The 115,343-nt window shown below is 41.6% G+C and carries 101 protein-coding genes and 3 pseudogenes (2 of these 104 only partly in view); 54 read left to right on the top strand and 50 right to left on the bottom strand.

Features of this window, described 5'->3' with window-relative positions:
* A protein-coding gene (locus ACM0OW_RS07645; protein WP_414549424.1) for a valine--tRNA ligase crosses the window boundary here: on the bottom strand, positions 1 to 465 show its 5' end (the start). 2,592 nt of this gene lie to the left of the window's left edge; only the first 465 of its 3,057 coding nucleotides appear in the window; the start codon lies at positions 463 to 465; its stop codon lies beyond the left edge, outside the window.
* A 62-nt stretch (positions 466 to 527) separates the two neighbouring features.
* Between ACM0OW_RS07645 and ACM0OW_RS07640 the strand changes: the two genes are divergently transcribed.
* The gene (locus ACM0OW_RS07640) at positions 528 to 956 is read left to right on the top strand and encodes a GxxExxY protein (protein WP_414549423.1); all 429 of its coding nucleotides are present in this window, start codon (positions 528 to 530) and stop codon (positions 954 to 956) included.
* Here the strand turns inward: ACM0OW_RS07640 and ACM0OW_RS07635 are convergent.
* Complete coding sequence (locus ACM0OW_RS07635; RefSeq protein WP_414549422.1) at positions 953 to 2,251, bottom strand: FGGY-family carbohydrate kinase; 1,299 nt, start codon at positions 2,249 to 2,251, stop codon at positions 953 to 955. The two genes, ACM0OW_RS07640 and ACM0OW_RS07635, sit on opposite strands and share 4 nt — an antisense overlap.
* A gap of 147 nt (positions 2,252 to 2,398) precedes the next feature.
* Here ACM0OW_RS07635 and psaM point away from each other — a divergent pair, with 147 nt between their 5' ends.
* From psaM to ACM0OW_RS07620, 3 genes are all read left to right on the top strand, one after another.
* Positions 2,399 to 2,494: a photosystem I reaction center subunit XII gene (gene psaM, locus ACM0OW_RS07630; RefSeq protein ID WP_006196319.1), complete on the top strand. Its 96-nt coding sequence runs from the start codon at positions 2,399 to 2,401 to the stop codon at positions 2,492 to 2,494.
* 121 nt (positions 2,495 to 2,615) lie between these two features.
* The gene (locus tag ACM0OW_RS07625) at positions 2,616 to 2,783 is read left to right on the top strand and encodes a hypothetical protein (RefSeq protein ID WP_414549421.1); all 168 of its coding nucleotides are present in this window, start codon (positions 2,616 to 2,618) and stop codon (positions 2,781 to 2,783) included.
* 295 nt (positions 2,784 to 3,078) lie between these two features.
* Entirely contained in the window at positions 3,079 to 3,489 is a 411-nt protein-coding gene (locus ACM0OW_RS07620) for a hypothetical protein (protein ID WP_414549420.1), read from the top strand.
* 148 nt (positions 3,490 to 3,637) lie between these two features.
* On the opposite strand, the gene ACM0OW_RS07615 is transcribed toward ACM0OW_RS07620, so the two are convergent.
* On the bottom strand, positions 3,638 to 4,360 hold the full coding sequence (locus ACM0OW_RS07615) for a tetratricopeptide repeat protein (RefSeq protein ID WP_414549419.1): 723 nt from the start codon (positions 4,358 to 4,360) through the stop codon (positions 3,638 to 3,640).
* Positions 4,361 to 4,772: 412 nt separating this feature from the next.
* On the opposite strand from ACM0OW_RS07615, the gene ACM0OW_RS07610 reads away from it, so the two are divergent.
* Both ACM0OW_RS07610 and ACM0OW_RS07605 read left to right on the top strand, forming a co-directional pair.
* On the top strand, positions 4,773 to 5,237 hold the full coding sequence (locus ACM0OW_RS07610; RefSeq protein WP_414549418.1) for a hypothetical protein: 465 nt from the start codon (positions 4,773 to 4,775) through the stop codon (positions 5,235 to 5,237).
* 12 nt (positions 5,238 to 5,249) lie between these two features.
* Positions 5,250 to 5,806: pseudogene (locus tag ACM0OW_RS07605) on the top strand (glutathione S-transferase family protein).
* 47 nt (positions 5,807 to 5,853) lie between these two features.
* Here ACM0OW_RS07605 and ACM0OW_RS07600 read toward each other — a convergent pair.
* The 6 genes from ACM0OW_RS07600 to ebsA all read right to left on the bottom strand — a co-directional run bounded on the left by ACM0OW_RS07600 (position 5,854) and on the right by ebsA (position 10,672).
* Positions 5,854 to 6,882: an SMP-30/gluconolactonase/LRE family protein gene (locus tag ACM0OW_RS07600; RefSeq protein WP_414549417.1), complete on the bottom strand. Its 1,029-nt coding sequence runs from the start codon at positions 6,880 to 6,882 to the stop codon at positions 5,854 to 5,856.
* A gap of 272 nt (positions 6,883 to 7,154) precedes the next feature.
* Entirely contained in the window at positions 7,155 to 7,646 is a 492-nt protein-coding gene (locus tag ACM0OW_RS07595; protein ID WP_006196312.1) for a YajQ family cyclic di-GMP-binding protein, read from the bottom strand.
* Between the two features lie 156 nt (positions 7,647 to 7,802).
* Positions 7,803 to 8,222: an MAPEG family protein gene (locus ACM0OW_RS07590; RefSeq protein ID WP_414549416.1), complete on the bottom strand. Its 420-nt coding sequence runs from the start codon at positions 8,220 to 8,222 to the stop codon at positions 7,803 to 7,805.
* A 133-nt stretch (positions 8,223 to 8,355) separates the two neighbouring features.
* A complete protein-coding gene (locus tag ACM0OW_RS07585; protein WP_193999362.1) occupies positions 8,356 to 8,859 on the bottom strand; it encodes a DNA recombination-mediator protein A in 504 nt (167 codons plus the stop codon).
* A gap of 205 nt (positions 8,860 to 9,064) precedes the next feature.
* Entirely contained in the window at positions 9,065 to 10,159 is a 1,095-nt protein-coding gene (locus tag ACM0OW_RS07580; protein ID WP_414549415.1) for a phosphotransacetylase family protein, read from the bottom strand.
* 138 nt (positions 10,160 to 10,297) lie between these two features.
* The gene (gene ebsA / locus ACM0OW_RS07575) at positions 10,298 to 10,672 is read right to left on the bottom strand and encodes a type IV pilus biogenesis protein EbsA (protein ID WP_414549414.1); all 375 of its coding nucleotides are present in this window, start codon (positions 10,670 to 10,672) and stop codon (positions 10,298 to 10,300) included.
* A gap of 623 nt (positions 10,673 to 11,295) precedes the next feature.
* On the opposite strand from ebsA, the gene ACM0OW_RS07570 reads away from it, so the two are divergent.
* Positions 11,296 to 12,708 carry a glycosyltransferase gene (locus tag ACM0OW_RS07570; protein WP_414549413.1) on the top strand — a complete coding sequence of 471 codons (1,413 nt, stop codon included), beginning with the start codon at positions 11,296 to 11,298 and terminating at the stop codon, positions 12,706 to 12,708.
* A gap of 394 nt (positions 12,709 to 13,102) precedes the next feature.
* On the opposite strand, the gene ACM0OW_RS07565 is transcribed toward ACM0OW_RS07570, so the two are convergent.
* On the bottom strand, positions 13,103 to 15,103 hold the full coding sequence (locus tag ACM0OW_RS07565) for a DNA polymerase III subunit gamma/tau (RefSeq protein WP_414549412.1): 2,001 nt from the start codon (positions 15,101 to 15,103) through the stop codon (positions 13,103 to 13,105).
* Between the two features lie 169 nt (positions 15,104 to 15,272).
* Between ACM0OW_RS07565 and ACM0OW_RS07560 the strand changes: the two genes are divergently transcribed.
* Complete coding sequence (locus ACM0OW_RS07560) at positions 15,273 to 15,938, top strand: hypothetical protein (protein ID WP_414549411.1); 666 nt, start codon at positions 15,273 to 15,275, stop codon at positions 15,936 to 15,938.
* 509 nt (positions 15,939 to 16,447) lie between these two features.
* Complete coding sequence (locus ACM0OW_RS07555; RefSeq protein WP_414549410.1) at positions 16,448 to 20,272, top strand: CHAT domain-containing protein; 3,825 nt, start codon at positions 16,448 to 16,450, stop codon at positions 20,270 to 20,272.
* A gap of 554 nt (positions 20,273 to 20,826) precedes the next feature.
* On the opposite strand, the gene ACM0OW_RS07550 is transcribed toward ACM0OW_RS07555, so the two are convergent.
* Positions 20,827 to 21,162: a hypothetical protein gene (locus ACM0OW_RS07550; protein WP_414549409.1), complete on the bottom strand. Its 336-nt coding sequence runs from the start codon at positions 21,160 to 21,162 to the stop codon at positions 20,827 to 20,829.
* A gap of 555 nt (positions 21,163 to 21,717) precedes the next feature.
* Between ACM0OW_RS07550 and ACM0OW_RS07545 the strand changes: the two genes are divergently transcribed.
* The 4 genes from ACM0OW_RS07545 to ACM0OW_RS07530 all read left to right on the top strand — a co-directional run bounded on the left by ACM0OW_RS07545 (position 21,718) and on the right by ACM0OW_RS07530 (position 23,395).
* The gene (locus ACM0OW_RS07545; RefSeq protein ID WP_414549408.1) at positions 21,718 to 22,101 is read left to right on the top strand and encodes a ketopantoate reductase C-terminal domain-containing protein; all 384 of its coding nucleotides are present in this window, start codon (positions 21,718 to 21,720) and stop codon (positions 22,099 to 22,101) included.
* Positions 22,102 to 22,160: 59 nt separating this feature from the next.
* Positions 22,161 to 22,631: a molybdenum cofactor biosynthesis protein MoaE gene (locus ACM0OW_RS07540; RefSeq protein ID WP_414549407.1), complete on the top strand. Its 471-nt coding sequence runs from the start codon at positions 22,161 to 22,163 to the stop codon at positions 22,629 to 22,631.
* On the top strand, positions 22,612 to 22,770 hold the full coding sequence (locus tag ACM0OW_RS07535) for a type II toxin-antitoxin system Phd/YefM family antitoxin (RefSeq protein ID WP_414549406.1): 159 nt from the start codon (positions 22,612 to 22,614) through the stop codon (positions 22,768 to 22,770). Before ACM0OW_RS07540 ends, ACM0OW_RS07535 begins: the two co-directional genes overlap by 20 nt.
* 313 nt (positions 22,771 to 23,083) lie before the next feature.
* A complete protein-coding gene (locus tag ACM0OW_RS07530; RefSeq protein ID WP_414549489.1) occupies positions 23,084 to 23,395 on the top strand; it encodes a hypothetical protein in 312 nt (103 codons plus the stop codon).
* Positions 23,396 to 23,434: 39 nt separating this feature from the next.
* Here the strand turns inward: ACM0OW_RS07530 and ACM0OW_RS07525 are convergent, their stop codons facing one another.
* The 4 genes from ACM0OW_RS07525 to ACM0OW_RS07510 form a co-directional block, all read right to left on the bottom strand.
* Positions 23,435 to 23,755 (bottom strand): DUF2103 domain-containing protein, encoded by a 321-nt coding sequence (locus ACM0OW_RS07525; RefSeq protein ID WP_006196048.1) that lies wholly within the window; start codon positions 23,753 to 23,755, stop codon positions 23,435 to 23,437.
* A gap of 5 nt (positions 23,756 to 23,760) precedes the next feature.
* On the bottom strand, positions 23,761 to 24,087 hold the full coding sequence (gene clpS / locus ACM0OW_RS07520) for an ATP-dependent Clp protease adapter ClpS (protein ID WP_414549405.1): 327 nt from the start codon (positions 24,085 to 24,087) through the stop codon (positions 23,761 to 23,763).
* Between the two features lie 162 nt (positions 24,088 to 24,249).
* Complete coding sequence (locus tag ACM0OW_RS07515; protein WP_414549404.1) at positions 24,250 to 26,298, bottom strand: FAD-dependent oxidoreductase; 2,049 nt, start codon at positions 26,296 to 26,298, stop codon at positions 24,250 to 24,252.
* A gap of 614 nt (positions 26,299 to 26,912) precedes the next feature.
* Complete coding sequence (locus ACM0OW_RS07510; RefSeq protein WP_414549403.1) at positions 26,913 to 27,236, bottom strand: RNA recognition motif domain-containing protein; 324 nt, start codon at positions 27,234 to 27,236, stop codon at positions 26,913 to 26,915.
* 302 nt (positions 27,237 to 27,538) lie between these two features.
* Between ACM0OW_RS07510 and ACM0OW_RS07505 the strand changes: the two genes are divergently transcribed.
* The gene (locus ACM0OW_RS07505) at positions 27,539 to 27,826 is read left to right on the top strand and encodes a hypothetical protein (RefSeq protein WP_414549402.1); all 288 of its coding nucleotides are present in this window, start codon (positions 27,539 to 27,541) and stop codon (positions 27,824 to 27,826) included.
* Positions 27,827 to 28,149: 323 nt separating this feature from the next.
* Here the strand turns inward: ACM0OW_RS07505 and infC are convergent, their stop codons facing one another.
* Positions 28,150 to 28,719, bottom strand: a complete 570-nt coding sequence (gene infC, locus ACM0OW_RS07500) for a translation initiation factor IF-3 (protein ID WP_414549401.1) — start codon at positions 28,717 to 28,719, stop codon at positions 28,150 to 28,152.
* Positions 28,720 to 29,331: 612 nt separating this feature from the next.
* On the opposite strand from infC, the gene ACM0OW_RS07495 reads away from it, so the two are divergent.
* A complete protein-coding gene (locus tag ACM0OW_RS07495) occupies positions 29,332 to 31,668 on the top strand; it encodes a tetratricopeptide repeat protein (protein ID WP_414549400.1) in 2,337 nt (778 codons plus the stop codon).
* 59 nt (positions 31,669 to 31,727) lie between these two features.
* Here ACM0OW_RS07495 and ACM0OW_RS07490 read toward each other — a convergent pair whose 3' ends face one another.
* Positions 31,728 to 32,264 carry a nucleotidyltransferase family protein gene (locus tag ACM0OW_RS07490; protein WP_414549399.1) on the bottom strand — a complete coding sequence of 179 codons (537 nt, stop codon included), beginning with the start codon at positions 32,262 to 32,264 and terminating at the stop codon, positions 31,728 to 31,730.
* 344 nt (positions 32,265 to 32,608) lie between these two features.
* Here ACM0OW_RS07490 and gatB point away from each other — a divergent pair, with 344 nt between their 5' ends.
* The 5 genes from gatB (at position 32,609) to ACM0OW_RS07465 (ending at position 39,602) form a co-directional block, all read left to right on the top strand.
* Positions 32,609 to 34,084: an Asp-tRNA(Asn)/Glu-tRNA(Gln) amidotransferase subunit GatB gene (gene gatB, locus ACM0OW_RS07485; protein WP_414549488.1), complete on the top strand. Its 1,476-nt coding sequence runs from the start codon at positions 32,609 to 32,611 to the stop codon at positions 34,082 to 34,084.
* Between the two features lie 239 nt (positions 34,085 to 34,323).
* The gene (locus ACM0OW_RS07480; protein ID WP_414549398.1) at positions 34,324 to 34,788 is read left to right on the top strand and encodes a cupin domain-containing protein; all 465 of its coding nucleotides are present in this window, start codon (positions 34,324 to 34,326) and stop codon (positions 34,786 to 34,788) included.
* 176 nt (positions 34,789 to 34,964) lie between these two features.
* Positions 34,965 to 37,043 carry an S-layer homology domain-containing protein gene (locus ACM0OW_RS07475; RefSeq protein ID WP_414549397.1) on the top strand — a complete coding sequence of 693 codons (2,079 nt, stop codon included), beginning with the start codon at positions 34,965 to 34,967 and terminating at the stop codon, positions 37,041 to 37,043.
* Positions 37,044 to 37,186: 143 nt separating this feature from the next.
* Positions 37,187 to 37,885, top strand: a complete 699-nt coding sequence (locus ACM0OW_RS07470) for a hypothetical protein (RefSeq protein ID WP_414549396.1) — start codon at positions 37,187 to 37,189, stop codon at positions 37,883 to 37,885.
* A gap of 619 nt (positions 37,886 to 38,504) precedes the next feature.
* Positions 38,505 to 39,602 carry a fatty acid desaturase family protein gene (locus ACM0OW_RS07465; protein WP_414549395.1) on the top strand — a complete coding sequence of 366 codons (1,098 nt, stop codon included), beginning with the start codon at positions 38,505 to 38,507 and terminating at the stop codon, positions 39,600 to 39,602.
* A 107-nt stretch (positions 39,603 to 39,709) separates the two neighbouring features.
* On the opposite strand, the gene ACM0OW_RS07460 is transcribed toward ACM0OW_RS07465, so the two are convergent.
* Positions 39,710 to 41,269, bottom strand: a complete 1,560-nt coding sequence (locus ACM0OW_RS07460) for a DUF1565 domain-containing protein (protein ID WP_414549394.1) — start codon at positions 41,267 to 41,269, stop codon at positions 39,710 to 39,712.
* A gap of 263 nt (positions 41,270 to 41,532) precedes the next feature.
* On the opposite strand from ACM0OW_RS07460, the gene ACM0OW_RS07455 reads away from it, so the two are divergent.
* The 3 genes from ACM0OW_RS07455 to thiS all read left to right on the top strand — a co-directional run bounded on the left by ACM0OW_RS07455 (position 41,533) and on the right by thiS (position 43,895).
* Positions 41,533 to 42,255 carry a hypothetical protein gene (locus ACM0OW_RS07455; RefSeq protein ID WP_414549393.1) on the top strand — a complete coding sequence of 241 codons (723 nt, stop codon included), beginning with the start codon at positions 41,533 to 41,535 and terminating at the stop codon, positions 42,253 to 42,255.
* 264 nt (positions 42,256 to 42,519) lie between these two features.
* Positions 42,520 to 43,626: a thiamine phosphate synthase gene (locus ACM0OW_RS07450; RefSeq protein ID WP_414549392.1), complete on the top strand. Its 1,107-nt coding sequence runs from the start codon at positions 42,520 to 42,522 to the stop codon at positions 43,624 to 43,626.
* 56 nt (positions 43,627 to 43,682) lie between these two features.
* Positions 43,683 to 43,895: a sulfur carrier protein ThiS gene (gene thiS / locus ACM0OW_RS07445; protein ID WP_414549391.1), complete on the top strand. Its 213-nt coding sequence runs from the start codon at positions 43,683 to 43,685 to the stop codon at positions 43,893 to 43,895.
* On the opposite strand, the gene ACM0OW_RS07440 is transcribed toward thiS, so the two are convergent.
* A complete protein-coding gene (locus tag ACM0OW_RS07440; protein WP_414549390.1) occupies positions 43,892 to 45,124 on the bottom strand; it encodes a glycosyltransferase family 4 protein in 1,233 nt (410 codons plus the stop codon). The two genes, thiS and ACM0OW_RS07440, sit on opposite strands and share 4 nt — an antisense overlap.
* A gap of 963 nt (positions 45,125 to 46,087) precedes the next feature.
* On the opposite strand from ACM0OW_RS07440, the gene ACM0OW_RS07435 reads away from it, so the two are divergent.
* The 5 genes from ACM0OW_RS07435 to ACM0OW_RS07415 all read left to right on the top strand — a co-directional run bounded on the left by ACM0OW_RS07435 (position 46,088) and on the right by ACM0OW_RS07415 (position 53,524).
* A complete protein-coding gene (locus ACM0OW_RS07435) occupies positions 46,088 to 47,071 on the top strand; it encodes a DUF1517 domain-containing protein (RefSeq protein WP_414549389.1) in 984 nt (327 codons plus the stop codon).
* Between the two features lie 242 nt (positions 47,072 to 47,313).
* On the top strand, positions 47,314 to 48,573 hold the full coding sequence (locus ACM0OW_RS07430; protein ID WP_414549388.1) for an AAA family ATPase: 1,260 nt from the start codon (positions 47,314 to 47,316) through the stop codon (positions 48,571 to 48,573).
* An 8-nt stretch (positions 48,574 to 48,581) separates the two neighbouring features.
* Complete coding sequence (locus ACM0OW_RS07425; protein WP_414549387.1) at positions 48,582 to 49,106, top strand: hypothetical protein; 525 nt, start codon at positions 48,582 to 48,584, stop codon at positions 49,104 to 49,106.
* Between the two features lie 350 nt (positions 49,107 to 49,456).
* Positions 49,457 to 52,030, top strand: a complete 2,574-nt coding sequence (gene mutS / locus ACM0OW_RS07420; RefSeq protein ID WP_414549487.1) for a DNA mismatch repair protein MutS — start codon at positions 49,457 to 49,459, stop codon at positions 52,028 to 52,030.
* Between the two features lie 132 nt (positions 52,031 to 52,162).
* A complete protein-coding gene (locus tag ACM0OW_RS07415; protein ID WP_414549386.1) occupies positions 52,163 to 53,524 on the top strand; it encodes an NAD(P)/FAD-dependent oxidoreductase in 1,362 nt (453 codons plus the stop codon).
* Here the strand turns inward: ACM0OW_RS07415 and ACM0OW_RS07410 are convergent.
* Complete coding sequence (locus ACM0OW_RS07410; protein WP_414549385.1) at positions 53,514 to 53,696, bottom strand: hypothetical protein; 183 nt, start codon at positions 53,694 to 53,696, stop codon at positions 53,514 to 53,516. The two genes, ACM0OW_RS07415 and ACM0OW_RS07410, sit on opposite strands and share 11 nt — an antisense overlap.
* A gap of 247 nt (positions 53,697 to 53,943) precedes the next feature.
* Between ACM0OW_RS07410 and ACM0OW_RS07405 the strand changes: the two are divergent.
* Positions 53,944 to 54,255, top strand: a pseudogene (locus tag ACM0OW_RS07405) (DUF2887 domain-containing protein); the annotation flags it as partial.
* Positions 54,256 to 54,280: 25 nt separating this feature from the next.
* Here ACM0OW_RS07405 and ACM0OW_RS07400 read toward each other — a convergent pair.
* Complete coding sequence (locus tag ACM0OW_RS07400) at positions 54,281 to 55,549, bottom strand: tetratricopeptide repeat protein (RefSeq protein WP_414549384.1); 1,269 nt, start codon at positions 55,547 to 55,549, stop codon at positions 54,281 to 54,283.
* Between the two features lie 146 nt (positions 55,550 to 55,695).
* Here ACM0OW_RS07400 and ACM0OW_RS07395 point away from each other — a divergent pair, with 146 nt between their 5' ends.
* Positions 55,696 to 56,844: a DUF711 family protein gene (locus tag ACM0OW_RS07395; RefSeq protein WP_414549383.1), complete on the top strand. Its 1,149-nt coding sequence runs from the start codon at positions 55,696 to 55,698 to the stop codon at positions 56,842 to 56,844.
* 85 nt (positions 56,845 to 56,929) lie between these two features.
* Here ACM0OW_RS07395 and ACM0OW_RS07390 read toward each other — a convergent pair whose 3' ends face one another.
* The gene (locus tag ACM0OW_RS07390) at positions 56,930 to 57,601 is read right to left on the bottom strand and encodes a 2OG-Fe dioxygenase family protein (RefSeq protein ID WP_414549382.1); all 672 of its coding nucleotides are present in this window, start codon (positions 57,599 to 57,601) and stop codon (positions 56,930 to 56,932) included.
* A 652-nt stretch (positions 57,602 to 58,253) separates the two neighbouring features.
* On the opposite strand from ACM0OW_RS07390, the gene sfsA reads away from it, so the two are divergent.
* Positions 58,254 to 58,979, top strand: coding sequence for a DNA/RNA nuclease SfsA (gene sfsA / locus ACM0OW_RS07385; RefSeq protein ID WP_414549486.1), 726 nt, complete (start codon positions 58,254 to 58,256; stop codon positions 58,977 to 58,979).
* Between the two features lie 57 nt (positions 58,980 to 59,036).
* Positions 59,037 to 59,522 (top strand): gluconokinase, encoded by a 486-nt coding sequence (locus tag ACM0OW_RS07380; protein WP_414549381.1) that lies wholly within the window; start codon positions 59,037 to 59,039, stop codon positions 59,520 to 59,522.
* On the opposite strand, the gene ACM0OW_RS07375 is transcribed toward ACM0OW_RS07380, so the two are convergent.
* Positions 59,523 to 60,500 carry a carbohydrate kinase family protein gene (locus ACM0OW_RS07375; protein ID WP_414549380.1) on the bottom strand — a complete coding sequence of 326 codons (978 nt, stop codon included), beginning with the start codon at positions 60,498 to 60,500 and terminating at the stop codon, positions 59,523 to 59,525.
* 353 nt (positions 60,501 to 60,853) lie between these two features.
* Here ACM0OW_RS07375 and ACM0OW_RS07370 point away from each other — a divergent pair, with 353 nt between their 5' ends.
* From ACM0OW_RS07370 to ACM0OW_RS07355, 4 genes are all read left to right on the top strand, one after another.
* Entirely contained in the window at positions 60,854 to 61,117 is a 264-nt protein-coding gene (locus ACM0OW_RS07370) for a helix-turn-helix domain-containing protein (RefSeq protein ID WP_414549379.1), read from the top strand.
* Between the two features lie 454 nt (positions 61,118 to 61,571).
* A complete protein-coding gene (locus tag ACM0OW_RS07365; protein ID WP_414549378.1) occupies positions 61,572 to 62,225 on the top strand; it encodes a DUF6391 domain-containing protein in 654 nt (217 codons plus the stop codon).
* Positions 62,226 to 62,253: 28 nt separating this feature from the next.
* Positions 62,254 to 63,246 (top strand): glycosyltransferase, encoded by a 993-nt coding sequence (locus ACM0OW_RS07360; RefSeq protein WP_414549377.1) that lies wholly within the window; start codon positions 62,254 to 62,256, stop codon positions 63,244 to 63,246.
* Between the two features lie 483 nt (positions 63,247 to 63,729).
* Positions 63,730 to 65,058: a serpin family protein gene (locus ACM0OW_RS07355; RefSeq protein WP_414549376.1), complete on the top strand. Its 1,329-nt coding sequence runs from the start codon at positions 63,730 to 63,732 to the stop codon at positions 65,056 to 65,058.
* Positions 65,059 to 65,129: 71 nt separating this feature from the next.
* Here the strand turns inward: ACM0OW_RS07355 and ACM0OW_RS07350 are convergent, their stop codons facing one another.
* Entirely contained in the window at positions 65,130 to 66,290 is a 1,161-nt protein-coding gene (locus ACM0OW_RS07350) for an AI-2E family transporter (RefSeq protein ID WP_414549375.1), read from the bottom strand.
* 108 nt (positions 66,291 to 66,398) lie between these two features.
* Between ACM0OW_RS07350 and ACM0OW_RS07345 the strand changes: the two genes are divergently transcribed.
* The 3 genes from ACM0OW_RS07345 (at position 66,399) to ACM0OW_RS07335 (ending at position 70,326) form a co-directional block, all read left to right on the top strand.
* Positions 66,399 to 66,791 carry a hypothetical protein gene (locus tag ACM0OW_RS07345; protein WP_414549374.1) on the top strand — a complete coding sequence of 131 codons (393 nt, stop codon included), beginning with the start codon at positions 66,399 to 66,401 and terminating at the stop codon, positions 66,789 to 66,791.
* A 286-nt stretch (positions 66,792 to 67,077) separates the two neighbouring features.
* Positions 67,078 to 68,490 carry an LCP family protein gene (locus tag ACM0OW_RS07340; protein ID WP_414549373.1) on the top strand — a complete coding sequence of 471 codons (1,413 nt, stop codon included), beginning with the start codon at positions 67,078 to 67,080 and terminating at the stop codon, positions 68,488 to 68,490.
* 201 nt (positions 68,491 to 68,691) lie between these two features.
* Positions 68,692 to 70,326 (top strand): tetratricopeptide repeat protein, encoded by a 1,635-nt coding sequence (locus ACM0OW_RS07335; RefSeq protein WP_414549372.1) that lies wholly within the window; start codon positions 68,692 to 68,694, stop codon positions 70,324 to 70,326.
* 260 nt (positions 70,327 to 70,586) lie between these two features.
* Here the strand turns inward: ACM0OW_RS07335 and ACM0OW_RS07330 are convergent, their stop codons facing one another.
* Together ACM0OW_RS07330 and ACM0OW_RS07325 are read right to left on the bottom strand one after the other, a co-directional pair.
* A complete protein-coding gene (locus ACM0OW_RS07330; protein WP_414549371.1) occupies positions 70,587 to 70,796 on the bottom strand; it encodes a hypothetical protein in 210 nt (69 codons plus the stop codon).
* A 47-nt stretch (positions 70,797 to 70,843) separates the two neighbouring features.
* Positions 70,844 to 72,283, bottom strand: coding sequence for a carotenoid oxygenase family protein (locus ACM0OW_RS07325; RefSeq protein WP_414549370.1), 1,440 nt, complete (start codon positions 72,281 to 72,283; stop codon positions 70,844 to 70,846).
* A gap of 128 nt (positions 72,284 to 72,411) precedes the next feature.
* On the opposite strand from ACM0OW_RS07325, the gene ACM0OW_RS07320 reads away from it, so the two are divergent.
* Together ACM0OW_RS07320 and ACM0OW_RS07315 are read left to right on the top strand one after the other, a co-directional pair.
* Complete coding sequence (locus ACM0OW_RS07320; RefSeq protein WP_414549369.1) at positions 72,412 to 73,224, top strand: carbon-nitrogen hydrolase family protein; 813 nt, start codon at positions 72,412 to 72,414, stop codon at positions 73,222 to 73,224.
* Between the two features lie 101 nt (positions 73,225 to 73,325).
* Positions 73,326 to 74,492, top strand: a complete 1,167-nt coding sequence (locus tag ACM0OW_RS07315) for a PQQ-dependent sugar dehydrogenase (protein WP_414549368.1) — start codon at positions 73,326 to 73,328, stop codon at positions 74,490 to 74,492.
* Between the two features lie 119 nt (positions 74,493 to 74,611).
* Here ACM0OW_RS07315 and ACM0OW_RS07310 read toward each other — a convergent pair whose 3' ends face one another.
* The 6 genes from ACM0OW_RS07310 to ACM0OW_RS07285 all read right to left on the bottom strand — a co-directional run bounded on the left by ACM0OW_RS07310 (position 74,612) and on the right by ACM0OW_RS07285 (position 81,178).
* Positions 74,612 to 75,193 carry an HMA2 domain-containing protein gene (locus tag ACM0OW_RS07310; RefSeq protein ID WP_414549367.1) on the bottom strand — a complete coding sequence of 194 codons (582 nt, stop codon included), beginning with the start codon at positions 75,191 to 75,193 and terminating at the stop codon, positions 74,612 to 74,614.
* Positions 75,194 to 75,498: 305 nt separating this feature from the next.
* Positions 75,499 to 75,798 (bottom strand): DUF5132 domain-containing protein, encoded by a 300-nt coding sequence (locus ACM0OW_RS07305; protein WP_414549366.1) that lies wholly within the window; start codon positions 75,796 to 75,798, stop codon positions 75,499 to 75,501.
* 62 nt (positions 75,799 to 75,860) lie between these two features.
* Entirely contained in the window at positions 75,861 to 78,128 is a 2,268-nt protein-coding gene (locus tag ACM0OW_RS07300) for a heavy metal translocating P-type ATPase (protein ID WP_414549365.1), read from the bottom strand.
* A 24-nt stretch (positions 78,129 to 78,152) separates the two neighbouring features.
* Positions 78,153 to 79,130, bottom strand: a complete 978-nt coding sequence (locus ACM0OW_RS07295) for an HMA2 domain-containing protein (RefSeq protein WP_414549364.1) — start codon at positions 79,128 to 79,130, stop codon at positions 78,153 to 78,155.
* A gap of 64 nt (positions 79,131 to 79,194) precedes the next feature.
* Positions 79,195 to 79,755: a peptide deformylase gene (def, locus tag ACM0OW_RS07290; RefSeq protein ID WP_414549363.1), complete on the bottom strand. Its 561-nt coding sequence runs from the start codon at positions 79,753 to 79,755 to the stop codon at positions 79,195 to 79,197.
* A 151-nt stretch (positions 79,756 to 79,906) separates the two neighbouring features.
* Positions 79,907 to 81,178, bottom strand: coding sequence for an HhoA/HhoB/HtrA family serine endopeptidase (locus ACM0OW_RS07285; RefSeq protein WP_414549362.1), 1,272 nt, complete (start codon positions 81,176 to 81,178; stop codon positions 79,907 to 79,909).
* 172 nt (positions 81,179 to 81,350) lie between these two features.
* Here ACM0OW_RS07285 and dnaA point away from each other — a divergent pair, with 172 nt between their 5' ends.
* Both dnaA and dnaN read left to right on the top strand, forming a co-directional pair.
* Positions 81,351 to 82,730 (top strand): chromosomal replication initiator protein DnaA, encoded by a 1,380-nt coding sequence (gene dnaA, locus ACM0OW_RS07280; protein ID WP_414549361.1) that lies wholly within the window; start codon positions 81,351 to 81,353, stop codon positions 82,728 to 82,730.
* Positions 82,731 to 83,093: 363 nt separating this feature from the next.
* Complete coding sequence (dnaN, locus tag ACM0OW_RS07275) at positions 83,094 to 84,257, top strand: DNA polymerase III subunit beta (protein ID WP_414549360.1); 1,164 nt, start codon at positions 83,094 to 83,096, stop codon at positions 84,255 to 84,257.
* Between the two features lie 167 nt (positions 84,258 to 84,424).
* Here dnaN and ACM0OW_RS07270 read toward each other — a convergent pair whose 3' ends face one another.
* The 5 genes from ACM0OW_RS07270 to ACM0OW_RS07250 all read right to left on the bottom strand — a co-directional run bounded on the left by ACM0OW_RS07270 (position 84,425) and on the right by ACM0OW_RS07250 (position 93,559).
* Positions 84,425 to 87,178, bottom strand: coding sequence for a GAF domain-containing protein (locus ACM0OW_RS07270; protein WP_414549359.1), 2,754 nt, complete (start codon positions 87,176 to 87,178; stop codon positions 84,425 to 84,427).
* Positions 87,179 to 87,589: 411 nt separating this feature from the next.
* Positions 87,590 to 88,777 (bottom strand): TRC40/GET3/ArsA family transport-energizing ATPase, encoded by a 1,188-nt coding sequence (locus ACM0OW_RS07265; RefSeq protein ID WP_414549358.1) that lies wholly within the window; start codon positions 88,775 to 88,777, stop codon positions 87,590 to 87,592.
* 69 nt (positions 88,778 to 88,846) lie between these two features.
* A complete protein-coding gene (locus ACM0OW_RS07260) occupies positions 88,847 to 92,332 on the bottom strand; it encodes a PAS domain S-box protein (protein WP_414549357.1) in 3,486 nt (1,161 codons plus the stop codon).
* A 208-nt stretch (positions 92,333 to 92,540) separates the two neighbouring features.
* A complete protein-coding gene (locus tag ACM0OW_RS07255; protein ID WP_414549356.1) occupies positions 92,541 to 92,924 on the bottom strand; it encodes a DUF2358 domain-containing protein in 384 nt (127 codons plus the stop codon).
* A gap of 56 nt (positions 92,925 to 92,980) precedes the next feature.
* Entirely contained in the window at positions 92,981 to 93,559 is a 579-nt protein-coding gene (locus tag ACM0OW_RS07250; protein WP_414549355.1) for a hypothetical protein, read from the bottom strand.
* Positions 93,560 to 93,870: 311 nt separating this feature from the next.
* Between ACM0OW_RS07250 and ACM0OW_RS07245 the strand changes: the two genes are divergently transcribed.
* Together ACM0OW_RS07245 and dprA are read left to right on the top strand one after the other, a co-directional pair.
* A complete protein-coding gene (locus ACM0OW_RS07245; RefSeq protein WP_414549354.1) occupies positions 93,871 to 94,122 on the top strand; it encodes a hypothetical protein in 252 nt (83 codons plus the stop codon).
* 404 nt (positions 94,123 to 94,526) lie between these two features.
* Positions 94,527 to 95,645, top strand: coding sequence for a DNA-processing protein DprA (dprA, locus tag ACM0OW_RS07240; protein WP_414549353.1), 1,119 nt, complete (start codon positions 94,527 to 94,529; stop codon positions 95,643 to 95,645).
* 32 nt (positions 95,646 to 95,677) lie between these two features.
* On the opposite strand, the gene ACM0OW_RS07235 is transcribed toward dprA, so the two are convergent.
* The 3 genes from ACM0OW_RS07235 to ACM0OW_RS07225 form a co-directional block, all read right to left on the bottom strand.
* Positions 95,678 to 96,145, bottom strand: a complete 468-nt coding sequence (locus ACM0OW_RS07235; RefSeq protein WP_414549352.1) for a DUF29 domain-containing protein — start codon at positions 96,143 to 96,145, stop codon at positions 95,678 to 95,680.
* 135 nt (positions 96,146 to 96,280) lie between these two features.
* Positions 96,281 to 97,726, bottom strand: coding sequence for a serine hydrolase (locus tag ACM0OW_RS07230; protein ID WP_414549351.1), 1,446 nt, complete (start codon positions 97,724 to 97,726; stop codon positions 96,281 to 96,283).
* A gap of 135 nt (positions 97,727 to 97,861) precedes the next feature.
* The gene (locus ACM0OW_RS07225; protein WP_414549350.1) at positions 97,862 to 98,602 is read right to left on the bottom strand and encodes an RNA methyltransferase; all 741 of its coding nucleotides are present in this window, start codon (positions 98,600 to 98,602) and stop codon (positions 97,862 to 97,864) included.
* A gap of 78 nt (positions 98,603 to 98,680) precedes the next feature.
* Here ACM0OW_RS07225 and ACM0OW_RS07220 point away from each other — a divergent pair, with 78 nt between their 5' ends.
* The 6 genes from ACM0OW_RS07220 (at position 98,681) to ACM0OW_RS07195 (ending at position 103,421) form a co-directional block, all read left to right on the top strand.
* On the top strand, positions 98,681 to 98,803 hold the full coding sequence (locus ACM0OW_RS07220) for a hypothetical protein (protein ID WP_414549349.1): 123 nt from the start codon (positions 98,681 to 98,683) through the stop codon (positions 98,801 to 98,803).
* A gap of 25 nt (positions 98,804 to 98,828) precedes the next feature.
* Positions 98,829 to 99,155: a DUF6464 family protein gene (locus ACM0OW_RS07215; RefSeq protein WP_414549348.1), complete on the top strand. Its 327-nt coding sequence runs from the start codon at positions 98,829 to 98,831 to the stop codon at positions 99,153 to 99,155.
* Positions 99,156 to 99,613: 458 nt separating this feature from the next.
* Positions 99,614 to 100,504: a phosphate/phosphite/phosphonate ABC transporter substrate-binding protein gene (locus ACM0OW_RS07210; RefSeq protein WP_414549347.1), complete on the top strand. Its 891-nt coding sequence runs from the start codon at positions 99,614 to 99,616 to the stop codon at positions 100,502 to 100,504.
* A 19-nt stretch (positions 100,505 to 100,523) separates the two neighbouring features.
* Positions 100,524 to 102,383, top strand: a complete 1,860-nt coding sequence (locus tag ACM0OW_RS07205) for a sensor histidine kinase (protein ID WP_414549346.1) — start codon at positions 100,524 to 100,526, stop codon at positions 102,381 to 102,383.
* A 37-nt stretch (positions 102,384 to 102,420) separates the two neighbouring features.
* Positions 102,421 to 102,882, top strand: a complete 462-nt coding sequence (locus ACM0OW_RS07200; RefSeq protein ID WP_414549345.1) for an NADAR family protein — start codon at positions 102,421 to 102,423, stop codon at positions 102,880 to 102,882.
* Positions 102,883 to 103,118: 236 nt separating this feature from the next.
* Positions 103,119 to 103,421, top strand: a complete 303-nt coding sequence (locus ACM0OW_RS07195; protein WP_414549344.1) for a hypothetical protein — start codon at positions 103,119 to 103,121, stop codon at positions 103,419 to 103,421.
* A gap of 58 nt (positions 103,422 to 103,479) precedes the next feature.
* On the opposite strand, the gene ACM0OW_RS07190 is transcribed toward ACM0OW_RS07195, so the two are convergent.
* Positions 103,480 to 104,142, bottom strand: coding sequence for a class I SAM-dependent methyltransferase (locus tag ACM0OW_RS07190; protein ID WP_414549343.1), 663 nt, complete (start codon positions 104,140 to 104,142; stop codon positions 103,480 to 103,482).
* A 177-nt stretch (positions 104,143 to 104,319) separates the two neighbouring features.
* On the opposite strand from ACM0OW_RS07190, the gene ACM0OW_RS07185 reads away from it, so the two are divergent.
* Entirely contained in the window at positions 104,320 to 105,405 is a 1,086-nt protein-coding gene (locus ACM0OW_RS07185; protein ID WP_414549342.1) for a tetratricopeptide repeat protein, read from the top strand.
* A gap of 87 nt (positions 105,406 to 105,492) precedes the next feature.
* Here ACM0OW_RS07185 and ACM0OW_RS07180 read toward each other — a convergent pair whose 3' ends face one another.
* From ACM0OW_RS07180 to sufB, 7 genes and pseudogenes are all read right to left on the bottom strand, one after another.
* A complete protein-coding gene (locus ACM0OW_RS07180; RefSeq protein ID WP_414549341.1) occupies positions 105,493 to 106,125 on the bottom strand; it encodes a Uma2 family endonuclease in 633 nt (210 codons plus the stop codon).
* A 40-nt stretch (positions 106,126 to 106,165) separates the two neighbouring features.
* Positions 106,166 to 106,714, bottom strand: coding sequence for a hypothetical protein (locus ACM0OW_RS07175; RefSeq protein ID WP_414549340.1), 549 nt, complete (start codon positions 106,712 to 106,714; stop codon positions 106,166 to 106,168).
* Positions 106,714 to 107,088: pseudogene (locus ACM0OW_RS07170) on the bottom strand (deaminase); the annotation flags it as partial. The pseudogene ACM0OW_RS07170 and the gene ACM0OW_RS07175, both read right to left, overlap by 1 nt.
* A 122-nt stretch (positions 107,089 to 107,210) precedes the next feature.
* The gene (locus ACM0OW_RS07165; protein ID WP_414549339.1) at positions 107,211 to 108,473 is read right to left on the bottom strand and encodes a SufS family cysteine desulfurase; all 1,263 of its coding nucleotides are present in this window, start codon (positions 108,471 to 108,473) and stop codon (positions 107,211 to 107,213) included.
* 27 nt (positions 108,474 to 108,500) lie between these two features.
* Positions 108,501 to 109,871 carry a Fe-S cluster assembly protein SufD gene (sufD, locus tag ACM0OW_RS07160; protein ID WP_414549338.1) on the bottom strand — a complete coding sequence of 457 codons (1,371 nt, stop codon included), beginning with the start codon at positions 109,869 to 109,871 and terminating at the stop codon, positions 108,501 to 108,503.
* Positions 109,871 to 110,653: a Fe-S cluster assembly ATPase SufC gene (sufC, locus tag ACM0OW_RS07155; protein WP_414549337.1), complete on the bottom strand. Its 783-nt coding sequence runs from the start codon at positions 110,651 to 110,653 to the stop codon at positions 109,871 to 109,873. Before sufC ends, sufD begins: the two co-directional genes overlap by 1 nt.
* Before the next feature lie 96 nt (positions 110,654 to 110,749).
* Positions 110,750 to 112,189 (bottom strand): Fe-S cluster assembly protein SufB, encoded by a 1,440-nt coding sequence (gene sufB / locus ACM0OW_RS07150; protein WP_414549336.1) that lies wholly within the window; start codon positions 112,187 to 112,189, stop codon positions 110,750 to 110,752.
* Between the two features lie 269 nt (positions 112,190 to 112,458).
* Here sufB and sufR point away from each other — a divergent pair, with 269 nt between their 5' ends.
* Both sufR and ACM0OW_RS07140 read left to right on the top strand, forming a co-directional pair.
* Positions 112,459 to 113,145, top strand: a complete 687-nt coding sequence (sufR, locus tag ACM0OW_RS07145; protein WP_414549335.1) for an iron-sulfur cluster biosynthesis transcriptional regulator SufR — start codon at positions 112,459 to 112,461, stop codon at positions 113,143 to 113,145.
* 95 nt (positions 113,146 to 113,240) lie between these two features.
* Positions 113,241 to 113,501: a hypothetical protein gene (locus tag ACM0OW_RS07140; RefSeq protein ID WP_414549334.1), complete on the top strand. Its 261-nt coding sequence runs from the start codon at positions 113,241 to 113,243 to the stop codon at positions 113,499 to 113,501.
* A 193-nt stretch (positions 113,502 to 113,694) separates the two neighbouring features.
* On the opposite strand, the gene ACM0OW_RS07135 is transcribed toward ACM0OW_RS07140, so the two are convergent.
* Both ACM0OW_RS07135 and ACM0OW_RS07130 read right to left on the bottom strand, forming a co-directional pair.
* Positions 113,695 to 114,324, bottom strand: a complete 630-nt coding sequence (locus ACM0OW_RS07135) for a hypothetical protein (protein WP_414549333.1) — start codon at positions 114,322 to 114,324, stop codon at positions 113,695 to 113,697.
* 738 nt (positions 114,325 to 115,062) lie between these two features.
* Positions 115,063 to 115,343, bottom strand: the final stretch of a protein-coding gene (locus ACM0OW_RS07130; protein WP_414549332.1) for an ABC1 kinase family protein. It continues 1,681 nt past the right edge of the window; the window shows 281 of its 1,962 coding nt (coding positions 1,682-1,962); its start codon lies beyond the right edge, outside the window — the gene reads right to left on this strand; the stop codon is at positions 115,063 to 115,065.

Here is a 115,343-nt window from a genome sequence, read left to right as displayed (position 1 = left end):
TAAACCTTCATCTAAAGTAAAGCGTTCCCGTGTCCAGTCAACCGAGACACCGAGGCGTTTTAACTGATTAACAATTGTACCTTCAGAATCGGCTTTCCATTGCCAAGCCCGTTCTAAGAATTGTTCGCGTCCCAGTTCGTAGCGAGTTTTACCTTCTTTTTTGAGTTGCTTTTCCAACATCGTATGAACGGCGATGCTGGCGTGGTCGGTTCCGGGAACCCAGAGGGTATTACGCCCTTTCATGCGGTGATAGCGGATGAGGGTATCGATTAAGGCGCTTTCAAAGGCGTGACCCATGTGCAAACTGCCGGTGACGTTGGGAGGGGGAATGACGATGCAGTAAGGTTCACCGGGGTGGTTGGGGTCAGCTTTGTAGACTTGGTTTTCTGACCAAAATTTTTGCCATTTGGCTTCGGTGGTGAATGCGTCGTAGAGGCTGGGGAGGTTGGTAATGTTTGCGGTCATGCTGGGAATACTAATTCTGGAAGGACTTTTATAAATTTTGCCATAGGGGAGGAGTGGGTTTGATGGAAAAAACGAACCGCCAAGTCGCCAAGTACGCCAAGAGAGGGGAGCCAAGTCAGGAAGTAGATGGGCTGGCTTATGCTGTGATTGGAGCAGCACTTGAGGTACATCAACTGTTGGGGCCTGGGTTTTTGGAGCAAGTGTATAAGGAGGCGTTGATTATCGAATTATTCAGGCGTGGAATACCTCATGAATTTGAAAAGCCTGTAACAGTAAATTACAAAGGACATGAAGTAGGTACAGGGAGATTAGATTTTTTGATAGCCAATTGTCTCATTGTGGAATTAAAAGCTGTCCAGAACCTAGCCCCAATACACGAAGCCCAAGTTCTCTCCTACCTAAAAATGACCAAACACCCACTCGCCCTCCTCATCAACTTTAACGTTCCCCTTCTCAAAGACGGCATCAAACGAATTATCCTCACCTCCTAACTCCTCCCTTGGCGTTCTTGGCGACTTGGCGGTTCGTTTTTTCCATCCACCCCCCGCAAAGCCAAAAGCGCCGAACCAAAAGCAGCCTCAGTATGCACCGAAGAAACCACAGACACCCCTAAAACCCCTTCCCGAATAGCACACCAAGCACTATTCCTAGCCCCCCCACCAGCCGTATAAACACGAGTTAACCTATCCGCCCCCATTTCCTGCAATAAAGCATACCCACGCCCCTCAATCCTAGCCATACCTTCCAACAACCCATGCAAAAACGCTACAGGATCATCAGGACGTGGTGATAATCGTGGTAGTAAATCGGGATCATTAATCGGAAAGCGATCGCCTGCCCGCAACAAAGGATAATAATCTAACCCACTGGCTGTAGTAGCATCAATCTCGCCACTCAACCTTTCCAACTCAGCCGCACTAAAAAATTGCTTTAGCACAGCCCCCCCAGTATTAGAAGCACCCCCAGTCAGCCATAAATTACCCAAGCGATGACTGTAGATACCGTATCGTGAATCCTCAACACGAGTCCGACTCAATAATTTGACTACCAACGTTGAACCCAAAGAAGTCACAGCTTCCCCTGGAGATTTAGCCCCGCTAGCCAAAAAAGCCGCAATACTATCAGTTGTCCCAGCACACACCAAACAATCAGCAGGAAAATTAAACTGAGTGGCAATTTCCTGGCGTAATTTGGCTATAGGAGTACCAGGAGTTAACACTTTTGGTAGCTGAATCGGTAATTGCAGTTTCTCTAGCCATGCTGGATATTTTAACTGCTCCACATCATAGCCCAGCTTCAAAGCGTTGTGATAATCGCTAATTCCCAAATAGCCATGTAGCAAAAATCCTAACCAATCAGCTTGATGCAGAAAATATCTCGCCTGACTAAAACTAGGTTGTTGCATCATCCACAACAATTTGGCTAGGCTAGAAGTAGCACTCAATACATTATGATGCGGTGGTGCAATATTTTTCAACTGCTCCAACACCACTGTTCCCCGTGCATCGTTGTACAGTAAAGGTGCATCCACAGGTTTACCAGCAGCATCAGTCAGCAGGACTGTGGATGAAGTACCATTAATAGCGATCGCCTTGACTTCTCGCCGCAAATTCTCAGGTATTTGTGCCAGTAGTGTAAATAAAGCCGTCTCCCAAACAGTGGCTAAGTCAGAATCAGCCTCATCTGGCCAAGAAGACTTAATTTGTGCCTCAGTACCAGCTTCATGATTAATCACTACACCCCTAACGCCAGAAGTACCGAAATCAATCCCCAAATAAAAATCCATAGTTTGATAAATTTTTTAATAATAGGTACTGCTAAATCACGGCTTATGTTGCATCTTGTAACAAGATATTCCACATTCTTGGCAAAACAGTGAAAAGTAGTAAACGAACGGTTCAATATTGATTTGAAGCTCAGGAGGGTTCCGACCATGCCTATCTCAGACACTCAAGTGTACATTGCTCTAGCTGTAGCCCTGATTCCAGGAATTCTGGCTTGGCGTTTAGCAACAGAACTTTATAAGTAACGCCACGTTCTAACATGGCGAGTGGGGCATATTAAACATCGCCCCACGCTCAAACAACAATCAGGCGATCGCCGCAGGGCGGAAGTCAAAAGTCAAAAAGCTTTTATTTTGGGATTTTGAAATGGTACGCCTATTTACGCCTGGCGGTGATAGCCCTGGTTGTTGTATTTATAGCAAAGCGCTGATTTTATCTTCAGCATTTTTTTGTGCAGACGCGATTAATCACATCGAAAAGATGTTGCACTGTGCCATAACAGACGAAAATATGGCGACTCAAAATATTTTATGAGTACAATAGGACACATCAGAATTTTCTAGACAGAGAAAAATCTGGGATAGGGACTCATCAGGAATTGACATAATCTTTTAAAAGAATAATAATTTGGCAACCAGGGTGCTGATGGCTGGATGCCGGCAGCTTTTAAATACCAGCTACTTACGTAGATTGAGTTAACTTTTAACTTTGAAGATACGTGTAGCAATTGGTAGAAAATGAAGTAATATGACAGCTAAATCAATTTTAATTCAGTGCCAGTGTGCTTTCTATGATGTTGCCATTTAATCAGTAAGGTTCTTTTAGCATAATGAACGCGAGTCAACCGTCTAGACCACCGCTACAACCTATACAAAAACGCCGGGCTGCTCCTCGACCAAAACGGCATCTTCGTCAACGTTCCTACCAGGTTATGGCCTTGGAAACCACAGCAAAAATAGCGGTTAACTTGGCGATCTCCACAGCAGCAGTATCTGCCTTGGTGCAACTTGTGTCTTATCACTCGACACAGCAAGAGAGACTACGAGAAGTCCGGACTGAAGTCAAGCTGATGGAAGAACGTGTCGAAAGTTTGCAGACCGAATTTAACCGTAATTTTGATCCCCATCAAGCTCACAGCATTAGACAACAGCAAGCCTATAGATTTGACCCTCATCAACTTCCTGTAGTATTCGTGAATCGAGATGGCAAGGAAGTGGAAGTATTAAAGTTATCACCCTAAGAACAATATTAAAAATTTATTTTATTCATTAGGGATACTCAAATTTACAATTAAAAATGCAGAATATTTTTTTGGCATTTTTAATTGTGAATTCCCTATTTTGCCAGTTAAATCCTAAAATGCCCATAAGTTATCTGACCACAATTTACTAATCGAGATTGTCAGGTAATAACAGTTCATTTAACCAATTTTCCAGTTGTAAGCGCAATCGATAACCAGACATATCCCTTTGGCGATCTAGTCTGGGTAGTTGAATCAGGGCGCGACGATAATCAGCGATCGCACAATTCCAATCACCCCATAAATGATAAGTTCTGCCCCGTTCTGCCCAAATATGACCTTCTAGCTGCCCGAAAAGCATTGCTACCTCAAAAGTCTCAATCGCCTCTTCGTATTGCGCCAAATCGCGTAAAGTAATCCCTCTGTTAATCCGCGCCCGGACATAACTAGGATTTAAATCAATGGCTTGGTCATAGTCAGCCAGCGCTGCGGCAAATTCTGCACGCGCTGCATGGTAATTGGCTCGATTGTTATAAGCACTGGTTAAATTGGGGTCTAATTGCAGTGCTGTGTTGTAATCACCCAAAGCTTTTGGCATTTCGCCATTTTGAAAATAAATTAAGCCCCGGTTGTTGTAATTAACGGGATTTTGGGGACGGCGAGCAATTAATTCGGTTAGTAAGGCGATCGCTTCAGTATAATCACCTTTTCGAGCTGAACTCAAAGCACAAGATCGTAAGTAGTCGTCCCCGAAAGCAGATCCACTGTTACCGTTATTTTCCTGCTCCTTAGCGTAAAAAGTAGTATTTGACACAAAATTGTATCTATGATTTTGGTAATTACCAGAAGCTAAAAATGGATGACTATTCATATTGTATTGCCTGAGCTACTTGCTCTTTCAAATCAAATTACAGTTTTCGTCGTGATGGTAGTTGCGCCCCTGTGTCAGTTAATTAGGTGTCTATAATTACTTTGATATCAGAATCAAGGCGGAATTTAAGCTCCTACACCAATAAGCGGAAAACTTTACTTTACTTAAACCATTAATGCTCGAATCTAATAATTAATACGTCACCCATAGGTTGAATTCCAGAAAGAATAAATATCAATCTTCAAGATTAAGCAAGTAGTGAGAGCAACAAATTGGTAGAATGCCAACAAGCCGTTGATTTAGCGGAAAGCCCCAAGTGAGTGCCTGGTCTGCGCTAACTCATGCTGTAGGCGACGGCAGAGGATTGCTGAGAAGCACACATCGTAATTTGTAAGTGTTGAGAAAATTTTTTATGACCACAGCCATTTCCTATCCAGATGCACCTGATTTAGCTGCTGACGATTATATAGTTATAGGTCTATCAACCTGCTTCATCAAAGAAGACGGCGAAGTTTTTCAAGTTGAAGTTGTAGAACCAATTCCTTCTGCGGCTTTAGAAGCCTTGTTAAAGGGTATTCCCACGTCTTATCACCTAGCTTGTGCAACCACCCTCGGATCTGTCCTAGATGGCGATACACCTCTGTTACCAGATGGCTTCCCAGATTCGACTCAGTTTGGAGAAGAATTCGCTTTCCGGGCGTTTGCGGCGGCTCGCACCTACAAGCGTCGTGAAATTGCCCAGTCTCTCATTCCCCTAGGTACAACCTACACTGATTTTCAATATTCCACTGAGCGTAAGCGGGTACTCAATGCTGCTAGAGTTGTCAGTAAAGAAGATAACGTGAAACAGCATTCCCACACTCACAAAGTTCTTTAATCTCAAATAATTATGTTGAAAGTTTACGGCGGCGCTCGTAGTCGAGCGTCCATTGTCCAGTGGTATCTGGAAGAGCTAGCAGTTCCCTAAGAATTTGTGATGTTGGATATGCAGGCGGGCGAACACAAGCAGCCTGAGTACCTGAAGATTAATCCACTAGCTAAAGTCCCAGCAATTGTGGATGGTGAGTTCCAGCTTTGGGAATCCGGGGCAATTATCCTGTATCTTGCTGATAAATATGGCAAAAACCCACTTTCACCAGAACAGAGAGGTATATTTTTCCAATGGGTCTTATTTGGGAATTCTACCCTGGCTACAGGGATCTTTGTGGAAGCAAATCGAGAGCGAGAAATGCCCCGTTTGTTAACTCCCTTGAATGAGATTTTTGAACGACAATCTTTTTTACTGGTGAAGAATTCACTGTTGCTGATGTAGCTGTGGGGTCTATCCTGGCTTACATCCCCATCATGCTCAAATTAGACCTGAGCGACTATCCAGGCGTGTTGAACTATATCAAGCGGATGTCTGAACGTCCAGCGTTTCAAAAAAGCATTGGCGGACAGCCTTAACTAATTGCTGGGCAATGCCCAGCAACTAATTACTAAATTTTCAAATTTTATGCTTTCTGCCGGAGACTTTTTAATTTACCAGCACCTAAAACAGCGCCCAGTGTAAAGAGAGCCACCGCAGAAGAAGGTTCAGGAATAGACACATCTTTAGGAAGGTCAGAGATAGAAGTAAAAAGCAGGAAACCAGAACCGTCCAACCCACCGCGCTCGGAAGGGATGAAGGTGTCAATAAAAGCCCCTGTCTGACCTTCATAGCGTAAAACTTGGTTGGTATTCAGGCTGCTAATGTAGAGGTTATTGTCGGGACCGAACACGGGCTTTACAGGGCCATCAAGTCCACCACTACCAGTAGCTACGAAGAAATCAATAAATTCTCCGGTAGTACCGTTGTAACGAGCAATATTGTCAGCAAGAAAGTTAGCAACGTATAGGTTCCCGTCTGGGCCAAAGTTCAAACCACCAGGAAAGGAACCAGTATCAGTTGTGGCAAAAGTATCGATAAATTCTCCGGTACTACCGTTATAACGCAGAACATTATTGGTGAAAACACTACTGACGTAGAGGTTGCCGTCTTCTGGCCCAAAACTCAAACCAAATGGGGGCAGAACTCCACCGCTACCAGAAGGAACAAAAGCATCGATAAATTCACCTGTTTGTCCGTCATAACGCAGAACGCTGTTTGTCTCTGTGCTACTAGTGCTACTGACATAGAGATTGCCATCAGGGCCAAAAACTAAATCTTGTGGTGCAACTAGCCCACCGCTACGAGGGGTGACAAAGGTATCAATGAATTCTCCGGTCTCACCGTTGTAACGCAGAACGCTATTATTTAAGATACTCAAAACATAAAGATTGTTATCTGTTCCTCTGGTGAAGCCAGTGGGGCCGTTTAGCCCACCACTACCAGAAGTGACAAAAACATCAACAAACTCTCCGGTTATGTCGTCATAGCGGAGAATGGAATTGTTATTAAAACTACCAACCAATAATGCAGCTTCAGCTTGCGGTGCTATACACCCAAAAACAGCGAGGGTGGCGAGTTGGAGACCCAACCGACAAAAATTAACAAATTTCATGATTATTTGGTAGATGATGGCGCAAACATCGACTAGACTATAGCGATGATCAGTCTTCCGAAGTACGTAGCAGCAGTGAGTAAACAGCTATTACATACGTATAGTTTGCGTACTTTCCCGTACTTAGACAAGGCAACTTTAGCCAGTTAATTTCAACTTAAGACTTTTGTAAACTGAACTTCGTCCAAGCAAAAAGAGCTAACTGTTGTCCAGAGAGACTTTCAACGTTTTGCCTGTAGTCTAGGGTAGACAAAATCTACCCTCTAAACTTTTCAACGATAATTGGTAAATTGCAAAGCTACAGGAAAATCTTCTTGTTTTACCCGTTGCATCACATCTTGTAAATCATCCTTAGCTTTAGCTGAAACCCTGACAGCATCACCTTGAATTGAGGCTTGGACTTTTTTGAACTCGTCGCGAATCAATTTGGAAATTTGTTTAGCAATTTCCTGACTGATACCTTTTTTGAGGGTGATTTCTTGACGGACACGATTACCGCTAGCTGATTCAACTTTGCCAAACTCAAAAATTTTCTGAGAAAGGTTACGCTTGGCGGCTTTTTCTCGGAGGATGGTGTGAACAGAATCTAAGGTAAACTCGCTGTCAGTGCTGACATTAATGCTTTCCTCTTTTAACTCTAGTGTAGTTTGAGTATCTTTGAGGTCGTAGCGACCTTTGATATCTCGCACAACTTGATCGATAGTATTCACTAATTCTTGTCGGTCAAAGTCGCTTACAATGTCAAAGGAATATGTAGAAGCCATAAACAATTTTAGATTTTAGATTTTAGATTTTAGATTGGAGAACCCCAGGGCGGAAGTTAAAAGTCAAAACTCCCTGCATGGGCGGGTTTATTGAGAATTTCGTTCCCTGACAGACTTGCTGCTTCAACCCGCCCCTACCCACTCTCCACTTTCTACTCAATTAGTAGCTTGGATAATGCTCAAGGTGATTAGAGTCGCAGAGCCAAGAGAGCCAATGGCAAACATTAGCGATCGCAATAAAGGTATATTCAAAATATAAAAAATTGAGTATAGCAAACGCGCCACAACAAAGGCGATCGCTGCTACTGTTGCTGTAGAAGAATCAACACCAGTAACATAAGCCATCAATGCTGCGGTGGCAAACAACATAAATGCTTCAAAGGAATTTTGATGCGCCCAGGTGGCTCTTTGAGCATAGGGGGGCAATTTATCAAACTTGGCGCGAGGAGTAGCTAGCGCCTCAAATCCAATCTGCACACGAGCATAAGCTACCAATAAAAATGGCAGATAAATCAGAACGGCAGCAGCAGCAATAGAATACAACAAAATAACAGACACAGGCAGTTGCGATCGCATGATTAAACCAATCAATAGTAGTTGTTAGTTAACTGTGATTAATAGGTAACAGGTAATTTGGCTAACCCAACTACCTATTACCAATTCGCAGTTTCCTATATCTATCATTACCTGGGCGAGGACTTACTGCACTTTAGTCAAAATAGAAAAGCGTTACCACTTTTCTTTGTTCTTCGGCATCTCCACAAGTTTGGAGCAGAGTCCGACTATCGTGAAATGCAAAACAAATCAGTTGCTGACAGCGAGAAACTATCTCCTTATTACAAATATAACTAGCTTCAGCTAAAGACAGATTATCATTACTGGGATTTTCCACCAGATGCATCACCTGCTCTAGTTGCTGGCGTGATTCCTGGGGCTGGCGTGACAAACTTTGGGGTAAAATCACCGTCAATAAATTGGGATCTGCCCGCATTGCTCCCTTAATGGCAGCTGAATTTGTACCTGTAGCTCCAGAGGTGATTACCCGATTCCCTGATAGAACCAGGGCGTAGGTCATCATTTCAATGAGATTCTGATGCGTAATTGGCACATGGCGAGAACCCAGCAAGGCGATTCGCTTAGAACCCGTTTGCTGGATGGTCGCCAGTTCCTGCGCTAATGTATCGAGTTTGGTAATATCTGTTGACTGGCTCAAAGAGGGGATGTAATCAGATTAAACAACCAAGCTATTCTACCAAACAGAGTGTAAGTGAGAAGCCAACTTGAGTTACATATTGCTACATTTTCCTGATGTTGGCTTCATTAACTGAATATCTAGGCTACACCAATTGATTCATTGACTTAGGCTTGGTAAGGGTATAACCGCTACTGTTGCCGTTTGTTATCAGGCGTGTGGGTGGTTAAGTTAATCTCCCGGCGGGAGTTAAGCCGAGTTTAGATAACAAGCGATCAATGTCAAAATGCTCAGTCATCAACTGGCGAATGCACTGAACTTTAATTGGTTCGTGTACTCGGACTTGAGCAAAAGTGCGCTCAATAATTTCCACAGTAGTGAGGGTATCTAAATCAACCGATAAAATGGGGATTTCTAGCTCTTCAGCCCGGTTGAGAATAAAAGCGGGTGGTGGGAGTTGTCCGGTCAAAATTAGGCATTGTGTAGAACTTTCTAGGGCGGCTTGTTGAATTTCCACGCGATCGCCTCCTGTGACTACGGCCATATTTCGGCGTTTGCGGAAATACTTCACAGCCGAATTGACATTCATCGCGCCAATTGCCAAACTCTCCACCATCAAATCCAGGCGATCGCGACGACAGAGAATGTCAGCATTTAACTGGTTGACCAGTTGACCAACGCTGACACTGCGTAGTAAGTCACTTTTCGGCAATGTTGCTAATACAGGAATGCCGTGCTTTTCTAAAAACGGACATAATTGAGCGTCAACTATTTCTAATTGTTCGGGAGGGATATCATTAATCACAACTCCTATCAAGCGATCGCCTACATATTGTTGAGCCGACAATAACGCATCAGCAGAACCCAGCGAATTATAACGAGCTACCAATAGCACAGCCGCATCTAATGCTTGGGACACCTGTAACAAAGACAAATCAAACAGATGACCTTGTGTCAAATCACCAGGCCCCTCTAGCAACACTAAATCTCCTTGGGAGATTTGCAAATATTGCTGTTTTAAGAGTTGCCGATAATCGGTTTTGTCTTCGCCTCGCCAGCGTTTTTGGACATTAATCTCATCCAAAGCCAGCATTGTGGCAGCCACACGGTTGGTCGGCAAGCCCAGACTATGGGCAATAAACTGGACATCTTCCTCAACTACGGTTTCGCCAGACGCACTAAAACAAGTGCCTAGCGGTTTACTGTAGGCAATATCTAGCCCTTTTTGCTGTAGCTGATGAGATAAACCCAAAACTGTAGCAGATTTACCACTATAAGTTTCGGTTGAGCCAATCAGCAAACATTTAGCAGATTTTGGCACAAATGCACTCCTAATTGCAAAAGGAAGTAGAACCAAGCTAGGTGTTTCCTAATTTTAGTTGGTTCCGGCAACAGGCTGGAGTGCTGACAAAGCAGAATTTGCCAAAATGTACTTTTTTTAGGTCTGTATTGATTTTGTTTATTCGTCTATACGTAATACTTTGCGGTAAAAAGCTTGGGGAAAATCAGTCAGGCGATGGCGCTTATGATTTTCCATCAGTTCAATTAAAAAACTCATAAATTCAAAACTTGCCATCATCACCTCATAGCTAAGTTCCGCATTCCCCTCAAACTGTATTCGGCAACGAGTTAAATCTGAAGGCAAGGTAGCAACATTCCAAGAGGCGACAAAGGGAATACTCTCACTAGCCTCAATTTTGCGATGTCCCTCCAAAATACCTTTTTGATAGAGACTCAGGGCTAGGGGTAAAAAATTACGCTTCGCACTTTGAACATAAGGTAAGTAAACGTTGGCTTGTTGTTGGCTGGCAGGCTGGAGTTGCTCAATAGACATCGTTGAATCTTCCTCAAGTTAGTTGATAATCATGGATATTAAGTTATTAGGACTTACGCATTGACAAGAAATACCAAATATGTATAACACTAAAAAGCACATATTTCGTAGGGGTTTAGCAATGCTAAACCCCTACCACACGGGTATATTTATCAACATAATTACTGTTCAAAGCGGGAAATTGGCTATTCTGGTAAAAGCATACCATGATTAATTTGTACAGTGCGTAAGTCCTAGTTATGAATATTGTTCCCTAAAAATGTGCATTGCTCACAGTCAGGTATTGGATTGGGTAAGGAGTGGAGACAAAGGTGGCATTATGAGTACATTGAAAGTGGGGACTTCCGCGAGGCGTTAAAATTTCGGTTACAATGGGGCTGCATTGGCTTTTAACTCAGAAGCTAGAGCAATAAAAGCAAAAATCTGCACTTTTAGGTGTTGGATCATGCGATCGCAGTTTTTATCTACAGCAAACTGCTTCTGCCTTGTACTTACTGTGCTGCAATCGGTGATTCATCTTAGCGGTTGTCATAGTCGGTGCAAATTGAGAGTTTGAATGTGGAATATCCTGCTATTTTCAGATGTATAACAATAACAATACTGGTTTTTAAATCAATTAACCTATGCCAGCGAATTCCTGGCTCGAAGACGATTATTACGACGAGCTTGACCAACTTAACTCCCTATTATCCGACCCATCGGCAGATGAGGAGGAGTCAGTGGTAGAGGTAGATCCCATGTCTCTGCCATCCCGGTTTCAAGGACGTAGACGCAAAGCCGCTCTGGTTTTAACTGTAGTTTGGAGCGGTACGATCGCTCTGCATTTAGCTTCTTGGGGTTCAATATTTATTCTAGGACTGACTACGCTCCTGGGATTCCACGCTTTAGTGGTGGTATTTGCTAGACCCCGGCGCTATAGCAAAGAAATGCAGGGAGATTTGCCCTCTGTATCTGTGTTAGTAGCAGCCAAAAACGAAGAAGCAGTTATTGGTAAATTAGTCAAGAATCTTTGTAGTCTAGAATATCCAGATGGGCAGTTTGAAGTTTGGATTATTGACGATAATAGCACCGATCAGACACCGCAGTTATTAGCGGAACTAGCCCAAAAATATGACCAACTCAAGGTTCTCAGGCGCTCTCCAGAAGCGAGTGGTGGCAAATCAGGAGCCTTGAATCAGGTATTGCCATTGACTAAGGGCGATATTGTGGCAGTGTTTGATGCTGATGCTCAAGTAGTACCAGACTTACTGCTACAGGTAGCACCTTTATTCCAACGTGAAAAGGTGGGGGCGGTGCAGGTGCGAAAAGCCATAGCCAACGCCAAGGAAAATTTCTGGACTCAGGGTCAAATGGCTGAAATGGCTTTAGATACCTGGTTTCAGCAACAACGTGTCTCCATCGGTGGGATTGGTGAACTGCGGGGAAATGGTCAATTTGTCCGGCGTACAGCCTTGGAAAGTTTTGGGGGATGGAATGAAGAAACCATCACCGATGATTTGGATATGACTTTGCGCCTACATCTTGACAAATGGGACATTGAATGTACATTATACCCAGCTGTGCAGGAAGAAGGGGTGACAAATGCGATCGCTCTTTGGCATCAGCGCAGTCGGTGGGCAGAAGGTGGGTATCAGCGCTATTTAGATTATTGGGATCTCATCCTCAAAAACCGTCTGGGTGTGCGGAAAACCTGGGATATGCTGATCTTTATGTTCACTATGTATATCCTACCTACGGCAGCAGTTCCAGATATATTAATGGCGATCGCTCGGCATCGTCTACCAATGTTAGGCCCCGTAACTACACTATCAGTCAGTATGTCTGTTGTGGGGATGTTTGCCGGTCTCAAGCGTATACGTCAAGATAAGGAATTTAATATTTCTACCTCTTTTCAATTACTGCTACAAACGCTGCGTGGCTCTTTATATATGTTGCACTGGTTGGTAGTCATGTGTGCTACCACTGCTCGGATGTCTGTCAGACCAAAGCGTTTGAAATGGATTAAAACCGTGCATTCGGGTAGCGGGGACTCATAAAATTAGCCCTGGCGACTAGAAGTCGCGGCTATACAAACAAAACCCGCACTATGGCTAACGCCACGCTACGCTAACGCCACGCTACGCTAACGGCAAGCTCAGTGACCACCTGCGCGGGTTAAAAACTAGTCCACGCAGGTGTACTTTGCTTGTGTAGTAGCGACTTCTAGTCGCCCTATACTTTTCTTCAAATCTTAAAATCCAAAGTTCAGAATTTATTCTCAATTTTGGATTTTTTTTCGAGAAAAATGTTGTCTGTGCCGTCGGCAGGATTTTTCAGTAGCCCTTTATACTCTTGTTCTCTTGCCCTTTGCACGCGTTGTTTTTTTCTCTTCTTTTGTCACCTCGTGGCGACTCGAATTTTTTGGCAGAAATATTGGGCAAGAGTCAATGATTAATCATCATCTATTTCTGGTTCATCCAAGCCCTCAGATGTAGCCATAGATTCAGGCGAATCTATTCCATCGTCTGTAAAGCGGATAACTTGACCATTGAAGAAATCCGCTAGACGCTTGGCGGCGATCGCCACTTCATCAGTTTCCCATTCAGCCAAAGGTCTTTGTGTTTGTTGCGGGGGTAAGGTTTGCACCCTATTTGCACTCGTCGTTGATTCGGTTTTGGCTGGTGTTGCTACTGGTGTTGGTGTTGGTGTAACTGGCGTAGCTGGTGCAAAGGATTGAATTTGCTGATTATAGTTGGGTGCTGGTGGTTGCTGAACAGGAGGAGGATTTTGTGATGAAACTGGTGGGCTATCCCCATTTACAGCAGCAATTTTGGATTTATTGGGTACTAAGCTTACCGTCACCTTGTGTTGGCAAACTTTCATAAAGGCAACTTCAATATCAGTTATTTGTTTCTTCATCGACGGTTTTACCAAATTTGGAGGCATTCCCACCTCAGCCATACCGTGGTTGAAGTTTAATAGCCGTCCATGTTCCTTAAACAAGGCTTTACTTAAGGGATTTTCCAGATATTCAAGCACTTGCTGCCAAACTTGAGTTAAGTCATACCCTGATTGTGTAGTAACTTCTTGTGGTGCAGGTTCACTATTTACAGGTGCGGGTGCTTGAGTTTGAGGTTCTGGTGTGGTTGGGGTTGGATGAACCGGATTGTGATGTGTCGGCTGAGGTGCAGATACTGGGTTAACCGTCTGATTGTGATTTGTGGGCTGAGGTGCAGATACTGGGTTAACCGTCTGATTGTGATGTGTAGGCTGAGGTTGTGCAGCAGCAACTGGGTAATAATTTGGAGCTACAGCAGGCGTATTTACTCGCTGAGGTGTGCTTGCAGCTTGGGTTTGAACATTTGCACTCGGCAATAATCCTAGTAGTGTTACTTCCAACCATAAGCGTGGCTGGGTGGTATTTTTAATTTGCACTTCTGCTGTGCGTAGGTGTTGCTGTCCCCGCAAAATTGTACTCATGTCGAATTTTTGGGACAATTCCAGCAACGCTGTCCAGGTTTGCTGAGTACAAGTCACTAAATCCTGGCGATTAGCTGCTGTTTGTGCTATGAGCAAATCTCTGTATAAGGCGGCGAGATTTTGCAGAATAATTAGCGGTTCTCGTCCACTATCGAGGATTTTCCGGCTACAATCTAAAACTCCTTCTGCTTGATTGTGAGCGATCGCATTCAATAAGGCAATTAAGTCTTGTTCACTCACCGAACCGACTAAATCCCACACTTTATCTGGTGTGACTTCACCCACAGTCAAAGCTAATTGATCCAGTAGACTTTCTGCGTCTCGCAATCCTCCCTGAGCAATTTGACCGATTAAAGTTACAGCATCAGCAGTAATATTAATATTTTCTTTAGAGGCGATCGCACTTAAATGATTAACCATCGCCTCTAACTGAATACGTCTAAAATCAAATCTTTGGCAGCGTGAAATAATCGTTGGTAAGACTCGCTGCGGGTCTGTTGTCGCTAAAACAAAAACTACGTGCTTTGGCGGCTCTTCGAGTGTTTTTAATAACGCATTGAATGCCGCCGTACTGAGCATATGACATTCATCGACCACGTAAACCTTGTAGCGACACTGTACAGGGGCAAACTGCGCCTTTTCAATTAACTCACGGATATTATCTACACCAGTGTTACTAGCAGCATCAATTTCTATCACATCGAGAGAATAGCCCTTAGTAATGCCTTGACAAACATCACACACTCCACAGGGTTCAGCAGTGGGTTGGTCACTGTTGAGACAATTTAAAGATTTAGCCAGAATCCGGGCGCTAGAAGTCTTACCCGTGCCTCTGGGGCCTGTAAACAAATAGGCAGGGGCAATTTTAGCAGTGTGGATCGCGTTGGTGAGGGTAGTAGCGATCGCCTCTTGTCCCACCAGTTCAGCAAAACTCTTGGGGCGATACTTGTGGTGGAGCGGTTCGTAAGACATGGATGGAAGACTTCAGTGCCTTTCAACTTTGGTTAGCAGCACCCAGTCAAATTTGGGATGTCACTATTTTAAGCTTTTGTACAGGAGTTATGTATGTGTCATATCTTAGAACAAACACAGGATTTCTCGTCTACAAATTTTAGTCAACAATACTCAAGGGTGTAAAAAAATGCTCAGGCGGCTGATTCAATGGTTCAAAGGTCTTTTTCGCAGCTTGTTTGGGGGAAAACGAACTTCCTCCCATCTGGGGGATAATACGCCAGACAAACCAGCGCCACCCCTAACCGATACTGATTTAGAATTTCTCTTCAAAGAGCTTCTAGAAGGCGTGCATCAAGCCAGAGGACAAGATTGGGCGCAAAAATGGCTACATAATATTGAAAATCGAGTCTCGACTGAACGCTGGGTGGAATGGTTACGCCGTTTTGGCGAAAGATTGCTAGCATCACCGACACCTAATAATGAATTAGCTGCTCGTTTAGTGCAACTGGGTGATTTGCGGGTTGGTGAAGTGGGAGATGTTGCTTATGAAATTGGAATGCAGTTGTTGACACGCAATCAAGGCGAACCAATCTGGGAATATGACGGGCCAGATGCAGTCCATACCACTTTACCCTCCCAAGATGATTACCCAGTAGAAGAGGAAATAAATCAGGAAGCAAATTCGCCAAACGATGAAGCAACCCAAACTGTAACCCTAGATGAGTTGTTGGTCATGTTGCAGCAGGATCAGAGTTTACGCCAGCAAATTGCCCAGCAACTGGCAATTGAGACAGATGATCCCCAAATAATTATTCAGGAACTGATCAATCAATATCATGCTCCGAGTCAATGAAGAGGAATGGGGGCAGGGTGCAAGGTGCAGGGGAGAATAGGAATGGTTGTTAACGCTCTTTTATGACTCTGATGAAAGAAAAAAGAGTAGGTTGGGTTGAAGCCTTGTGTAGGCGTAGCCTTCTCGTAGAGTAACCCAACGAAACCAAGGATTGTGGGTGTTGGGTTACGCCTTCGGCAAACTACGTTAACGTTCCTCTACCCAACCTACGTCTGAATTGATCAAAGTCATAAAAAATAAGGGTTTATGATTTTTATATGACGAGAGTAATAAAAGAGCGTTAATTAACCGGAAGTTTAAAGTAATTTCTTACTCCCCCTTGCTCCCTGCACCCTGCGCCCCTGCCTCTTCCCAGTCTCAAGTCCTGAAATAACAAAGTTTTGTATACTTTTTATAACCAGATAGCCGAAAACCTATTTAATTCCGGTGGGTTTTACGTAATAAATGAGTTTTTTAGCACAACGATGGCTACAATAATCTAGGAGAGATCAAATCCAAGAGTATGGCAGATGCTCACGCAGCTATTGCAGTGGCTTAACAAGTTTTCAAAGTACCCCGTTGGTGACAAGCAGAGTCGTTCTTTAAAGGCTGCGAGGGGATTAGAGGTGGCACAACAACCACCTGAGTTAACTAATGGGGATCTGGAAGTTTTATTTACCCAGTTGTTGGCAGGCGTACAGCAGGGACGAGGACAACAATGGGCAATTGATTATCTCCAACGCATGGAGGATCGGATCAGTGTTGAGAGATGGATCGATTGGCTGCTGACATTTGGCGAAAAATTGCTTTTATCACCAGCGCCTAATCATCAGTTAGCAACACAAATGATGGAACTAGGCGAACTGGGCATTGGTAAGGTTGGTGAACTTTCTTACGACATTGGTATCCGGTTATTGACAGGGCAACTGGTTGAGAATGACGAAGAGGAAGAAAGTGAAAGCACAACCTCTGAAATGCTCGATATCCCACTAGACTCACCAGGACAGGAGTTAATACGTAACTTAGGCGAATTGTTATGGGAGTCTGATGGCTTGGGTGGCGAAGCTATAAACCAAGAATTTGAAATTACAGCCGCAGCGCCCCAATTTGGTTCTCCTTCAGAAAGATTGGCGGAGAATGCCGATGAACTGATCTGGGAATATTCCGTTGAAGAAACTACCGCCGCAGCGCCCCAATTTAATTCTTCTTCAGAAATATTGACGGAAAATGCCGATGAACTGATCTGGGAATATTCCGTTGAAGAAACTACCGCAGCCGCACCCCAATTTGATTCTCCTTCAGAAATATTGACAGAGAATGCAGATGAACGGATCTGGGAATATTCTGTTGAAGAAACTACCGCCGCACCATCACCCCTAACTCCGCCTGATGAAGATGTCATCGGCAATTTAAGCGAACTTTCATGGGATTTGGCAGGAGACAAAGCTGAGATCATCAAATCAGCACCTGAAGCAGCAATCATATCTTCTCCTGGAAATGGGGGTCAGTCTTTGGCGAATATGGATACCTTTGATGAGTTGTTGGTGAAGTTGGATCAGAGTAGCAATTTAGTGCAGCAGTTAGCGGCTAATTTGTCACCTACTAACCGGATACCAGCTATTACGGCTGATCAACCTAACGTTCAAGCGCAAGATTGGTTCTATCAAGGTCTTCAACAAGCCAGAACAGGTGATTTGGTAGGAGCGATCGCTTCTTATAACCAAGCCATAGAAATGAAACCTGATGTGCTGGAATATTGGTTTAACAGGGGCTTGACTTTATTCCATTTACAATATTTTGCCGAGGCGATCGCCTCTTATGACCAAGCCATCGCCATCAAACCCAATCACTACAAATCCTGGTATAACCGGGGTGGGACTTTAGGCGAATTAGGACAATATGAAGAAGCGATCGCCGCTTTTAATCAAGCTATACAAATTCAGCCCCAGAACCCAGAAGCTTTGTCTAGCAAGGCTTTAGCCCTATTGAAGTTAGGGCAAATTAGCGAGGCGATTTCTAGCTATGACCAAGCCCTGGATCTGGAACCACAAGACCCAGAAAACTGGTATTACCGAGGTATAGCCTTTGCTGTTAGTGAACAATATACAGAAGCGATCGCCTCTTACGACAAAGCCATCGAAATTCAACCAGATTTCCATGAAGTCTGGATTGACCGGGGTGTAGTCTTATTTAATTTGGGAAGTTGGTCAGAAGCGATCGCCTCCTGGGATCAAGCCCTGGCCAAGCATCCAGATTTATACTTAGCCTGGTATAACAGAGGTATAGCTTTAGACAACTTAGGACAGAGGGAAGAAGCGATCGCGTCCTACCACAACGCCATAGCTATCAAACCCGACTTTCACTTAGCTTGGTACAATCAAGCAGTAGCATTGTTTCATTTAGAAAAGTTTGCCGAAGCAGTCGTTACCTACGACAACGCCTTACAAATTAAACTTGACTATTGGGAAGCTTGGATTGGTAGAGGAACTGCGGCTGGTCATTTAACTAACCAGACACCATTAAATTCCTTAACTAGCATCTCCACACAAAATCCTGCCTTACAGCAGGGCGGCTATGAGGGTAAAATAGCCAGCTTAGAAGAAGGCTTGAAACATATTCGCCCAGATACCCACCCAGAAGGTTGGGGGAGATTGCATATAGCAAAGGGTAATACTTATTACGAACGAGGTAGAAAATCCCCCGCCTCTCGTAATTATTGGTGTCAAGCCATAGCTGAGTACGATCAAGCCCTGTTAACCCTGACCACAGGAGATTTTACAGAATTGCATTTAGAAGTTGTGCAATCTCTGATTAAAACACTTTTAGGTATAGGTCAAACAGCACAAGCACAAGAATTACAGCAACTAGCCGCCGATTTATTAGCACAACTACTAACCGAATCAACTCGTTCTGATGCAAGCAAAAAACAGCTAGCGCTCAAATTTGCCGGAATTGGTCAATTAGAAGTAGATTTAGCTGTAGAGTACGGCGACTTAGTAGAAGCCTGGGAAATGGCGGAACAGGGCAAAAATTCTTGTTTAACTTGGCTACTATCTGATTGGCATGAACAGATTTACTCACATTACTACAGTTCAGTTCAACAACTCCTCAATCCCCACACAGCAATTATTTACTGGCATATTAGCCCAGTCGCCTTACATACATTCATTATCAAAGACCAAGCCCCATCACCCATTTTGGTATTTACTCCCATCCAAAATATAGGCACAATAGACCTACAAGAAAACGCCCAGCCTGTTCATGAATTTCCTCTACCAGAAGCGGTGAGACGCTTAATAGAATTTGAAGATTGGCTGGAAGATTGGCAGCAGGAATACGAAGAATATCTGAGTCAAGCCCAAGACCAACACAGCAAAAGCAACCATCCTTGGCGAGTGGATATGGAAGCAAAGCTGTTGCAACTCAAAAATATTCTCCAAATTTCCACAATTACACAAGAACTAGAAGACATCACCCAACTAGTTTTAATTCCCCACCGCGACTTACATAGATTACCTCTCCATACTCTGTTTAATCTTGCTTCTCCCTTCCAGAAAGAACCCGCAAACAATTTCACAATTAGCTATTTGCCGAGTGTTCAAAAAGGTTTGTATGTCAAAGCTGAAAGTATGTGGCAATTGCCCCATCAAATGTTGTTGAGTATTGAGTACCCCAACAGCACAAATTCTGCCCCGCCCAAATTTGCTAAATTGGAATCTGAAATTATTAGCCAGATGTTCAATAATCCTCACCGCATCCAAGGAACTAACGCTACCAAAAATGAAGTATTAAATGCCTTGTTTGACCATAATAATATTTTTCATTTTGCTGGGTGTGTAATCAACAAATACAATGAACCGAAGAAATCAGCATTGATATTAGTAGATGAAGATAAAATCATCTTAGAAGAACTCTGCCAAAGAAATCTAAGTACTTACAAATTGGTGACACTTTCGGCTTGTGAAACAGTCAGGACTAGAAACGAAAATATTACTACCGAATATATGGATTTAGCCAACGGCTTTATCTGTGGAGGAGTACCCCACGTCGTAAGTACCAGATGGACTGTAGAATCATCTGCCAGCACCTTAGTGATGATTGAGTTCTATAGAAGGTTACATCTTAATATTTCACCAGTTATTGCCTTAGCCGAAGCTACATTATGGCTAAAAGAGTTAACTGCGGCTGACCTCACCAAATGGTATGAAAACTTACTAAATAATCTAGATCCTGATGATTTAAGAATCAAAGCTTATTTAGCAACATATTTATATAGAAGTAGTAAGATGGTTCCCGATAAGAAACTTTATAGTCATCCTTACTACTGGGCAGCATACACAATTATCGGGATATAGCAAAGTGCTGAGTGCTGTAAAGCCCTGCGGGCATGGCTGCGCTTAAAGCGGTAGCGGGGCGTTTAGCCCGTGCTGAGTATAAACTAAGTAGGGGCGGGTATGGCTACGCCACGCAAGCTATCACAGATATGCTCAATTACTAATCATAATTTTAATGAACCCTCCCCTACATCAAGGCTTTCAGCAATCAACAATTTCCTAACCTCCTTGGCGGTTGCTATAATTCCTTAAAGCTTTAAACCTTGTCCATCATGAAAAGCGGAGTTTTTGTCATTGCGACGTAAGGAAGCAATCTCACCATCTTGACTAAAAACTATAGTTATCAAAGTAGACAAGCTTCAGATCCCTAAGTTCTTGCAGAAATCGGGGATCTTCTATTTTTAACTATTTAAACTGATAATAAATTTTTTTCTGGCAAAGGCGCAGAGAACAAGAATTAAAGAAATGTTATTTTGGCATTTCAGATTCCAGTTCAGTAACGCCTAATTTTTGGATATCCTGAAGCGTGGCGAATTATTGCCCAAAAGCCAACCATAAATATTTAGGTGCAGGTTTTAAGCGCTTTGAGTCTGACTATTATGCCTAACTTGATACTTGTGCCAAAGGATGGCGGCGAAATTAGTCAGCAAACAGCTGATGGCTAGAGACAACAATATATAAGTAGGCAGCATTACCACGCCAATCATAAACCAAGTAAATACGTGCAGTACCATCACTAAAGCGAAGATAGTAGCAAATCCTACAGACTTCCACACTTGATGTATTGGACGACCCATTACTGTGAGGATAATTGTCAACGATGTGGCAATTATGTTTGCTGGGACAAGAAATGCACAAATACCTGTGCAATTGGTACGGGAGAACTCAGCTAAGGCGTTGAAATCAAGCATTAATTTAGTGGGATTAATGTTAATACCTTAAAAATAGTAAATCAACATATTTTTAGATATTTGAATTCACCTTAACACACCGCTAAAGTGATTACTCCACTTATGTAACATAATTTAAACTCTTTCCAGAAATTCTCTAGGACTTACGCACTGTACAAATTCATCATGGTATGCAGTTACCAAAATAGCCAATTTCCGGCTTTGAAAAATGATTATGTTGATAGTAAATATACCCGTGTTGTAGGGGTTTAGCAATGCTAAACCCCTACGCAATATGTGCTTTTTAGTGTTACACATATTTGGTATTTATTGTCAATGCGTAAGCCCTATTCTCATACTATTTATAGTAATAATTAGATAATTTTAAATTAAGTTGGGTAATTTTTACCTGAGTTCAATTCCTACTGTAAAAATACATCAAACAGGATCATTTATTATGTCCAAATTCTTAAAATATTATGTAATAACTTAAAATTTTATTACAAAAAGTTAACTGTAGATGGGGCGATCAGACATCGCTTTATGATTATTCTTAGACAATCCTGTATATAAGAAATGTGCGATTCCTTCGGACTGCTCCGCGATCGCAAGTACGCCATCCTCGGAACTGGTGCATTAGGTGGGTTTTATGGCGCTAAATTGCAACAATCTGGTTTAAATGTCCACTTTTTGCCTAAGAGTGAAGTAGTAGCTGGGGCGAAAAGTTCCGGGCGTATCATTCCTGACAAATTCATTCAAACCATGCTGAATTACACACTCAAAATGAAACCTTACCGTACCAGCATGAAAATTGACTATGATGAACACCGACCCTTAGAAGTAGAAGCAATTTTCGGCAACCCCTTAAAAAAAGCCCAAGTAGCAGGTGTAAATTTACCGCTAATTAGCTGTCTGTATCATCAATTAAAATTTCTGAATAAAAGAAATAACCTTGCTTAATCTCATATCCTTAACTCTTACTCTTCCTCTGCGTCTCTGCGCCTCTGCGTGAAACTACCATGTCCAATACACTAACCTCTACAATTAAACCAAAAACCGAAGATAGTTTTGCTATCACCTTTGCACCATTATCTCTGGAAGAAATCTACACCAAAGCCAACGACGCAGCCAATGGTGCGGTAGTCGTAATGAGTGGAATGGTTCGCAATCAAACCGATGGACAACCTGTAGTTGCTTTAGAATATCAAGCTTATGAACCAATGGCGTTAAGAGTTTTTTATCAAATAGCTGCTGATATTCGTTCCACTTGGTCTGATGTGAAGCGGGTAGTAATTTATCATCGCGTCGGGCGTTTGCAAGTAGGAGAAATCAGCGTCTTAGTAGCCGTTGGTTGTCCGCATCGTAGTGAGGCGTTTGAAGCTTGTCGTTATGCTATTGATACTCTTAAACATAATGCCCCTATTTGGAAAAAAGAACATTGGGCTGATGGTTCTAGCACCTGGGTAAGTATTGCTGCTTGTGAACATTAGTTATATTAGAATTATCACCAGAAGAGACGCGGATGATGCCGTGGTGATGTCGCTGGAATTTTTCAATAGTCTGATGGAGACTGTGCATTTATTGAAGTCTCCGGCAAATGCAGCCCATTTAGAACGTTCTATTGCTTAATTTAAGCAGGGGAAAGTGGTGGAGCGAAATTTGCTAGATGACTAAAATGTTGGCATGGACTGATGAGGCTGGGGCTAATTATCTTTACTGGCAAGAGCAAGATAAGATGCGTAGACTTGCTTTACAAAAGTATTTAATTTAAATTAAAAATTATGAAAATTATTGAACTTAATTTAACTCAACCTTTCGTTGCATTACTTAAACTTAATTGCAGTGTTCTATTGCAGTTTGTAAATATTTTTTGGGTATAGGGAGAATATTCCTTTAGACTGAATCTCATCGGGAAAGTATTGGATCAACGCAAATGCATTCAATGAATTTAATGTGCCACGAATTTGTAGTTGCTGTATCCTTTGTTGCTTGTATTGCTGGTCTGCTATTACTTTGGGATCGCAAACAGCCAAAAGATAATCTAGAAGAAACAGAGAAAATTCTCTTTAGAATGAGCTTCTCTTACTGGCTGGTTTACTGTTGTGCTTTTGGTCTGGAAAAGTTGATTTTACCGGACTGGGAAACTGTACTCATGTCTGTGAAAATGACTATCGCTTTGTCATATTTCTTAACTTTCTCTTGCGTCCTCAGTTTGCCATTACACAAATTTTCAGTCCGCCAAGTGGAAGAATAGCCAATAGTCAAGAATCGATGCACGATGGACAATAGATTATTAGGCTGATTTTATTTTCATGGCGATCGCAATAGTATCTTTAAATTTATCCTGATCTAAAGTGGTCAGGATAAAAACCTCTTGTACAGTCTTACCCTGACGCGCTATGACTTTATAACCACCTCGAATCGGTACAGATACACGCAGTTGCATTTTTGGACAATGGCCTTTAGCCCGCCCTAAAACACCTGGGGTGACAGTTTGAATCCCATCTTGCTGACAGAGACGTTCTAAAATTGGGATGAGACCAGAAAGATGAGTTGAGTGATTCCAGACTAATCTGCCATCTTTGCCAGAAGCGTCTTTTGCGGGTTTGCCCATGATAATTAAGCCGCTTCTAAAGGTGCCATTGTTAAACCAGCTCGACGTAGTTGTTGATGATACAGTTCCGCCATCTCTTGGGGTCCGACCCAGACAATAGCTTGCCCTTCATAATGTATCTGATTGGTCAAATCCCAAGCTTTATCACCTGTCATTCCGGGAATATATTTCATCAAACACTCAGATACGTGTTGAAAAGTATTAAAGTCATCGTTTAAAACAATTACCTTGTAATTCGGATAAGTCTTGCGGATAACTTCAGTAGTCTTTCCAGGAGTGACCGTTGGTGCTGTACTCGCTCCATATACAGCTGCTGAGAGTCTTGTAACCATAAAACAGTGAGCCAACAGAATTTTACAAAACTACACTTACAAATAACTAGTCTAGTCTATTGTCTGCGGAGTAGGTAGGGGCGGGTTTACAGATATCATTTATCATCAACCGGAATATTGGTGAACCCGCCCCTACTATTCAAAATCTAAAATTGTGCAACCCTAACGCCAATTATCCCAGTTTTCGTTAAAAATTGAAGTATCAGGAAAAGCTGTCGGGTTGCCATTTTGCTGCAACAGACGTTTGAGAGCTTGTAATTGTGGTGCTGGTCTCGGTAAGTCCTCTACCAGTTGATAAGGTGCAACTTGATTTTTCAAAGCGAAAGCCGCAGTGGTTCCCGCCGCAGCGCCAGAAGACCATTCAAATGAGTGTACCCGATAGGCTGCTGCCGCAATATGACTGGTAGCAATACTTTTACCTCCCACAATCAAATTATCGATTTTTTGGGGAATCATGGCTCTGAGGGCAATTTGGAAGGGATAAGCTTGACCAGCACCACGCCTTTCTCCGGGACGTTCTCTATTACCAGCAGCTTCTGGGGGGCTTTTTTCCATGCAAGGATGGAAGTCTATGGCATAGTGACCAATACCTACAGAATCGGGAAAAATAGTAGAACGAGTCCGCCGCATGACTTGTTCGGGAGGCTTTCTACCTGTAATTACAGATATTGCTTCCAAGCCTGCCAGTGTCCCTTGTAATCTGCGGTACATATCGGCTGGAAGTGTCTGGCGATAATACTCATCGTTGTAGTCACGGCGAGAAATATCAGTTTCCCAAATCGTAAACCCTTCTGGTTGTCCCCAACTGGGACGGCCAATTATCCGCCGTCCTTCTCGCATATAGGGATATTTCGATAAGCCATGCGCTGTTCCCATTGGCGAATTTAAACCGGATATAAAGCGGTTATTTGTTTGTTGCTGCTTTACACCTTTACCCAGTTGGGAGTCTGTAGTTCCAGCTACTAGCCAGTAATAGTACGAAAGTGAGATTTCTTCACCTTTGCGGAGGCTTTCTGTTCGCAGTCCCCCCAGCCATCCCCCAGGTTGCAACTGTTGAGTAGCTTGTAACTGTTGGCGAGTGTAAACTAGGTTATCTTGGGCGGTTCCGGGGCGATAGTCGTTACCCCAAGTCCAGTTTTGCATGGAAATGTCCCCTGGTGTGGGAGCAGAAAATCTCACACCTCCGAAGGTTGCTGGTTGTCCCTGTTGCGGACTCCAAATGCGGCGATAGGTGAAAACTAAGTCAAAGCTTGCTAGTCGCTGTAATTCATAACTGAAATATGGGGAATACTGTAAATAAAATGGGGGCATTTTCTGGGGTTGCGGTTCCTTGGTAGCCTCCATTGCAAAGGTGTAAGTAAAGCCTTGGGTACAATAAGGATCGTTTTGGGCGCTGGAAGAAGAAGGTTCCAAATGAGAACGAGGGTCAATACCTAAGCGGTAGGGAACGTCAGCAAGGGCGATAATTTCCCCGGTTTCGCTAGCATCGACAACGTACCATTTTGGGGCGTTACCTTGGCTCTTTTGGGGAACTAAGCGAATAATATTTTTGGTAAACCTAGATGAGTTTTCGTAGCGATAAGCATCTTCTATGGTTTGAGATAAAGTGAAGGTGTTATGAGGTGGTGCGCCTGGTGCTGGTTGATGTTGAATTGCGATAGCGCTACTAATTAATTGTCCACCACCCTCAACTGTAGAAGGTGTAATTTCTAAATCCTTAACTACCGTATTGGGGAACCATTCTAACTTGCCTCTACCCTTTCTCTCAGCATCTTTCAGCATCTGAGTCATAATGGTGTGAGCATCACGAGGCAGAAAGCAAGAGTCACTTACCCAGCAATCCCCAGGGTTAAGTTTACCGTATTTGCGTTCAATACGATTTCGCAATTCCAAATAGCCACGAGAATAAAATTTGCGACTGCGCTGGGTGGGGCGTTCATCTAATGCTGATGTTCCCTGAGAAGAAATTTGTCCTCCCAACCAATCTGTTATTTCTGTAAGACAAACTCTACGTCCAGCTAGTAAACCCTCGTAAGCTGTAGCTACGCCTGAAAGTCCACCCCCCACGATTAAAATCTCACAATTTACAGTTTTGTCTGGGTTTCTCGGTGGTGCAGCAACAATGGCAGAATCAGGTGCAATAACGTTAAATATTAAGCTGACACCGATTAGTGATGTCAGGCTGTAAGCTACTTTGTGTCTAAACGTCATAGTTAGAGAAAGTCCTTTTACTCCTATGTCGATTTATAGACGGTAGCATTTGAGAAATGTTTATAGCGATTCCCACCTCAATAGGTATAGAAAAGTGCTGAGTTCTGAGTGGGTAGGGGCGGGTTTAAGCAGTGAGTCTGTGGTTCGTCAAAATCCTTAGTAAACCCGCCCGGACACCGAGTGCTGAGTGCTGAGTTCTGAGTTCGGGGCGTTAGCCCGTAGAAACCAAGTAGGGGCGGGTATGGCTACGCCACGCAAGCTATGACAGATATGCTCAATTACTAATAATAATTTTAATAAACCCGCCCCTACATCAAGGCCTTGCGCCCTGATGACAGATGTGGTTCAAATACATAAAAACTGATGTAACCGAAAAAAGCTATTATTTAACCCATATTTACGCAAAAAAGCCAGATTCAAAATCTGACTTTTTTGTAAGAGCAGAAAATTACAACTAACAAAACAACCAATTTGTAGGCTCAGATATTGCACCGGGCGACGGTAAGTCGCGACTACACAGGCAAAACCCTGAGACTCAATGCCGTAATGCTCCCTACAAATTTTGGCTAATTTATGTTTGGTAATTCCCTAAATGAAATTTTTAGTTGTGAAGTTTAGTAGCGGTTACGGCCACCACCTCCACCACCACCATATCCTCCTCCTCCTCTGTTACCACCACCAAAGGAACCTCTGTCTTCCTTGGGTTTAGCCTTATTCACTTTCAGTCCGCGACCCATCCATTCAGCACCATCTAGTGCTTCAATGGCAGCAGTTTCTTCTGCTTCTGTATCCATTTCAACAAAAGCAAAACCACGCATCCGGCCTGTTTCACGGTCAGTAGGTACTTGAACCCGCTTAACAGTGCCATATTCAGCAAATACTCCACTGAGATCGGCTTCTGTAACCTCGTAAGAAAGGTTGCCTACGTAAATCGACATCGGATTGTCTCCAAAATTATTACTGTGTATAGATTTAAATTTCGGAGAATTAAATTTGTAGATACCAAAAGGGAACACCTGTCAATACTCAAAACAAATACTGTCACCGAATAAATCCTAATATTCTTAAGATTACACACAAGCTCACTATCTGTATATAGTAGATAGTTAAAATATGATTAACTTCTTATGATTGGTCTACCTTGGGTACTCCGCAGAACCCTTGTGATACTTGGCAGCGCACTTTTCGCCAGTTCTCACCAAACCAATGTAATATACAGATAAGTTTATAAAAATTAACAATGGTAGAACGCCCAATCAAAAAATCGGAACGCCAGTCCCAAGCAATTACAGACAACAGTTCCGAAAATTCCGATTCTATACCACCTGTAGAATCTCCGTCAAAAAGTTTGAAACCAGTTGTTAATCGCTCGTCTAACGCGGGAAAAAAATCATCTTTAAAAGATGACACTAGGCAAAAAGGTAATCCTGCCCTAGCGCGTGGACCCAAACCCGCTAAACCTCCAGTTAATGTCAAAACCGAACCTGAAAGCGAATCTGAAGCCATCTCTGATGAGCCTCAAGATTAAGATTTCGCGTAAGGCAGCAATTTAGATAGTCAGAGGATTTGACACTCCCCGCGATAAATCGATGGGGATTCTTAAAACATCGCTCCTCAAGAATGTTTTGGGCGTTGACTTTCTTTATAGATATGGCAAGTGAATCATCTGCTTCTTGGTCTACTCGAACCAAGCAACTGCATCTGATTTCACTTGCGCCTTCTTCGATTTCCTACTTTGTCTTTATACAAGCTGCAATCAATCAGGATTTTGGTAATTTAACCTCATTCCCTATGTACAGCTTTTGTTTTCTGTAGGTGATGTCTTATTAAAGATATCCCTAAAAGATTATTTTAAGCAGGAACGACTTGAACAATCAGTGAGCGTTTATCCAATGACTGGACTTTGCCTACTTCACTCAGAGCAGCAACAATGCGGTCTAGCATTTCTCCAGCTTGCTCGCGATGTTGATGTTCTCGACCTCGCAAACGTATAGCAAACTTCACTGAATCGCCTTTACTCAGCCATTGCGCCGCTTGCTCAATACGTAAATTGTAATCAGCTACGCCCACATTTGGACGGAATCGAACTTCCTTGACAGTGGGTCTAGCACTCTGGGTCTGACGTTTTTTCTTTTGATACTGAAGCTTACCATAGTTGATAATCTTCGCAACTGGCGTGTCTTTGCTTTCGGAGACTACAACCAGGTCAAGGTCTACACTTTCTGCTAGCTGTAAAGCTTCGGAAGTGTCAACCAGACCACGGTTATTATTCTCATGATCAATCAAGTAGACTTGACTTGACTTAATTTGCGAGTTGATTAGTTGTTTTTTGACTACGATAATGATTGCCTCTTCATAGAAATATACGGTATACGGGAAACTCAGTGTCTTTAGACCTGAGAAGGAAGCGACACGAGTCACTTTAGTCGCTGTGGTTATTCAATAGTTTGCTTTGCAAGCAATACTATACTAAGGTAACACAATCATAACTATCCTTCGTCTATCATTTGGTATGAAATATTAAGTTTTTAATGGCTCAAACGCAGAAGGACATTAATTTTTGCCAAACCGATTAATTTTTAAGGAGGTTGAGCCACTCGGAGGAAAACTTTGAACCCTAAGAGCTTACCTCTGTATATTTTCGTATTAAACCTTACCGTCTCTCCTGCGTAAGGAACCACGGTGTACACACAAGTCCAAAAACCTTTAATTTGGGTAGTGGCGTGGCAAGCTTAAAATGTTGCAAAAATTGGAGGTTTGGTTGACGTAACCAAACCTAACATCATTGGTAGCGTTTGGTTGCGCTGCGCTTAACCCAACCTACTTCTAATGCACTGTTTTAGGCTTGTCAGTCCAGTAGGGTGTGTTATGGACTTTATATAATAGTAGTTCTATATTTACAAAGCTGAAATCCTTCTTAATTGATTTTGGGGGCTTGCACGTCGCGAACTATTGGGTCAGAATTGAATTCTGGTATAGATTGGAGATAGGCAAGCTACTTCAAAAATTGACCCAAGAATCAGGATGGTTCTTATGAAGCGCAAAAATCAAATTGTCCTGACTTTAGTGTTGAAAAGCGCTGTTGTCTTTTCGCCGTTGCTGCTGTCTGCTGGTATCGCTAGTGGACAACTCAGGCCATCCGTTTCCCCAGAAGTCAAGACTGATCAGATAATATCTCATCAGCAGACGGAAAAGTTGGCTCAGTTGCCAGCACAACAACCGAATCCAGAGCAAGTTCCACCTGTTGGAGCGCAACCATTGAATAACACGGTTGTTTTGTTCAATGTGTGGTTGGTGATATTGAGTCTGTTTCCTGTGGCGGTGATTGCTTTATTCTGGCTGTTGCGAAAAGTGGCAATTCGTGAAATTGTTCATAGAGCAATGGCGCAGCTACAGGGGGTGGAAAATTTGCAACATCAGCTAACTATTGTCAAGCAAGATGCCGAAAACCTGATTCAAGAATCGAAGAAGATAAATCGGGAATTAGAGAAAGAAGTTGCAACTCTGCAAGCAAATATTAAAAAAGAGCAAGAAAGTTTAGCTAATTTGACTTCTGAACTGTTGCGGTCAAGAGATAATATTTTGATAGGTTTAGAAACAAAAATTCAAAATATTCAAGAAAATTTAGAGTCTGAATTTGTTGCCCGATTATCTCAATTAGGATTGGAAGCACAAGCAACAAGAGATAGAACAGTAGAAAATTTAGCAAGATTAGAATCTGAGCTAAATCATCAACTAGATGAATTACTGTTAGCATCTGCACAACAAAAAAATATAACTCTGGAAGATTTAGAAAAATATCGGCAGGAATTTATTTCTCAACTTTCTAGGTTAGAGTCTGAAACTCAGCAAGATAAGGATAAGACTGTTGAAAGTTTCACAAGTTTACAGGTGGATGCTGAAATAGAAAAGAATGCTATGATAGGCAATCTTAGAGAATTAGAAAAGTTCTTTAAATCAGAAGTATCTGAATTACAGTCTGAAACTCAGGAACAAAAAAATAGTATTTTTGAGAGTTTAGGCGGTTTGCAGGTAGATGCACAACAAGAAAAAGTTAAAATCCTGGAAACTTTAGGTGAGTTAGAGAATTTATTTAAAGCTCAAATAGCTGAATTACAGTTTGAAACTCAGGAACAAAAAAATAGTATTTTTGAGAGTTTAGGCGGTTTGCAGGTAGATGCACAACAAGAGAAAGATAGAACTCTAGAAAGTTTAAGGGAGTTGGAGAATTCATTTAAAGCTCAAATAGCTGAATTGCAGTCTGAGACTCAACAAGAACAAGATGCTATTTTGGAAACTTTAACAAAATTACAGTCAGGTTTTGCCTCTCAATTATCTGAGTTACAGGTGGATGCTCAAAACAGGAAAGAGCTAATTATTGCCAATTTAGAAGCATCATGTTCTGAGTTTACTGACCAATTTTCGGAATTACAATTAAATGCTCAACAACAAAAGTTGCTGATTCTGGAAAAGTTAGAAAAATTAGAGACGGATTTTGTGGCTCAACTTTCTGAGTTGCAGTTGGACGCTCAAGAACGCAAGAATATAATTTTGCAGGAGTTGGTGAATGCTGAACCGCCATTTGTTGCGGAAAAGGCAGAAATTCCAGAACAATTGGTGAATATTCAACCGCTATCTATTCCTGAAAAGGCAGAAATTCAGCCAGAACAGTCAGAGTTAGTTAATGATTACCTCCAAGAGGGAGACGAGTTATTTGCTCAAAGGAAATATGAAGAGGCGATCGCACTCTATGATAAAGTAGTAGCAGCTGATCGTGATAATCATGTAGCTTGGTTAAAACATGGTTTAACTCTAGGAAGATTGCAACGCTACAAAGATGCGATCGCTTCTTATGAACGAGCTATTGAAATTCAACCAGATTATCATCAGGCTTGGTGCGATCGCGGTGTGGCTTTTGGTAAACTAGGACAACAGCAAAAAGCTTTCGATTCTTTTGACAAAGCTACCCAAGTCAAACCTGATGATCCAGTGGCTTGGTTAAATCGTGGTCTGGCTTTGATAGAATTAGAAAGATATGAGGATGCGATCGCTAGTTTTGACAAAGCCATTGATATTAATCCCAATTCTGCCAAAGTCTGGGATAAACGTGGTTATGCTTTGGTAAGATTAGGAGAAGATGAAGATGCGATCGCTAGTTTTGACAAAGCATTAGAAATTAATCCTAATTATGCTACCGCTTATTATGATAAAGCCGCTTGTTATGCGCTGCAAAGACAACTGAAATTAGCTTTGGCAAATCTGCAACAAGCAATTGAACTGAATCCTAGATATCAAGAAGATGCGGCTTTTGATATTGATTTTGATGAAATTGCTGATGATAAAAGTTTTAGGGAATTGATATCGAAATAAATATGGAACCTCACCCCCAGCCCCTCTCCTTACCAAGGAGAGGGGAGTGAATGCTGAGTTTATGCTGACTGTAAATCAGGACATTTGGAAAGAAACTCAGATGCTTTATTTTTAGCGTCGGGGTTGTTGATATGTGCTGGTGTCGGTCGAATAATTCCTGCAAATAAATCATCTAACCCATAGGGAGTGAAAAATTCCCATTCCCTTTGTGCATCTAGTCGAACTCCCACAGCCGTAGCGGTGTGTAACCAGTTTTCAATTCCATTTTCTGTACTGGTGTAGGGTGTGCGCCCAGAACGCCAACGGGTAAAACTAGCTTGATTTTTGACATCAAACTGATAATTGGGAAATTGTGCGGTTAATTCTGCCTTTGCTGCTAGTTCCTGAGAACGGTCTCCTGTTTCATCAAAAAAGGCAATGTCGAAGTCTTTGATGAATAAACGACATTTTTGACCAAATACTGCACACCACACTGTATTTCGCACTGCACCCCCGGCTAACCACCAGTTAGGTAGATTGAGTTGAGTAATGGCAGGTAATACAATACCTACAGGTGTGTTAGCTAAAATTATCTGTAAGCGAGTGTTGCTATTCATTGACTTGCTGCGCGGTATTCGTAAAATACTAGAAAAAGCATGGAGATTGCAACCGTCAAGACTTAGGAATATGAATTAAATTACATCCAAATCTGGTTAATTGGTTACGATTGCCGCAATCATTGCACCCCACCCCGCAAGCGAGGAGGGGAACTGGATTTCCGGTTAAATTCCCCCCTCTCCTTACCTTCGCGTAGCGTCTCCCTTTGGGAGAAGGAGAGGGGCTGGGGGTGAGGTTCTATATTTGATTAAATCCGTCTTTCTCGAACAGGTATTTTCGTAATACCCGCCTGGAAGCGACAGACGGCTAAACTAATATTAATAGTATGAATAGCAATAATAGTATGACTGCTGCTACGACTGTAAAAACTGAGTACGAAGCGATTATTGGTCTAGAAACCCATTGTCAACTGAGTACCAATACCAAGATTTTCTCCAATAGCTCTACAGCTTTCGGTGCTGACCCTAATACTAACATCGACCCTGTGTGTATGGGTTTACCTGGGGTTTTACCTGTACTGAATGAAAAAGTCCTGGAATATGCTGTAAAAACAGGCTTGGCTTTGAATTGCCAAATCGCTAAATATAGCAAATTTGACCGTAAACAGTATTTTTATCCTGACCTGCCCAAAAATTACCAAATTTCTCAATATGACCTCCCCATAGCCGAACATGGTTGGTTAGAAATCGAAATGGTAGATGCTGAGGGGAACCCAATTCGTAAACGCATTGGTGTGACTCGTTTGCACATGGAAGAAGATGCAGGAAAACTTGTACACGCGGGAAGCGATCGCCTCTCTGGATCTAGCTATTCTCTGGTAGACTACAATCGCGCAGGTGTGCCATTAGTAGAAATTGTCTCGGAACCTGACTTGCGTTCTGGTGAAGAAGCTGCTGAATACGCCCAAGAAATCCGCAGAATTGTGCGTTATCTCGGTGTCAGTGATGGCAATATGCAAGAAGGTTCTCTGCGTTGCGATGTCAATATCTCGGTGCGTCCAGTGGGACGAGAACAGTTTGGCGTGAAGGTAGAAATTAAGAATATGAACTCGTTCAACGCCATTCAACGGGCGATTGATTACGAAATTGAACGCCAAATTGCATCTATTGAAGCGGGTGAACCGATTATCCAAGAAACTCGCCTGTGGGAAGAAGGCTCTCAACGCACAAGTAGTATGCGGGTGAAGGAAGGTTCCAGTGATTACCGATATTTCCCTGAACCAGATTTAACACCGATTGAGGTGTCTAACACGCAATTAGAAGCATGGCGCAGCGAACTTCCCGAACTTCCCGCCTACAAACGTCATCATTATGAAAGTGATTTGGGGCTTTCGGTTTATGATGCACGAGTGTTGACAGAAGACCGCACCGTGGCTGATTATTTTGAAACTGCAATTAAATCTGGTGCAAATGCCAAAGCTGCTGCTAACTGGATTACTCAAGATATCGCCGCCTACTTGAACAAGCAAAAACTCAGTATTACTGAGATTGCTTTAACTCCGCCTCATTTAGCTGAGGTAATTACTCTGATTGAATCAGGAAAAATTAGTAATGCCCAAGCAAAACAAAAGCTACCAGACTTACTTGCTGGTGTTTCCCCGGAGAAAGCCTTTGCAGGTCAAGAGTTAATCACTGATCCTAGTGTACTAGAACCGATCATTGATGAAGCGATCGCCGCTAACCCCAAAGAGCTAGAAAAGTATCGCAACGGCAATACAAAGCTCAAAGGCTTCTTTGTGGGACAGGTTTTGAAGAAAACCGACAAGCGAGCCGACCCTCAGTTAACTAATGAATTAGTGGAGAAAAAACTGAATACGTAAGTATTCATCAGTTCTTTACACAATTTATTCATCATATCTTTACAAAGATGGCAGCAAAAGAGGTTACACCCCTCACACCTAAAGAGCTATTCTGTCTGAAGTAGATGAACCCTAATGATCTGGAGAGTTGCATCAGTAGCTCTCCTGATTTTTTGCTGATTTATCCTTGGCGGTGTGACCGAAGAACCACGGGAGACATAAAATTTTCAGCTAAAACGAATGTTCGTAGGAAGTTGCAGATGATCATCAACCCTGAAAATGTACCCAGTTGGACAACTTCAACATACCCCGATAAATTTAAACCTCTCGTCTGCGGGAGAGTAAAACAGGCGTTAGAAAATGCAGCCGGATTGAAAAATTTCGGTGTCAACTTAGTTACACTTACACCAGGAAGTTGTTCTGCTCTCAGACACTGGCATACTAAACAAGATGAGTTTATTTATGTCATCAAAGGTGAAGTCACACTAATTACTAACACGGGAGAGCAAATTCTCATACCCGGAATGATGGCAGGTTTCCCATCAGGTGAAGAAGATGGACACCAATTAGTAAATCGCTCCCATGAAATAGTAGTTTATTTAGAAATTGGTGATAGAACTCCTGATGATCAAGTAAACTATCCAGACCATGACTTGATTGCTCAACCTAGTGCTGATGGAAATCGCATTTTTACAGACAAAAATGGTGCTTTGTATGAGGCTTAACACAGAACAAAAATCAAGTTGGGTTGCTGAAACCAAGTGGGATTGAAAAATTCAACCCCTTAATATGTCAGGGGTCGAGAATGTGTGTTTTTAGAAAAAAGAAACTTATCCGTTAAGTGCAAGTGGATAGAAAATTGGTATAAGTTATTAGTCATAACTTGACATCTCAATAATCAATGGTGAACTCTACCCTCCTTGCCACACTCTATGTCAATCCTGTCCAGGGGAATGATTCCAATCCTGGTTCTCGGTCGAGTCCGTTTAAAAGTCTTACCCGTGCCTTAAAAGCCAACAAAAAACCCTTAATTATTCAGTTGACCTCCGGGACTTATCGCGCAGCTAATGGTGAGGTGTTTCCCATAATTATTCCTGCGGGGGTGACAGTAGTCGGTAACGAAGCTAATAAAGGGGCGGGAATTGTGATTTCCGGCAGTGGTGAGTATCAAAGTCCTAGCTTTGGTCTGCAAAGTATTACATTATTATTGCAAGGGAATGCCAGCCTCTTAGGTGTGAGTGTCACTAATCCTGTATCTAAAGGCACGGGTGTCTGGATTGAATCAGCAGTCACAAATGTGGCTAATAATACTTTAATTAACTGTGGTCGAGAAGGTATCTTTGTTACTGGTAATTCTAAACCCGCCATTCAGGATAATGTGTTTAGACAAAATGCTGCCAGTGGCTTGATGATGGCGCGTCATAGCAAGGGAGAAGTGATGCGGAATGTCTTTCATCAAAACTCTTTGGGCATAGCCATCAGTGACTTTGCTGCCCCCTTAATCGCAGATAACACCATCTCAGATAACCGTTCCGCGATCGCTCTTTCTCGGAATGCTAGACCAGTGCTACGTCATAATCTGATTACTAAAAATACTCAAGGCGGGATGTTAGTCAATGGTGAAGCTATCCCAGATTTAGGTAATAACCAAGATGCGGCTGGCAATATTTTTGGTAATAATAGCCTATTCGATTTAGAGAACTCCACATCAAAGCCGCTCGTTTCAGCAGGTAATCAGTTGAATCCTACCCAAGTTAAAGGCAGGGTAGATTTTATGGCTGTCCTAGAAGACAATCCGCGCAGTATCTCCGGTAGCAGCAGTATTTTTTCTGATTTAGCTGGACATTGGGCAGCAGATTTTGTGGAAGCATTGGTGAGGAGGGGTGCGATTAGCGGCTTTCGTGATGGCACTTTTGCTCCCGATGCCCCAATCAATCGTTCTCAGTATGCGGCCATCATTGCCAAAACTTTTCAGTTACCTTCCAGAAATTCAGGTAGTAGATTTACAGATGTGAACCCCAGCTTTTGGGCAGCATCAGCCATTTTGAAAACGGCTGAAATGGGGTTTATTAGTGGTTTTCCTGATGGGACGTTTCGAGGCGGACAAAATTTGACCAAAGTACAAGCCATAGTATCTATAGTTAATGGCTTAAAACTAACAGGCGGTAATCCCCAGGTGTTAAATGTGTATCGCGATCGCGCTCAAATTCCCACTTATGCTACTAATGCTGTCTCCGTGGCTACCCAAAAATTACTGGTGGTGAACTATCCCCAAGCCGAACAACTAGAACCTCTGCGAGATATAACTCGTGCTGAAGTAGCAGCATTTATTTATCAAGCCTTGGTAGCCAACAGTCAGGAAAAGGCGATCGCATCACCCTATATAGTCAGCCCTGATGTTAATCTTCCCGGATTTACCGATATTAGTGGACATTGGGCAGAACCCTTTATTCGGGGGTTAGCTAGCATGAATTTAACTCATGGTTTTGCTGATGGTAGCTACCAGCCAGATCAACCCATGACTCGCGCCCAATATGCAGCTTTAGTCGCGGTAGCCTTTAATCCCACACCCAAACGCCCCGCACCTGATTTTGTGGACGTATCCCCTGATTTTTGGGCTTATAAAGCCTTACAAATTGCCGCTAGCAGTGGCTTTGTCAGTGGATTTGGCGATCGCACCTTCCGCCCGGCTCAAAATGTGCAAAGGTTACAGGTAATTGTCTCCCTAGTGAATGGACTTACCCTACCAACAGCTAATAACAATGCTTTACTCACTTATACTGATAGTCAGACAATTCCTGATTATGCTCGTCCGGCAGTTTTAACCGCTACACAGCAAAAAATTGTTGTCAATTACCCCAACCCCAAACAACTTGTACCAACGCGGGAAGCAACACGCGCCGAAGTAGCCGCAATGGTTTATCAGGCATTAGTCGCTATTCAGCGAACCTCAACCATTAATTCCACCTATATTGTTTAGACAGTCAGCAATTGACCAAGTAAAATGAAAGACACTATTTATCAGCCTGGAAATCCTTGGTAACAAATCCTGTAGCTAAAAACACGATAGGCTATAAGCGCTGGGAAAACAATTTATACCCCTCGTCTGAAGCCAATAGTCCCATGATCACAACAGCCTCACAAACATCTGCTGAATTAGCGATCGCTCTATTAACTCACTATAGCTTTGACCTCAGTGGCCATACTGCCAGTGAGCTAATTAAACGTTGGCAAACTCAATATCCAGTACATTGGCTCCACTTGGCAGTAGTTGAAGCGCTATATCAAGGACGCTATAAAGGAATTTCAGTGCAGCAAATTTTAGCATTTTGGCAACGGCGAGGACAGGTTATTTATCATTTCAATATGGAATTTGAACGCCTGATTTGTAGCAAGTTTCCCGAAAACTTAACTGAATTGGCTGCACCAGTTCTACCTGCTATCAAGCCACAAATTCCCACTGAGTCAGCATCTATTCCTCAACCAGTTGCAGCTAATCCCTTACCTGCTATGGTGGGTAATCGGTATAGGCAAACTCAAACTGCAACTATACAAGCGAGGAATATACAAGAGGAGGAGAAGCCAGTCGAAAATATATTAGTATCTTCCACTCTCAGCACTGCTACCTCTGCTACTCAGTCCAGCCTGAACTCACAAAATAATTTTCATAAAAATTCTCCTTCACCAAAACCTCACCAGTCCACAAAACTACTACCGCCATCTGCCAATCATCCACCCATTGGACAATTCACTCCCACAAGCAGCAATCACTCTGATTCATTTACGTCAAAACTAAAAGCGATGTCAGATGATCAGCGATAATGCCTCTATGCCCAGGAAGAACTCAATACTCATATTTATAAATTCTAGGTTGGGTAATCCTAACTAGAAATTTTCAGCATTCTTCTATTTTGAGTTTGCTATGTTTCAAACTAATATAATCTCACTCTTACTAATATCTATTTTATAAATATAGCGATCCTATTTGATTATTGAAAAAATCTAAGGAAGACGGTGCGTTACACTTCGTGATAACACACCCTACTGGCGTGGCAAGGCTAAAATGTTGCAAAAAATTGTAGGTTGGGTTGACGTTAGGAAACCCAATATCCTTGGCAGCGTTGGGTTGCGCTGCGCTTAACCCAACCTACATCAAATGCACTATTTTAAGCTTGTCACGCCACTACGTGTATTTCATAAATCAAATAGGATTCCTATATATAAATTCTGTTTGAGAGTAAAAATACTAAATATATTCGACCGCTACAAAATTAAAATATGCGTGGTGCAAAAACCTTGTAGGGATAATTCACAAATTTTTTTTACTCTAATATGATGAATGCATACTATGTTACTGTGAATAAGCATCTTGCCTTAAATCAGCACGAAAACTGCTCATATTGGTAAAGATTTGGTTAAAGTTTTTGTGTAACAATCATCCATGAATTTGAATACTGATCAGAGATTAATTAGTCAGGTAACATACTCGAAAGCATTACGTTCTCAGCTTCCGCCTGAAGCATTTGCACCCGACGCAAGTAAGTTAATTATCCTGGTAATTAACCTAGCAATTTTGATAATGGGCTGGGTAATAGCAGATAATTTAGATAGTTGGTCAATATATCTTTTATGGCTATATTTACCTCTAACAATTATTATGGGCAATAGCGTAATTGCCTTATTATTTAGCTCCCATGATTTGATGCATGGCAGCGTGATTAGAAACTCAAATCTAGCCTACGTTATCAGTTTTCTAGGTTTGACAATGTTATGGATGCCGCCAACCTTATGGAAGTCAGTTCATAACCGGGTACATCATAGTCAAACCAATGACTTGGGTGATCCGGATCGTAATTACTTAGATAAACAGTCTAAAACCTGGGGTAAATGGATTCATAATCTATTTGTGCCTTCACTAGAAGTCAATCCCTTTTGGTTATTAGTGGGAATGGCATCGGCATGGGGAGTACATAATTTTCGCAATCTGACATCGGTATTATTTTTTAATAGTAAGTCTGTCGATTATGTGCCGGCAGCATTTACAGTTAGTGCCAAAGACCGTCGAGCGATTGCGGGTGAAATTTTGCTCATGTCAATAATTCATCTAGCTATCTTAGTTTATTTAGAATTTAACCCTCTAAAACTCATACTAGGCTACTTTTTACCCATTGCCATTGGCTATGCAGGTTTGATGTTTTATATTTATACTAATCATCTGCTTTGTCCGATGACCGATGTTAATGATCCGTTGGTAAATTCTACATCATTACGGGTTTACAAGTTTTTTGACTTGTTACATTTTAATTTCTCACACCATACAGAACATCACATTTTCCCAGGCATGAACTCTGATTATTATGTTCAGGTGCGAGAGTTGTTAGAAACTGATTATGCCGATAAATTTAATTTATTAGATGCCCAAGAAGCTTGGCGTTTATTAATGCTAAGTCATCGGCATTACAAAGATGAAAATACTTTGACAGATTGGGCAGGAAAAATCACTATGCCTTGTCCCCTCAATCAAAAAGTGAAAGTTTAACTTTCTGCAAATTAACCCCTCTCCTTGCTTTCGCGTAGCGTCTCCCTTTGGGAGAAGGAGAGGGGTTGGGGGTGAAGTTCTGTATTTTATACTACCTCTGAGAAGATTCAATTTAACGGCTCAAGTGTAGTTCTTAAACCGTTACTATTCAGAATATTGACCATTTCATCGGCATTATTGCGATCGCTAAAAACTCCCACTTGCATAACTCTACGACCTTGGCGGATAGTCGGAAACGCATCTGGTGCTAAGTTTCGCACTATGGCTCGTTCTTGATCAGTTGCAACATTCACAACTACGCGATAACGTACACCAGGCTGAACTCTAGCAGGTGGTAAGTATGCAGTTGTCGGACTTGGGCGAGTATTACCCAGAGGTGATTCGCCAAAGGGAGGTGTTGCTGATGAAGATGGTAACTGGGGAGCAGTAAATTCTACAATATTGGGATCAATCCGCACATAATTCATCTGGGACTGATTAGCCTGGTTTGGCTGACCAGAAGCAGAAGAGGTAATTTCTTCGTTGCTTGGGATGGTACGATTTGCAATAGTCCGACGCTGAGGAATGTTCGCTGCGGGTGCTGTTTGAGCGTTGAAATCTACTTTACCAGCAATGCGATTTTGGGACAAATTGTTACCAGCAGCCGGAATTATCTCCTTTGTGGCACTAGCATTAATGTCGTGGCGAGCATTATTACGAAATTCGTTACCACCTGGTTCAGCAATAGTACCTAAATTGGGGATTGATTGCGCGATCGCCACTAAACCATCTTCTCTATTACCTTGAATTAAATTATTCCGTAAAATCGGCCGAGCATTAGCTTGGACGATAATCCCAGAGCGATTGTTTTGAATTTGATTACTGACCACTACAGGAGCAGCATTTTGGGTAATATTAATTCCAAATCCTGTTTGATCAAAAACATTTTCCCGGACTTCTGGCTGGGAATCACCGCCAATAGTCATGCCATTTGCCCCATTCCGATGAAAGTAATTTTGGCTAATTGTGGGCGCACTATCACCAGTCAGAGAAATCCCATCTTGAGTATTACCAGTAAATGTGTTGTTCATAATCACGGGATTGCTCGATTCAATCCACAAACCATAACCACGGGGATTAGAATTTGTTACCGTTACCCCAGTTAACTTGGCTTCGTCTGCGCCAATAATTGTGACGTTTTGACCGCCAAAGCTGCTACTGAGGAATCCACCACCGCCTTGAATTGTAATTCCTTGTCCTTTATTACCAGTATCCCCTTGAATAGCAACACCCGATTTGAGCTTGAGAGGAAAGATTTCTCCCGTGTCAGCACTATAAATTCCAGGGGAGAGCATAATCACTGTATTGGGAGAGGCTACTCGCAACGCTTGAGTAATTGTTTGCAAAGGAGCGCTTTCACTACCATTACCCAAGGTGTTATTTCCCCCATTGGGATTAACAAATAACACTTTCACTTGAGACACAGTGCTTTCCACCGATGGCATTTGAGCCAAGGCCTTACCGGGGCTGATACTCAGTAACGTGACACCTGTCAATCCTAAACCAAGGGTGAAAGACAAAATAGAAGAAACTAAAGGTAAGACTGATTTCAGGGAAGAATTTGACCTGTAAACCTGGGAATTTAGCTTTAATTGCCATCTCTGTGCTGGGTGATATTCTGAATACATAAGGAGATAAATTCACTTTAAATAAGTCCTAACAATAAAGTTTTATACCCTTAGCACCAGAATGTCGATAATTATATATATTGATTACAAATTGACAATGACTGTGCTGAAGCAGTAGCATAATGCACCAAAGCCTTAATCATGGTGTGTTACGGATTTCATGCTAACGCATCCTACAATACTTAATTTTTTTCATAAATCAAATAGGATTCCTCTATTACCAACGGAAACTTTACCTTTGAGGTACTCAGCGAGCTAAAGCTATGAACACTGGGATTTTGGCGATCGCCTTAGCCAGCATACATTTATTTTCAGGTAAACTAAGATCACTCAAAAAGATCCTACATAGTCGTTACATATCCTTTGGGAGTGGGGTATCTGTTGCTTATGTCTTTATCCACATTTTGCCAGAATTGAGTCAAGCACAAGTAACATTCCAAAGCAGTGTAAATATATTGAATTTTTTAGAGCATCATATTTATTTGGTGGCACTTTTAGGTTTAACAGTTTTTTACGGCTTGGAGCGATTCGCGAGAACAGCGCGTCAACGCCCTCAAAAAATAGCAAACACAGATGTAACTTATTTAGATTTCTTTTGGATACACATTGGTGCTTTTGCTATTTATAATCTCTTAATTGGTTACTTGCTAGTACATCGAGAAGAATCAGGTATCCAGAGTTTATTCTCATTTTCTTTGGCGATGGCGCTGCATTTTATGGTCAATGATCATGCTTTGCGTGAACATCACCAAAAAATATATGACAAAATGGGACGCTGGTTGTTAGCAATAGCGATAATTATTGGTTGGTTTATTGGCATATCTACAAAAATTCATCAGGCAGTTGTGGCAGTTTTATTTGCCTTTTTAGCCGGAGGTATTGTACTCAATGTACTCAAGGAAGAACTACCCGAAGTGAGAAAAAGCTGTTTTTGGTCATTTGCTTTCGGTACACTCAGTTATGCAATTATCCTATTATCTCTTTAATACAAAGTATAAGTAAGTAAAATTGTTTACTAGTAACAATTAAAATTATATCTCTTCAATATCGAGCAATTGACATCTCACAAACAAAGGCATCTTGCTTGTTACTCAAGTGCGTTCTGACATATATGGTTTTTGTCCAGTTTAAGATATATTATAAAGTCGTCCCTAAATCTTTGTCAGCTATGTATTAAGCTATTTATGTATAAATATATAGTCAATCGCTACTTATTTTTCAGATCGCCGTACTAAAAATTTTTAATCAAAATGTCTAAAAGTGTGGATATTACGTCATTTAACGAAAGTAATAATAGGGTTGTTGTCATGGTCGAGTCAAACAGCCAAAAAGCACAAATGCAGCAGGTGGTTTACCGCATTTTAGATGCCAATCTAGACCGCGCCCGCGAAGGCTTGCGAATTATTGAAGAATGGTGTCGCTTTGGGTTAAATAACGCTCAATTACTGGGTGAATGCAAGTATCTCCGCCAAGAGTTGGCTCACTGGCATACTGCTGAACTGCGGGCGGCGCGAGATACACCAGGTGATCCCGGTACAGAGTTGACCCATCCCCAGGAAGAACAACGCTCTAGTATTAAAGCCCTATTACAAGCAAATTTTTGTCGCGTCCAAGAAGCAATGCGGGTGCTGGAAGAATACGGTAAGCTGTACCATCCCAATATGGGCAAAGCTTTGAAGCAGATGCGCTATCGTGTTTATGCCCTAGAGACTAGTTTAATGGGCTATCAGCGCCATCAACTACTGTGGCGATCGCATTTATATCTAGTCACTTCTCCCTCAGAAACGTTGTTAAAAACGGTGGAAGCGGCACTCAAAGGGGGATTAACCCTGGTACAGTACCGTGATAAAACCACTGATGATACTGTGCGTCTGGAACAAGCGACAAAATTACGGCAACTATGCCATTCTTATGGTGCTTTGTTTATCGTGAATGACCGTGTGGATGTAGCTTTGGCTGTGGATGCCGATGGGGTACATTTGGGACAACAAGATATGCCCATTGCTATGGCTAGACAATTACTCGGACATCAGCGTTTAATCGGGCGTTCGACGACAAATGCTGACGAAATGCAAAAAGCAATTGCTGAAGGTGCAGACTATATTGGTGTTGGGCCAGTTTATGAAACTCCCACGAAAGCCAACAAGCCAGCAGCCGGCTTAGAATATGTCAGCTACGCCGCCCGAAATAGCTCAATTCCTTGGTTTGCTATTGGGGGTATAGATGCGAATAATATCAACGATGTGATCGAAGCTGGAGCCGAACGTGTCGCGATGGTAAGAGCTATCATCGAAGCTGAACAGCCTACCCTAGTCACACAATATTTGGTTTCCCAACTACATCGGATTAAACCATAACTTTCAATTCTTGTCCAGACGCGATTTATCGCGTCTCAACACTCCACACTTTGAAAATGTCTAATCAAATTAGCCTCCAGGTAAATGGGGAAACTCGTACTTGCTTGTCTCAAACTCCTTTACCAGATTTACTTCAACAGTTAGGTTTTAATCCCCGTTTAATTGCGGTGGAGTATAACGGTGAAATTTTACATCGTCAATTTTGGTCACAAACCCAAATCCAGCCAGGCGATCGCCTAGAAATTGTTACCATTGTCGGGGGTGGTTAATTCAATAAACCATTGGGGATAGGTTCAGAAAGGTACAGCGAACGGTGAAGGGTTTTGCGTCTGGCTAATTCTTTACCTTTGCGACCGAGTTGTTCACGCAACTGTTGGTCATTACACAATCGTTTGAAAGCTTGAAAAACGTCGTATCCAGATTTCGGATTTACCAGCAGACCATTTTCTTCATGACGCACAATATCAATTACCGAGCCTAAACGAGAAGCAATCACAGGTTTACCAAAGTAACTGGCTTCTAAGTAGACAATGCCAAAACCTTGGATATAGGCTTTTGTATCTAATAAAGTTAACATGGCAAACAGATCGCAGGCTGCATAATAGCCAGCCAATTCACTATCTGGGACATATCCAGTCAAGTGTACCCGTTTGTCTACCCGCAAGCGTTGCGCTAAAGTTTTTAATGCCGGTTCAGATGGCCCTTGACCGCAAATTATATAGTGAACATCGACTCCAATATTGAGCAGTAGGGGTAAATTTTCAATTACGCGATCGAAGCTTTTCTGCTTGACTAACCTTCCTACAGAAAGAATCACTATGGCGGTTTCGGGAATATTGTACGCTTCCCGCACCCGTTGACGCAAATCATCAAGATTACCTGGATTTTTGTCCACACCAAATTTTTCTGGTCTGACTATAGGTTGAATGACGTGGGTAGGAGTTTGTAAGCGAAAAGACTTGCGGAGATAATCTTGAGTTACGTAACTGTTGCAAATAATTCCTTCAGCGCGTCTTAAAGTCAATTTAAAGAGCGATCGCCAGACAGGATGGTGTACAGTATCGACAATATCACTACCATGCAGATGAATAAAAAAGCGTATGGGTAGAATATAACTCAATAGCAATAACGCCGGAAATTCGTAACCGTGACCCCACTCAATATAACGGTAGTGATAACGCAAATATAGTTTGATAGCTAGGAAAAACGCACAAACTAAATCAATAGCAGGCTGAAATAAACTCCCCAGAAAACCACCCAACCAGTATCGAGAATTTGGCCAGCGATGCACAGGAAACTTTTGAGCCTGATCAAATACTTGATCACCAGCACAACCAGCAGCCAAAACAACTACCCGTTCTGGATCTTGAAGACAGCGATTATAGAGATATTCTCCAATGACTGCCTTTTTTGGCAGAAATAAATGAGATATTACCAAGATATCAGGAGATGCAGTTTGATCTCTGATTTTTGTTGGCAGTTGTGAGATATTTTCCATGCTACTTTTGATAAATTGAATTCAAATAATATGCAAGTTTTGATACTGTAATTCAGGTGCAGCGAAATGAACTAAAGACGAAATAGGATGCTTTGTTGCGTGAAGATATCTGCTACTTTGAGATTGGCAGTTTCCGTGTTTTTCAAATTTCTTGACAGTAAATTTTACCACCTGTCATTAACACAGTAAATGCTGAAATATTTGTATACATGATTGCCACTCTGTAAAATATTGCTTTGAAAAACATAAGATGCCATTTTTTTTGAGCCAATGCATTACAAATATCTCAGCAATATTTTAGAACATTAAGTATGGGGAATTATTTATTATTTGTGTGAAGTGTGGCTTAATTATATGATTGGTTGATAAATTTTCAGAATTGGGAATTTGAATCAAACCATAACTAGAAATAAATACCTAAAAGTTGCTAATTATAGTCAAGGTTATAGCTAATAAACTGCTACAAAGCTTACTAAAATTTGTTTATATTAATAGACTATCCTAGATAACCGAAGACGTAATGCCAAAATGCCAAAATTACTATGAATTTTTGGTGGCATATATAGCAAAGTGCTGAGTTCTGTTAGCGGTAGCGGGGCGTTTAGCCCGTGCTGAGTTCTGAGTTGAAACCAAGTAGGGGCGCAAGGCCTTGCGCCCCTGCCGTGTGGTCTATTGACCTGAAAATACCTGTAAGCGGAAATCTCTACCGTGTACAAACTCGTGACTTCCAGCCATGAGTTAGGCGCTTCATGTACGGTTATCTACTAGAGAAATCCCCCCTCCGCTTACTGTCTAACCAACATAAGACGCGGTAAATTAGAGATGTAGCAAAAAAAAATGAATATTAAAAAGAGCTACTGCCAATCCAAACACTAGTTCTGATCTGGCTTGATTCCAGGAAGCATAAGATTTCTACTAGCCTGGAAAGCAATCATAAGTAATACATTTTCAAGTGTCTGTGTTATGCGTAACAAACTAAAACAAATCATCAAACCCCTGTTCAAGATTTTCTTAGCCTTCAGCTTAGTGTTAACTTTAGCACTTAGCCATGCTGATGGAGCATTAGCCGCCCGCAGTGGTGGTCGTATCGGTGGCGGTGGCTTCGGTGGTGGAGGCTTTAGAGCGCCTTCTAGCCGTACCTACACACCACGTACTTACGCGCCTGGTGGTGGTGGTTACTATCCCGGTGGTGGTGGCTTCGGCTTTCCGTTCTTGATTCCCTTTTGGGGTATTGGCGGCGGATTTGGTGGTATATTTAGCATTTTAATCTTTTTGGCGATCGCTAACTTCCTTGTCCAAACCTTCCGCCGTGTTAGCAGTGGTGAAGGCGAAGAAGTAGGCTATAGCAGCAACCCGGCTGTTTCTGTAACTCGTTTGCAAGTTGGTTTGTTAGCACAAGCCCGTGGTTTGCAAGATGAACTCAACAAAATCGCCGAATCTGCTGATACTAATTCCCCAGAAGGAAGAGCCGAAATTTTGCAAGAAGCGAGTTTAGCTTTACTCCGTCATCCAGAATACTGGGTATATGGAGGTGGTGGTACACAACAAGTTAAATTAAATGCGGCTGAAGGTCAGTTTAACCGTCTGTCATTAGCAGAACGCAGCAAGTTTAGCGAAGAAACTCTGTCTAATGTCAACAACCAGTTGAAATCAGCTTTGAATAAAGATGCTTTACCTGCTGCTGACCAAATCGACAACCCCACCCAACTAATTAGTGAAGGTCCTGGGGAATACCTGATTGTCACCTTATTAGCGGCGACATTAGGCAAATTTGAAGTTCCAGAAATCAACAGTGCTGATGATTTGCGCCAAGCCTTGCGGCGAATTGGTGGACTTCCCGGTGATCAACTTTTAGCCATTGAAGTGCTTTGGACTCCCCAAGCTGAAGGCGATACTCTCACATCTGATGATATTTTGGCGGAGTACACCGATTTGAAACTGATGTAAGTAAGTCGGCGTGAAAATTTCAATATATGTCATTGCGAGTGTAACGGAGTGGAACGAAGCAATCACAAGGGTTTTGGAGTTTTTACATTCTGTTACATAGTTAGGTTTATTTGTGCCGACTTACTTAAAGGTTTTGTAGATTCAAAAGAGAATCAGATCCCCGACTTCTTCAAGAAGTCGGGGATCTTTGTATTCGTAGAATTGGTATAAGTAAGAAAAAGTTTAGAGTATTGGAGTTGATTATGTTGAAACAACTCATCCTGGAGAATTGGAAAAGTTTCCGTTATGCGGAACTTCCACTTGACCCTTTGACTGTTCTGATTGGTACTAACGCCAGTGGGAAATCTAATGTAGTTGAAGCTTTAGAATTTTTGCAAAGGATAGCGCAAGGTGAAAATATTGAAGCTGCTTTAGCAGGAGATAAAACACTTGCTTCTATTCGAGGTGGTGTAGACTGGGCTGCACGTAAACCTGAATCTCAATTTACATTAAAGGTGCTAATGCAGGGTGAGGATGAAACAACCGATTATTTATATGTTATTCAAATAAAAACCCAACCTGAAGTGAGAGTGCTTGGAGAATATATTGAAGTTCATATTTTACATAAAAATAGTGAATTAGAACAGTTAAATTCATTTACTTTTAAAAGTTATACTTCTGGTATAAAAAGTGGTTTAAAATCTGTTGGCTCAGGTGTTAATCTGATTGAATTAGAACAATTCGATCTATTTTTTGCAAAAGGAATCACACTAGATAAAAATGGGGGAAATTATTTAAATAATGATTACCTTAGCTTTAAGATAAAAATAGCTTTATTTGTTATTTCAATTTTAGAAAAAACTTTTATTCTCAATCCCATACCTTCTAAAATGCGTGATTATTCACGATTATCCGATACCCTAGAAAGTGACGCTTCAAATATAGCTGGTGTGCTAGCAGCGTTATCTGACCAGGAAAAAGAAGAAGTTGAATCAGCACTGTCTAATTACATCAAAGATTTACCAGAAGGCGATATTAAAAAAGTATGGGCAGAAAAAGTAGGTAGATTTGGCACAGATGCTATGCTTTACTGTCAGGAGGAATGGAAACCTGGAGAGATTACAGAAATTGATGCTAGGAGTATGTCAGATGGGACTCTACGCTTTCTAGCAATTCTGACAGCACTACTCACGCGACCAGAAGGTAGTCAACTGGTAATTGAAGAAATAGATAATGGTTTGCATCCCTCCCGTGCTAAATTACTTGTCAAAATCCTGCGAGAAATTGGCAGCAAACGAAATATTGATATTCTAATTACTACCCATAACCCAGCTTTACTAGATGCTTTAGGTCCTGAAATAGTCCCGTTTGTAGTGGTTGCACATCGAGACTCAGAAACAGGAGAAAGTAAACTTAGTATTTTAGAAGAAATTGATAATCTTCCTTTGTTACTAGCATCAGGTACTTTGGGTAAACTAGCCACCAAAGGAGCAATTGAAAAGAGCCTTTCTGAGAATAAGTAAAACAAAATATGCAAAAGGTTCTAATTATTGATACATCAATACTCTGCGTTTATTTAGCTGTTCCTGGTAAAGAAACTTGTGGTACTGATAATGACAAATGGGATAAAAGCAGGGTTGAAGAACGTTTTCAATTAGAGAAGGAAGAAGGTACGCAGTTTATACTACCATTAGCGACAATTATAGAAACTGGTAATCATATCGCACAAGCTAATTCTAGACGATATGAAATTGCTCAAGCTTTTGCTGATATTTTAGTGAAAGTAGCCGATGGAGTTATACCTTGGAAAGTTTTTACAACTGAAGTGGATGAACTGTGGAGTTCGGAACAATTGAAACAGTTAGCGACTGAATGGCCTACTTTAGCATCTAGGAAGATTTCTATCGGAGATGCCACAATTAAGACTGTAGCTGAGTATTATGCTAAAACCAGTAGCACATTGATAGTAGAAATTTTCACGGGTGATCAAGGTTTGAAGGCTTATGAACCAACTACACCACCACCCACACGCCGCAGTAGTCGCAAGAAAGCATAACAATAGGGGAGCATCTCAAATGTGCAAGTTTAATTTATTTATGGGATTTTGATTTAGAAGAAACGAACCCCCTTCGCGGAGCGTATGCCCCCAGGGCTTTAGACGCAAAGAACGCCAAGGGAAGAGGGTTTTATAGGGTTTTTGCATCAGTTCCATATTTTTATCAAACTGGATGTGAATAAGGTTCGTCAAGCTTCCTCATCATGCGATAGCGCAAGCGCTGACTTGTCAGTTCGCCTGTTCACAACTTTAACAGAAAAGATGACAAAAGTTTGAGCGATCGCCTACTCACCCCCACATCACGTTATCATCAGGTATTGTGGAATCTCCGTGCATCACCCCTAGCATCTATGACTGCTTCTCAATCTCAAACTCAACCAACGGAACCCAACATCCCTGCTGCGCCTCACGTCGATACGCAATTGGTAGACCGCAGTAAGCTGAGTAAGATGTATCAGCATTATGTGGAAGTCAAGGATAAACATCCTCACGCTTTGCTGCTATATCGGGTAGGAGATTTTTTTGAAACTTTTTTCCAAGACGCTGTAACTGTCTCCAGAGAATTAGAACTTGTACTCACCAGTAAACACGGTGGCGAAGTTGGTCGCGTGGCTATGACTGGTGTACCGCATCACGCCTGGGAACGCTACACTACCCAATTGGTTGAAAAAGGCTATGCGGTGGTAATTTGCGACCAAGTAGAAGATGCATCGGAAGCGGTGGGTTTGGTCAAGCGTGAAGTAACGCGTATCCTCACACCGGGGACTTTGTTGGAAGAGGGAATGTTAAAATCCAGTCGTAATAATTACCTTGCGGCTGTGGTAATTGCGGTGAATCATTGGGGTTTAGCTTATGCAGATATCTCTACAGGGGAATTTCTCACCACTCAAGGAAGTGATTTAGAACACCTGACTCAGGAGTTAATGCGGTTGCAACCTTCTGAGGTGGTGGTTCCCACTAACGCCCCTGATTTGGGTAGCTTGCTGCGTCCCGGTGAAAGTTCGCCGCATCTTCCCCAATGTTTACCACCATCATTTTGTTATAGCTTGCGATCGCAACTTCCCTTTTCTCAAGGTGAAGCGAGACCGAAATTACTAGAAAAATTCAAAGTGCGATCGCTGGAAGGACTCGGTTGTGATCATCTTCCCTTAGCTGTGCGGGCGGCTGGTGGTCTGCTGGAATATGTGGAAGATATGCAAAAAGTCAACCCCGTAGTTCTGCAAAGGTTACGCACCTATACAATTACTGACTATTTAATTGTTGATAATCAAACTCGCCGTAACCTGGAAATTACGCAAACCGTCCGGGATGGCACATTTCACGGTTCCCTGCTGTGGGCGTTAGATAGAAGTAGCACAGCGATGGGCGGGCGGGCGTTGCGGCGCTGGTTATTGCAACCGCTAGTTGATGTTAAAGGCATTGGGGCGCGACAAGATACCATCCAAGAGTTGATGGAAAATACACCTCTGCGTCAAGATTTGCGGCAGTTATTACGGCAGATTTACGATTTGGAACGGCTGACGGGAAGGGCTGGTTCTGGAACTGCAAACGCTAAGGATTTAGTTGCTTTGGCTGATTCGCTGTCACGCTTACCGCAATTATCCCACTTGGTGACTAATGCGCGATCGCCTTTCCTGAAAGCTTTGCAGAGAGTCCCGGTAGAACTATCAGAATTAGCCCAAAAGTTACACGCCCATTTGGTAGAATCGCCACCCATACATATTAAAGAAGGTGGGTTAATTCGTGCTGGGATGAATCCCATGTTGGATGAGAGAAAAGCTACTGTAGAATCAGACCAACAATGGATTGCGAATTTAGAAGTTGATGAAAGGGCAAAAACTGGCATTCCTAACTTAAAGGTAGGATTTAATAAAACCTTTGGTTACTACATTAGTATTTCTCGTTCTAAATCTGACCAAGTACCTGAGAATTACATCCGTAAGCAAACTTTAACTAATGAGGAACGTTACATCACCCCAGAGTTGAAAGAACGGGAAGCGCGGATTCTCACAGCACGGGATGATTTAAATCAGTTGGAATATGACATTTTTGTGGAGTTGCGGGAAGAGGTAGGAGAACAGGCGGAAATTATTCGCAATATTTCCCGTGCTGTCGCTGCGGCTGATGTGTTGTGTGGTTTGGCTGAGTTGGCTGTACAGCAAGGTTACTGTCGTCCGGATATGGTTGAGGGACGAGAAATTATGATTGTGGATGGTCGTCATCCGGTGGTGGAACAGTCTTTACCTGCTGGGTTTTTTGTGCCGAATTCTACTCAGTTGGGGAGGGACGAAGACGCAGAGGAGAAGAAGCCGGATTTAGTGATTTTGACTGGACCGAATGCGAGTGGTAAGAGTTGTTATTTGCGTCAGGTGGGGTTGATTCAGTTGATGGCGCAAATTGGAAGTTTTGTACCGGCGCGGTTTGCAAAGTTGGGGGTATGCGATCGCATTTTTACTCGTGTAGGTGCTGTGGATGATTTAGCTACAGGTCAATCTACCTTTATGGTGGAAATGAATGAAACGGCGAATATTCTCAATCATGCTACTGCCAAATCCCTAGTATTGTTAGATGAAATTGGCCGAGGAACAGCAACTTTTGATGGTCTTTCTATTGCTTGGGCGGTAGCAGAATATATAGCTGTGGATATTCGGGCGCGGACGATTTTTGCTACTCACTATCATGAATTAAATGAATTAGCTAGTATTCTGCCGAATGTGGCTAATTATCAGGTGACTGTGAAGGAGTTACCCGATAGAATTATTTTTCTGCACCAAGTTCAACCGGGTGGTGCGGATAAATCCTATGGTATCGAAGCGGGACGGTTAGCAGGTTTACCAGATGTGGTGATTCAACGCGCAAAACAAGTCATGGGGCAGATTGAAAAACACAGTAAGATTGCGATGGGGTTGCAAAATATGAATTAATTTTCTTAATAATAACTTTGGCTACTTTCGTGATTTTTTCAAATGTTCTCAATAGACCGCAACACATACCATAATTTTGTTAGATTCTTGTTAAGAATAGTTACAAACGTCTTAACACAGGAAATATTTATTATGGTAGCGTCACTTGAGAATAATGCACCACATAAGGTTGTAATCATTGGTGGTGGCTTTGGTGGACTTTATACAGCCAAGACTCTTGCGAAAGCGAATGTAAATATTACTCTGATCGATAAACGTAACTTTCACCTATTTCAGCCGCTTTTATATCAAGTCGCTACAGGTACGCTATCACCTGCTGATATTTCCTCACCATTGCGATCTGTACTCAGAAAAAGCAAGAATACACGAGTGTTATTGGGAGAGGTAAATAATATTGATCCCAAAGCGCAACAAGTTATTTTGGATGATAAAGTAATACCTTACGATACATTAATTGTCGCCACAGGTGCTAACCATTCCTATTTTGGTAAGGATGAATGGAAAGACTTTGCTCCCGGCTTGAAAACTGTTGAAGATGCCATAGAAATACGTCGCCGGATATTTTCGGCATTTGAAGCCGCAGAAAAAGAAAATGATCCTGAAAAACGCCGGGCTTTGCTGACTTTTGTGGTTGTGGGAGCGGGTCCCACCGGTGTAGAATTAGCAGGTGCGATCGCCGAGTTAGCATACAAAACTCTCCACGAAGATTTCCGCAATATCAGCACCTCAGAAACGAGAATTTTAATATTGCAAGGGCGCGATCGCATTCTCCCATACATTTCGCCAGACTTATCGCAAGCAGCAGCAGAAGCTTTGGAATCCTTGGGTGTGGAAGTCCACACTAAAGCCAGAGTCACAGATATTGAAAATAACATTGTTACTTTCAAGGAAGGCGGTGAAGTCAAAGAAATTGCCTCAAAAACTATATTGTGGGCAGCAGGTGTAAAAGCTTCAACAATGGGGAAAGTCCTAGAACACACGACAGATGTAGAATGCGATCACGCCGGACGTGTGATGGTAGAACCGGACTTAACTATCAAGGGTTATAAAAACATTTTCGTAGTGGGAGATTTAGCCAACTTCTCCCATCAAAATGGTCAACCCTTACCTGGTGTTGCACCCGTAGCCAAACAACAAGGAGAGTATGTAGCTAAACTCATTCAAAAACGGATGAAAAATCAGACTTTGCCACAATTTAATTACAACGATGTGGGTAGTTTGGCGATGATTGGGCAAAATTTAGCTGTTGTAGATTTAGGCTTAATCAAACTCAAAGGTTTCATTGCTTGGGTATTTTGGTTATTAATTCACATCTACTTCTTAATTGAATTCGACACTAAAGTAGTAGTAGTAATTCAGTGGGCGTGGAATTATATTACTCGTAATCGTCGTTCTAGATTGATTACAGGTCGCGAAGCTTTTGTAGAAGCACAAAGCGTTGACAATAGCAGTGCTTACCAGACTCCAGAAAAGAAGGAACCAGTTAAGCTTTAATTCGTAATTCGTAATTCGTAATTCGTAATTCGTAATGCGTAATTCGTAATTCGTAATTCGTAATTCGTAATTGGTGATTGGTGATTTGCTGTACTAGTAGCACTGCATTCCATTCCATCCACAGACCCGCCATTTGTCTTAGTAGGCTGCTGGCGGGTTTAGCTGATTTCATATCCAGAAGTGTTGAATACTTACGAAACGCGAAAACCTGCCAAACTTTTGCTTTATCTCCCCTCCTCGCTTGCGGGGAGGGGTTGGGGGTGGGGTGACATGATTGTGGTAATCGTAACTAATTAAACGGACATGATTTCATTCCCAAAGATACCGCTAAATCACCCTCATGATTAAAAAATGATACAATTAATACTGAATACTTAGATGATGATCATTTTTTCGTGAAACGCGATTCCATTTATTATCAATTAATTGAGCGGGTACAATTAGAGTCAAGGGACACACTGCTAAAAAACGAAATCATAGATATTATTACCACAATTGCCGTTTATAAGTTTTCTTCGTTGAGTAGAGAGGAAGTGGAAGCCATGCTGGGATTGAGTTTAGAGGAAACAAGAGTTTATCAAGAAGCGAAAGCTGAGGGTAGAGAAGAAGTATTGAAAGCAGCAGTGCCTCTGTTATTAAAAACAGGGATGAGTATAGAACAAATTGCTCAACAACTCAATGTTGATGTAGAAACTGTCCGAATTGCTGCACAGCAGAACACTGATAAGTGAAAGCTGTCTGACAATTGTACTGGTTTTACCTACCGCGATCGCGTTCTAAATCAGCGATCACTTTTTGTAAATACCATTCGTCTGACATCCCCGGATTGTATTCTTGTTGTTGATCAATTAATCTTTGGGCAATTTCCCAATATCCTCCCACCATTCGTAATAGTTTTTGACGCAATAAATTATAGTTTTGCTTTTTTGTCTCAGGGCTAGATGTTTGAATATTTTTCAGACTATTTAATACTTGATGGTAATTTTCCCAATCTTCTTGTTCACAAAAAATACTCGCAGCTTTTTGATAATCTGCAACAGCATTTTGCATTTCTTCTAAACAAGTATAGGCAATGCCACGATTGTAGTAAGCTTGAGCATGATCGGGATTAATTTGTAAGGCTTGGCTGTAATCTTGAATTGCATCGAGATAATTACCAGATGTCCTGTAAGCGTTGCCTCTGGCGGTATATACTAAAGCATCTTGGGGTTGAATTTTGATGGCTTGATTAAAATCCGCGATCGCACCTTGATTATCGCCCAAAAGTGAACGGGCTTTACCACGATTACGATAAACAACCACATCTGTAAAATTGAGAGATAATGCTTGATTAAAATCCGCGATCGCATCTTGATATTTTCCCATTTTGCAGTGGATCACCCCACGACAGCAATAAGCTTGGGCATCTTGCGGATCAGCTTGTAATATCCAGTTTACATCAGCGATCGCCTCACGGGTATTTCCTGTCTCGGCTTTTTCTAATAACTGAGTAAAATATGCGTTTGTCGATAAGATTGGTGTATTAGTAGAAATACTTGACTGGACAACAGGTTTTGGTTTGGGTTGCAACTGTCTAATATTCTCCATACACAGACGACAACTTTCTGCGTCCTTTTGTGCTAAATATAATTCTGCGGCTTTTTTAAAATTAGCGATCGCATCGGAAATAAAACCCTGTTTCCGTCGAATTATCCCCCGCAGGTTATAAGCAGGCGCATAATCGTAATTGAGGCGAATCGCAATGTCTACATCATGCAAAGCCCCCGGTAAATTTTTCAATTCCACCCTAGCCAAACCCCGACAATAATACGCATCCATACCTCCTGGATTCAACCTCACAGCTTCTGTATAATCCGAAACAGCTTTGTGAATAGCCCCTGAGTGATAATAAGCCAAACCCCGTTGTAAAAAAGCATCAGCAAAATAAGGTGTCCATTGTAAAGAATGGCTAAATTCCTCAATTGCGCCAGCGTAGTCTTTCTCCTTAGCTTTTTTCAGTCCTTGATTGTAAAATTCGTCACTCATAGTCAATCGAACCAGATAGACATCCCATTTCTATATTAAATATTCACCCTAAATTTAGCTAATTCCCAAATTTCAACTTACTTCTTCTCTTGGCGATCTTGGCGACTTGGCGGTTCGATAAAAAATATTTTCCATACATCAGCGAAATGAAAATTAGAACCATCACCACAGGAATCACACTTACATCTCCCCAAAGCACCGATAAAATCAAACAAGCCCATGAATTTAACCAACAAGCAAAAGAAATCTTTGCCCAACAAGGATATGAAGTGCAAACAACTAGAATTACCACTAACTCATGGGAAGAATATTTATTAAACTTAGCAAAAATTGATATTATTCACGAAATTAAAACTTTAGAAAAAATCTGTCAAAGCCTAGATATAAGCTTTTTCAATATTGGCTATGCAAAGAAACCAGAAACCATAGCCTTAATTCCCGACATTATTCAATCTACATCAATTATTTACTGTTCCAGCCAATTGGGTAATCAACAAACAGGTATCAACTTTAAAAATGCCTGGGAATCAGCTAAAAGTATCAAACGCATTTCCCAAGAAACTGAAAATGGCTATGGAAACTTTCGCTATTGTGCATGGGCAAACTGCCAGCCAGGAATCCCATTCTTTCCTACAGCATATCATATAGGTGAGACATCTTTTGGGATTGGTTTAGAATTGGGTAAATTAGTAACTCAAGCCTTTTCTCAAGCTGATAATATACAATCAGCAGAAATAGAATTGAAATCAATTTTAGAAATCGAATTAATTAAAGTTGCTAAGATTGCTGAGGAAATATCTCTAAAATTGGCGGTAAATTACAACGGGATTGATACATCGCTAGCACCATCTTTAGATCAAGAAAATAGTATTGCTTTTGCTTATGAAAAAATTATGTCTGGTAAATTTGGACATCCAGGAACTTTAGCCATTTCGGGGATGTTAACTCGTGTTTTAAAGAGTGTTTCTGTGAAAATCTGTGGTTATTCTGGTTTGATGCTGCCAGTATGCGAAGATGTTGGTCTAGCTACTAGGGCTAATGAGCAAACTTATGATATTACTCATTTATTATTATATTCGGCTGTTTGTGGCTGTGGATTAGATACAGTGCCAATTCCTGGTGATGTTACGGTTGACAAGATTGCTGGTATATTAACTGATTTGGCAACTTTGGCTATTAAGTTGAATAAGCCTCTATCTGCTAGATTATTTCCGATTCCACATAAAAAAGCTGGGGAAATGACTAGTTTCAATTCCCCTTATCTTGTTGATTGTCACGTTTTTGCTGTGGATTGAATTTTGGAGGAAGATTAACGTTCGCGCAGCGTGCGCGTAGCGCATACCGCAGAGGCGCAGAGGACACAGAGAGACAGAAAGGAGATTAGTAGTCTATCAATAAGCTGGGCGAGGTTAAGACGAATACATCTCTGGTTCCTTTTGCTTCTATCTGTGGTTTGATGGGTGTGGTAAAGTGGAAGAATTCATGATCATTGACTAATAGTAGTTCTCCAGAATTTAAGATTTTACTAAATACTGGTTTCTCTTTTTTGGCTGTATATAAGTGGGTTTCTCCACCTTGAATATTTTCTCTATTTACAGAGAAGATGCCAATAAAGTCTGTCCCATCTTGATGGATTCCTTCTGGGGCTGGATTTCCTAAGTTATGGGGCGAACAGATGGTTCTAATTTGATGAACTCCTATTTCTGCTTCGGGGTGAAGTTTACAAGAATCACTAAATGCTAAAACCAGATTTTTAAAGCTATCGAGTTCTACAAGTTCATCTTCTAATTCTGCGAACTCTCGTTTAATGTTTCCCAATAATGGATTATAATCTTTACCTTGGAAGAGGTAGCCATGAGGTAATTTAATCAATTTATCCCCGTCAGCGATAAACCGAGATAATCTTCTCGAACGATAATTACCTTTGAGGTAAGGATCATCTGGTAAATTATTAAAGAATGGTTTGAAACCTGCTGAATTTATGGAATTTACCTTTTTGAGAGTAAACAAAAAGGCATATTCTAATTCCGTTGATTCCCATACCTGTTGCATAGGATTTACCTTCTTATATATTTCAATCCTCCCCCCTATTTCTGGATGAGAGGCTTATATTACTGAGTATATGCGGCTGTTTATTAAATTGTCGTCAAATTGACTACATAAATTGACTAATTGTGATATGTGATTCATTCACCTTTGGAAAGATATTTATATATAGGAATCCGATTTGATTATTGAAAAATCTAAGTATATGTAGGGTGTGTTATGGCTTTAGCCTAACGCACCGTCTTCTGGGTCTTGGTGCGTTACACTACGTATGTTTCATAAATCAAATATGAGTCCTATACAGCACTTCCTTCTGCTATGAGGTACACATAGCGGGCAAGATGCCCGCACCACAAGAGTTTTATCATTAATATCTGTACCTCATAACACCGGGAACTGCTGTATGAGGGCGAATGAGTAAAAAATCAATGTATATAGGACTTACGCACTGTAAAAATTAATCATGGTATGCTGTTACCAAAATAGCCAATTTCCGGCTTTGAACAATGATTATGTTAATAGTAAATATACCCGTGTGGTAGGGGTTTAGCATTGCTAAACCCCTACGAGATATGTGCTTTTTAGTGCCACACATATTTTGGTTTTATTGTCAATGCGTAAGTTCTAGTATATTAACTAACAGCACATAGGTTTAATGATGATTGACTGGCTTTACAACTACCCACCGCTATATTCGGGAATACTACTCAAGCGCTACAAACGATTTTTTGCTGATGTTCAACTTGATTCTGGGGAAATCGTGACAGCACATTGTCCCAACACAGGCCCAATGACGGGAGTATCTACCCTGGGGAGTGCTGTACAAGTGTCTAAAAGTGATAACCCCCAGCGCAAATTGGGTTACACCTTAGAATTAATTCAAGTACACGATAACCAACCAACTTGGGTAGGAGTGAATACCATGTTACCCAACCGCATCGTAAAACTAGCATTAGCAAAATACCTCTTCCCCGAATTGGGAAACTATAGCCAAATCAAAGGGGAAGTAGTGTATGGACAAGATAAAAAAAGTCGGGTAGATTTTTTCTTAACAGGTAGCGACGAAGAACGCCCCATTTATTTAGAAGTCAAAAATACAACTTGGGCGCAAAACACCTTAGCCCTATTTCCCGACACCGAAACCACGAGAGGACAAAAACATTTACGGGAATTAACAGCACTCTTACCCCAAACCCGCGCCGTGATGTTGTACTTCATTAATAGAGGTGATTGTACCGAATTTGCCCCTGGTGATATTACAGACCCAGTATATGGTAAACTATTGAGAAATGCGATCGCACTCGGCTTAGAAGTACTACCCTGCCGTTTTGACATATCTCCAGAAGGCATACGCTATATAGGTTTAGCAAAACTCAAACTCTAACTCTCTCCTCTCCGCGCACCTCTGCGCTTACCTCCGCGTACCTTTGCGTTAAAAAAAATGATAATTATCATCATGGGAGTCTCCGGTGCCGGCAAAACCACCATAGGTAAACTACTAGCCGATGCCTTAAACTGGGAATTTAAAGACGCTGACGAATTTCACTCCATAGATAACATCGAGAAAATGCGGCTAGGTATTCCCCTCAATGATACCGATAGAAAACCTTGGTTAAAAGACTTGCAAACAGCGATCGCCCTGTGGTTAAAAGAAAATACCAATATAGTTTTAGCCTGTTCCGCCCTCAAAGCTGATTATCGCCAATATTTAGTATTAGATGCTGAATGCACCAAACTAATTTACCTCCACGGCAGCTTAGATTTGCTCCAACAGAGGCTCATAGGACGGCAAAATCATTTTATGTCAGAAAAACTCCTCAACAGCCAATTAGATGCTCTTGAGGAGCCAGATGATGCAATTTGTGTAGATGTTTCTGAGCCACCCCAACTCATTGTGCAGAACCTGAAAACAGTTCTGGGGATTTAACTAAACTTGATGAGAAGCTAGAAAAGCATCAATTTCAGCCGCAGTCGGTTGAGAAGCGATCGCACCTGCTTTAATAGTAGTTAGCGCCCCCACTGCATTAGCATAAGCAACAACTTTTTTTGCTGTTTCTGCATCCTGCAAACCTTGAATACCATGTAGACTTAGCTGGTGGATAAATCCTGCCAAAAAACTATCCCCAGCCCCAGTTGTATCCACAACATCAATCGGATAAGAAGGTAAATTGCCTTCGTTTTCACCCAAACAATAGGCGCAACCATGTTCACCATCTGTCACCAACACCCCATCAATGGTGTCCATGCGGTAAGTAATGGCTCCTGGGTCTGTGGTATCAAATAGCCATTCCGCCTCTTCTCTAGAAAGTTTGAGAAAATCAACTCGCTTCCATATCCCTTCGATTTTTTGGCGCGCCATATCTGCATTTTGCCAAAATACAGGTCGCCAGTTGACATCCAGAATAATCTTCAAGTCGTATTGTTCTGCTAAATCTAAGGCGCGATGAACTGCCTGCTCACTTTCAGGGTAGGCTAATTCCAGCGTACCCATTACCAAAAAGTCAGCCTCTTGAAACAGTGACTCTGGCAATTGTTTCGCTTGCAAGCGGGTATCAGCAAATTCAGAGGTGTCATATTCACCAAATCCGGCAAAATTGCGATCGCCTGCCAGATCGCGCACCACATAAACTTGCCTCGTTGGTGCTGTAGAATGGCGTTGCACCCCTGTTGTATCTACACCAATTTCTGCTAATAGCTTAACTAATTCATTCCCTGGCTCATCTTCACCAACAGCCCCAATAAAACCTGCGGGAGTTCCTAGTTTTACTAAAGCACAAGCTACATTAGCTGGCGCACCACCTGGGTAAGGAGTCCAGGATTTCACTTCTTCTAGAGTTAGCCCCAATTGGTCAGCTAAACAATCAAACAAAATTTCACCAAGGCACAAAACACGGGGATTGCTCATTTCATGAATCCAGAATCTGAGATTTTCTATTTTGAGTTTGTAATTCCAGTATAAAATCTACAACACTCTTAACTCATCTGTCGCCAGTCCTAAACTCAACAAACCAGCACTTTTTGCTACTATCATCACAAATATATCCTCCCTAACTTCCGATTTTCTGTATGTATTTTCACTAGTCTATCTTAAATTAAAGTTTTAAAAAGCACAAAATTTTTATATATACTATCCCAGCAAAATCTAAAGAAAATCTAGTCAATTCCATACTGCCATAACTTAAAACCCCTTCCAACAAAAGAATCTTCTAGAATTAAAAGAGGATTAAGTACATATACCAAGGGAGGATAGAAATAGTTATGGCTGGTGGCGAGTCTCAGACCCCTGTTAGTCTGTCAGACAGAGAATTGCAAATTATCGACTTAGTGGCCGCTGGCTTAACTAACCAAGATATTGCAGTCAAACTGGAGATTAGCAAACGCACAGTTGATAACCATATCAGCAATATTCTCACCAAAACCCAAACCGACAACCGAGTAGCTCTCGTGCGTTGGGCTTTGCAGTGGGGTAAAATCTGCCTAGACGAGGTTAATTGCTGTGTTCTACCCATCAAGAAAGATTAGCCAATTTGTTGGCGTGTAACTAATTGTTCTTCTGCTCACACCTTTATTTTCAGATGAATCTCTAGCGTAAATTCTGATTCGCATCTAAATAAAGCAGCGTACATCAGTCCTCATCAACAAAAATTAGTAACAATCCGCTGCCTCAAGCGTTACATTAATAAAATCTATTTGCTCCATCAGTGAGGAGAGCAGTGTTTTTGTCAATAACTCAGGTCTTTAGACTTGAGCTTGTAATTCGTAAGTCTTACGTGTTTGACTAGAGCATTGAGACACAACCTGATACGTACTCTCAAATGCTTCCTCAGTCTGGGTTATCTACGGGGACTTCTACGGGTTTGCTGATTCCTGGGATTATATCCATTAAAAATCAGCATTTCAAAGCGGTGAGAATCGCTTGTTTAGCTGCCCTCTGAGGTTTAAAGAAACGCTCGTTTCCCGCATCCCACAAGGTCTTATGAATACTTCCACTTCTATTCAAGGTAGTTCGTTCACCTTTGATTTTCTGAGTTTTGATTTTACCGCACCGCAACCAACACAAGATGCCGATTTACTCAGGCAGCTATCATTCATCCCAGGATTGAAAGAAATGATACTGCTGCGGCAGGTTCACGCCCTAGAACACGCTACTGTTTGGGTTCTGAGTGAAGCCAACAGCGCTTATGCACCGAAAAGCAACCCCACAAAAGTACAGGTAGATAACGAACTCTTAGGTGGTTTGTCTACAGAACAGGGATTTTACCTTTACGGTGAAGTGAATATCAGCGACTTGCGGCGGGCGGTAACACTAGGCTTAAATCGTCTCATCAATGGTGAATGGGATTTAGCTGTACATCCTCGCTGTGGCACAAATGCATCAGTGGCTATGCTGTTAACAGCTGGACTAGCTGTCGGTGTAAATCTCTTACTACCATTCCGACCAATTGAGCAATTAATTGGTTTAGGAATAGCAGCCACCACAGCCGCAGAACTCGCACCCGATTTAGGTTCCATAGCCCAGCGCTACCTCACCACCGCCATTCCCTTTAACCTAGCAATTGAAAATATAACTTTATCTCGTGACCTTTGGGGACGACAAGGACATTTCGTCAAAGTCAGATGGCAAGATTGATAACTTTTGCAGTCAGTATAGAGAGTTAATGAGAAAGCTTTACTTCTTAGTTCCAGGTACTCATGGTAAATTTGCCTGCGGTGGACTTTGGGCAGAATTAAAAACAGTTAAACTAGCACAACAAATCTGTAGTGCTGATGTTGTCACTTATCGCCAAAGAGAAACAGACCAACTATTTATTGACGATTTGCTGGCAGAAAAAAATTTAGATGAGGCTATATTTGTCATTAGCTGGGGATTTGATGTAGCTAAACTGGCAGCCAAGCTTAAGCAATATAACGTCATTTACCATGCCCATAGTGCAGGTTACAACTTTCGCCTCCCTGCGAGTATTCCTATCATCACAGTTAGTCGCAACACAATGGGATATTGGGGGCAGAAATCTCCTAATTCTCTGATGTATTATTTGCCTAATCAAATTAGTAACGAATTTCAAAATTTACATCTTGAGCGAGATATTGATGTTTTAGTTCAAGCCCGAAAATCTTCTGAATACTTAATGCAAGAATTGATTCCAGCTTTGCAGAAACAGTGTCAACTAAAATTAGTTGATTCTTATGTAGAAGATTTACCTGGGCTATTTAATCAGGCGAAAATTTACCTGTATGACTCTGCCGAATATTGGGCGCAACAGCTTGTTAGTGAAGGCTTTGGATTGCAACCAATGGAAGCTCTAGCTTGTGGTTGTCGGGTATTTTCCAGTGTCAACGGTGGATTATCAGATTATTTAGATCCTGGATTTAATTGCTCTAAAATTGCCGGATACTCAAAAGAGTATGATATTCAACGCATTATCAAGGCGCTGAAATCTTCACAAACTATCGACCTGCCAGAAGAGTTTTTTGCCGAGTATCGAACTGAAAATATTCTTCACAGATTCCAAGTGATTCTGGATGAATTAAACGAATTTTTTGATCACAAAATCAATTTTTCAGGCAATATTCAGGATTTATCGAAAACTCGTGTGGCTAAACTACGCCTTCAGAACATATATAAAAAAATCAGGCAGAAATACTTTTAGGAATTTTTGCCTTGAATATCGGTAATTACTCAATTTACAATATACCTAATTTAAGGTAAAATGTATAGGAGAATGCTATTATCTATAAAAGCCACAAAAGATAATTCATCTAGGCGACAGAAATTGTCCATACATAGGGTTTCGGAAAAATCATAATTAAATTTGGTCGCCGTCTATTCATTAAATTTATTTATGGTTAAAAACCCAATAAAAATTATTTTTTAATGTTTAAGTAGTCTAAAACACATTTATCATCAGTTAAAGTGTTAAAAATCATCAATTTGTCTGAAGCTTCATCTGAATTACCCTCTGAATTGTCAGTTTACATAAGTTATATTTAATTATCTACACCAAGCTGCTGTTACTAAAACTGTAACCGTCTAAAGTTTTGGTTGTTCTAAATGCAATAGTAAACAAACGAAACATAATTTAGCGTCAATCGTGTATAGACAGCTAAAAACGTTGGGCAAACGAGGTAGCAGAATGAATCGGCAGAAACTAAGTGGTGTGGAAAAAAATTTCCTACAAAGACGTTATGGTGTGAGTCTGGGAAGACGTTACGTTTTGGCAGCAGCTAGTGTTGTTCTGTTCAGTGTATTAGGATGTTCCCAGGTTAGTGGTAATACAAGTACCCTGTCACAATCTGATCCTCTTTATTCAGAGACCCGCTTGCCAAAAAAAACATTAATTTCTGATACAAAACTAGTGGATGCTAATAATCAATTTGGCTTCAAACTGTTTTCCGAAGTTTTGAAAAATAACAGTGGGAAAGATAACATTTTTGTTTCCCCTTCAAGTGTAGCGATCGCTCTGGCTATGGCATATAATGGAGCCAGTGGTTCTACTCAACAAGCAATGGCTAAAACCCTAGAATTGCAGGGGATGAGTCTACCAGAAATTAACTCAGGTTACGCCACATTAAAAGAGTTACTAGAAAATCCTGACCCGCAAGTGCAACTGACTATTGCCAACTCCCTATGGGCAAATCAAGAAGCTACTTTGCAGCCGAATTTTCTCCAAAGCACTCAGGAATTCTACAAAGCCAAGGTAACAAATTTAGACTTTCAAGATGCCGCATCTGCCAATACTATCAATAAGTGGGTTAAAGATAGTACCCGTGGAAAAATCAACAAAATAGTTGAAAAAATTGAACCTGAACAGGTGTTGTTTCTAATAAACGCCATATATTTTAAAGGACAATGGAGTAATCAGTTTGATAAATCACAAACTGCTGAACATCCTTTTACATCGATATCTGGGGAAAAGAAGCAACACCCGATGATGTCGCAAACTGGTGAATATAGATACTATGAAAACGACCAGTTTCAGGCAATTAGTTTACCTTATGGCGAAGATGGCAAAGTTAGCTTTTATATCTTCTTGCCCAAAGAGGAATCTAACCTCCAAACCTTTTACCAAAACTTAAATTTTGACAACTGGGAAAAATGGGTGTCTCAATTCAGAAGTCGAGATGGATTTATTCGCTTACCCCGCTTTAAAACAGATTATGATGTCACACTCAATGATGCACTCAAAGCTTTAGGTATGGAAGAAGCTTTTAGCAATCAAGCTAACTTTTCCGCTATGGGTGAAAACCTCAAAATTAGTCAAGTTAAGCATAAAACATTTGTGGAGGTAAACGAAGAAGGTACAGAAGCCGCCGCCGCTACATCAGTAGGAATAGTACCAACATCTTTTAGAGAAAAACCAGAACCTTTCCGTCTGATTGTTGACCGTCCCTTTTTCTCTGCTATTCGAGATAATCAAACAGGCAGCATTTTATTCATGGGTTCAATTACTGACCCACAGTAGGAAAGTGCTGAGTGCTGAGTGTTTTTTGAGTAAGTTTCTTTCCCCCTGCTCCCTGCTCCCCTGCTCCCCTGCTAGGGTAATCCCGGTTCTGAAACACCTAGAGGATTATTGGGTTCAGATGTTGGTGATTTTTCGGTAAGAACGGGTGCAACTTTCTCTTCCGCTTCACTGTTCAACCCTTGAGGACGCAAGGCTGTTAAAGCTGTCTTAATAATTACAGCAGTGGGTACTGCCACAATTACCCCTAAAAGTCCACCAACTCTTGCCCCTGTAAGCACTGAAATTAGTATCCAAACTGGGTTTAGACCAGTAAAACTACCTAAAATTCGGGGTGCAATTAAGTTTTCTAAAATTTGCTGCACGATTACAGCTGCGATTAAAACTTTGACTCCCATTGAGAAATCTTGCAGCGCTACTAAGGAGGTTGTCAGGGCGATACCTACCGAACCGCCAAAGGGAACCAGCGCCATGATGCCAATAGTTAAGCCAAATAATAAGCCAAACGGCACTTTCAGCCACAAAAACGTGGGAATGAGGGCTGATGCCATACAGGTAGATAAAATTAGTTGGGTGATGAAAAAGTTTTGGAAACTCAGGCGGACTGTTCTGGAGAAAGGGGCGCGAAATCTCGTAGGTAGCCATTCTACTAAACTCTGCCAGAGTTCACCGCCATGCTGCAAAAGGTAGAAGGTCAAAACCATTGTTAAGAGGAAATCTAGCAGGCTGGTGAATGTCACCACTGCTAAATTTAATACTTGTCCGGCGATCGCTTGCAATTGATTCTTGACGCGATCGTTAATTTGGACTACCAGTGCATCAAGGTTAATTGGTAAATTCAGGGTTTCTGCTTTCTGATTTAACATCATTAACTGAGAACGGCCAGAGTCAATTAACTCTGGTAATCGCGCCACCAATTGTTGGGCTTGGGTGAGGGCGAGAGGAAACAGGGTGACACCCAAGGCCAACAGCACCGATAAAGCGATCAAAAAGACTAAAATGGCAACTTGTTCTCGCCTAGCACCTTGACGCTCCATCCAGCTTACGGGATAGTTGAGCAGAAATGCTAGTACTGAGGCTCCCACTAAAATAACTATTAGCGAGTGGAAATAATGGAAAATAGCCGAAATTGCCCAACCATTGAGGACTAAAATGGGGGCGCATAACGCGATCGCCCCAATGCGCGCTATGGGTGTAAATGTCTGCCACCAGTTGAGTAGCTTGCGTGTCTGCATCTTTAGCCGATTGCGGGATAGAACGGAATAAAATCTTTCTCTATAGCTTATTATCTCTAACTACGTCATCCTATTTCATCCCTCTCCTTTAGGATTAGACTTAAACTTATGGAAAATCTTGAACCAATTGACAATTCCCAGTACACTCAAAACACAACTACCTCTAAAAGACAGTTGTTTTTGTATTTAATTCCAGTCATTGGCTTTTTCCCATCCTTGTGGACTCTCTATCGTCGCCAGGGAAGTCGGGAACAACTGGTTGTAAGTCGTCTGTCTATTACCTTGGCATTTACTTGGCTGTTGGGTTATTCTTTGCTAGCAACTGGTGCAGCGACTTCAGAATTTTTTACATTGCGGATGTTAATCCTCAATAGCTTTCTGACATCTGGTTATTTTTTGGTCAGTGTCTGGCTAATTATTCGAGTCATTCAGGGGAAATCTCATCGTTTATCAGGGTTAAGTAGCTTTGCCGAGCGATTGTTGGGAAGATACTTGTCTTAATTTCTGCAATTAACCCCATTATTTACTAGTGGTTTTACTGATTTTTTGCAAAATTGTAGATGATCTCCTATCAGGTCTGGTCAAAGTAACTTATTGTTGTCATACTTCAATTAATTATCTCCGGATTTAAGACAAATAATGAGAAATCCTGCTATAAGTGTTGTGGCTAACACAACAGTAACAAGTCAGTAAAATTAATTGAAAGTTAACTTGTATGAGTTAATTTAGTGACATATTAATTAGTCAGAAAATTTACCGAGTTTGATCAGTAAGTGTGAGGAAGTCTGTGACCAGTCAAAGAACTTCGGCAAAACAAAACCAGTTAGCGAAAGCCCTGAAGTCGAGAAACAAAAATGCCCAAATCCCTAAGTCTGGACGTTGGCTGTGGTTCTGGCTGGGTATGAGTGGGATTGCAATGGTATCAGCTACGGCAGGGGCGCTGTTAGCGGTTTCTTTGACCAGTACCCCATTGCAGCAAGCACAGTTAAGTCCCCAAGATGAGGCGGTTTTTGATGGCGATCGCATCTCTGGTAGTGGATTAAAATTCTCAGAATTAACTCGCCCCGTAAATCTCTTAGTCATGGGGATGAGCGTACTTCCATCGGATTTAACCAATCCTCCCACGGAATTGCAGAATCTGGGCTATGAACCCCAGGTAAACTCTTTTGATGGGTTGGCTGATGTGATGATCTTAACCAAATTTGATCCAGCCACAAAAAAAATAGCCATGCTCTCAATTCCCAGAGACACTCGCACAGAAGTTGTTGGGTATGGAGTGAAAAAACTGAATGCTGCTAATGTAGATGGGGGGCCAGCTTTAACTGCCAAAACTGTTAGTAACCTCCTGGGTGATGTCGCAATTGATCGCTATATTCGGATTAATGTTTTGGGTGTTGGTAAACTGATTGATGCCTTGGGTGGGGTGACAGTACACGTTCCCAAGGATTTAAAATACCAAGATGACTCCCAACGCCTATATATCAATTTAAAGGCAGGTAAACAGCATCTCAACGGCGATCAGGCTTTGCAACTATTACGCTTTCGCCATGACGAACTCGGAGATATTGGTCGGGTTCAGCGCCAACAAATGGTAATTCGAGCGTTGATGGATCAGGCTCTTAACCCGACAACATTAGCCCAATTACCCAAAGTTCTCAACGTAGTTAAAGACAATATTGATACTAATTTAACAATTGAAGAATTATTAGCTCTAGCAGGTTTTGGCGTGCGAACCAACCGCGCCAATATGCATATGTTCATGTTACCAGGTCGCTTTAGCCAACAGAATGAATATGTTGCTAGTTATTGGCTACCAAGCAAAACTGGGATTGAGAAAATGATGTCTCAGCACTTTGGTGTGGAATCCACTGGTGAACTCACAGAGGTTAATTCCCGTTCTTTGCGAGTCTACATTCAAGATAGTACAGGTAGCGATCGCTCTGAACTGTACCCTTTAATCAAAACTTTAGAAGACTTCGGATATCGCAAAATCCAGATATCTCAACCTTGGAATGAACCTCTACAAGTGTCTAATATCATCGCCCAGCAAGGAGACGGTGAGAATGCGGAGTTAATCCGCAATGTTCTGGGATTTGGAGAAGTGCGAGTCGAAAGCACTGGCATTATTGATTCTGATATCACTATCCAATTGGGTAAGGATTGGTTGCAGCAAAAACGTCTCTTTAAAGCGACTTATTAAAACTCATCCCTGCTCTCAAAAATTCCCCAGAATTGAAAAGTGCTGAACACTCAGCACTTTTTATTGAAAGGTTTACTTTAACCGAAAATTTTCGTAAGATATAAAGACAGTGTTGATAGCTCAAAGGCTTAAATCAACTGCATTTATACTCAGCACTCAGTACTTGACTAGAATTTCATCACCAGATTCGCAGAATTCGAGATGGACTGGATTACACTACTGCGATCGCTACAGTCTGATTTTATTAAAAGATTAACATCCAATTCTTTACTTCATTGTGAAATAGAAGGTCAATATAGTGAATTAACTGTCATCTCTGGAGACAGGTTAAAGACATTAAGAGAATTTTGCTGGCTGATGGCAGAAAAATATAAGCGGACTTCGCCAGTGCGTGACGTTTTTATTAACAACCTCAAGGGTAAACTGGGTGAAGAAGTTGTCAAAGAACGTTTAGCTGATTTGATCACAGAAGTTGATTATGAAACCAAATTTGGTGGTGATGGTAATATTGATTTTACCTTGAATTCTGACTCCAAAATTGGTGTTGAGGTCAAGTCTCGTCATGGCAGTATTGATAAAGTTAGATGGTCAGTTAGTTCTCAAGAAGTTGCCAAAAATGCAGTTGTAGTTTGCATTTTAATTCAAGAAGAAGTCAACGAAGCCCAACCAGAATATCACCTATTTTTAGCTGGTTTTTTGCCGACCAAAATGATTAAGTTAAGAACTGGCAAAATCTCCTTCGGCATTAATCAATTATTATATGGAGGTGGTTTATGGTGCTATCTAGAGCAGTTACAAAGTTCTACTAATAATCAAGATTTTTCCTCTGTTGAACAAGCAATGAACCTAACCCCCCAACCCCCTTCTCTACAAGGGCAGGGGGAGAATTTAAAGCCTCTTTCCTGGCAGGAGAGAGGTTTTACAGATGACGTAAAAAGCCAGCAAGATTTAAATATATTTAATATAAAACTGGGTGATGAATATTTTGCAAAAGGTGAATATGAGGCGGCAATTAATCACTATAACCAAGCCTTACAAATAAAAGATGATGCTGATATTTATTACAAATTAGGTTTAAGTTCCTATCAATTAGGAGATTACGAAGCAGCAATCATCAATTTTTCTCAAACAATAAAGTTGAATTTTAATGATGGCAAAGCATACAACAAAAGAGGTTTAGCCCGTTATCAGCTAGGAAATTATCAAGAAGCAATAGAAGATTATACTCAAGCAATTAGAATTAATCCTCATGTTGGCGTTGCATATAAAAATCGGGCTGAAGCTCGTTCTCACATTGGAGATAATCAAGGAGCAATAGAAGATTACACTCAGGCTATTAAAATTAATCCTCATTATGCCGATGCTTATAAAAACCAGGGAATTGCCCGTTATTTCATAGAATATCACCAGGGATTTTCTCAGGCTATTAAAGTTAATCCCCAGGATGCCGTTGCTTATAAAAATCGTGCTGATGCTCGTGCTGATTTAGAAGATTATCAAGGAGCAATTGCAGACTATACTCAGGCGATACAGATTAAATCCAATTATGTAGATGCTTATTATAACCGTGGTAATGCTCATTATGATTTAGGAGATTACGAAGCAGCAATTGAAGATTACACCCAAACCATTAAAATTAATTCTAATTATGCTAATGCCTATTATAACCGGGGTAATGTTTATTCTGAGCTAGGAGATAAACAGTTAGCAATTGCGGATTTTCGCAAAGCAGCAGATATTTATCGTCGAGAAGGTAAACTAGAAGCCCTAAAAGATGCTCGCGAAAGAGTGTCAGATTTAGAAATCGGCGAATCATTAGACATTTTGAATTTCTAAAGTTTTCCATCCCTTGTAGAGACGCGATAAATCGCGTCTTCGTACTTATAATGAAATCCGGTTCAGTTAAGGATAAATTGTAGGTTGGGTTTCACTGCGTTCAACCCAACCAGCCCCCGGAAATGTTGGGTTTCGTTCCTCAATCCAACCTACACATTTTAAGATTTTTGACGCTAACTGAACGGTATTGACTTATAATGAACAAACTTCTTCAATAAATCGAGGATATGAGCCGTTTTATCTTATAGATAGCTAAATTACTATTTTCTTTCTTGTATTTCTCTCAATTGCTTTTCTGTGCGCTCATAGGGTTTTGTCTTCGGTCGCCAAGAAAACAGGTTATTAACAAAGTTGTTCATAGCTGTACGAGTCTGGGTACTGGATTTGCCTAAAGCACCAGGTAACACCTGATCTCCTACTGCAACAAACAGTATAAAGCCAATCAGTATCACAGGCATATATCGCTTCATCTGTTTTTAGTCTCTGGTCTTAAAACGTAACTACGAACTATGATGCTCTACTGAGCAGCTTTAAAACAACCGTGAAAACTATGAGGAATCACACTGGGTAATCCCAATCGGCAAACGGGTTCTGTATCTAGGCGATCGCTCTCAAATACCCAAACTTCGCTACTATGAGAATTACCATCATAAACCACTGTTAAAACCCAACTTTGTTCAGAGTTTTGTACATCTTCTACAGATAAAGGTTCCGAAGGATAGCAATTTTCTGGTAAACTAGCTTCAGTGAAAGTTTCAGTCTGATGATCGAACCGTCCAAAGGTATCTAATATTTCTTGACTAATATCTGAGCCTTCGCGGAATGAAGACATATAAGTATAACGCGAAACTTTTCCTACATTTGGCTTGGGTACATTCGGAAATTCACAACTTCTGTCTGATAGCTGCTGAATTGATGTCACCTTCGCAGTTTGGGGTTGCAGATGAACTCGCGTCAGGGTACTTTTAGCTGGGGTGTGAGTTTTTCCTGTAGCTACTTCCCGCAGATATTGATTTGTCTGGAAATCTTGATAACGGGCGAAATCTACCACCACAGCACCACTAGCATCTACATAACCATTACCAAAATGCCATTGATACCAAGGTTCAGTTTCGCCACGACTCACCAAAGATAAAGTGTCACGGTCGAATACTAAAATCTGAGTTCCTAATTCTGGTTTCCACTGGAAAGCATCACTATAGCTGCTGATACCTGCAAGGATAGGAAAAAGATTTAACCGCACCGCCGGAATGAAAAATATCAGATATTGTCCTGCTAAAACAAAATCATGGATTAATGACAAACCTTGTAGTTGAATTTCACCTTTTTGGATGATTTTGCCTGTAAAGTCACTTTTATAAACATTCAATGTCGCATTCATTCCGGGACTGACACCAAAGTTAAAAATTTCTCCAGTTTGATAATCAACTTTCGGATGGGCAGAATAGGCTAATCCCTGACTCAAACCATCTAAATTATCCAAACCCTGCGTTTCTAAGGTCTGGAGGTCAAGAGAATGGGGATTACCACCTTCCCAAAGTGCCAAAAGCTTGTCAGGTAATGCTAAAACTGAAGTATTAGCAGCATTTTTGACTGGTTTCAGCCATTGATTCCAAACTGGCCCCGGTGCAGTCATGCCATAATTACCGTAAAGCAGTTTACCGGCTGCGGTTTCTTCTTGATAGCCAGCAGTCTGCACATAACGATAAACCCCGGTAACACCAGTATCGGTAAAATTAACGGCCAAAATTGCGCCATCACCATCAAACCAATGTCCGACAGGAATACCACCACGTTCTAACCGTCCTGGTCCGTTGCGGTAGAGAGTACCGCGCAAGCCTTCCGGGACTTTTCCTGAGAGGATGGGTAAGGGGGTGAGGGGAAATTCTGTTGCAGGTTGAGCGATAATCGCACCTGCCCAGATTTTATGAGTTAATGATGGAATAGTTGTTGTCATAATTTTAATGGAAAAGGAAGAATATTCGCAAAACGCTGAATCAATACCAAAAAAGTTCCGCAGTTATGCAACTAACGATATATTTTTAAAATCTAACCCAGACAAAATCACTGTTTTTTGTTGAATCTATGAAATCTTATTTAGCCGCCGCTATTCAAATGACCAGTGTATCCAATTTACACAAAAACTTAGTCCAGGCAGAAGAATTAATTGATCTGGCTGTGCGTCGAGGTGCTGAATTAGTGGGATTACCAGAAAACTTTTCTTATATGGGAGAAGAGAAAGACAAACTCGCACAAGCTGACGAAATTTATCATGAATCTGCCCAATTTCTCAAAAAAATGGCGCAGCGCTATCAAGTGACAATTTTGGGCGGTAGCTTTCCAGTTCCTGTAGACGAGACAGGCAAAGTTTATAACACTACAATTCTGATTGACCCCAGTGGCGAAGAACTCTCCCGTTATTATAAAGTACACTTATTTGATGTTAACGTCCCCGATGGCAACACTTATCGAGAATCTAGCACTGTTGTAGCTGGTAAGGCACTTCCCTCAGTTTACTTCTCGGAAAAACTCGGCAATATCGGACTTTCTGTTTGTTACGATGTCCGTTTTCCTGAATTGTACCGACATCTATCCGATAAAGGCGCAGATGTGATGTTTGTCCCGGCTGCTTTTACAGCTTTCACTGGCAAAGACCACTGGCAAGTATTATTACAAGCCAGAGCTATTGAAAATACTGCCTACGTAATTGCACCTGCTCAAGTTGGGAATAATTACGACCGTCGCCATACCCACGGACACGCCATGATTATTGACCCTTGGGGTGTTATTTTAGCTGATGCTGGTGAAAAACCGGGAATTGCGATCGCTGAAATTAAACCCTCTCGCTTGGAACAGGTTCGCCGTCAAATGCCTTCTCTAGAACATCGGGTATTCTAAATATTGAACAGAGACGCGATTCATCGCGTCTCTAAAAGAGTGCAGTTTTGTGAAGATTTATGCTACCAAAAACTATCCAACTGTTGATCGGTCTTAGTCTTATGGGGCTTGTGTCTTGTAACGCTACACCCAACAATAGAGAAGCAGCCACATCACCAGTTAATGCCACGTCTGTGTCTTCGGAAACTGAAGTCTGTCAATTTGTTGAAAATGGTGTGGGTTCTCCTGGACAGGTGAAAGTCCGCGCCGAGGAAGTTGTTACAGGTTTGGAGGTTCCTTGGGGAATTGCTTTTTTACCTAATGACAAAATGCTGGTGACGGAAAGACCAGGACGGGTGAGATTGGTGGATAAGGGAGAATTAAAGCCGCCTGTTGCTAATCTCAGTATTACAGCCTCCGGTGAGGGTGGTTTATTGGGAATTGCGGCACACCCAGATTTTGCCAGTAACCGATTTTTCTACTTATACTACACCACTGATAAAAATGGTTCGCCAATTAACCGAGTTGAACGTTGGCAATTATCCACAGATGGATTGAGTGCATCATCAGACCGAATAATTATTGATGATATCCCAGCCGCTTTATTTCATAACGGTGGTCGTTTGCGCTTTGGCCCCGATGGAATGCTTTATATTGGCACTGGTGATGCTAGAGAACCGCAAATTTCCCAAGATGTTGATAGTTTAGCGGGTAAAATTCTGCGCTTAACTCCAGACGGAGAAGTTCCCGCAGATAATCCATTTCCCAATAATCCCGTTTTTATTACCGGGATTCGTAATACCCAAGGTTTTGACTGGTATAATCCATCAACGCTGTTTGTTACAGACCACGGTCCGAGTGGCGAATTAGGCAGAAGAGGTGAAGACAAAGTTTCTGTACTCCAAGCAGGTGATAATATGGGCTGGCCATCAGTGAAAAATTGTGAAGCTGAAGCTGGATTTGTACCTCCCTCACTGGTTTGGCGTGAAGCAGCACCTCCAGGCGGAGCAGCAATTTATACTGGAGATTCGATTCCAGAGTGGAAAGGTAATTTAATTATTGGTACTTTGCGTTCCCGACATCTGCATAGAGTTGTATTTGATTCCGATAACCCCAGACAAGTGCAAACTCATGAGGTCTATTTTCAGGGAAGTTCCCCTGATGGTTTTGGGCGGATTAGGGATGTAATTATGGGAACAGATAACGAGTTATACATTACTACCAGTAATTGTGATGGTCGTGGTAATTGTCCCCAAGGTCAGGATAAAATTATCCGCATTACGCAATGAAATTGGCTATAGCAATTCTATCTGATTTGCTTTCGAGAGGTTCAGATCCCCGACTTCTTCGAGAAGTCGGGGATCTTTTGGTTCGTAATTGATTGAGAATTGCTATATTTTGCACTTAGCTAAGGTTCGGTATTTAGTTGTAATTGGCTATTACTATTTAGTTTCATAAAACTATCAAAGGCATACCATGCTAAAACATACCAAGGAATAATTTCTAGTTGCAAACCTTTGACTAGAATTTGTCTGACAGCCAACATACTCAGTCCTAGAGGGAAAAGAAAGCGCAAGTCAACTTCACCGCTTGTCGCCTGTTCAAAGCGTTTATTTAAGTTAATGACTGCACGTTTCACATCTTCTGCTGCTTCGGAGTTACCCTCAGTAATATCAGCAAAAGTTACTCCTAAATCCAGTAATGTAGTCAGCACATTTTCCAAAGTGGCATTTTTACCATCATGGTTGATGATCATACTACCGGAATTAATATTTGTCCGTACCTGACTGACATAGGATTGTGCATTGAGGACATTAGCAATGCTTTGCATTTCTCTAGGATGACGATGAGGTGGAGAAATTCTCAATCGTAGTCTTCCGGGAGTATCACTAATGATTTTAGTTGATATCGGTTTAGATGTGGTTTTAAAGGATGCTTGTTCAATCTTTTTGGCTATCTGAGTGAGATGACCATGACTATTTGTGAACACACTGTAGCCCTCCCGAATCATATTTTGGCTCGTAGTGAGGACTTTAGTCCTCTAATGACTGACGCAAGATGATGAAATAATCAACCGCAATTGAAAATTTCACCAAGTTCCGGCGTTAGTCCTGTTTAATTCGACGACTAGGGACTGTTTTTAAACCCAAAATTAGAGGTAAATGTAGGTTGGGTTGAGGTTTTGGGAAACCCAACGTTACCCCATATTTGGGTTGCTGCGTTGGGTTGCGCTGCGCTTAACCCAACCTACTTCTAGACTTTGAAAACACGCCCTAAAGTCTTCTCTACAAACTTTTATCCGCTATGTTCTCCTGTGTTTTCAGCCGATGCTTCAAATGCTGGCGTTTCTCTATCTTCAGCAATTTCAGCTTTGGCCTCGGCTATAATGTCTTCCCAGGTTTCGCCCATTTCTGCAAATGCGCCTTTGCTTTTTTCATAGGCGACCATTCCACCTTTGACTAGTGACTTGGCTATGGGTTTACCAATTCCCGCTACAACAGGAATTAAAATAGGCGCTAGTAATACTGCCCCTATACCGGCTATAATTCCAGGAGCGCCAGCATCTTCAACGAAATCTGTAATTTTAGGTGCCATAATTAATTAACTCTATTAGATGTAAGTAAGCCCTTTAGCTTAATCTGCGTGGGATGGTGATCTCATCTTGCTGATGGTAGAGTTTGATGAGACGCAGGTTTGAGAATAGGGCGCAAACCATTTACCCCAGCAATGATGGTTGAACCATTGTTAACTACCGTCGCTGCTAAGGGGTTAAGACCAAATAACACTGCGATCGCCATTGCTGCTAAATTGGGAATAGCCACAATGTTGGTGTTTTGCTGTATTAACTGCTTTGTGTGACGCGCGATCGCGATCGCCTGTAGTAAACTATGTAAATCATTCTGCATTAACACTACATCTGCTGTCTCACGGGCGATTTCTGAACCGTCACCAAAGGACACCGACACATCAGCATAAGCTAAAGCTGGCGAATCATTAATCCCATCACCGACAAAAGCCACTGTCTTACCTTGTTCATGCAGTTGACTGACAATTGCAGCTTTTTCTGCGGGAAAAGCTTCGGCGTGAGTATGAGTGGGGGGAATACCTAAATCAGCCGCTACAGTTTGCGCTGTTTGTTGATTATCTCCTGTGAGTATATGCACTTCCAAGCCTTCATCTGTCAACAAGCTATTAACTACTTCCCGACTTTCTGGGCGCAAAACATCACTGTATTGGATAATACCTTGCAGTTGATCATGACTAGCCACATAAATCACCGAATTTGCTGATTTTATCCGTGTATCTAGGGATTCCATATTAATGCCTTGCTGACGCAAAAAGCGATCGCTCCCCACATAAACAATCTCGCCATCAATTTCGGCTTGTACACCTAACCCAAGTTCATAGTTCCATTTACTGCGATGAGGAATTTCTATTTGCTGGGCTTGGGCGTAACGAATTATCGCCTCGGCTACGGGGTGTGTTAAGCGCTGTTCCGCCGCCGCCGCTAGTGCTAAAACTCGCAAGCTGGAAATGTCAGAATTTCGACTTTCCACATCAATGACAGTGACTTCGCCTTTTGTCAGCGTCCCGGTTTTATCAAAGACAATAGTATCAACTGCTGCTAGTTGTTCTAACGCCCTACCACTACGAATCAGAATACCTTGGCGGGCGGTGGCGGAAAGTGCCGCTAAAACTGATGTAGGAATAGATACGCGAATCCCTGTACATAAATCCAGGGCGAGGATGCTGGCTACCCTGGCTGGATTGCGTGTGGCGGCAAATACTGCCCCACCCATTAACAAAGTTGGTAAAACAGCTTGTTCGGCAATTTTAATCGCCTGGTTTTCCATGCGGGTATCATGAACTGGGGCGGCTTGGATTAATTTAATACTCTGTCCAGCACGAGTGTTATTACCTATCCGTTCTGCTAAAATATAAACTTGCCCTTCCCGGACTAAAGTGGAAGCAAAAACAGTTTGTCCGGAATGTCTTAAGACTGGTATAGATTCGCCTGTGAGTTTTTGTTCATCGCATAAGGCTTTACCCCGCAGAATTTTGCCATCAATGGGGACTTGTTCACCAGGATAGACAATAACTATATCGCCCCGTTGCACATCTTGGATGGGAATTTGTTGCTTTTTCCCATTCCGTTCTACCCAGGCAAATTTTCCTAGAGAATTGAGTAAATCCAGGGTTTGCAGTTGAGAAGATCGGGCTGTGCGATCGCGGATATTTTCCCCAATTTCAATTAAACTCAACATCAGGGTTGGGGTGAGAAATCGTCCTTGGAATGTGGTGATGGCGATCGCCATCAAATCCAAAAAGTCAATATTCAGTTTTCGCTGTGTTAAAATCCCTGACAGCGCTCTTTGAAATACGGGCAATGTGGCGATAGCTATACTTCCCACTACCATGACTGGCGGTATGGGTAATCCTAACGGTCCTCCCAGCACAGCTAAACCAGTAGCTACTACAGAAAACTGCATCCCCGGCCAATCATCAGTTTTTGCTAGTGCAGCCGATGGATGTTGAGTATCTGTGAGAACTATTCCCGCTTCACTGGCCGCTACAATCAAACAGCCCAAACGCGATCGCATTTTAGTATCAGTAACTGCACTAGATTTATAATTAACAACCAGTGAAGCTGCCGCAGATTTAACTCTCACACTTGTTACCAGAGGATCTGATCTCAGTAGAGTTTGCAGACGCTCGGCATAATTCGGATCATAGCTTAACCGAGGCACGCGTAACCGCACTCTGCCCCGAATTGTATGGACTACACTAAAGGAAACTTGGGGAATCGGCCTCTTGAGAGTCTGGTCATACTGTGGAGTTAAAGGAACTTCTCCATTTTGTTCTTCCACATTCTCTGTAAGGGATTCTACTGAAGGCGAAGCTATATTCACAGTAACTTGTGTCATTCCTTCTCACTGACGGATTTCTATCTATGACCAGAGATTTGCCATATATTCCAGAGAAAATGACATTCCTGGATATTTCATCTCAGCCCATAAGCTCGATATATTTGGCCGGATAATTTCAGTGTGCTGACTAGATATTCGGGCAGAATTTGCCGATGGGGGAGTTTCTAAAGCCAATTCCATCAGACTCACCCAATGAGTTATATTTACGTTAGCAGGTTGATAGGCGATCGCAATTGATGCTGCATGATCATTTACCCGCACCTTCACCACTTGGGGATCTGCTGTTAATAAACTTTCCAGTCGCCGCCGATAAGCGCTATCTTGGGCGAGTCGAGGTAAATGAAACCTGATTCTTCCCGGTATGGCATGAACAACAGTATAAGCAAGGGTGGGATGATCAGACAATGGTGTTTCCAGAGTAGAGCGATCGCCTGTTAAAATAGAAGACCGTGTAGCTTTTTCTACCTCTGACCCCGAAAATTTTGGTTCCAGATAATCAATTACCCGACGAGTAGCATCTGCGGTCATCATATAAACTGGAATCGCCGCCAAACCACTAATTCCCAATCCTCCAGTTACCGCCAAACCTGTCATCAAGGGAATCAAGGAAACAGATTGCTCTTGCCAAAAATCGCGAGATTTCCACGCAGCAAAAGCATCTATATTATTGCTGACTGGGATTTGTTGAATGTCAAACCCTTGAAGTATGTCCAACATTTGCGGACTTGACAGTAGAGTTTCATCAAATGTCACTACCAAACTACCTGTTTGCTGATTGACACAAACTTCTTTCACTCCTGGATACTGCCGTAAATCTTGAGATATACTCTCTAATTTCGGGTGAAAACTACCGTCAGTAGCACGGATGCGAATGCGCCCGTTCGTTGCATGAACAATTTGTAATTTTTCAACAGAAAATTGCACTTCTGACTGTGCAACTTCTGGGCTGTGATTTTTTATCTGCGAATCCCACTCATAACTAGCAACATTTATTGTCATTTAACAATAAAATACACAAAAGGAAAGGTTAACAATAGGTTAAATATAAACTGATGCTTCGGTGTCAAGTCTCTTCCTTGAGAGATATCTTGGTTTCAGTATTAATTATGGTTTTTTGGTATTCATCCTCGGTCATCATATCCAGAGAGTTTTCTACACGATCTACAAACACCACACCATCGAGATGATCATACTCATGTTGAAAAATCCGAGCCACAAAATCGGTTAATTTTTGCTTTTGTAACTTGCCATTGCGGTCAGTATATGCAACTTCAATTGTTTGAAATCTTGGTACTAAACCTCTAATACCCGGAACACTTAAACAACCTTCCCAACCTTTAACCATTTCCGAAGAATGAGCGATTATTCTCGGATTAATCATGGCAGTAGGTTCCATCATCGGGGCGTGAGGATACCGAAGATTAGGGCGAGAAGCCACAATAAATAAACGATAGGATGCGCCTACTTGAGGGGCAGCAATACCCACACCATTAGCTTTGGCAACTGTTGCAATCAAGTCGTCAATTAACATTTTAATGCGTTCATCTTGAATATTCTCAACCCAAGTTGCTTTTTGCCGCAGTAGAGGATCACCCAATTGAATGATTGGCATTAATTCAGGCATGGTTGGCAGGGGGAAGAGGCAGGGGGCAGGGCGCAGGGGGCAGGGCGCAGGGGGCAGGGGGGCAGGGTGCAGGGCGCAGGGGGGCAGGGGGAAAGAAACCTACTCATAACTTTCTTCACTCCGTACTTTCCCCACTCAGCACTCTCCCCACTCACCCTTCTGTTCGTGCTGGTAAAGGTGCTGGACTAACTGCTACAGCTATAACTTGCCCATTACGTTCCACTTGTATTTGTAAGGGTATACCAATTTGGCTTTTTTCTACCAGTTTCTGTACTTCTTCAATTTTAGTCACAGGTTGGTTATTAATGCTTTGAATCAAATCACCAGATTTGAGTCCAGCGACAGATGCTGGCGATCGCGGCATAATATCAACTAAGAAAACGCCCTGATCTGCTCGGATATTTAGGCGCTTGCGTGGATCTCTATTGATTGTGGCTTTAATTTCTGGTGTCAATGTCACCATTTGAATACCTAAGTAAGGATGATCAACTCTGCCCTTAGTAATTAATTCCTGAGAAATTCTTTGGACTGTATTAATGGGAATGGCAAATCCTAACCCTTGAGCGCCGCGAATAATTGCTGTGTTCATCCCAATTACCTGACCACGGGAATTGAGTAATGGACCGCCAGAATTACCGGGGTTAATGGCTGCGTCCGTTTGAAGATAATCAACACGCTTGTCACTTACCCCAATATCACTACTAGAACGCCCCGTAGCGCTGAGTATTCCAGAGGTAACGGTATTATTCAACCCGAAAGGATTACCAATGGCAATTACCGCTTCTCCTGGTTGTAAGGTATCAGAGTCGCCTATGGAGGAAATTGGCAGATTATTAGCCTCAATTTCGATTAAAGCTACATCTGTAACCGGATCTTCACCCAACACTCTACCATCAAAAGTTCTACCATCCTTGAGCGTAACAGTTACAGAATCAGCACCGTCGATCACATGAGCATTAGTCAAAATTTGTCCAGAGGAATTAATAATAAATCCAGAGCCGCTACCCTGCTGGACTCTCTGTCTCGGCTGTGATGACCCGGAATTCCCAAACCCCCGCAGAAACGGATCAGATGGGAAACGACGAGACTGTACTGTTTTAGACGCATCAATCCGAACTACTGCATCTCCCACTCTTTGTACTACTGCCACTACAAAGTTAGGATCTGTAGCAGATGAGGAGGTAATGACTGGGGTAGTCTGAGCCGGACTGCGATCATTTGTATTTTGAGTCCCAATCTGAGACTGAGGATTATTTCTTTGACTCTCAACGGTTTTGGCTGGTAGAAACGAGCAGCCGCCAAGGGAAACCACTGCTATCCCACTCAGTAGCATCAACTTGATTATACTGCTTGATTCGTTCCTGTGGGGCAAACCCCAGGCATCAATATCTGGGACTTTCAAGTTATGCTCTGTTTTTTTCATACGTGTATTTGGTTCTCCGTGCTAGTCAGTGGGTGGTAGGATATTGCCTACTGGGTATGTCCTTTGAATGATCACAAATCAAAGGCTTGTTTCTGGTCTAAAACTTATAGATACTAAATTAGTGCTTTCTGACATCTTGGATTGTGACAATTAGTAGCAAAGGCAGTAAATAATGGAAATTCCCATTGAAAATCTGTGGAGTCAGGTGCTGAAGCGCTTACAGCTAGAATTATCCCGTCCCACCTTTGAAACTTGGATAAAAACTGCTCACGCCGAGCGCTTAGAAAATAATTGCTTGGTAATTATTACTCCTAACCCTTTTGCTCGTAATTGGTTACAAAAATATTACATCAACACTATTTCTAATGTAGTGCAAGATATTTTGGGTCATCCTGTAGAAATATACATTACAGTTGCTCAGGGTAATGAAGTGAGTAGTTTGGGGGAACCAGAAGTTACTTGGGATTTACCTAGCCAAAGCATGACTGTGGAAAATCTGCCTGAAAAAAAGCAACCCACGACCAACTTAAATTCTAAATATGTATTTTCGCGATTTGTAGTTGGTGCTAACAATCGCATGGCTCACGCCGCTTCTTTGGCTGTGGCGGAATCGCCAGGGAGAGAGTTTAATCCCCTGTTTTTATGCGGTGGTGTCGGCTTGGGAAAAACTCACTTGATGCAAGCTATTGGTCATTATCGTTGGGAAATTTGCCCCAATTCTAAGATATTTTATGTATCCACAGAGCAATTTACTAATGACTTAATTACCGCTATCCGCAATGATAGTATGCAAAGTTTCCGCGAGCATTACCGGGCTGCTGATGTGTTATTAGTCGATGATATTCAGTTTATTGAAGGTAAGGAGTATACCCAAGAAGAATTTTTTCATACTTTCAATACGTTACATGAAGCTGGTAAGCAAGTGGTGATCGCTTCCGACCGTCCACCCAAGCAGATTCCTCAGTTGCAAGAACGTCTGTGTTCTCGGTTTTCTATGGGTTTAATTGCTGATGTGCAAACTCCAGATTTAGAAACTAGGATGGCGATTCTGCAAAAAAAGGCTGAATACGAAAATATCCGTCTTCCCAGGGATGTAATTGAGTATATTGCTTCTAATTATACTTCTAATATTCGCGAGTTGGAAGGCGCTTTAATTCGGGCGCTGGCTTATATTTCTATTTGGGGTTTAGCCATGACGGTGGAGAATATCACACCAGTTTTAGAAAGGCAAAGCGAGAAGGTAGCAGCTACCCCAGAGGTGATATTATCAGTTATTGGTGATAATTTTGCCATCTCAATTGAAGACCTAAAAAGTAACTCCCGGCGACGAGAAATTAGCTGGGCGCGTCAAATAGGGATGTATCTGATGCGCCAACACACTGATCTGAGTTTGCCGAGAATTGGTGAGGAGTTTGGTGGTAAAGACCATACAACGGTAATTTATAGTTGTGATAAAATTGCCCAACTCCGCGAAAGCGATCGCGGTTTAGCACAAACCCTACATCAATTGAGCGATCGCATTAATATGAACAGCAGACAACAGCGCAAATAAATTACCGTCTCCTTTGTAGCGCTAGCTTCTGTTCAAAATCCTCTGGAAAGCAAAAAATTGTTTTCCACAGCCATCACTGCCATAATTGTTGAGCAGTTCACACCGAATATTAAGGAAAGTATAAAAACTGATTAAATTTAAATTTATCTGTGGAAAAATAATCATTTTTTGGGGAAAACTTCGGGAAATATGATCAGACTGTGGAAAAACTAGGGGAGTTTTCCACAAGTTTTCCACAGATATTAACTTCCTCAAGCATTCTTTTAACTGACTTGTGGTTAGTTTTCCACAATTTCCACAATTCATGATAAGAAAAAGAAACAAGCCACGCACACAATCAATCGCATCTCTACCTCCTGTCTTATGAAATTAGTTTGCACTCAAAGTGACCTCAGTACGAACCTCTCACTCGTCAGTCGAGCAGTACCGTCACGCCCAACTCATCCAGTACTTGCGAATGTATTACTACAAGCAGATGCTCAAACTAACCAAGTAAGCTTAACCGCCTTTGATTTAAGTTTGGGTATTCGTACCAGCTTTAACGCTGAGGTATTAGAAGGCGGCGCGATCGCTCTCCCAGCTAAACTACTTGTAGACATCACCTCACGTCTTCAAGAAGGAGAAGTAACTCTAGACGATGAATCAGCCCTAGACTCAGAAACAGCCACAGGGGAAGGTTTAATTGTCACCCTGACACCGAAGAATGGACATTATCAAGTCCGAGCAATGGGCGCTGAGGAATTTCCTGAACTCCCGATCATTGAAAATGCTGAACCCATTCAACTCACCACAGCCGCATTAATTGAAGGATTACGCGGTTCATTATTTGCTACCAGTGGTGATGAAACCAAGCAAGTATTAACAGGAGTACATTTAACAGTTAAACAAGACACCCTCGAATTTGCAGCTACCGATGGACACCGCCTAGCAGTAGTGGAAACCACTAACGAGCGTCCCCTAGACAATAGTGACCAACTAGAGGTGACAGTTCCAGCCAGAGCCTTACGGGAACTCCAACGGATGTTGGGTCATAATGCTGCCTCTGATCAAGCGATCGCCTTATATTTAGATCAAGGTCAAGTAGTATTTGCATGGCAAAATCAACGCTTAACCAGCCGCACCTTAGACGGTCAATATCCCGCTTATCGCCAATTGATTCCGCGCCAATTCGAGCGCCAATTAACAATCGAACGCAAACAATTAATTAGCACTTTAGAGCGCATCGCCGTACTAGCTGACCAAAAGAATAATATTGTCAAAGTTAGCATTAACAGCACCGCCCAGGAACTGACATTATCCTGTGAAGCTCAAGATGTAGGTAGTGGTAGAGAATCCATCCCTGCACAAATATCGGGTGAAGATATAGAAATTGCCTTTAACATTAAATATTTAATGGAAGGGTTAAAAGAGCTACCATCTTCAGAAATTCAAATGCACCTTAATCAAGCCCTAACCCCAGTCATTTTTACGCCCCTGGGAGGTTTGAAAATGACCTATTTAGCTATGCCGGTACAATTGAGAAGCTAAGTAAGACAAGGGCAGGGAGAAGAGGCAGGGAGCAGGGGGGCGGGGAGCAGGGGGCAGGGGGAAAGAAACCTACTCATAACTTTCTTCACTCAAAACTTTCTTCACTCCGTACTTTCCGCACTCAGCACTCAGCACTCAGCACTTTCCCCACTCAGCACTCAGCACTTTCATCTAATATGAGAAACAGGAATTTCAATCCAAAATTCTGTGCCTAAATTAGGTTGGGAATTACATTTAAAGATCCCGTGATGCTTTTCCACCACAATTTGGTAACTAATCGATAACCCCAAACCAGTACCTTTTCCTATTGGTTTAGTGGTAAAAAATGGGTCAAATACTCTTTGCTGCACAGAGTCGGGGATTCCTGCGCCATTGTCGGTAATGCGAATCACCACACTTTGTACTTTATTCTCAAATTCACTAACAGCAGTATTAATAGTAATTTGACCAGGATTAACCTGCTCTGATGTAGACTTTTTATCATGTTCTAAAGCATCAATAGCATTGCTTAAAACATTCATAAATACTTGATTAATTTGTCCGGCATAACATTCTACCAGTGGTAAATCGCCGTATTCTTTAATTATCTTGATATTGGGAACTTCCGGTAATGCTTTCAAACGATGCTGTAAAATTAGCAGAGTGCTATCAATGCCTTCGTGAATATTTACAGCCTTCATTTCTGCCTGATCCAGACGCGAGAAATTTCGTAAAGACATGACAATCTGACGGATGCGATCAACCCCAATTTTCATAGATGATAAAGTTTTGGGGAAATCCTCAGTAATAAATTCTAAGTCAATTTCTTCCGCCCGGTTGATAATTTCCTGACTAGGCTGAGGGCAGTGCTGCTGATAGAGTTCTAACATACTAGCTAAATCGTCAGCATATTCATGGACATGGGCTAAATTGCCATAGATAAAATTAACTGGGTTGTTGATTTCGTGAGCCACACCCGCAACCAATTGACCCAAACTGGACATTTTTTCAGTTTGGATAAGTTGGCTTTGAGTTTGTTGTAAATTACGCAGAGCTTGCACTAGCTGATCTGCTTGTTCTTGGCTTTGTTTAAGTAATTCAGCTTGTTGGAGTGCTACCCCCAGTTGCAACGCAATTTGAGCAATGAACTGAATTTCCGAAGATTCCCAGTGACGGGGTGCAGAGTTTTGATATGCTGCTAGTAAGCCCCAAAGTTGTTGCCCTATAAAAATTGGCGCGATCGCATAAGCTTGAGCCTGAAGTTGCTCTAAAAATTCAATATGACATTCAGAATGGCCAACTTGATAAATATCATCAACTGCAAAGGTTTCATTGTGGCGATATCGCCCACCTCTAGTTGCTTGCAAATAGGAATCTTGCCAAACTGTATTCATATCCACAGTTACCAGCTTCATCCATTCCTCACCGACAAACTCAGCGATAAACTCACCACTCCAATCTGGGTGAAAGCGGTAAACAGCCACCCGATCCGCTTGCAGCGATTTGCAAAGTTCCTGAGTCGTAGTCTGAAAAATTGCTTTAATATCCAGAGATTCCCGGATTTTAGCCACAACTTCAAATAATACCCGTTGTTGTTCAGATGTCCGTTGCAGTTCCAAAGTGCGCTTTTGCACTTCATGTTCTAAGTTAGCATTGAAAGCTTGTACCTGTTGGTATAGTTCATGCTGTTGAATTGAGGATGCAAACAGATCACCAATATCTTCAGCTAGTTCAATTTCTGCTTCTGTCCATGTCTGAGCTTGTGCCTTTTTCGATTCCCGCCACACGTCAAAGGAAAGCCGGGGATATACTTGTCTTTCATCGAGATCAAATTGACCAGCCCACAGGGTTTCTGTATCTATTTCCTGGCGAAAAATACTTAAATAGCCGACTAACTGCTGACGATATTCCAAAGGAATCATCAAGATGCTGCGAATTTTAGTTGGTTGAAAAGCAACTTGCAAACTGCGTAAGTGGGGAATTTTATATATATCTGAAATTGCCCAAGCATCGTATTGACCTGACTTGTAATGTTCCTGCCAAACACTGTACTGCTCCATGAGTGGATATATACTTTGTGTTGGTATTAGAGGTTGTTGTCCATAAGTATAAACTTGGACACCATTACTTCTAGGCATTAAGCATTCTGTGAGACTGGCAAGTGGCTCATCGTGGAGGTTAAAAGCTTGATCTTTCATGCACAGCCTACCACCACAGCCATTAAAGGCCGCAACAGCTGCTTCTAATGCCGGTTGGAATATAATTGTGGGCAGTGAATGTAGTAAAGTAGAAATACGGTTGATAATTTTTTCCCGTTCGGCCTTCTCACGAGCTTGAGTCAAAAGATCACTTTGAGCGATCGCGATTGACAACTGACCTACTACCATCTGCACTGCTGTCAATTCATCTTCGGAAATATCAGATGGCTCAGAATTATGAGAAGCCAATAGCCCCCAAAGTTCATCTTGGTAAAAAATAGGTACTACCAAAGAAGACTTCACCCCCATAGCCGTTAAGTATTCGATATGACAAGGATCTACAGGGCGATAACGGATATCCTCTGCTAGATTTTCGCCATTTTCCAACTCTTGCAAGGGACTTTGACCAATCTGCTGTGTTTCCACATTGACAATAGAGCGCACCCTTGATTTAATAAATAGTTCACGGGCATGAGGCGGAATGTCATCAGCTGGAAAATTTAGTCCCAGCAATGACGGTAATCGGTTTTCATGAATCGACTCAGAAATAACTTGACCACTGCCATCAGCATGAAATTTGTAAATCATTACTCGGTCAGTTCCCAGTAACGAACAGACTTCCGCCGTTGTCGCTGTGATGATTTCTTCTAGTTCTAATGTTTGACGGATACGATTTGTAATGCGGCGCAGCACACTTTCTTGATCAATACTTTCCCTAAAATTTGGTTTAGCGAACTGTGACATTGCGTTTTATTAAATAAATTTCCCAAAAAATCAATAATGAAACAGGCATAAATATAGAAATATTTTGTAATTTATTTAATAGTTTTGTCCACAGTGTAACTACGGGCAAAATACTGCTAAAATATTTTATGTTTGCGTAAAAAGTTACATTTTCAAGTAAAACTAAGTAATGGCTAAGAATAAAACCGTTTATCTCTCGGCTTTTATCTAAAATAGGTATAACAAATTAACATCATCAGTGGCTATTTAAATTCAGACAATTTTGGATGGGATATTTTGAACTTAGGATTTACCCCACAGATAAATTTCGGGGCTTGTCCCACTAAGGAAGTATTGGTCAAAAGTAGAGCCTAGGTAATTTTGAAATCTCTACTTTTGACTATTTAATTGTGCCTTAGCCTATCAGCAAAATTAAACTTTTGCCTTGTCAGTAAAGCGAATTTTGAGATAGTCTTCTTCCATTTTGGCTCCCCCTGGTTGTAACGCTGCCAAGGCTTGTGGCAATACTAAATTACGGCGGTGGTTGCCAATAGTAATGTTTAATTCATCACCATTTTTACTTAATTGAATTTTGTCTTTGGCAATCCCAGGTAAGTAAATTTCCAAACTATATTGGTTATCTACTTGCACAACTCTCATAGTTGTTTCTTTGTAATACACCTGAGTTGGGTCTTCATCTTTGTAGAGAGTGTCTTTCAACCGTTCTAAAGCTGCTAAACCGCACATTTCTTCAGAAAAAAGCGGCACTTCTTTTACAGGTAGAGGCAGAAAGTTATCATGTATTTCTTGGCGATATTGCTGCTGATTTTCCTTCCAACGTTGGAAGAAGGGATCTTCAACTTCTTGGGGAATGATGCGATTAGCAATTACTAAGTCTGTAGCCACATTATATAAACTCAGATAAGCATGGGCGCGGAGAGATTCTTTCAGCACCATCTTTTCGGGATTAGTTACCAGACGCACTGAAGTTTGAGTATTATCAGTTAATACTTTCTCTAGAGCTTCAATTTGCTCATAAAACTCATAAGGTGCATCCATCACTTCTTTATCTGGGAGAGAAAAACCGGCAATTGGTTTAAAGAAAGGTTCAACCAAAGGCCGCAGCGCCACTGAGATATTTTGAAATGGCTTGTAAAAACGGCGCATATACCAGCCACCAACTTCAGGTAAACTCAGCAGGCGTAATGCTGTGCCGGTCGGTGCTGAGTCAATAATCAAAACATCAAACTCGCCTTCATCGTAGTGGCGTTTCATCCTCACCAAGCCAAAAATTTCATCCATACCTGGTAAGATGGCTAATTCTTCGGCTTGCACCCCGTCTAAACCCCTGGCTTGTAAAACTTGGGTAATGTAGCGCTTCACCGCCCCCCAATTGCCCTCTAGTTCTTGCAGCGCATCTAGTTCTGCACCCCACAAATTGGCGCGAATTTCTCGCGGTGCGTGTCCCATTTCTAAGTCAAAACTATCTGCCAAAGAGTGAGCCGGATCTGTACTCAAAACTAGTGTGCGGTAGCCTAGTTCTGCACAACGCAGTCCAGTAGCGGCGGCAACGGAGGTTTTACCTACACCGCCTTTGCCTGTCATCAAAATTACACGCATGGATGATTACGTCCTATCTCAGAATTATTTACATTTATTTACATTATCAACTGTTTAAAGAAAATTACTTTAGGTTCCAATTAATATTGCAATTGCCTTGATTAACTGATCGGGTTCGACGGGTTTAGCAATATGCTGTTGAAATCCGGCTTGGAGTGCTTGCTGTTGGTTAATTTCACCCGCATAAGCAGAGAGGGCGATCGCGGGGATAGTTCCTCCCTCTGAGGGTGAGTATTGTCTAATTTGCCGAATCAGAGAATAACCATCCCTTTCTGGCATCCCGATATCAGACAGAAGTAAATCCGGGACAGATTGATTTAAGAGAGTTAATGCCTGTAATGCTGAAGCGGCTGTAGTCACTTGTGCGCCAGCTTGGCTCAGGATGAATTCTGCCAACTCACGCATATCTGGGTCATCATCCACAACCAATATCCGCATCCCTGTGAGATTGATTACAGTTTCTAAATGGCTATGATCAGAAACTATCTCCTGCTTAACAATGTTTAACGGCAACCTGACGGTGAATGTTGTGCCTAAATTCTGCCCCGGACTATCTGCCTGAACTGTTCCTCCATGCAGTTCCGTTAAATTGCGGACAATCGCCAGCCCCAATCCTAATCCACCGAATTTTCTGGTGGTTGCGCCATCTTCTTGACGGAAGTATTCAAACACATAAGGTAAAAACTCTGGAGTGATACCTTTACCATCATCTTTGACTTGAATTTGAGCATACATCCCCACCTGCTCTAGTAGCACTTCAACTCGTCCTCCCGATGGTGTAAACTTGACGGCGTTAGAGAGCAGATTCCAGAAAACTTGTTGTAAGCGATTGCTATCACCGGAAACAGTTCCAGAAGCTAGATTGAATTGGGTCTGGATTTGAATGTTCTTGACTTCTGCTGCCAGTTGCACTGTTTCTAGGGCTGCTTTAATAGTTGCAGCTAAATTAACTGGTGCGACGTTTAGCGTCATTTTGCCTTGGAGGATGCGTGAAACATCTAGTAAGTCTTCAATTAATTGCGCTTGCAACTTGGTATTGCGTTCGATAGTTTCTAGGGCTTGTTCGGTTTTGGCAGCATCTAAGCGCTTAGTTCGCAGGATTTTTGTCCAACCCAGAATGGGATTGAGAGGCGATCGCAATTCGTGAGAAAGCACTGCTAAAAACTCATCTTTAATTCTGTTCGCTTTTTCCGCCTCTGCTCTAGCTTGGCGTTCTGCTTCATACAATTGGGAGCGGGCAATTGCTTGAGCGCATTGACGGCATAAGGCCAAAATAAATTTGCGATCGTCTTGACTAAGTTGTTTAAATTCTGCAAAATTCAGCGCCATTCCGCCCACAGACTTGCCCTCAGTCACAAGAGGCAGCGATACCCATGATTTGAAATCGGATGAGTCGTAAACTTGAGCTAAGTGAGGATAACGCGCAATTCTCTCGGCTGAGGTTTCTAACCACACAGGTGCTTCGGTTCTGATGGCTTCTGCTAAGGGGGTAGCGGAATTAATGGAAAATTTCTGCCAGGATTCAATTAAATCGCCATTAAAACCCACAGCTTTGACTATTTCTAATTCTTTGCGATCTTTGCTCACCAAAACTACCATTGCCGAAGTCGCTGCCAAAACTGCCATACTTTGTTCGACAATTACTTCAGCGACTTGCAAGGGTGTGAGAGATTCCGAAAGGGCGGCGGTGACGGTTTGCAACCTAGCAGTGCGATCGGCGGATTTTTCGGCGGCTTGCCTTGCTTGCTGTGCTTCTTGATAAAGGTAAGCATTATCAATGGCGTTTGCAGATCGACGAGCTAAATCTTCAGCCAAAGTCAAATCATTCCGGCTGTAGTGGCGATTAGAATCGGTAAAAATGAAGGAAATGCTGCCAAAAACTCGTTCTCTGGCTTTTAACGGCGCAATAATGCACGATTTTAAGCTCAGTTCGCGTAAGATTTGCAAATATTTAGGATCTTGAATGGTTGCTACTAACTGCTGATCAGTAATTTCTACTGCAATTTCACTTTGTCCAGTTTTCATCACCTGAGAAATGCCATAGCCATCATCCAAATACCTGGGATAGAGTTGCATCACTTCCCATCCTAATCCCACCTTTTGGGCATCAGTATGAGCAACAGCAACACGGCTAATGGTGCGATCATCATTGAGTAAATCAACACAACACCAGTCGGCAAAGTGAGGTACAACTAAATTCGCAACGCTCTGGAGGGTTTGTTCATAGTCTAAGGAAGATGCCAGCACAGCGCTGATTTCTGCTAAAAAAGCCGACTGTTGGTGTGCAGCTTCTGCGGCTGCACGGGCTACTTGCTCCCGCGCCAGTTGCACTCGTTTTTCCTCAGCTTGTTTGCGTTCGGTAATGTCGATTAATGTGCCTGAAGTCCCCAATATTGTACCATCGTCTTCTAAGTTCAAGCTGGCAAATACCTCAATCCAACGCAACCCTCCAGTTTTCGTCAGGTAACGAATTTCATGATTGCATTCGTCTTTTTGCCTTTGCATTAAAGGTTGAAAGAGTTCTAAATGATGCTGCCGATCATCTGGATGTACGTAGGCTAAAACATGAGTACCGATACTTTCATCAACCGAGAATCCCGTAATTTCTGTCCAAGCCGGGTTGAGAAATGTCCATAGCCCTACGGTATCGATTTGGAAGATGACTTCTTTGATATTATTCACTACTGAGCGATAAAGTTGCTCAGTTTTGCGGAGCGCTTCTTCAGCTTGCTTGCGCTCGGTGATATCGTGCATTACTACCACCGCACCCTGTTTTTCACCATGCAAATTGACAATTGCTTGAGCGTTGGCGTTGAGGATGCGTGTTAATCCTTGCTTGGGCATAATGATCATTTCGACATTATCAACCTGCTGCCCTTGCAATGCCCGAAACAAGGGAATGTCGGCTGTTTCCATCAGCGTTTGTCCATCCGGCAGATACAAATCATAATGTTCTGCCCATTCTTCGGGAAACAATGGTTCTTCAGACAATCCATGCAATGATTGCGCTGTTTTGTTAAATAACTGTAATCGTCCCTCAGCATCGCAAGCAACAATGCCGGCTTGAACGTTATCCAGCAGGACTGTGAGAAAATCCTGTTGTTGGAGCAGCGTTATTTCTAATTCTTTTCGTTCTGTGATATCAAGTAAATATGCCAGAAGACCATTTAGAGTAGGACATAGCTTCACCTTAAACCATCGGTTTAACGTCGGATAGAACTCCTCAAATTCAACGCATATTTTTTCGACAATTACTTGATGACACTGTTGATAAAACTGAGTTGTCGCCTCTACCGGAAATACATCCCACAACAGTTTGCTGAATAAATCGTCTGTGTTTTGATTTAAAAGCTGTTTTGCTTGATGATTCGCAGAGGTAACACGCCACGCTGTGTCTATCTCAATAAATGCTTCAGCCATATTTTCCAAAATGGCTGTGAGCCTTTCTTCTACAGACTTATCAGCGACAGGGAATGCTGCTGAAGCCACTTCAGAAAACTGCTGATGTGAATTATATATTTCTGGGCGATCGCTGTTCAGAGAAACCTCCTTCATTTACAGGCTGTTTTCAACAATATTCAACAATATATGATGAAGTGTTTTGTTTGAGCTTGGACAAACTTTGTAGCATTCTCTGAATCATATCACCATCAATCATTGCTTCACTCATTTCTGGGAGCAATGCCATCATCAGGGACGGATGAATCTCGCCTATAAATTTTCCCAGCTAGATTAATCAATGTCAAACTCAGTCAGCTTTGATCTATTGGATAGATGAAAAATGCTGTTTGATTACGTCTAGGGGTGAACAGTGCCAATAATCGATGTGGGAAATAATCAAACTAGCAGAATTAAGACTTAATTCACTCCACCCAGAGATAGAAATGCGGGGTTTCCAAGGGACGGGTGTATTCCAACTCAGTGTCCACTCGGTTTTTATGGTGTCTCCTAAACGTTGAATATCATGTACGTCCATCTGGGGATTGATAAACCATGTCTGGATGAATTTAATCATCTGCTGATAGCGCTTAATACCCCGAAATTTAGTTAATGGGTCTTGAAAGTAGACGTTTTCAGCATAAATGCTGTATGTTTGATCTGTGGGAAATCTTTGATAGTCTTGTTTGAGGATTTCAATAATATCCATAAGTTGCTTTCATTGAGGTATGGTTAGATATTAAAAAGTAGAGATATATGGGGATTTTATTCAAGTTTAATATCTATTTCATTCCATAAGCGTTCTAACTGACGCTGCCAAGCTGTTAATACTTGTTCTCTGGCTGCTGCGGTTTGGTCGATTTCACCTAATAATCCTTCTGCATAAAAACGTTCTAGATTTTGCATAGTTGATTCCAGAGATTGTCCCTGCTGTTTTGCTGTCTGGATAATTTGCCGGATGCGACTTTCAATCAGACGATTGAAGACATTATCTAAACCCGCTTCATACAAAGATACTAGTCGAGCGATCGCACTGGCAAAATCTGCACTGACCAAAGTCTCACTATTGTGTTGATACACTGCCCAAATTACCCCATCAAACAAGGCATAACGGACTTCTTGGGTGTCATCAAAGTTGGCTTCTAGAAACTGTGCTAAAAACGGTTGAGCTTCTTGGATTGGGACAATAGGCAGTAGAATTCGTAACCAAGTATTATCTTCAGAAAGCAGTACCAACAGCCGAAAACTAGCGGTGTCTACTTGCCAAGATCCAGGAGCGATCGCTTTAACTTCTGCTGGATCAAATAATTTGGTGAGCGTACCCGCAATTTCTTCTAGTATCATGGTTTATTTTGTGTATCTAGTCTCTAGGGTAACGCCTTGGGGTTGTTTACAGGTAGCAAACGGCGAAGATTGCACAGATGACATCCCCAGAACTGATAAATCAAGAAATACCCCATCATTTTAGGCAAGTCGGACAAGGAAGACATTGCCATGAAATTAAGCTATAAAACCAGATAATATGTCTATTTTATTTTTTTTTAGCATTGATTTTTTGATTTTTTAGAACTAAAACTAGCAGTAACAGTTCAGCAAATCATAGCTTAATTGTTTACCAAGTTAATCCACGCGCAGCATATCGAGGAGCTAATAATATGGCAACTATCAATCTTTACGAACTAAACGCTACTGGTTCTGAATTGTTTCAAGATTCTGAAAGCTTTCTCAATGAATTCAATGAGCTAGACTTTATCTCTGGTGGAGAAAGTTCTCAAGCTAGTGATGCTGGTTACTATAATCCTATTAGTGATCTTTCCACACTTACTAAGCTGGCTGAGGCCTTTGTTGCCACCTATGCAATTGGTCATATTACCGTGTTAGCTAAGTCATTCAGCTATGGACACTAATGGCTTTTAGGAAGTTCAGGTAAGCATAGCAACTCTCAATAATTTCTGAACAGCAATATTCCCGATTTCTTCAGAAGTCGGGAATTTGATCTGATTAATCTAGGACTTACGCATTGACAATAAATCCAAAATATGTTTAACACTAAAAAGCACATATTTCGTAGGGGTTTAGCATTGCTAAACCCCTACCATACGGGTATATTTACTATTAACATAATCATTGTTCAAAGCCGGAAATTGGCTATTTTGGTAACAGCATACCATGATTATTTTTTACAGTGCGTAAGTCCTATAATCTATAAAATTACCGCAAAATATCGCCTTGAGAAGATTGCATCGGTGCGCTTAGTGATAGACAAACCTAATTTGGGAATACTCAATTGAGTAATTGTGAGGATGACATAGTGGTGGAAGAAAGAGCATATTGGCTGGCTTGGACGCGAATTTCTGGGGTGGGGCCAGTGTTACTGCGACGGTTACACCAGCATTTTGGCACACTAGCCACAGCTTGGAATGCTACCAAAGCCCAGTTAGGAGAAGTTGAAGGTTTTGGGTTTCAGACATTAGGGAAAGTAATTGAACAGCGATCGCGTTTACATCCAGAACAATTACTCATCCAACACCAGCAAGAAAACCCCCATTTCTGGACACCAGCAGACGCAGATTATCCCCGGTTACTTCTAGAGACTCCCAGCCCACCGCCCATGTTGTATTATCGTGGTGAAGTTGAACTGCTAGAAAATCTCGGACAAAAACCCCTGGTGGGAATTGTCGGGACACGCAAACCTTCCGAATATGGACTACGTTGGACTCGCCAGATTAGCACAGCCTTGGCTAAAAATGGCTTTACAGTTGTATCTGGGATGGCGGAGGGAATCGACACAGAAAGCCATCTAGCCACAATGAAAGCCGGGGGAAGGACAATCGCCGTTTTAGGAACTGGTGTCGATGTAATTTATCCCCACAAAAATCGGGATTTGTACAAACAGATTTTGACTCAAGGCTTAGTCGTGAGTGAATATCCAGCCAAAACCCCACCTGATCGCACTCACTTTCCCCGTCGTAACCGAATTATTGCAGGTTTAAGCCGGGCGATTTTGGTTATGGAAGCGCCTGTAAAATCGGGGGCGTTAATTACAGCCTCTTACGCCAATGAATTTGGTCGAGATGTTTATGCATTACCCGGAAAAATCGATGATTATCCATCTCAAGGATGTTTAAAATTAATCAATCAAGGTGCTTCTTTAATTCTCAAGGAACTGGACGAATTGTTAAAAATGCTGGGAGCCATCCCCAAAATTGATACAATTGACCCATTGCCAATGGCAGAACCAATCAAGCTGCCGAATTTATTACCAGAACTGCAACAAGTCATGGATGCGATCGCTTGTGATGTTTTATCCTTTGATTATCTTGTGCAGAAAACCGGGATGAATACTGGCTCAGTTTCCAGTGCATTATTGCAGTTGGAACTCATGGGTTTGGTTTCGCAACTTCCCGGAATGCGATATCAGAAGTGTTAAATAACAAAAGATGTGGTTTGTAGTTGGAGTTTTCAAGTCCCGTAAAAATCCTCATCCAGAATTTGCTCAATCGCAAAAGGACAGGTGATGGGATACTCACTCTCTTCTGGTATACGAATCCCAAATTTAGCAAATTTACCTTCCTTAATTGCTAGCTTACGGGCATCGGGATAAGCTTTTTCCACAGCCTCGACCAAAAAACTTTTGAGAGATGGGGTATCTGCCAGATTGTCGAGAACTCGCTGACGATGTTCCACAACTGAACTGTACCAACTTGCTTGCATCAAATCAGGTACATCATGCTGAATCTTTAATTTGAGTAAGTGAGCCAACAAGATTTTGAGATTACTTCTGAGTGTATTCCTCTCTGATTTACCCAAATCAACTAGTTCCTCAATCAAATGCTCAATATCCAGCGACCCAAATTGATGATTCTGTAACTGTTGAATCGTTTGCTCAATCCATAATTGTAAATCGCGATCATATAGGGTGTCGGACATATTTCAGATTCACTTATGCGTGATCACAGAACCGTTGTAGGGACGTTCGGTGGCAGGTCTCTACATTCCTTATTGGAGATGTCTAATGTACTAGTTCCTATAGTACGACACTTGTTGAGATCAGTAGGCAGGGACTTATCTGGAAGGAAAATTTTGTGGAGTTGTGAATGGGGTTTGAGGACTATTTGGTAGCACAGGGTTGCCCATATTGTTAGGTGCTGGAAGATTGATCACGGGATTGGGTGCAATACTCTGGCTAAATTGTTCGTAAGCAGCGCGAGAAATAGCGCTAATCAGTTTTTCCGCTTCCGGGTCATTATTGGAGCGTTGTACCATCACAGCCGCAATGTAGCGCTTACCTGTGGGGATATCAATCAAACCCACATCACCCAACATGGTGGCAATATCACCGGTTTTATGGTGGATTCTTGCGCCAGTACCTAAGCCTGAAGGTAAGAGATGATTTCGTTCTGTGCGACGCATAATATCAAGGATCAAATCGCGCGATCGCATAGTCACTAAATTTCCTTGATTGAGCATAGCCATTAAATTACCTAAATCCCTGGGACTACTGGTATTGGTTCCGGCTAAATCTGGCAGAGGATTACGAATGGCTGTAGCTGACAATCCCCAACTTTGAAAACGCTGATTTAGCGCCTCCATACCTCCTAGTCGGGCGATCACCATATTAGTGGCGGTATTATCGCTGATTGTACTCATGCGAGTGGCAACTTCCAGGGCTGTGTACTGGGTTCCCACTTTTTGTAACTGCATATTTCCCGAACCACCAGCCACCATCTCTTGTTCCATCGTCAGCATTTCATCCAGGCGGATTTTCCCTGCATCCACATCTTGGAAAAAGGCGATCAAAATTGGCACTTTGATGGTGCTAGCCGTGGAGAAACTGGCGGAACCATTCACATCTACGTAGCTACCTGTATCTAAATCTACAAAGAAAACGCCAGGTGTGAGATTAGGGTTGGTGGCCGCTAAATTTTGCACGGCTTCTTTTAAGGGGGTAATTTCTTGGGATAGGTATAAGCCGGCAGCCGCATTGGGGATAGGTTGCGCCTGATTTGTCCCCACATTCTGAGATGGTATAGCCGAATTACTGGGCATCCGAGTGGCAGGATCAAAGACTGACAATATTGTTCCCACAATTGCACCCAAACCAACTCCCACAATCAGCAAGCGCAGAGCATATAACATGGTTCTAGCCATTGGCTTTAACCGTGTTTTGCGCGAAACTCGTCTACCCATTTTGGGCATTGCTGACTTCTGTACCCGCACAGTTCTGTACTTGACGGTGTTGGGATTAAAGGATGGTACCGTCGCATTTACATACCCAAGGGGTTTCACGGCAGCTGGCATGACTAGCCCTGGTTTTGACCTCCTTACCCCAGTAGGAGTTGGAGGAGGATTAACCCGCGTTAAAGCTACTTGTGGTTTGGCAGGACGCTGCTGCTGTGGTGGTACTTTGACTTTTTTCTTGCCCACTTTTTGTCCTTTATTCTGACGCGGGCGACGGTTTGTGGGTTCACGCCGCGAGAAATTTTTTAGTTTGTCACTTGACTCTGACACTGTTACTCCTTGTGACCCACCCGAATGTTTTTCAGCAAACTCCCGACCCAAAACTCACTCAGTAGCCTTTTTGTGTTTAGTTTAAGCCATATTAACTATTTTTGGTGGGTTAATTTTGTACATATTAACGAAGAATTACAAGTTTTGATGATTCCCTTGGTTTTTCAGCGCCCATTCTATTTGTCGCACAATGCCTCGCAGCATAGAAACTTCCTTTGTTTGCAGGTGAGCGCGATTATACAATTGCCGGAATTTAGCCATGCGAGTCAGGGCTGTATGTGGGTGTAAATAACCGATATCTAGTAGTAGAGATTCTAATTGCTGGTAGTAAGTTTCCAAAACATCCAAAGATGCCAGTTCAGTTTGGCTGGGGGGTGGGGTTGTCTGTGGTGCTGTATATTGTGCTAGTTCATAACAGCAGATACCCACGGCTGAAGCTAAATTTAGGGATGCGTAATTGTCACTGGTGGGAATGCGAACAAATCGCTGGGCATAATTTAATTCTTCATTACTTAAGCCCCGGTCTTCTCTGCCAAAAATCAGGGCTGCGGGTGCTTCTGCTGACTCTAGTAACCAAGGTAGGGCAGTGCGGGGATTTTCTAAAGGTGTTTGCCAATCACGCACACGGGCTGTAGTGGCGATCGCCCGGACACATCCTTGTAATGCTTCTGGTAATGTTTTTACCAATACCGCAGATTCTAAAATCTCCTTAGCATGAACTGCCATTTTCAAAGCTTCTTCCCCCACCGGATCACATTGGGGATTGACTATGACTAAGTTATATAAACCAAAATTTTTCATTACCCTAGCGATTGAGCCGATATTCATCTCTCCCGCCGGTTCCATCAACACAATTCTTAACCCAGCCAAACCCATTTTTTGCCTCCCACGCTTGCTTATCCTGATTTCTCAGTTCGCACCTAAAAATACTTTATCCGTTAGGTTGTAACAGTTATGCTGATAGCAGTGGATCAGTACTTCTTCCTCAAAGTTAAGTTACCAGATGCCATCTTGGCATTACCATCTGTCACTAATTCTCCCAGTGGGGAAATGCTGTGTAACATCAGGAAAGAGTAGTCAGTGTAAAAGGGGTAAAGATCAGGTGTTGAAGACACTTTTAGTGATTACCGTTGGTTTGTTACCGTCCTTGTTTTCTCTGTGGGTCATGCGTAAAACCCATGCGCGATCGCGCCTGCGGATCAGACAAGCAGCTACGAGTTTTTCAGCTAGACGCATCCCACAGACCATTAGACCAATTGAAGGCGATCGCTATTACTTGGAAGGTGTGGGTTATCTGATTGGCGATATCAGTTGCAAATTTAATGCTCGGTCTGGCTATATGCGCTGTGCTGTTAACCCTAGTGGTCCCTGTCAGGCTTGCCGACATTATGAACCAAGAGAATTAGCTGCCAGTGAAAAGCAATTTTAACGCAATTTCAGGGACTAGAGAATTGTGACATTGAATAGACATCTGCGAAATTCTCTGTCGGGAGAATTCATCAATTGTCTCTATGGCTTTTTCCAAGATGTCTCATGCACCCCATGCAGCAACTTTACAATTATCTGCCAAAATTACTGCTTAACTCTGGCGTTGGATGAGCGGCACACTTAATGATTAGTATCCCACAAATAAAATTAGATATTTTCTAATTTATAATTATTTGATTTCCTTCATTATCTAATAACCTGTTCTTAACCTTAAACATCTATTCAATAGAATAATATATTCAAATGTTGGCAAAAATAATATTTTTTGGAAAAATTACCTAAAGAATATTTATTAATTTTAAGTAATTCCACAGTAGAAGATATCAACAAAAGATAATAACATATCAACGATATATAAAAAACGCCCCATATAATTAATTATTAACATGACTAAAACTTATGAGACGGCGTAAATTGGTGTGTAATTTGATTCTGTTCCTTGGCGGTTGTACAGCAGCCGTTAGCCCTATTGAAAGTAGTTCCTATAATTCCGGCAATTCCACATCTAATTATCTGAAATTTGCAGTTGCAGATGCTATGGGTCTGGAAAATTTGCAGCGCGATTATGAAGCCTTCCGCAGTACCTTAGAACAGGTATTGGGCATACCTGTGAGATTTTTTCCCGTTGAAAATCGCACAGCAGCAACACCAGCATTGCAATCAGGTCAGATAGATATTGTCTTGGCTGGTCCATCAGAATACGTGGTTTTAAAATCTCGTGCGAAGGCTGTTCCTATTGTTGCTATTCAACGCCTTAATTATTATCCTATAATTCTTGTTCGTGCCGACAGCAAAATCAAATCATTAGTGGAACTCAAAGGTAAAACAATTGCCATGCGAAAAGTTGGTTCGACTTCTGGTCATTTAGCTCCGACAAAAATGCTGATGGATGCAGGGTTAGATCCAATTACTGATGTCAAGATTCTTATGTTAGGTAATCAGGGAATGCAAGCTTTAAAAAAAGGTGATGTAGATGCTTGGACAATTGCATCTGATAGATACAAAGTACTTCTAGAATCTGAAGGTTTATCTGAGAAAGATTTTTCTGTAATCGCTAAAGGAAAATTGCTACCTAGTGATGTGTTTGTCATGAATAGCCAGTTAGAATTTAGCGTTATAGAAGATGTGCGATCGCGTATGCTGCAAAATCACGAAAAACTACTTAATAGCCTGCTGATGACCACAGTCAACCAACCTTATCAAGGCTCCAAATTTATGCCAGCTAATGATGCTGAATACAATATTATTCGTGAAGTTTATCAAAAAATAGGGCTGGGGTATTTTCTCTAATTAAGTTAAACATAAATTAATGTTTAAAGAGTATAAAAATAAATTCAAAAAAAATTTTGCCTGGTTACATAATCTCAGTAATAGCTGGAATATTGCCCAAAAAATTAGCTACGGCTATACTGTAGCAATTGGCATTTTTTTTATCGGCACAACAAGCGGTTTGCTGTTTGTACACAATAACGAAAAATCTGCCTACAAGCAATTAAATCTATCTTATCAACAGCAATCCTTGTTAAAAGATTTAGAAAATTCGGTAACTAGAATCAGGCTACATACCCAACGTTTAGCTCCTGTTTTAAAAAATCCAGTTTGGTTTGAAGTAGAAAAAAACCAATTCCATTACCAGCTAATTGCAGTCAATAAAAATTTGGATAAAACCAAAAAATTTATTAATACTCATTCCCATGATTTAGTCATAAACGAACTAGAAGTTCATTCGCTGATCACAAGATATCGTTTAACAACAAAACTATATAGTGAAATAGTTCAATCTTTTTGGCAGGAAGTTGAAACTGATAATTTTGCAAGACAAAATGTAAATGCTTATAGTACAGATTTAAATATTTTACTTCAGAAAGAACAGCAACTAGGCATCAATTTAAGATTCGATCAACTTTCAGACGATCTAATTTTTGTGATAGGTAATGCGAATATTCAGAAACAAAAAGCACATACTCGCTTTGAAAATGCTCAAAAACTGCGAATACAAGTTATTGTTGGTAGTATGCTGCTGTCAGCTGGAATTGCCGCAGCATTGGCAATCTATACTAGTAGGTTAATTGCTCATCCTTTAGAAGTTGTAACCAACGTTGCTAGAAGAATTACTCAAGAATCAAACTTTCAACTGAGAGCTAATATTCATAGTCATGACGAAGTGGGAACTCTAGCTATTTCCCTAAATCAATTAGTCGAGTGGGTGGGAAGTTATACACAAGAGTTAGAGCTAGCACGTCACAATTTAGAGCAACGAGTAGAAGAACGTACTCAGGAATTAGAGTTAGCACGCCAAGATTTAGAGCAACGGGTAGAAAAACGGACTCAGGAACTGCAAAAAATCTTACAAGACTTGAAAGCAACCCAAGGACAATTAATTCAAACAGAAAAAATGTCTTCTCTGGGAGAGATGGTAGCAGGTATAGCCCATGAAATAAATAACCCAGTTAATTTTATTTATGCTAATATTCAATGTGCCAATGAGTATATTGAAGATTTACTAATTTTAATAAATTTATATCAGCAAGAGTACCCGGAACCCAATTGGATAATTGCCGAAAAAATTGCAGAAATAGATTTAATTTTTCTCACTAAAGATATATCAAGCCTACTGAGTTCTATGAAAATGGGCGCTGAACGGATTCGGCAAATTGTTTTATCTTTGCGTAATTTTTCCCGCCTGGATGAAGCCGCTATGAAGGAGGTAGATATTCATGAAGGAATTGATAACACTCTATTAATTCTTAATCACAAAATAAATCAGGAAATCGTACTAATTAAAAACTATGGTCAACTTCCTTTAATTAGGTGCTATCCGGCTCAACTTAATCAAGCATTTATGAATATTTTAAGTAATGCTATAGATGTTTTGATAGAACAAAAAAATAATCAAAAAAAACAGATTCACATAGATACAGTCCAATTAAATACTGATTTCATCCAAGTAATAATTAGAGATAACGGTTCAGGGATTCCACCAGAAATTCAAGATAAGTTATTTAATCCTTTCTTTACAACTAAACCAGTGGGTAAAGGAACTGGCTTAGGTTTAAGTATCTGTTACCAAATAATCGATAAACACAAAGGTAAAATAGAAGTATTTTCCGAACTAGGACAGGGAACAGAGTTTATGATTCTCTTGCCGATTAAAGCCCAATTAAACTAGCAATATCTAGTTAACTAATAATTACTTAAAAAAGGTTATGACAATTTATTTCTACAGTGCGCGCGAACAATATGGCTGTTTTTCCAACTTTTCGCCCCACGGCTTTGAGTTAGACAATTTGTATTGGTATACCAGTGAACACTATTTCCAAGCCCAAAAATTTATTGGTACATTCCATGTAGAGCAAATACGCTTAGTTAAAACTCCGAAAGATGCTGCAAAAATGGGACGTGAAAGAAGCCGTCCTTTACGCCCAGACTGGGAAAAGGCTAAAGATGATATAATGAGGAAAGCTGTACTGCGTAAATTTGAAACCCATCAGGATATTCAGAAAATATTACTAGCCACAGATGCTCAAGAAATTGTGGAAAACTCACCTATTGACTACTATTGGGGGTGTGGCTCTGATGGTAGTGGTAAAAATATGTTGGGCATCATTTTAATGGAAGTGCGAGAGATATTGCGCTATAATAATAGCCTACAGGTTGGAGTAAAGTAAAATAAAATTATTGCTATTAATGCTTGCTTTTGCAGATGTCTCAAACAGTTACTAAAAGCAAAGAATTCTCAAGGTGTCAAACTAATCTTTATAGTCATCGAGTTCTGATAGTGCGTTACCTTGTAAAAGCATTTTGCTGCACTGAATTTTTCAAGGGATGCTCGTCTAGACATACGAAAAGCATATTCTCATAGAGTAGCTTGAAGGTAACAATCCCTTATAGGAGTAAAGAAATTATGTCTCTATCAAGAAAGTTAAAGAAATATTGTAAATGGTTTTGGGATGAATCTCTTGGAGGCGAGTATGACAATTGGGGTACAAGCACCTATTTTATGGAAGTTGGCTACGATTTATGTGCTGTCAGACAAATAGAAGTTTACGAAAATGGCAACGTCTTGTTTTACGATGGTAGCCATTTTTCAGATAATCATGGAATGTTATGTGATAAACCTTTAGGTGAAGCAGATATTCAAGAATTTGGCATTACCAAAGCCGAATTTGAACAAGTTTGGAGTACAAAAACACCAATGAATAGATAAAAATTTACGGTGCGTAAAGCAGCAAGCTAGGTAAAACGCACCTAATCATTTGTTTGATTTAACAAATCCAGGATCTTTCAATTGTCCAATGGCGATCGCTTGACTGATAAATTTTTACTCCAGCCAAATCCACAGATGCAATTAACTGATTCACTTCATCTATTGTGAGTGCAGCGTGGAGAGAATCATGAAATAATTTTTTCTGGTGGGAGTCATATTCATTTCCAATACTTTCCACCAAAGCATTCATTGTTGCTTCATCCACTGGCCGAATTAAATCACGAATCAAAATACCACTATTGGGTTTGGTGACACGCTTCAGTTCTTGAAAAAACGGCAGTGGATCAGGTAAATGATGCACAAGACTATTAGAAATTACCATATCAAATACCCCATCTTCGTAAGGTAAGTTTTTGGCATCTACTAATTCGTGACTAATTTTTTCTGCTAAATGAGCTTGCTGTATATGTTGTGCAGCAATTTGCAGCATATTTGCCGCTAAATCAATAGCGACAATTTGCCATTGGGGACACATTTGGCAGATTAAAACCGGAATCCGACCAGTTCCTGTTCCAGCATCTAAGACTAAACTAGCTTGTTTTGACCCCAAGGCGATCGCCTCTTTTGCAAAAGCTGTATTGACTTGAGTGAAATCCATTGCATCATACTCAATGGCTTCTTCCCAGGTATCCATAACTTCTGGTTCTAGGATTCTTTGCATTGTTAATTTCCCTGTTATAGCGTTTCCTAGTATGCTAGGTACGGATGGATCTAATCTCGATGGTTAATTCTTTTTTAATACCTAAGTAATGAGGAAATCATGACATTTCATCCATGAAAGTAGAACTACGGTTTTGGGAACACTAAGTGTATCATCAAACTTAACAGGTATTGGTCGATGTCGAAACATGAATCTAACCCTAGTCTAAAAAAGACGTTAAAACAAATCAAGCCCGATAAAATTACACATCAATTTGACCAGAGTACCTTGGGGGAAATGGTACTTCCACAGGGAAGCGTAGCGTCAGAACAGCATAGCTATCACAAATTATCAGAAGCATCCCAGTTATTGGAACAAGGAGTTAAACAGCAACAAGACGGTGAATTAATAACGGCGTTAAAATCATTAAAACAAGCGCTACAAATGTTTCAGGCTGTTGGTAATATAGAACAGCAGCAGCAGGTGTTGTGCTTTTTGTCACTAGTGGCATATACATCAAGTGATTATAAAAGCACAATTTATTATTCCCAACAGTGTCTAGCGTTGCTACAGAGTCACCCAGATTTATCGATACAGATACAAGCACTGTCTCACTTGGGTAATGCTTACCGTCACCTAAGCGACTATAAACAGGGAATTAACTATCTGCAAGAGTGTTTAAGAATCACCCGTGAGATGTCAAATAAGCGGAGTCAGGTTGCAGCATTAAATAATTTGGGATTGGTGTATAAAGCAGCAGGTCAATTTGCAAAAGCAATTGAATATCAAAAAGAAAGTTTACAAATTGTTGAAGAACTCCAAGACAATTGGGGTATGGAACAGGTACTGAAAAATATAGGTAATACTTATTATGCTTTGGACAATTATCCGCAAGCGATCGCTTACTATGAAAGATGTGTCAGAATAGCACGTTTACTCAACCATATTCGCAGTGCTTCCAAGCTACTGAAAAATTTGGGCAATGCTTGCTATGCTACAGGCAATTATGGCAAAGCTATTCTGTATTATGAAGAACGGTTACAATTAGCTAGAGAACTTGAAGATATACGTAGTGAAGAACAATCTCTTAGCAGTTTAGGGGTTACTTGTGAAGCATTAGGCGACTATAAAAAAGCAGTTAAATATTACGAAGAACGTTTGCTATTAGCTAGAAAAATTCAAGATGTCCGTATGGAAGAACAAGCCCTAGGCAGTTTGAAATTCACTTGTGAAGCCTTGGGTGATTATGCTAAAGCTATGCAATACCAGCAGGGTAATTTGTAATTTGTAATGCCTCTTTCAGAGGAGCTTCGCTAACGTAATTCGTAATTTGTAATTCGTAATCAATGATGCAGGGAGATTGCTAACTAATTACTGTATTTTGTCTCTCAACCAAATACGGAAGGATTTCAATAAAGCAATTTCACCCATGTTTTTACTCTGCTGCATAAATCGACTGATATCACTGACTGAAATTAGGGGAAAGGCAATACTAAAGCTACACTCAATATATTGCCCTTCTACCAAATGATAAAATTTTAAATCTTGTCCGTTATATCTCCATAGTTCAGTCACACCCAGCGCTGCATAAATTCCCAATTTATTAACTGAACTACTGGTAATGTCAATTTCAATGGCTAAATCAGGTGGAGGATCTGTTTCTAAATTTAATGTCTCCTGACCTCTAATAGCTGGCTCATTTTGAATATAATAGCAATTATCTGGTTCTATACCTCGATTTGCTAATCGCCGCTTCAGTGTTGTGGAACCAGCACTTTTAATTTCTACACCCACTTCTTCAGCTAAAGTGAATATAAGGCGGTCAAATTGGATTTTAGGGTTTTCATGTTCAAAAAGTGGGGTCATGATTTCTAAAGTACCGCAGTCATAAGCAAGCCGAGAACCTCTATCCTCACCTGTATCTCTCAGCAAGGCTTCAAAGGTTTCCCAACTGATGTTATGTAAAACGGTTCTTTGTTCAGCAAGCGTTGACTGGACAAGCATATTACATACAATATTTATTCCATGACAATCGGACTTGATATTACACCATAACTAAAGATTCATCCTCTTTCCAAGTCAATGAAGGTTCAAGTTGACCTGACTCAGCAAATGTGATTGCAGCTAGTAAACATTCGAGTAAATCAACACACATTTTTACAGGATAATTGCCTGCTTGACCTCCAACTACTAATTCTTCTGTATCGTTAGATTTTGAGAATTTAGGTGAAATAAAAATGACTTTATCGTTATGAGTGTCTAGATTATCTCTTTGTTTTTTTAATTCATTATAGAAATGAAGTACAGTGATTTGATTTTTAGAAGATATAGAAGTCTTGATATCGTATTTGGGCTGATGTAAAAGAGTATAAAAACTCTCATTATCTAAAGTTGCAGTAACAACATATTTTCCCGAATTACCACCCCCAATACTCATATAAGCTTCATCATCACCCAATGTGACTAATGTTTTGGTCTTACCATCTAATTCACCAATAGCTTCTTCAACTTGACTGAAGCTGGGATTTTCAATTAAATAACCTTCATTTTTATTACCAACCCATTTTTCTACAGATAAGTTTGATACAAACATTATTGCTTCCTTTTCCTTGGGGGTGTAACTTTAATTATTTTACTGCCACTGGGACTAATAATTTCTAATTCTTCTATACCTAACTGCCAAGCCATAGAATTTACACCCCCTCTTAAACCACAAGCGTCACAAAGGTCTCTATCTACAACTAAACGGGCTTTTATAGCTGTAACATCTGCATCTTTGGCTTGTTGAAAAACATCAGCTTCTGCATGAGTTCTAGTTATGGGGTTGACTTTAAAAGTTATTTGGCGAGGATAAGGATTACTACCAGAATTAATGCCAAAAAACTTTTGACCATCTATTTCTAGTTTAGCAATTGTTGATTTATCTGTCTCACTACCAGCAGGAGGTAAACCAAGTTTCTGCCTATATTCACTTAGTTCATCAAAAAAACTGTCCGTTGTTCTTTGCCTTTAAATTAAATTTGCGCTCTGTTTTGCAGTATGGGACTTGGCGTGAAACATTAAAAAGGTGGGAATTACCCACCTCTTATTTAAGCAAGAAAACCAGCAAAAAAGTCCAGAGTTTCCTTCAGCGCTTTGATGAAAATATCAATTTCTTCGCGGGTGTTATAGAAAGATAAACTTACCCGTGCGGTTCCCGGTAAACCTAAGTGACGGTGTAATGGTTGAGTGCAGTGGTGTCCAGAACGAATCGCTACGCCTTCTTGGTCTAATAATGTCGATAAGTCGTTAGGATGGACATCTGCGGCTGTAAATGCAGCTAATGCAGCCCTTCCTTCCCCTTTCGCGTTAGGTTTGGGGCCGTAAATTGTGATTTGGGGTATTTGCGCTAATTGTTGGAACAAATACGCTGTGAGTTCGGCTTCGTAGGCGTGGATTTTATCCATCCCAATGTTACTAAGATAATCTACCGCCGCTCCTAATGCGATCGCCTCCGCAATTGCTGGAGTACCAGCTTCAAATTTATGGGGTAATTCGGCGTAGGTAGAATGATCTAAATACACATCTGCAATCATCTCACCACCACCAAAAAATGGTGGCATTGATTCTAACAATTCCAATTTACCATACAAAAACCCTATACCAGTGGGGGCGCACATTTTATGACCGGAAGCAACCAACCAATCACAGTCGATTTGTTGCACATCCACAGGCATATGCGGTACACTTTGGCAAGCATCAACTAATAATTTCGCACCGTATTTGTGAGTAATTTTGGCAATTTCTGCGACTGGATTAATACAACCCAAAGTATTAGAAACATGACTCACAGCGACTAATTTAGTTTTGTCAGAAATCAGGTGTTTAAACTGTTCTAAATCAAAACTACCTTCTGGTGTCAATTCGACAAACTTTAACACCGCACCCGTTTTTTGTGATACAAGTTGCCAGGGAACAATATTACTGTGGTGTTCCATCACCGACATAATAATTTCGTCTCCCGCTTGCAAATTGTTCATCCCCCAGCTGTAAGCTACCAGATTAATGGCTTCACTGGCGTTGCGGGTGTAGATGATTTCTTGACGTGAAGCAGCATTAATGAATTTAGCAACTTTATCTCGCGCACCTTCATAAGCATCAGTAGCTTTAGCACTCAGAGTATGAGCGCCACGATGCACATTAGCATTATATTGTTCGTAATAATCCCGCAGAATATTTAACACGAACAAAGGTTTTTGGGAAGTAGCTGCATTATCCAGATAAACCAAAGGTTTCCCGTTAACTTCCTGATGCAATATCGGGAAATCAGCGCGAACTTTATTAGCTAGGGTTTTGGTAGGGGTGAAAGTCATTGGTAATTAGTCATTAGTTATTTGTCATTAGTCATTAGTCAAAGACTTGAGACTATTGACTGTGTTTAATAGGACTGCTTGCAGAGATTTGACTGGGATTTGGTTGATAATTTCCGCAGCAAAGGCATTAATTAACAACTTACGCGCATCATCTTCGTTAATTCCCCGGCTTTGGAGATAAAAAATTTCATCATCTTCCAATTGACTAACGGTAGCACCATGAGCGCATTTCACGTTGTCGGCGGTAATTTCCAACTGGGGCTTAGTATCAACTCTAGCCTTTGATGATAACAATAAATTGCGATTTAATTGACCGGCATTTGTTAACTGTGCGGCTTTCGGTACAAACACCTTGCCATTGAACACTGCATGAGCGCGATCGCCTACAATGCACTTATGTAACTGTGTACTGGTACTATGGGGATGATTAAGTGCGATCGCACTGTGAGTATCACCCACCTGTCTATCAGAAATCATCGTCAAACCGTTGAGAGTCGTTTCGGTTTGTTCACCAGTTTGCAAAATTTCCAAGTTGTGGCGCGATAACTTACCACCAAAGCTCAAAGCATGACAAGTATATCGGCTATCACGAGCTTGAGTAACAGCAGTCTTCCCCACATGAAAAGCCTCTGCACCTTCGCGCTCAATTCTAGTATGACTCACCTGAGCATTTTCACCCAGCCAAACTTCCGTAACCGCATTAGTGAGGTAAACCCCCTCATTCTCTGCGCCTGTGCGGTTAATAAAATCTTCCACCACAGTCACACTAGCACCAGTTTCCGCCACCACCAAACAACGAGGCTGAGAAACCATCGCTTGTTCACCAGCAACCGCAATAAATAACAGATGAATCGGCGTTTCCACAATCACATTCTTAGCCACCCAAACAACCGCCGCATCAGAGATACCAGCAGTATTGAGAGCAGTAAAAACTTCCTGTGAACCCTCAGCTTGTGCTAAATACTGTTTAACAACCTCCTGCTGAGACTTGGAAAAACCCGCCAAATTACCAACAACAACCCCAGAAGGTAAATCTGCAACTGCGGATAAATCCGGCGCATAAACACCATTAACAAAAACCAAACGACTATTAACAGCCTCTGGTAAAGTTAAAGCCGAAATATCAACTGATTTTAATTGTGTTTCTACATGAAACTGCACTTGACGCAGTGCTGACAAATCAGTAAACCGCCATTCTTCCTCGCGGGTAGTGGGGATACTGGAATGACGCACCCAATTAGCAGCACCTTGGCGTAATTCCTGCAAAAACTCTGCGGCGCTTGCTGCGGTTACTTCATCTAACAACCCAGTCAGATAACTATCTTTATCCAACAGAGTAGAAGTCAAACTCACAGCATTCGAGTTAGGAACCGGACTAGGAGAAACTTGAATAGTCATTACACACCCACCTCAGCACCTTCCAGAACCCAGTCATAACCGCGCTCTTCCAATTCCAGCGCCAAATCCTTACCACCACTCATGAGAATTTTGCCATTTGCCATCACATGGACAAAATCAGGCACAATATAATTAAGTAAACGTTGATAGTGAGTAATCATAATCGTGGCATTTTCTGGGTTAGCCAATTGATTCACACCATCAGCCACAATTCTCAGAGCATCAATATCCAAACCCGAATCAGTCTCATCCAGAATACCCAACTTTGGTTCCAGCAGAGCCATTTGCAGAATTTCATTTCGCTTCTTCTCACCACCAGAAAAACCTTCATTCAGACTGCGGTTGAGGAAAGAAGGATTCATTTTGACAACTTCCAACTTTTCCTCAATCAAATCATCAAAATCGAAAGCGTCCAACTCCTCCAAACCCTGAGCCTTCCGCCGAGAATTATAAGCCACCCGTAAAAAATCCAAATTACTCACACCTGGAATTTCCAAGGGATATTGGAACGCCAAAAACACACCTAATCTAGCTCGTTCCTCCGGTTCCATTTCCAGTAAATTCTTACCTTCAAAAATCACCTCACCACCAGTCACCTCATAAGCAGGGTGTCCAGCCAAAACCTTAGAAAAAGTACTCTTACCAGAACCATTCGGTCCCATAATTGCATGAACTTCCCCAGAGCGAACCTCAAGATTCAAACCCTTCAAAATCGGAGTCCCATCAACACTAGCCGTCAAATCCTTAACAGACAGCACAACTTCGCTATTTTCAATAATCATCTTTTCTCTTCTCTTATCTTCTCTTACTCTGCGTCCTTGGCGGCTTGGCGGTATGCGCTGCGCGCACGCTCCGCGAACGTTAATCCAAATCCAAAACTACCCAACACTACCTTCCAACTTCATACTCAAAAGCTTGTCAGCCTCCACAGCAAACTCCATAGGTAGCTGATTAAAAACATCCTTACAGAAACCGCTAATCATCATCGAAATAGCGTCCTCCGGCGAAATACCCCGTTGAGCAAAATAAAACAATTGGTCCTCACCAATCTTAGAAGTAGAAGCCTCATGCTCCACCTTCCCAGAATTATTCTGCACCTGGATATAAGGAAAAGTATTAGCATGGGCATTATCGCCAATCAGCATCGAGTCACATTGAGAATAATTTCTCGCACCCTTAGCCGTAGGATTCACCTTCACCAAACCGCGATAACTATTACTAGAATTACCCGCCGATATACCCTTAGAAATAATCGTACTGCGAGTATTTTTACCCACGTGAATCATCTTCGTCCCCGTATCAGCTTGCTGCATATTATTAGTCAGCGCCACCGAGTAAAATTCACCCACAGAATTATCACCCACTAACACACAGCTAGGATACTTCCAAGTAATCGCCGAACCTGTTTCTACTTGAGTCCAGGAAATCTTAGAATTGACACCCTGACACAAACCGCGCTTGGTGACGAAATTATAAATTCCACCTTTACCCTTTTCATCACCGGCGTACCAGTTCTGCACAGTGGAGTATTTAATTTCCGCATTATCCAGGGCGACAAGTTCCACCACAGCTGCGTGTAATTGATTGGTGTCATACATCGGCGCAGTACAACCTTCTAGGTAGGAAACATAGCTACCTTCTTCAGCCACAATCAAAGTCCGTTCAAACTGTCCTGTATCACCGGAGTTGATGCGGAAATATGTAGAAAGTTCCATTGGGCATTTTACGCCTTTAGGAATATAGACAAAAGAACCATCACTGAATACAGCACCATTTAAAGCGGCAAAATAATTGTCGGCTGGCGGAACGACGCTACCCAGATACTTCCGCACAAGTTCGGGATGTTCTTGTAAAGCTTCCGAAATTGAGCAAAAGATAACTCCATCTTCAGCGAGTTTGTCCTTGAATGTGGTAGCAACAGAAACGCTATCAAAAATTGCATCGACAGCCACATTTGCCAGACGCTTCTGTTCAGAGAGAGAAATACCCAATTTTTCAAAGGTTTCCAGCAGGGTAGGATCTACCTCATCTAAGCTGTTGAGCTTGGCTTTCTTCTTTTTGGGCGCGGAATAGTAGATAATATTCTGATAGTCAATAGCTGGATACTTGACACTCGGCCAAGTTGGTTCCGTCATTTTTAGCCACTGGCGATAACATTTGAGGCGAAAATCTAACATGAACTGTGGCTCGTTCTTCTTGGCGGAGATCAAGCGAACAACGTCCTCATTTAGTCCACGTGGGATAGTGTCAGCTTCAATATCTGTAATAAAGCCGTACTTGTAGGGTTGGTTGACTAAGGTTTTGGCAGTGACACTCATCGGTATTAATCTCTTGTGTTCAGAACTGTAAGCGTGGAATTTCTTTACGAAAATCTCTTTAAGGATGGGAGACGGGCTGTTTAGCCTTTTCCCTTCTCGTGTTTCCGAGTGGTAACACGGCTGTTAAAATAGGACTTTGGGAGTAAAACAACTTGTAGGTTGTTTAATTTATTTTCATTTTACGCTAAATTAACAACAAGAATGTTGTTAAAGTCAAATTTTCTAAAAAAAATATTTGGGGACGTTCATGCAGCGTCTTGTAGAGCAAAATGGAGACTACTCACCAGACCTCAACCAAGCAAGATATTCTGGAATATCTGCTTAAGCGCTCACAAGCAACTGCTTTTGAGTTAGCCGAAGTTTTAGATGTCAGCAAGCAAGCAATTCGTCGTCATTTGAAAGATTTGGAGACAGAAGACCTAGTTTTGTATTCATCTGCACAAATAGGTATGGGACGGCCACAGCATATCTATAAGTTAAGCCGCCGAGGACGCGATCGCCTGCAACGGAGTTTAAATGATTATCAAAGCGATCGCTACGGTGAATTTGCTGTTTCACTGTTGGACACTTTAGCCCAAACCGTAGGCCGTGACCAAGTAACCTCGATTTTACAAAAACAGTGGGAGCGTAAAGCTCAAGAATACCGCGATCGCGTCGGTAACGGATCACTAGAAGAGCGTGTAGCTAATTTAGTGACTCTGAGAAAAACTGAAGGATTTATGGCAGAATATCACTCAGTGGAATCCTCACAAGAAGATAGCTTTATCTTCATGGAACATAACTGTGCCATTTCCAATGTCGCTGAGTCGTTCCCTAGCATCTGCGGTCATGAATTAGAAATGTTTGCAGCCGTACTACCAGATTGTCACGTAGAACGTACCCATTGGATTATCGATGGTGAACATCGTTGCGGCTATTTGGTACAAGCTCGACCAACACAATCACATTCAGTTTAAATCATGGCTAATATTTGAGTGGTAAGGCTTTTTACTAATCAATAATTATTGATTGTCCATGAATCAACATTTAAATAGGTGTAAAAACTAAATATATGGATATACCACCACAGCAACCAACAACCCAATTCCTCTCCTTAGAAGAATCAGGAAAAGTAGATGCAGCGTTGCTGTCTTCTTCAGAAAAATTTTTAACCAGATTAACGATTTCATCCCTCAAACTTTTAAAGCATATCGCCCAAGAATATGGTGTGGCTATGGAAGATTTAACCACACAGCAACTAATTAGTTGGTTTGAAAAGGATGCGAAAATTAAACGAGAGCAAGGAATAGAAGCTTCTTATTTAAAATGGTAAAAGAGACTGGAAAGAGGCAGGGAGCAGGGGAGAAGAGGCAGGGGGGCAGGGTGCAGGGGAGCAGGGTGCAGGGGGAAACAAACTTACTCAAAACTTTCTTCACTCAAAACTTTCTTCACTCAGCACTCAGCACGGGCTAAACGCCCCGCTACCGCTAACAGCACTCAGCACTTTCCCCACACTCAGCACTTTCCTAAGCCCGATAATTGTTACCTCTAGGACTGCGCGCGCCCACAACAGCACCCATGAGAGCCGCAGCTAAACTCAGCAAAGAACCCAATACAAACCACCACAAAGCTCTGGAAGTAGCCGCAGCTATTTGACGGGCTTGTTCAGCAGTGACAGTAGTTGGCGGTACGGGAACGCCTGGTTGAACAGCCTGGGGAGGTACAGCTAATGCAACATTGGGAGCCACAATACCAAAAGTACCCCAGACTCCACTGGCCAATAGCCAAGAACTCAAGGCGATAGTAGTAGCCCAGAGAATTGCGCCATTGAGTAGGGCTGTATTCCGGTTCATTGGCCCACAAGTACGAGCTGTCACCCAACCACCAATGAATAGGGAAATTAACAAAGCAATAGTTGACCAAATACCCACATTAGCAGCAACATCAGGTGTTATGGTTCTGGGCGCTCCTGAGCCGGCAATTGTACCTGCTCCGATAGCGCCAAACAAGGAACTCAAGATTAATTGAGTTGCTAAGGCCACCAATACGCCAGCAATTATTGGACCCCAGCGCACCCGATCATGATATTCAGCTACTCTACCTGCTGCTGCGGGTTCATTAATAACATCATCGCCTACGCGATTTACGTATGACATAGTTTATTTTCTCCATTGCTTTATCAGCAAAGTTTTTTCGCAGTTATATTCATTTGATGATTCATGCTTATGCTTAAAATTAAATTGCCAGATATGATTTTTAATATCTATCAATAGAAGGAGTTAATCACTCTATCTTCAGCAGGAATAACTAAAATTACTTCATAAAATTTATTGATTCTTTATGTCTATTTTTTTAGTGCTAAATTTTGGATTGCTTGATGATTTGCATATATATAGCCATCCTATTTGATTTATGAATTTATCGTTCGCGTAGCGTGCGCGAAGCGCATACCGCCAAGTTGCCTAAAGCCTTCGGCATAGCTAGAGCCTCCGGCACGCTAACGCGAACGCTTAACGCGTAGCGTCTCCCCTTGGGAGAAGGTCGCCAAGTGAAGAAGTCAAGAGGTTCAGACATGATTTAGGACTGCTATATTAATCCTTAATAAGTTATAAACCAATACGGTTCAGTTAAGAAAATTGTAGGTTGGGTATAACAAAGTGAAACCCAACAAAGTCATGCAAATGTTGGGTTTCGTTCCTCAACCCAACCTACGTAGACGTTGACTTTTAGTCTTAACTGAACTGTATTGAGTTATAAACATCAAAATTTATAGCAAGGTGCTGAGTATAATTCGGTAAATATAAAAATTAGGGGCGGGTTTACTAATATCATTCACCATTAATGAGGATATTGGTAAACCCGCCCCTACAAGGTTTTAATTTATCTTGCTAATCCTACACTCTTGCTGGTAAAGATGCTCTGGCTGGTTTCTCTAACGCCCGACCTTGATTGTTATTGACTTCTTCCGCCGCTAATAACTCCCGAATTAACCGGGCTAAGGCTTTTTGGGTGAGGCGATTGGTAATTTGTTGACCTAAACGCTGGACACCTGGATTTACTAACAATTGAGCCAGTTGGGGCGCTAGTTGTAGTGGGTCAAAACCACGAGTTTCTCGGAGAATATTTAAAATATTTTTAATATGCTCTAAGGTTTGTTGTTGTTCAACTGTCGCCC

Origin of the sequence: Anabaena sp. CCY 0017, assembly GCF_963920885.1 — a bacterium.
Taxonomy (GTDB): domain Bacteria; phylum Cyanobacteriota; class Cyanobacteriia; order Cyanobacteriales; family Nostocaceae; genus Nodularia.
The sequence above is the reverse complement of the archived record's forward strand: the minus strand, read 5'-3'. Positions and strand labels throughout refer to the sequence as shown.

Bases quoted from the DNA above. Each gene is read 5' to 3' on its own strand.
- ACM0OW_RS07640 (WP_414549423.1), top strand. From the start codon at position 528: ATGGAAAAAACGAACCGCCAAGTCGCCAAGTACGCCAAGAGAGGGGAG.
- ACM0OW_RS07635 (WP_414549422.1), bottom strand. From the start codon at position 2,251: ATGGATTTTTATTTGGGGATTGATTTCGGTACTTCTGGCGTTAGGGGT.
- psaM (WP_006196319.1), top strand. From the start codon at position 2,399: ATGCCTATCTCAGACACTCAAGTGTACATTGCTCTAGCTGTAGCCCTG.
- ACM0OW_RS07625 (WP_414549421.1), top strand. From the start codon at position 2,616: ATGGTACGCCTATTTACGCCTGGCGGTGATAGCCCTGGTTGTTGTATT.
- ACM0OW_RS07620 (WP_414549420.1), top strand. From the start codon at position 3,079: ATGAACGCGAGTCAACCGTCTAGACCACCGCTACAACCTATACAAAAA.
- ACM0OW_RS07615 (WP_414549419.1), bottom strand. From the start codon at position 4,360: ATGAATAGTCATCCATTTTTAGCTTCTGGTAATTACCAAAATCATAGA.
- ACM0OW_RS07610 (WP_414549418.1), top strand. From the start codon at position 4,773: ATGACCACAGCCATTTCCTATCCAGATGCACCTGATTTAGCTGCTGAC.
- ACM0OW_RS07600 (WP_414549417.1), bottom strand. From the start codon at position 6,882: ATGAAATTTGTTAATTTTTGTCGGTTGGGTCTCCAACTCGCCACCCTC.
- ACM0OW_RS07595 (WP_006196312.1), bottom strand. From the start codon at position 7,646: ATGGCTTCTACATATTCCTTTGACATTGTAAGCGACTTTGACCGACAA.
- ACM0OW_RS07590 (WP_414549416.1), bottom strand. From the start codon at position 8,222: ATGCGATCGCAACTGCCTGTGTCTGTTATTTTGTTGTATTCTATTGCT.
- ebsA (WP_414549414.1), bottom strand. From the start codon at position 10,672: ATGTCTATTGAGCAACTCCAGCCTGCCAGCCAACAACAAGCCAACGTT.
- ACM0OW_RS07570 (WP_414549413.1), top strand. From the start codon at position 11,296: ATGCCAGCGAATTCCTGGCTCGAAGACGATTATTACGACGAGCTTGAC.
- ACM0OW_RS07565 (WP_414549412.1), bottom strand. From the start codon at position 15,103: ATGTCTTACGAACCGCTCCACCACAAGTATCGCCCCAAGAGTTTTGCT.
- ACM0OW_RS07560 (WP_414549411.1), top strand. From the start codon at position 15,273: ATGCTCAGGCGGCTGATTCAATGGTTCAAAGGTCTTTTTCGCAGCTTG.
- ACM0OW_RS07555 (WP_414549410.1), top strand. From the start codon at position 16,448: ATGCTCACGCAGCTATTGCAGTGGCTTAACAAGTTTTCAAAGTACCCC.
- ACM0OW_RS07550 (WP_414549409.1), bottom strand. From the start codon at position 21,162: ATGCTTGATTTCAACGCCTTAGCTGAGTTCTCCCGTACCAATTGCACA.
- ACM0OW_RS07545 (WP_414549408.1), top strand. From the start codon at position 21,718: ATGTGCGATTCCTTCGGACTGCTCCGCGATCGCAAGTACGCCATCCTC.
- ACM0OW_RS07540 (WP_414549407.1), top strand. From the start codon at position 22,161: ATGTCCAATACACTAACCTCTACAATTAAACCAAAAACCGAAGATAGT.
- ACM0OW_RS07530 (WP_414549489.1), top strand. From the start codon at position 23,084: ATGAATTTAATGTGCCACGAATTTGTAGTTGCTGTATCCTTTGTTGCT.
- ACM0OW_RS07525 (WP_006196048.1), bottom strand. From the start codon at position 23,755: ATGGGCAAACCCGCAAAAGACGCTTCTGGCAAAGATGGCAGATTAGTC.
- clpS (WP_414549405.1), bottom strand. From the start codon at position 24,087: ATGGTTACAAGACTCTCAGCAGCTGTATATGGAGCGAGTACAGCACCA.
- ACM0OW_RS07515 (WP_414549404.1), bottom strand. From the start codon at position 26,298: ATGACGTTTAGACACAAAGTAGCTTACAGCCTGACATCACTAATCGGT.
- ACM0OW_RS07510 (WP_414549403.1), bottom strand. From the start codon at position 27,236: ATGTCGATTTACGTAGGCAACCTTTCTTACGAGGTTACAGAAGCCGAT.
- ACM0OW_RS07505 (WP_414549402.1), top strand. From the start codon at position 27,539: ATGGTAGAACGCCCAATCAAAAAATCGGAACGCCAGTCCCAAGCAATT.
- ACM0OW_RS07495 (WP_414549400.1), top strand. From the start codon at position 29,332: ATGAAGCGCAAAAATCAAATTGTCCTGACTTTAGTGTTGAAAAGCGCT.
- ACM0OW_RS07490 (WP_414549399.1), bottom strand. From the start codon at position 32,264: ATGAATAGCAACACTCGCTTACAGATAATTTTAGCTAACACACCTGTA.
- gatB (WP_414549488.1), top strand. From the start codon at position 32,609: ATGACTGCTGCTACGACTGTAAAAACTGAGTACGAAGCGATTATTGGT.
- ACM0OW_RS07480 (WP_414549398.1), top strand. From the start codon at position 34,324: ATGATCATCAACCCTGAAAATGTACCCAGTTGGACAACTTCAACATAC.
- ACM0OW_RS07475 (WP_414549397.1), top strand. From the start codon at position 34,965: ATGGTGAACTCTACCCTCCTTGCCACACTCTATGTCAATCCTGTCCAG.
- ACM0OW_RS07470 (WP_414549396.1), top strand. From the start codon at position 37,187: ATGATCACAACAGCCTCACAAACATCTGCTGAATTAGCGATCGCTCTA.
- ACM0OW_RS07465 (WP_414549395.1), top strand. From the start codon at position 38,505: ATGAATTTGAATACTGATCAGAGATTAATTAGTCAGGTAACATACTCG.
- ACM0OW_RS07460 (WP_414549394.1), bottom strand. From the start codon at position 41,269: ATGTATTCAGAATATCACCCAGCACAGAGATGGCAATTAAAGCTAAAT.
- ACM0OW_RS07455 (WP_414549393.1), top strand. From the start codon at position 41,533: ATGAACACTGGGATTTTGGCGATCGCCTTAGCCAGCATACATTTATTT.
- ACM0OW_RS07450 (WP_414549392.1), top strand. From the start codon at position 42,520: ATGTCTAAAAGTGTGGATATTACGTCATTTAACGAAAGTAATAATAGG.
- thiS (WP_414549391.1), top strand. From the start codon at position 43,683: ATGTCTAATCAAATTAGCCTCCAGGTAAATGGGGAAACTCGTACTTGC.
- ACM0OW_RS07440 (WP_414549390.1), bottom strand. From the start codon at position 45,124: ATGGAAAATATCTCACAACTGCCAACAAAAATCAGAGATCAAACTGCA.
- ACM0OW_RS07435 (WP_414549389.1), top strand. From the start codon at position 46,088: ATGCGTAACAAACTAAAACAAATCATCAAACCCCTGTTCAAGATTTTC.
- ACM0OW_RS07430 (WP_414549388.1), top strand. From the start codon at position 47,314: ATGTTGAAACAACTCATCCTGGAGAATTGGAAAAGTTTCCGTTATGCG.
- ACM0OW_RS07425 (WP_414549387.1), top strand. From the start codon at position 48,582: ATGCAAAAGGTTCTAATTATTGATACATCAATACTCTGCGTTTATTTA.
- mutS (WP_414549487.1), top strand. From the start codon at position 49,457: ATGACTGCTTCTCAATCTCAAACTCAACCAACGGAACCCAACATCCCT.
- ACM0OW_RS07415 (WP_414549386.1), top strand. From the start codon at position 52,163: ATGGTAGCGTCACTTGAGAATAATGCACCACATAAGGTTGTAATCATT.
- ACM0OW_RS07410 (WP_414549385.1), bottom strand. From the start codon at position 53,696: ATGAAATCAGCTAAACCCGCCAGCAGCCTACTAAGACAAATGGCGGGT.
- ACM0OW_RS07400 (WP_414549384.1), bottom strand. From the start codon at position 55,549: ATGAGTGACGAATTTTACAATCAAGGACTGAAAAAAGCTAAGGAGAAA.
- ACM0OW_RS07395 (WP_414549383.1), top strand. From the start codon at position 55,696: ATGAAAATTAGAACCATCACCACAGGAATCACACTTACATCTCCCCAA.
- ACM0OW_RS07390 (WP_414549382.1), bottom strand. From the start codon at position 57,601: ATGCAACAGGTATGGGAATCAACGGAATTAGAATATGCCTTTTTGTTT.
- sfsA (WP_414549486.1), top strand. From the start codon at position 58,254: ATGATTGACTGGCTTTACAACTACCCACCGCTATATTCGGGAATACTA.
- ACM0OW_RS07380 (WP_414549381.1), top strand. From the start codon at position 59,037: ATGATAATTATCATCATGGGAGTCTCCGGTGCCGGCAAAACCACCATA.
- ACM0OW_RS07375 (WP_414549380.1), bottom strand. From the start codon at position 60,500: ATGAGCAATCCCCGTGTTTTGTGCCTTGGTGAAATTTTGTTTGATTGT.
- ACM0OW_RS07370 (WP_414549379.1), top strand. From the start codon at position 60,854: ATGGCTGGTGGCGAGTCTCAGACCCCTGTTAGTCTGTCAGACAGAGAA.
- ACM0OW_RS07365 (WP_414549378.1), top strand. From the start codon at position 61,572: ATGAATACTTCCACTTCTATTCAAGGTAGTTCGTTCACCTTTGATTTT.
- ACM0OW_RS07360 (WP_414549377.1), top strand. From the start codon at position 62,254: ATGAGAAAGCTTTACTTCTTAGTTCCAGGTACTCATGGTAAATTTGCC.
- ACM0OW_RS07355 (WP_414549376.1), top strand. From the start codon at position 63,730: ATGAATCGGCAGAAACTAAGTGGTGTGGAAAAAAATTTCCTACAAAGA.
- ACM0OW_RS07350 (WP_414549375.1), bottom strand. From the start codon at position 66,290: ATGCAGACACGCAAGCTACTCAACTGGTGGCAGACATTTACACCCATA.
- ACM0OW_RS07345 (WP_414549374.1), top strand. From the start codon at position 66,399: ATGGAAAATCTTGAACCAATTGACAATTCCCAGTACACTCAAAACACA.
- ACM0OW_RS07335 (WP_414549372.1), top strand. From the start codon at position 68,692: ATGGACTGGATTACACTACTGCGATCGCTACAGTCTGATTTTATTAAA.
- ACM0OW_RS07330 (WP_414549371.1), bottom strand. From the start codon at position 70,796: ATGAAGCGATATATGCCTGTGATACTGATTGGCTTTATACTGTTTGTT.
- ACM0OW_RS07325 (WP_414549370.1), bottom strand. From the start codon at position 72,283: ATGACAACAACTATTCCATCATTAACTCATAAAATCTGGGCAGGTGCG.
- ACM0OW_RS07320 (WP_414549369.1), top strand. From the start codon at position 72,412: ATGAAATCTTATTTAGCCGCCGCTATTCAAATGACCAGTGTATCCAAT.
- ACM0OW_RS07315 (WP_414549368.1), top strand. From the start codon at position 73,326: ATGGGGCTTGTGTCTTGTAACGCTACACCCAACAATAGAGAAGCAGCC.
- ACM0OW_RS07305 (WP_414549366.1), bottom strand. From the start codon at position 75,798: ATGGCACCTAAAATTACAGATTTCGTTGAAGATGCTGGCGCTCCTGGA.
- ACM0OW_RS07300 (WP_414549365.1), bottom strand. From the start codon at position 78,128: ATGACACAAGTTACTGTGAATATAGCTTCGCCTTCAGTAGAATCCCTT.
- ACM0OW_RS07295 (WP_414549364.1), bottom strand. From the start codon at position 79,130: ATGACAATAAATGTTGCTAGTTATGAGTGGGATTCGCAGATAAAAAAT.
- def (WP_414549363.1), bottom strand. From the start codon at position 79,755: ATGCCTGAATTAATGCCAATCATTCAATTGGGTGATCCTCTACTGCGG.
- ACM0OW_RS07285 (WP_414549362.1), bottom strand. From the start codon at position 81,178: ATGAAAAAAACAGAGCATAACTTGAAAGTCCCAGATATTGATGCCTGG.
- dnaA (WP_414549361.1), top strand. From the start codon at position 81,351: ATGGAAATTCCCATTGAAAATCTGTGGAGTCAGGTGCTGAAGCGCTTA.
- dnaN (WP_414549360.1), top strand. From the start codon at position 83,094: ATGAAATTAGTTTGCACTCAAAGTGACCTCAGTACGAACCTCTCACTC.
- ACM0OW_RS07270 (WP_414549359.1), bottom strand. From the start codon at position 87,178: ATGTCACAGTTCGCTAAACCAAATTTTAGGGAAAGTATTGATCAAGAA.
- ACM0OW_RS07265 (WP_414549358.1), bottom strand. From the start codon at position 88,777: ATGCGTGTAATTTTGATGACAGGCAAAGGCGGTGTAGGTAAAACCTCC.
- ACM0OW_RS07260 (WP_414549357.1), bottom strand. From the start codon at position 92,332: ATGAAGGAGGTTTCTCTGAACAGCGATCGCCCAGAAATATATAATTCA.
- ACM0OW_RS07255 (WP_414549356.1), bottom strand. From the start codon at position 92,924: ATGGATATTATTGAAATCCTCAAACAAGACTATCAAAGATTTCCCACA.
- ACM0OW_RS07250 (WP_414549355.1), bottom strand. From the start codon at position 93,559: ATGATACTAGAAGAAATTGCGGGTACGCTCACCAAATTATTTGATCCA.
- ACM0OW_RS07245 (WP_414549354.1), top strand. From the start codon at position 93,871: ATGGCAACTATCAATCTTTACGAACTAAACGCTACTGGTTCTGAATTG.
- ACM0OW_RS07235 (WP_414549352.1), bottom strand. From the start codon at position 96,145: ATGTCCGACACCCTATATGATCGCGATTTACAATTATGGATTGAGCAA.
- ACM0OW_RS07225 (WP_414549350.1), bottom strand. From the start codon at position 98,602: ATGGGTTTGGCTGGGTTAAGAATTGTGTTGATGGAACCGGCGGGAGAG.
- ACM0OW_RS07220 (WP_414549349.1), top strand. From the start codon at position 98,681: ATGCTGATAGCAGTGGATCAGTACTTCTTCCTCAAAGTTAAGTTACCA.
- ACM0OW_RS07210 (WP_414549347.1), top strand. From the start codon at position 99,614: ATGAGACGGCGTAAATTGGTGTGTAATTTGATTCTGTTCCTTGGCGGT.
- ACM0OW_RS07205 (WP_414549346.1), top strand. From the start codon at position 100,524: ATGTTTAAAGAGTATAAAAATAAATTCAAAAAAAATTTTGCCTGGTTA.
- ACM0OW_RS07200 (WP_414549345.1), top strand. From the start codon at position 102,421: ATGACAATTTATTTCTACAGTGCGCGCGAACAATATGGCTGTTTTTCC.
- ACM0OW_RS07195 (WP_414549344.1), top strand. From the start codon at position 103,119: ATGTCTCTATCAAGAAAGTTAAAGAAATATTGTAAATGGTTTTGGGAT.
- ACM0OW_RS07190 (WP_414549343.1), bottom strand. From the start codon at position 104,142: ATGCAAAGAATCCTAGAACCAGAAGTTATGGATACCTGGGAAGAAGCC.
- ACM0OW_RS07185 (WP_414549342.1), top strand. From the start codon at position 104,320: ATGTCGAAACATGAATCTAACCCTAGTCTAAAAAAGACGTTAAAACAA.
- ACM0OW_RS07180 (WP_414549341.1), bottom strand. From the start codon at position 106,125: ATGCTTGTCCAGTCAACGCTTGCTGAACAAAGAACCGTTTTACATAAC.
- ACM0OW_RS07175 (WP_414549340.1), bottom strand. From the start codon at position 106,714: ATGTTTGTATCAAACTTATCTGTAGAAAAATGGGTTGGTAATAAAAAT.
- ACM0OW_RS07165 (WP_414549339.1), bottom strand. From the start codon at position 108,473: ATGACTTTCACCCCTACCAAAACCCTAGCTAATAAAGTTCGCGCTGAT.
- sufD (WP_414549338.1), bottom strand. From the start codon at position 109,871: ATGACTATTCAAGTTTCTCCTAGTCCGGTTCCTAACTCGAATGCTGTG.
- sufC (WP_414549337.1), bottom strand. From the start codon at position 110,653: ATGATTATTGAAAATAGCGAAGTTGTGCTGTCTGTTAAGGATTTGACG.
- sufB (WP_414549336.1), bottom strand. From the start codon at position 112,189: ATGAGTGTCACTGCCAAAACCTTAGTCAACCAACCCTACAAGTACGGC.
- sufR (WP_414549335.1), top strand. From the start codon at position 112,459: ATGGAGACTACTCACCAGACCTCAACCAAGCAAGATATTCTGGAATAT.
- ACM0OW_RS07140 (WP_414549334.1), top strand. From the start codon at position 113,241: ATGGATATACCACCACAGCAACCAACAACCCAATTCCTCTCCTTAGAA.
- ACM0OW_RS07135 (WP_414549333.1), bottom strand. From the start codon at position 114,324: ATGTCATACGTAAATCGCGTAGGCGATGATGTTATTAATGAACCCGCA.